General features: G+C 63.2%; 101 protein-coding genes and 1 pseudogene (2 of these 102 cut by a window edge). 54 read left to right on the top strand and 48 right to left on the bottom strand.

The genetic code is table 11. The annotated features are described in order from the left end of the window. Both KU43P_RS14345 and KU43P_RS14350 read left to right on the top strand, forming a co-directional pair. Nucleotides 1-107, top strand: the end of a protein-coding gene (locus KU43P_RS14345) for a response regulator transcription factor (RefSeq protein WP_317658035.1). Its footprint begins 574 nt before the window's first position; only the last 107 of its 681 coding nucleotides appear in the window; the start codon falls outside the window, past its left edge; the stop codon is at nt 105-107. Beyond that, nucleotides 85-1,476, top strand: coding sequence for a sensor histidine kinase (locus KU43P_RS14350; RefSeq protein WP_317658036.1), 1,392 nt, complete (start codon nt 85-87; stop codon nt 1,474-1,476). Before KU43P_RS14345 ends, KU43P_RS14350 begins: the two co-directional genes overlap by 23 nt. A 122-nt stretch (nt 1,477-1,598) precedes the next feature. On the opposite strand, the gene cysS is transcribed toward KU43P_RS14350, so the two are convergent. Both cysS and KU43P_RS14360 read right to left on the bottom strand, forming a co-directional pair. Then, nucleotides 1,599-2,981 carry a cysteine--tRNA ligase gene (gene cysS, locus KU43P_RS14355; protein WP_317658037.1) on the bottom strand — a complete coding sequence of 461 codons (1,383 nt, stop codon included), beginning with the start codon at nt 2,979-2,981 and terminating at the stop codon, nt 1,599-1,601. A 9-nt stretch (nt 2,982-2,990) separates the two neighbouring features. Beyond that, nucleotides 2,991-4,694 (bottom strand): glutamine--tRNA ligase/YqeY domain fusion protein, encoded by a 1,704-nt coding sequence (locus KU43P_RS14360; RefSeq protein ID WP_317658038.1) that lies wholly within the window; start codon nt 4,692-4,694, stop codon nt 2,991-2,993. 235 nt (nt 4,695-4,929) lie between these two features. Between KU43P_RS14360 and KU43P_RS14365 the strand changes: the two genes are divergently transcribed. Beyond that, nucleotides 4,930-5,430: a peptidylprolyl isomerase gene (locus tag KU43P_RS14365; RefSeq protein WP_317658039.1), complete on the top strand. Its 501-nt coding sequence runs from the start codon at nt 4,930-4,932 to the stop codon at nt 5,428-5,430. Next, entirely contained in the window at nt 5,427-6,149 is a 723-nt protein-coding gene (locus KU43P_RS14370) for a UDP-2,3-diacylglucosamine diphosphatase (protein WP_317658040.1), read from the top strand. The genes KU43P_RS14365 and KU43P_RS14370 overlap by 4 nt, the downstream gene beginning before the upstream one ends. Nucleotides 6,150-6,267: 118 nt before the next feature. Here KU43P_RS14370 and KU43P_RS14375 read toward each other — a convergent pair whose 3' ends face one another. Then, nucleotides 6,268-8,586: an acylase gene (locus KU43P_RS14375; protein ID WP_317658041.1), complete on the bottom strand. Its 2,319-nt coding sequence runs from the start codon at nt 8,584-8,586 to the stop codon at nt 6,268-6,270. Nucleotides 8,587-8,782: 196 nt separating this feature from the next. Between KU43P_RS14375 and KU43P_RS14380 the strand changes: the two genes are divergently transcribed. Continuing rightward, nucleotides 8,783-9,157, top strand: a complete 375-nt coding sequence (locus KU43P_RS14380) for a fe2+ zn2+ uptake regulation protein (protein ID WP_317658042.1) — start codon at nt 8,783-8,785, stop codon at nt 9,155-9,157. A 36-nt stretch (nt 9,158-9,193) separates the two neighbouring features. On the opposite strand, the gene KU43P_RS14385 is transcribed toward KU43P_RS14380, so the two are convergent. After that, nucleotides 9,194-9,382 carry a hypothetical protein gene (locus tag KU43P_RS14385; protein ID WP_085626588.1) on the bottom strand — a complete coding sequence of 63 codons (189 nt, stop codon included), beginning with the start codon at nt 9,380-9,382 and terminating at the stop codon, nt 9,194-9,196. Nucleotides 9,383-9,532: 150 nt separating this feature from the next. Here KU43P_RS14385 and KU43P_RS14390 point away from each other — a divergent pair, with 150 nt between their 5' ends. The 3 genes from KU43P_RS14390 (at nt 9,533) to KU43P_RS14400 (ending at nt 10,871) form a co-directional block, all read left to right on the top strand. Continuing rightward, on the top strand, nt 9,533-9,988 hold the full coding sequence (locus tag KU43P_RS14390; protein ID WP_317658043.1) for a hypothetical protein: 456 nt from the start codon (nt 9,533-9,535) through the stop codon (nt 9,986-9,988). A gap of 280 nt (nt 9,989-10,268) precedes the next feature. After that, the gene (locus tag KU43P_RS14395; RefSeq protein WP_317658044.1) at nt 10,269-10,649 is read left to right on the top strand and encodes a Mor transcription activator family protein; all 381 of its coding nucleotides are present in this window, start codon (nt 10,269-10,271) and stop codon (nt 10,647-10,649) included. 63 nt (nt 10,650-10,712) lie between these two features. Then, entirely contained in the window at nt 10,713-10,871 is a 159-nt protein-coding gene (locus KU43P_RS14400; protein ID WP_317663921.1) for a hypothetical protein, read from the top strand. Nucleotides 10,872-11,061: 190 nt separating this feature from the next. On the opposite strand, the gene KU43P_RS14405 is transcribed toward KU43P_RS14400, so the two are convergent. From KU43P_RS14405 to KU43P_RS14415, 3 genes are read right to left on the bottom strand one after another with little or no spacing between them, the layout of a single operon-like run. Then, nucleotides 11,062-14,736: a translocation/assembly module TamB domain-containing protein gene (locus KU43P_RS14405; RefSeq protein ID WP_317658045.1), complete on the bottom strand. Its 3,675-nt coding sequence runs from the start codon at nt 14,734-14,736 to the stop codon at nt 11,062-11,064. Continuing rightward, nucleotides 14,733-16,475, bottom strand: coding sequence for an autotransporter assembly complex protein TamA (locus KU43P_RS14410; RefSeq protein ID WP_317658046.1), 1,743 nt, complete (start codon nt 16,473-16,475; stop codon nt 14,733-14,735). The genes KU43P_RS14405 and KU43P_RS14410 overlap by 4 nt, the downstream gene beginning before the upstream one ends. Nucleotides 16,476-16,525: 50 nt before the next feature. Continuing rightward, the gene (locus KU43P_RS14415; protein WP_317658047.1) at nt 16,526-17,176 is read right to left on the bottom strand and encodes a GNAT family N-acetyltransferase; all 651 of its coding nucleotides are present in this window, start codon (nt 17,174-17,176) and stop codon (nt 16,526-16,528) included. Nucleotides 17,177-17,338: 162 nt separating this feature from the next. Here KU43P_RS14415 and xthA point away from each other — a divergent pair, with 162 nt between their 5' ends. After that, a complete protein-coding gene (gene xthA, locus KU43P_RS14420) occupies nt 17,339-18,151 on the top strand; it encodes an exodeoxyribonuclease III (RefSeq protein WP_317658048.1) in 813 nt (270 codons plus the stop codon). 199 nt (nt 18,152-18,350) lie between these two features. Here the strand turns inward: xthA and KU43P_RS14425 are convergent, their stop codons facing one another. Then, nucleotides 18,351-19,103 carry an anti-sigma factor family protein gene (locus KU43P_RS14425; protein ID WP_317658049.1) on the bottom strand — a complete coding sequence of 251 codons (753 nt, stop codon included), beginning with the start codon at nt 19,101-19,103 and terminating at the stop codon, nt 18,351-18,353. Continuing rightward, nucleotides 19,100-19,621, bottom strand: a complete 522-nt coding sequence (locus KU43P_RS14430) for a sigma-70 family RNA polymerase sigma factor (protein WP_317658050.1) — start codon at nt 19,619-19,621, stop codon at nt 19,100-19,102. The genes KU43P_RS14425 and KU43P_RS14430 overlap by 4 nt, the downstream gene beginning before the upstream one ends. 124 nt (nt 19,622-19,745) lie before the next feature. On the opposite strand from KU43P_RS14430, the gene KU43P_RS14435 reads away from it, so the two are divergent. The 4 genes from KU43P_RS14435 to KU43P_RS14450 all read left to right on the top strand — a co-directional run bounded on the left by KU43P_RS14435 (nt 19,746) and on the right by KU43P_RS14450 (nt 23,239). Next, entirely contained in the window at nt 19,746-20,798 is a 1,053-nt protein-coding gene (locus KU43P_RS14435) for a catalase family peroxidase (protein ID WP_317663822.1), read from the top strand. Further along, complete coding sequence (locus KU43P_RS14440) at nt 20,795-21,328, top strand: cytochrome b (RefSeq protein WP_317658051.1); 534 nt, start codon at nt 20,795-20,797, stop codon at nt 21,326-21,328. Before KU43P_RS14435 ends, KU43P_RS14440 begins: the two co-directional genes overlap by 4 nt. A gap of 80 nt (nt 21,329-21,408) precedes the next feature. Then, a complete protein-coding gene (locus KU43P_RS14445; protein ID WP_317658052.1) occupies nt 21,409-22,614 on the top strand; it encodes an MFS transporter in 1,206 nt (401 codons plus the stop codon). Between the two features lie 79 nt (nt 22,615-22,693). Further along, a complete protein-coding gene (locus KU43P_RS14450) occupies nt 22,694-23,239 on the top strand; it encodes a cupin domain-containing protein (protein ID WP_176515851.1) in 546 nt (181 codons plus the stop codon). A gap of 19 nt (nt 23,240-23,258) precedes the next feature. On the opposite strand, the gene KU43P_RS14455 is transcribed toward KU43P_RS14450, so the two are convergent. Both KU43P_RS14455 and KU43P_RS14460 read right to left on the bottom strand, forming a co-directional pair. Further along, nucleotides 23,259-23,864 (bottom strand): 2-hydroxychromene-2-carboxylate isomerase, encoded by a 606-nt coding sequence (locus KU43P_RS14455; protein WP_317658053.1) that lies wholly within the window; start codon nt 23,862-23,864, stop codon nt 23,259-23,261. Nucleotides 23,865-23,891: 27 nt separating this feature from the next. Next, on the bottom strand, nt 23,892-24,623 hold the full coding sequence (locus KU43P_RS14460) for an SDR family oxidoreductase (RefSeq protein ID WP_317658054.1): 732 nt from the start codon (nt 24,621-24,623) through the stop codon (nt 23,892-23,894). 89 nt (nt 24,624-24,712) lie between these two features. Between KU43P_RS14460 and KU43P_RS14465 the strand changes: the two genes are divergently transcribed. Both KU43P_RS14465 and KU43P_RS14470 read left to right on the top strand, forming a co-directional pair. Then, on the top strand, nt 24,713-25,276 hold the full coding sequence (locus KU43P_RS14465) for a TetR/AcrR family transcriptional regulator (protein ID WP_317663824.1): 564 nt from the start codon (nt 24,713-24,715) through the stop codon (nt 25,274-25,276). Beyond that, the gene (locus tag KU43P_RS14470; protein WP_317658055.1) at nt 25,263-25,856 is read left to right on the top strand and encodes a DUF4157 domain-containing protein; all 594 of its coding nucleotides are present in this window, start codon (nt 25,263-25,265) and stop codon (nt 25,854-25,856) included. The genes KU43P_RS14465 and KU43P_RS14470 overlap by 14 nt, the downstream gene beginning before the upstream one ends. A gap of 45 nt (nt 25,857-25,901) precedes the next feature. Here the strand turns inward: KU43P_RS14470 and KU43P_RS14475 are convergent, their stop codons facing one another. Continuing rightward, complete coding sequence (locus KU43P_RS14475) at nt 25,902-26,894, bottom strand: bile acid:sodium symporter family protein (protein ID WP_317658056.1); 993 nt, start codon at nt 26,892-26,894, stop codon at nt 25,902-25,904. Between the two features lie 119 nt (nt 26,895-27,013). Between KU43P_RS14475 and ampC the strand changes: the two genes are divergently transcribed. Then, nucleotides 27,014-28,162 (top strand): class C beta-lactamase, encoded by a 1,149-nt coding sequence (gene ampC / locus KU43P_RS14480; protein ID WP_317658057.1) that lies wholly within the window; start codon nt 27,014-27,016, stop codon nt 28,160-28,162. 297 nt (nt 28,163-28,459) lie between these two features. Further along, a complete protein-coding gene (locus tag KU43P_RS14485) occupies nt 28,460-28,792 on the top strand; it encodes a hypothetical protein (protein ID WP_317658058.1) in 333 nt (110 codons plus the stop codon). 45 nt (nt 28,793-28,837) lie between these two features. On the opposite strand, the gene KU43P_RS14490 is transcribed toward KU43P_RS14485, so the two are convergent. The 4 genes from KU43P_RS14490 to KU43P_RS14505 all read right to left on the bottom strand — a co-directional run bounded on the left by KU43P_RS14490 (nt 28,838) and on the right by KU43P_RS14505 (nt 30,896). Beyond that, on the bottom strand, nt 28,838-29,137 hold the full coding sequence (locus KU43P_RS14490; protein ID WP_317658059.1) for a hypothetical protein: 300 nt from the start codon (nt 29,135-29,137) through the stop codon (nt 28,838-28,840). A 145-nt stretch (nt 29,138-29,282) separates the two neighbouring features. Further along, a complete protein-coding gene (locus KU43P_RS14495; protein WP_176515834.1) occupies nt 29,283-29,471 on the bottom strand; it encodes a hypothetical protein in 189 nt (62 codons plus the stop codon). Between the two features lie 138 nt (nt 29,472-29,609). Continuing rightward, nucleotides 29,610-29,930, bottom strand: a complete 321-nt coding sequence (locus KU43P_RS14500) for a YbjQ family protein (protein ID WP_317658060.1) — start codon at nt 29,928-29,930, stop codon at nt 29,610-29,612. Nucleotides 29,931-30,008: 78 nt separating this feature from the next. Then, nucleotides 30,009-30,896: an EamA family transporter gene (locus tag KU43P_RS14505; protein WP_317658061.1), complete on the bottom strand. Its 888-nt coding sequence runs from the start codon at nt 30,894-30,896 to the stop codon at nt 30,009-30,011. A 233-nt stretch (nt 30,897-31,129) separates the two neighbouring features. Between KU43P_RS14505 and KU43P_RS14510 the strand changes: the two genes are divergently transcribed. Next, nucleotides 31,130-32,527 (top strand): purine-cytosine permease family protein, encoded by a 1,398-nt coding sequence (locus KU43P_RS14510; protein ID WP_317658062.1) that lies wholly within the window; start codon nt 31,130-31,132, stop codon nt 32,525-32,527. A gap of 95 nt (nt 32,528-32,622) precedes the next feature. Here the strand turns inward: KU43P_RS14510 and KU43P_RS14515 are convergent, their stop codons facing one another. Both KU43P_RS14515 and KU43P_RS14520 read right to left on the bottom strand, forming a co-directional pair. Next, a complete protein-coding gene (locus KU43P_RS14515) occupies nt 32,623-33,378 on the bottom strand; it encodes a class II aldolase/adducin family protein (RefSeq protein WP_317658063.1) in 756 nt (251 codons plus the stop codon). Between the two features lie 17 nt (nt 33,379-33,395). After that, nucleotides 33,396-34,439 (bottom strand): ABC transporter substrate-binding protein, encoded by a 1,044-nt coding sequence (locus tag KU43P_RS14520; RefSeq protein WP_317658064.1) that lies wholly within the window; start codon nt 34,437-34,439, stop codon nt 33,396-33,398. A gap of 172 nt (nt 34,440-34,611) precedes the next feature. Here KU43P_RS14520 and KU43P_RS14525 point away from each other — a divergent pair, with 172 nt between their 5' ends. The 6 genes from KU43P_RS14525 to KU43P_RS14550 all read left to right on the top strand — a co-directional run bounded on the left by KU43P_RS14525 (nt 34,612) and on the right by KU43P_RS14550 (nt 42,507). Then, nucleotides 34,612-36,564, top strand: a complete 1,953-nt coding sequence (locus KU43P_RS14525; protein WP_317658065.1) for an FAD-dependent oxidoreductase — start codon at nt 34,612-34,614, stop codon at nt 36,562-36,564. 39 nt (nt 36,565-36,603) lie between these two features. Further along, a complete protein-coding gene (locus KU43P_RS14530) occupies nt 36,604-37,206 on the top strand; it encodes a cupin domain-containing protein (RefSeq protein ID WP_317658066.1) in 603 nt (200 codons plus the stop codon). A gap of 14 nt (nt 37,207-37,220) precedes the next feature. Next, nucleotides 37,221-38,276, top strand: a complete 1,056-nt coding sequence (locus KU43P_RS14535; protein WP_317658067.1) for a GlxA family transcriptional regulator — start codon at nt 37,221-37,223, stop codon at nt 38,274-38,276. An 82-nt stretch (nt 38,277-38,358) separates the two neighbouring features. Then, complete coding sequence (locus KU43P_RS14540; RefSeq protein ID WP_317658068.1) at nt 38,359-39,564, top strand: NAD(P)/FAD-dependent oxidoreductase; 1,206 nt, start codon at nt 38,359-38,361, stop codon at nt 39,562-39,564. Between the two features lie 252 nt (nt 39,565-39,816). Further along, complete coding sequence (gene yghU / locus KU43P_RS14545) at nt 39,817-40,656, top strand: glutathione-dependent disulfide-bond oxidoreductase (RefSeq protein WP_317658069.1); 840 nt, start codon at nt 39,817-39,819, stop codon at nt 40,654-40,656. A 147-nt stretch (nt 40,657-40,803) separates the two neighbouring features. Next, nucleotides 40,804-42,507, top strand: coding sequence for an amidase (locus KU43P_RS14550; protein WP_317658070.1), 1,704 nt, complete (start codon nt 40,804-40,806; stop codon nt 42,505-42,507). 163 nt (nt 42,508-42,670) lie between these two features. On the opposite strand, the gene KU43P_RS14555 is transcribed toward KU43P_RS14550, so the two are convergent. Next, on the bottom strand, nt 42,671-43,516 hold the full coding sequence (locus KU43P_RS14555; protein ID WP_317663767.1) for an IS3 family transposase: 846 nt from the start codon (nt 43,514-43,516) through the stop codon (nt 42,671-42,673). Then, entirely contained in the window at nt 43,513-43,872 is a 360-nt protein-coding gene (locus tag KU43P_RS14560; protein WP_317658071.1) for a transposase, read from the bottom strand. The genes KU43P_RS14555 and KU43P_RS14560 overlap by 4 nt, the downstream gene beginning before the upstream one ends. Before the next feature lie 163 nt (nt 43,873-44,035). On the opposite strand from KU43P_RS14560, the gene KU43P_RS14565 reads away from it, so the two are divergent. Both KU43P_RS14565 and KU43P_RS14570 read left to right on the top strand, forming a co-directional pair. Further along, nucleotides 44,036-44,953: a pyridoxal-phosphate dependent enzyme gene (locus KU43P_RS14565; protein ID WP_317658072.1), complete on the top strand. Its 918-nt coding sequence runs from the start codon at nt 44,036-44,038 to the stop codon at nt 44,951-44,953. A gap of 138 nt (nt 44,954-45,091) precedes the next feature. Next, on the top strand, nt 45,092-46,339 hold the full coding sequence (locus tag KU43P_RS14570) for an IS256 family transposase (protein WP_317658073.1): 1,248 nt from the start codon (nt 45,092-45,094) through the stop codon (nt 46,337-46,339). Between the two features lie 97 nt (nt 46,340-46,436). Here the strand turns inward: KU43P_RS14570 and KU43P_RS14575 are convergent, their stop codons facing one another. Continuing rightward, nucleotides 46,437-46,895 carry a metallophosphoesterase family protein gene (locus KU43P_RS14575; RefSeq protein WP_317658074.1) on the bottom strand — a complete coding sequence of 153 codons (459 nt, stop codon included), beginning with the start codon at nt 46,893-46,895 and terminating at the stop codon, nt 46,437-46,439. 235 nt (nt 46,896-47,130) lie between these two features. On the opposite strand from KU43P_RS14575, the gene nspC reads away from it, so the two are divergent. Continuing rightward, entirely contained in the window at nt 47,131-48,228 is a 1,098-nt protein-coding gene (gene nspC / locus KU43P_RS14580) for a carboxynorspermidine decarboxylase (protein WP_317658075.1), read from the top strand. 34 nt (nt 48,229-48,262) lie between these two features. Next, the gene (locus tag KU43P_RS14585) at nt 48,263-49,507 is read left to right on the top strand and encodes a saccharopine dehydrogenase family protein (RefSeq protein WP_016394970.1); all 1,245 of its coding nucleotides are present in this window, start codon (nt 48,263-48,265) and stop codon (nt 49,505-49,507) included. 133 nt (nt 49,508-49,640) lie between these two features. Here the strand turns inward: KU43P_RS14585 and KU43P_RS14590 are convergent, their stop codons facing one another. Then, nucleotides 49,641-50,687, bottom strand: a complete 1,047-nt coding sequence (locus KU43P_RS14590; RefSeq protein ID WP_317658076.1) for a class I SAM-dependent methyltransferase — start codon at nt 50,685-50,687, stop codon at nt 49,641-49,643. 241 nt (nt 50,688-50,928) lie between these two features. On the opposite strand from KU43P_RS14590, the gene KU43P_RS14595 reads away from it, so the two are divergent. The 4 genes and pseudogenes from KU43P_RS14595 to KU43P_RS14610 all read left to right on the top strand — a co-directional run bounded on the left by KU43P_RS14595 (nt 50,929) and on the right by KU43P_RS14610 (nt 54,057). Then, entirely contained in the window at nt 50,929-51,594 is a 666-nt protein-coding gene (locus KU43P_RS14595; protein WP_317658077.1) for a histidine phosphatase family protein, read from the top strand. Nucleotides 51,595-51,596: 2 nt separating this feature from the next. Then, nucleotides 51,597-52,418: a phosphatase PAP2 family protein gene (locus KU43P_RS14600; protein WP_317658078.1), complete on the top strand. Its 822-nt coding sequence runs from the start codon at nt 51,597-51,599 to the stop codon at nt 52,416-52,418. Between the two features lie 26 nt (nt 52,419-52,444). After that, complete coding sequence (locus tag KU43P_RS14605; RefSeq protein ID WP_317658079.1) at nt 52,445-53,107, top strand: class I SAM-dependent methyltransferase; 663 nt, start codon at nt 52,445-52,447, stop codon at nt 53,105-53,107. A 77-nt stretch (nt 53,108-53,184) separates the two neighbouring features. Then, nucleotides 53,185-54,057: pseudogene (locus tag KU43P_RS14610) on the top strand (DMT family transporter). Here the strand turns inward: KU43P_RS14610 and KU43P_RS14615 are convergent. Beyond that, entirely contained in the window at nt 54,054-54,932 is an 879-nt protein-coding gene (locus KU43P_RS14615) for an SMP-30/gluconolactonase/LRE family protein (protein ID WP_317658080.1), read from the bottom strand. The pseudogene KU43P_RS14610 and the gene KU43P_RS14615 overlap by 4 nt on opposite strands. Nucleotides 54,933-55,243: 311 nt before the next feature. Here KU43P_RS14615 and KU43P_RS14620 point away from each other — a divergent pair, with 311 nt between their 5' ends. Both KU43P_RS14620 and KU43P_RS14625 read left to right on the top strand, forming a co-directional pair. Next, complete coding sequence (locus KU43P_RS14620) at nt 55,244-56,080, top strand: bifunctional allantoicase/(S)-ureidoglycine aminohydrolase (RefSeq protein WP_317658081.1); 837 nt, start codon at nt 55,244-55,246, stop codon at nt 56,078-56,080. Nucleotides 56,081-56,168: 88 nt separating this feature from the next. Then, nucleotides 56,169-56,768: an START domain-containing protein gene (locus KU43P_RS14625; protein ID WP_317658082.1), complete on the top strand. Its 600-nt coding sequence runs from the start codon at nt 56,169-56,171 to the stop codon at nt 56,766-56,768. Between the two features lie 6 nt (nt 56,769-56,774). Here KU43P_RS14625 and sodC read toward each other — a convergent pair whose 3' ends face one another. Beyond that, a complete protein-coding gene (gene sodC, locus KU43P_RS14630; protein WP_317658083.1) occupies nt 56,775-57,290 on the bottom strand; it encodes a superoxide dismutase [Cu-Zn] SodC in 516 nt (171 codons plus the stop codon). A 139-nt stretch (nt 57,291-57,429) separates the two neighbouring features. On the opposite strand from sodC, the gene KU43P_RS14635 reads away from it, so the two are divergent. The 3 genes from KU43P_RS14635 to KU43P_RS14645 all read left to right on the top strand — a co-directional run bounded on the left by KU43P_RS14635 (nt 57,430) and on the right by KU43P_RS14645 (nt 60,108). After that, on the top strand, nt 57,430-58,308 hold the full coding sequence (locus tag KU43P_RS14635; protein WP_317658084.1) for a LysR family transcriptional regulator: 879 nt from the start codon (nt 57,430-57,432) through the stop codon (nt 58,306-58,308). Nucleotides 58,309-58,530: 222 nt separating this feature from the next. Next, nucleotides 58,531-59,448, top strand: coding sequence for an AEC family transporter (locus KU43P_RS14640; protein WP_317658085.1), 918 nt, complete (start codon nt 58,531-58,533; stop codon nt 59,446-59,448). A 48-nt stretch (nt 59,449-59,496) separates the two neighbouring features. Beyond that, the gene (locus tag KU43P_RS14645) at nt 59,497-60,108 is read left to right on the top strand and encodes a cell wall hydrolase (protein ID WP_317658086.1); all 612 of its coding nucleotides are present in this window, start codon (nt 59,497-59,499) and stop codon (nt 60,106-60,108) included. Nucleotides 60,109-60,120: 12 nt separating this feature from the next. On the opposite strand, the gene KU43P_RS14650 is transcribed toward KU43P_RS14645, so the two are convergent. Continuing rightward, a complete protein-coding gene (locus tag KU43P_RS14650) occupies nt 60,121-60,339 on the bottom strand; it encodes a hypothetical protein (protein WP_317663923.1) in 219 nt (72 codons plus the stop codon). Nucleotides 60,340-60,596: 257 nt separating this feature from the next. Here KU43P_RS14650 and KU43P_RS14655 point away from each other — a divergent pair, with 257 nt between their 5' ends. Beyond that, nucleotides 60,597-61,448 carry a CAP domain-containing protein gene (locus tag KU43P_RS14655; protein WP_317658087.1) on the top strand — a complete coding sequence of 284 codons (852 nt, stop codon included), beginning with the start codon at nt 60,597-60,599 and terminating at the stop codon, nt 61,446-61,448. Nucleotides 61,449-61,596: 148 nt separating this feature from the next. Here the strand turns inward: KU43P_RS14655 and KU43P_RS14660 are convergent, their stop codons facing one another. After that, entirely contained in the window at nt 61,597-62,562 is a 966-nt protein-coding gene (locus KU43P_RS14660) for a GlxA family transcriptional regulator (RefSeq protein ID WP_317658088.1), read from the bottom strand. A gap of 102 nt (nt 62,563-62,664) precedes the next feature. On the opposite strand from KU43P_RS14660, the gene KU43P_RS14665 reads away from it, so the two are divergent. Next, on the top strand, nt 62,665-63,276 hold the full coding sequence (locus KU43P_RS14665; protein ID WP_317658089.1) for a LysE family translocator: 612 nt from the start codon (nt 62,665-62,667) through the stop codon (nt 63,274-63,276). Here KU43P_RS14665 and KU43P_RS14670 read toward each other — a convergent pair. Both KU43P_RS14670 and KU43P_RS14675 read right to left on the bottom strand, forming a co-directional pair. Further along, on the bottom strand, nt 63,266-64,471 hold the full coding sequence (locus KU43P_RS14670; RefSeq protein WP_317658090.1) for an MFS transporter: 1,206 nt from the start codon (nt 64,469-64,471) through the stop codon (nt 63,266-63,268). The two genes, KU43P_RS14665 and KU43P_RS14670, sit on opposite strands and share 11 nt — an antisense overlap. A gap of 115 nt (nt 64,472-64,586) precedes the next feature. Beyond that, complete coding sequence (locus KU43P_RS14675) at nt 64,587-65,486, bottom strand: LysR family transcriptional regulator (protein ID WP_317658091.1); 900 nt, start codon at nt 65,484-65,486, stop codon at nt 64,587-64,589. A gap of 117 nt (nt 65,487-65,603) precedes the next feature. Between KU43P_RS14675 and KU43P_RS14680 the strand changes: the two genes are divergently transcribed. The 4 genes from KU43P_RS14680 to KU43P_RS14695 all read left to right on the top strand — a co-directional run bounded on the left by KU43P_RS14680 (nt 65,604) and on the right by KU43P_RS14695 (nt 72,322). Next, nucleotides 65,604-65,957 carry a cupin gene (locus KU43P_RS14680; protein WP_317658092.1) on the top strand — a complete coding sequence of 118 codons (354 nt, stop codon included), beginning with the start codon at nt 65,604-65,606 and terminating at the stop codon, nt 65,955-65,957. A 126-nt stretch (nt 65,958-66,083) separates the two neighbouring features. Further along, nucleotides 66,084-68,288, top strand: a complete 2,205-nt coding sequence (locus tag KU43P_RS14685; RefSeq protein WP_317658093.1) for a TonB-dependent receptor — start codon at nt 66,084-66,086, stop codon at nt 68,286-68,288. A gap of 237 nt (nt 68,289-68,525) precedes the next feature. Then, nucleotides 68,526-70,943, top strand: coding sequence for a glucose/quinate/shikimate family membrane-bound PQQ-dependent dehydrogenase (locus tag KU43P_RS14690; RefSeq protein WP_317658094.1), 2,418 nt, complete (start codon nt 68,526-68,528; stop codon nt 70,941-70,943). A 110-nt stretch (nt 70,944-71,053) separates the two neighbouring features. After that, nucleotides 71,054-72,322, top strand: a complete 1,269-nt coding sequence (locus KU43P_RS14695) for a carbohydrate porin (RefSeq protein WP_317658095.1) — start codon at nt 71,054-71,056, stop codon at nt 72,320-72,322. A gap of 103 nt (nt 72,323-72,425) precedes the next feature. Here the strand turns inward: KU43P_RS14695 and argE are convergent, their stop codons facing one another. Next, nucleotides 72,426-73,586, bottom strand: coding sequence for an acetylornithine deacetylase (argE, locus tag KU43P_RS14700; RefSeq protein WP_317658096.1), 1,161 nt, complete (start codon nt 73,584-73,586; stop codon nt 72,426-72,428). Continuing rightward, on the bottom strand, nt 73,579-74,256 hold the full coding sequence (locus tag KU43P_RS14705; RefSeq protein WP_317658097.1) for a DUF1028 domain-containing protein: 678 nt from the start codon (nt 74,254-74,256) through the stop codon (nt 73,579-73,581). Before KU43P_RS14705 ends, argE begins: the two co-directional genes overlap by 8 nt. Nucleotides 74,257-74,559: 303 nt before the next feature. On the opposite strand from KU43P_RS14705, the gene KU43P_RS14710 reads away from it, so the two are divergent. Both KU43P_RS14710 and KU43P_RS14715 read left to right on the top strand, forming a co-directional pair. Next, the gene (locus KU43P_RS14710; protein WP_317658098.1) at nt 74,560-75,879 is read left to right on the top strand and encodes a flavin-containing monooxygenase; all 1,320 of its coding nucleotides are present in this window, start codon (nt 74,560-74,562) and stop codon (nt 75,877-75,879) included. Continuing rightward, nucleotides 75,879-76,295, top strand: coding sequence for a RidA family protein (locus KU43P_RS14715; protein WP_317658099.1), 417 nt, complete (start codon nt 75,879-75,881; stop codon nt 76,293-76,295). The genes KU43P_RS14710 and KU43P_RS14715 overlap by 1 nt, the downstream gene beginning before the upstream one ends. Before the next feature lie 124 nt (nt 76,296-76,419). Here KU43P_RS14715 and KU43P_RS14720 read toward each other — a convergent pair whose 3' ends face one another. Next, nucleotides 76,420-77,325: a LysR family transcriptional regulator gene (locus tag KU43P_RS14720; protein ID WP_317658100.1), complete on the bottom strand. Its 906-nt coding sequence runs from the start codon at nt 77,323-77,325 to the stop codon at nt 76,420-76,422. 183 nt (nt 77,326-77,508) lie between these two features. On the opposite strand from KU43P_RS14720, the gene KU43P_RS14725 reads away from it, so the two are divergent. Together KU43P_RS14725 and KU43P_RS14730 are read left to right on the top strand one after the other, a co-directional pair. After that, nucleotides 77,509-77,895, top strand: a complete 387-nt coding sequence (locus tag KU43P_RS14725; RefSeq protein ID WP_317658101.1) for a VOC family protein — start codon at nt 77,509-77,511, stop codon at nt 77,893-77,895. 76 nt (nt 77,896-77,971) lie between these two features. Next, nucleotides 77,972-78,541, top strand: coding sequence for a hypothetical protein (locus KU43P_RS14730; RefSeq protein WP_317658102.1), 570 nt, complete (start codon nt 77,972-77,974; stop codon nt 78,539-78,541). A gap of 119 nt (nt 78,542-78,660) precedes the next feature. On the opposite strand, the gene KU43P_RS14735 is transcribed toward KU43P_RS14730, so the two are convergent. From KU43P_RS14735 to KU43P_RS14750, 4 genes are all read right to left on the bottom strand, one after another. After that, complete coding sequence (locus KU43P_RS14735; protein ID WP_317658103.1) at nt 78,661-80,334, bottom strand: MFS transporter; 1,674 nt, start codon at nt 80,332-80,334, stop codon at nt 78,661-78,663. Between the two features lie 189 nt (nt 80,335-80,523). Further along, complete coding sequence (locus KU43P_RS14740; protein WP_317658104.1) at nt 80,524-81,303, bottom strand: alpha/beta fold hydrolase; 780 nt, start codon at nt 81,301-81,303, stop codon at nt 80,524-80,526. Next, entirely contained in the window at nt 81,300-81,713 is a 414-nt protein-coding gene (locus KU43P_RS14745; protein ID WP_317658105.1) for a VOC family protein, read from the bottom strand. Before KU43P_RS14745 ends, KU43P_RS14740 begins: the two co-directional genes overlap by 4 nt. A gap of 75 nt (nt 81,714-81,788) precedes the next feature. Further along, nucleotides 81,789-82,715 (bottom strand): alpha/beta fold hydrolase, encoded by a 927-nt coding sequence (locus tag KU43P_RS14750; protein ID WP_317658106.1) that lies wholly within the window; start codon nt 82,713-82,715, stop codon nt 81,789-81,791. A gap of 191 nt (nt 82,716-82,906) precedes the next feature. Between KU43P_RS14750 and KU43P_RS14755 the strand changes: the two genes are divergently transcribed. Further along, the gene (locus KU43P_RS14755) at nt 82,907-87,778 is read left to right on the top strand and encodes an NEL-type E3 ubiquitin ligase domain-containing protein (RefSeq protein ID WP_317658107.1); all 4,872 of its coding nucleotides are present in this window, start codon (nt 82,907-82,909) and stop codon (nt 87,776-87,778) included. A 6-nt stretch (nt 87,779-87,784) separates the two neighbouring features. Here the strand turns inward: KU43P_RS14755 and KU43P_RS14760 are convergent, their stop codons facing one another. After that, complete coding sequence (locus KU43P_RS14760) at nt 87,785-90,289, bottom strand: UvrD-helicase domain-containing protein (protein ID WP_317658108.1); 2,505 nt, start codon at nt 90,287-90,289, stop codon at nt 87,785-87,787. A 186-nt stretch (nt 90,290-90,475) separates the two neighbouring features. Between KU43P_RS14760 and KU43P_RS14765 the strand changes: the two genes are divergently transcribed. Further along, complete coding sequence (locus tag KU43P_RS14765) at nt 90,476-91,174, top strand: pirin family protein (protein WP_317658109.1); 699 nt, start codon at nt 90,476-90,478, stop codon at nt 91,172-91,174. 131 nt (nt 91,175-91,305) lie between these two features. Here KU43P_RS14765 and pgm read toward each other — a convergent pair whose 3' ends face one another. From pgm to KU43P_RS14795, 6 genes are all read right to left on the bottom strand, one after another. Beyond that, nucleotides 91,306-92,943 (bottom strand): phosphoglucomutase (alpha-D-glucose-1,6-bisphosphate-dependent), encoded by a 1,638-nt coding sequence (gene pgm / locus KU43P_RS14770; RefSeq protein WP_317658110.1) that lies wholly within the window; start codon nt 92,941-92,943, stop codon nt 91,306-91,308. A gap of 85 nt (nt 92,944-93,028) precedes the next feature. Continuing rightward, nucleotides 93,029-95,290 carry a helicase C-terminal domain-containing protein gene (locus KU43P_RS14775; RefSeq protein WP_317658111.1) on the bottom strand — a complete coding sequence of 754 codons (2,262 nt, stop codon included), beginning with the start codon at nt 95,288-95,290 and terminating at the stop codon, nt 93,029-93,031. Further along, a complete protein-coding gene (locus KU43P_RS14780; RefSeq protein ID WP_317658112.1) occupies nt 95,287-96,936 on the bottom strand; it encodes a VRR-NUC domain-containing protein in 1,650 nt (549 codons plus the stop codon). Before KU43P_RS14780 ends, KU43P_RS14775 begins: the two co-directional genes overlap by 4 nt. 117 nt (nt 96,937-97,053) lie before the next feature. Further along, entirely contained in the window at nt 97,054-98,388 is a 1,335-nt protein-coding gene (locus KU43P_RS14785; protein WP_317658113.1) for an aminotransferase class I/II-fold pyridoxal phosphate-dependent enzyme, read from the bottom strand. After that, on the bottom strand, nt 98,388-99,740 hold the full coding sequence (locus KU43P_RS14790; RefSeq protein WP_317658114.1) for a hypothetical protein: 1,353 nt from the start codon (nt 99,738-99,740) through the stop codon (nt 98,388-98,390). The genes KU43P_RS14785 and KU43P_RS14790 overlap by 1 nt, the downstream gene beginning before the upstream one ends. Before the next feature lie 502 nt (nt 99,741-100,242). After that, nucleotides 100,243-101,265, bottom strand: coding sequence for a zinc-dependent alcohol dehydrogenase family protein (locus KU43P_RS14795; protein WP_317658115.1), 1,023 nt, complete (start codon nt 101,263-101,265; stop codon nt 100,243-100,245). Between the two features lie 206 nt (nt 101,266-101,471). Here KU43P_RS14795 and KU43P_RS14800 point away from each other — a divergent pair, with 206 nt between their 5' ends. Then, nucleotides 101,472-102,386, top strand: a complete 915-nt coding sequence (locus KU43P_RS14800) for a LysR family transcriptional regulator (protein WP_317658116.1) — start codon at nt 101,472-101,474, stop codon at nt 102,384-102,386. Nucleotides 102,387-102,613: 227 nt separating this feature from the next. Here the strand turns inward: KU43P_RS14800 and cqsA are convergent, their stop codons facing one another. The 3 genes from cqsA to KU43P_RS14815 form a co-directional block, all read right to left on the bottom strand. Then, nucleotides 102,614-103,789 (bottom strand): alpha-hydroxyketone-type quorum-sensing autoinducer synthase, encoded by a 1,176-nt coding sequence (gene cqsA, locus KU43P_RS14805; RefSeq protein ID WP_317658117.1) that lies wholly within the window; start codon nt 103,787-103,789, stop codon nt 102,614-102,616. A gap of 196 nt (nt 103,790-103,985) precedes the next feature. Further along, nucleotides 103,986-104,540: a YdeI/OmpD-associated family protein gene (locus tag KU43P_RS14810; RefSeq protein WP_317658118.1), complete on the bottom strand. Its 555-nt coding sequence runs from the start codon at nt 104,538-104,540 to the stop codon at nt 103,986-103,988. A gap of 15 nt (nt 104,541-104,555) precedes the next feature. Beyond that, the gene (locus KU43P_RS14815) at nt 104,556-105,938 is read right to left on the bottom strand and encodes a PLP-dependent aminotransferase family protein (RefSeq protein WP_317658119.1); all 1,383 of its coding nucleotides are present in this window, start codon (nt 105,936-105,938) and stop codon (nt 104,556-104,558) included. Nucleotides 105,939-106,059: 121 nt separating this feature from the next. Between KU43P_RS14815 and KU43P_RS14820 the strand changes: the two genes are divergently transcribed. After that, entirely contained in the window at nt 106,060-106,929 is an 870-nt protein-coding gene (locus KU43P_RS14820; protein ID WP_317658120.1) for a DMT family transporter, read from the top strand. A gap of 215 nt (nt 106,930-107,144) precedes the next feature. Here KU43P_RS14820 and KU43P_RS14825 read toward each other — a convergent pair whose 3' ends face one another. Beyond that, a complete protein-coding gene (locus KU43P_RS14825; protein WP_317658121.1) occupies nt 107,145-109,118 on the bottom strand; it encodes a BCCT family transporter in 1,974 nt (657 codons plus the stop codon). 168 nt (nt 109,119-109,286) lie between these two features. On the opposite strand from KU43P_RS14825, the gene KU43P_RS14830 reads away from it, so the two are divergent. Further along, nucleotides 109,287-110,603 (top strand): chloride channel protein, encoded by a 1,317-nt coding sequence (locus KU43P_RS14830; RefSeq protein WP_411567216.1) that lies wholly within the window; start codon nt 109,287-109,289, stop codon nt 110,601-110,603. A gap of 115 nt (nt 110,604-110,718) precedes the next feature. Next, on the top strand, nt 110,719-111,249 hold the full coding sequence (locus KU43P_RS14835) for a hypothetical protein (protein ID WP_317658122.1): 531 nt from the start codon (nt 110,719-110,721) through the stop codon (nt 111,247-111,249). 124 nt (nt 111,250-111,373) lie between these two features. Here KU43P_RS14835 and KU43P_RS14840 read toward each other — a convergent pair whose 3' ends face one another. Both KU43P_RS14840 and KU43P_RS14845 read right to left on the bottom strand, forming a co-directional pair. After that, the gene (locus KU43P_RS14840; protein ID WP_317663828.1) at nt 111,374-112,609 is read right to left on the bottom strand and encodes an aromatic ring-hydroxylating dioxygenase subunit alpha; all 1,236 of its coding nucleotides are present in this window, start codon (nt 112,607-112,609) and stop codon (nt 111,374-111,376) included. Nucleotides 112,610-112,831: 222 nt separating this feature from the next. Then, a complete protein-coding gene (locus KU43P_RS14845) occupies nt 112,832-113,797 on the bottom strand; it encodes a LysR family transcriptional regulator (protein WP_317663830.1) in 966 nt (321 codons plus the stop codon). A 334-nt stretch (nt 113,798-114,131) separates the two neighbouring features. Between KU43P_RS14845 and KU43P_RS14850 the strand changes: the two genes are divergently transcribed. After that, nucleotides 114,132-114,529: the 5' end (the start) of a glycine betaine/L-proline ABC transporter ATP-binding protein gene (locus KU43P_RS14850; protein ID WP_317658123.1), read on the top strand. It continues 763 nt past the right edge of the window; the window shows 398 of its 1,161 coding nt (coding positions 1-398); the start codon lies at nt 114,132-114,134; its stop codon lies beyond the right edge, outside the window.

The following is a 114,529-nucleotide window of genomic DNA, read 5'->3' on the forward strand; positions in this document are numbered from 1 at the left end:
TCGACGTGCACATCGGCCGCTTGCGCAAGAAGATCGATTCCCCCGGGCAGTCGCCGCTGATCCGTACGGTACGGGGCTCCGGCTATGCCATTGCTGAACCCGTCTAAGGGCTGGAGTTCTTCGACCAGCCGCCTGCTGGCACTGTACAGCTTCCTCTTCGTGGCCTGGAGCAGCATCCTCATGGGGGTGCTGTACTTCGAGGTGTCCAGCTACCTGAACAAGCTAACTCGCCACTCCATGCTGCAGCGCCAGCACCTGTTCGCTCACATGAGCGGCAAGCAGCTCGATGACGCACTGGTCGCGAGCCAAGCCTTCGAGGAGCGGGCGTTCGATGCCTATGGCCTGTTCGATGCCCAGTTGAACCCGGTTGGCGGGCGCATCCGCGCCATTCCGCCTGAGCTCGGCCTGGACGGCAAGGTGCACGAGCTCAAGCGCTGCCTGGACGCCGATGACCCGCACATGCCGCGCGACAGCTGCGACGCAGTGGCGATCAAGGTGCAGGACGGTCGCTGGCTGGTGCTGTTCCGCGACAATGGCTCACTGTTCGTGGTCACCCGCATCATCCTGCACGCGCTGCTCTGGGGCATCTCCCTGACCCTGATCCCAGGCTTTGCAGGCTGGTACCTCTTGCGCCGACGCCCGCTCAAGCGCATCCGCGCGATCCAGGCCCAGGCCGAGCTGATCGTCGCTGGCGACCTTACCCACCGGCTTCCACTGTCGGCACGGCGTGATGAGCTGGACATGTTGGCAGCCATCGTCAACGCCATGCTCGACCGTATCGAACGACTGATGCACGAAGTCAAAGGGGTCTGCGACAACATTGCCCACGACCTGCGCACGCCCCTCACCCGCCTGCGTGCCCAGCTGTATCGCATCCGCCAGCAGAGCGAGGCGGATTCACCGCAGGCCGAGGCCCTGGACCAGGCCATCGGCGAGACCGACACCTTGATGGCGCGTTTTCGCGGCCTGTTGCGCATCAGCGAACTTGAGGACCGTCAGCGCCGCGCCGGCTTCGTCGAGCTCGACCCGCACGACTTGCTGGTTGAACTGCATGATTTCTACCTGCCTCTGGCCGAGGACGGTGGTATTCGCCTGCAGTTGCAGCAGCCTGAGCAGTTGCCGGCGTTGCACGGCGACCGTGAATTGCTGTTCGAAGCACTGGCCAATCTGGTGGGCAACGGCATCAAGTTCACCCCTGAAGGCGGCCGAGTGGCCATCAAGGCCACGCACGATGAGCGAGGTGTGCACATCGCCATCGAGGACAGCGGCCCGGGGATTCCCGAGGAAGAACGCACGGCAGTGTTGAAGCGCTTCTACCGCAGCGATGAAGGCCACCGGCACCCGGGGTTCGGGCTAGGGTTGTCGATCGTTGCGGCAATCGTCGACCTGCACGGGTTCGGGCTGGAGATCGGCGAAAGCGAGATAGGTGGGGCGAAGCTGGTGCTGCACTGCCCGTTGGCGGGGTTGCGCAAATAGACACTGGGGTCGCTTTTGCGACCCAATCGCCGGCGAGCCGGCTCCCACAGGTTCTGCGTCGCCCTCACTGTGGGAGCCGGCTTGTCGGCGATTGGGCTGCAAAGCAGCCCCAGTTGTCGCGATCAGTCCGCCAGACGCCAGGTGGTCCCACCCTTGCCATCTTCCAGCACCACGCCCATGGCGGTCAGCTGGTCGCGGATACGGTCGGATTCAGCCCAGTTCTTGTCCGCACGCGCCTGCAGGCGCGCCTGAATCAAGGCTTCCACCTCGGCGGCATCGACTTTGCCTTCCGCGCCTGCACGCAGGAAGTCATCAGCCTCGAGCTGCAGCACGCCCAGCACATCTCCCAGCTCACGCAGGCGACCGGCCAGGCCGGCAGCGGCGTCGAGGTCGCTGTCACGCAGGCGGTTGATCTCGCGCACCAGGTCGAACAGCACGGCACAGGCTTCCGGCGTACCGAAGTCGTCGTTCATCGCCACGCTGAAGCGCTCGACGAATTCCTCACCGCCCTTGGCCGCAACGCGCGGCAGACCACGCAGGGCGTGATAGAAGCGCTCCAGCGCCCCCTTGGCATCGCGAAGGCTGTCTTCGGAGTAGTTGATGGCGCTGCGGTAGTGGCTGGCCACCAGCAGGTAGCGCACCACCTCCGGGTGGTACTTGTCGAGCACGTCACGGATGGTGAAGAAGTTGTTCAACGACTTGGACATCTTCTCGCCATTGATACGGATCATGCCGCAATGCATCCAGGCGTTGGCGTACTGCTTACCGGTAGCCGCTTCGCTCTGGGCGATCTCGTTCTCGTGGTGCGGGAACTCAAGGTCACTGCCACCACCGTGGATGTCGAAGCTCTCGCCAAGGCAGCAGGTGGACATCACCGAGCACTCGATGTGCCAGCCAGGACGGCCTGGGCCCCACGGCGAATCCCAGTAGGGCTCGCCCGGCTTGACGCCCTTCCACAGCACGAAGTCGAGCGGATCCTGCTTGGCCTCGTCGACCTCGATGCGGGCGCCGATGCGCAGGTCTTCGATCTTCTTGCGTGACAGCTTGCCGTAGCCGACGAACTTGCCGACCCGGTAGTACACATCGCCGTTGCCCGGCGCGTAGGCGTAGCCCTTGTCGATCAGGGTCTGGATCATCGCGTGCATACCGGGGATATGGTCGGTGGCACGCGGCTCCTGGTCCGGCGGCAGGATGTTCAGGCGGCGCTCGTCTTCGTGCATCGCATCGATCATGCGGGCAGTCAGCGCGTCGAACGACTCACCGTTCTCGTTGGCCCGGTTGATGATCTTGTCGTCGATGTCGGTGATGTTGCGCACATAGGTCAGCTCGTAGCCGCTCTTGCGCAGCCAGCGGGTGACCAGGTCGAAGGCCACCATGCTGCGGCCGTGGCCAAGGTGGCAGTAGTCGTACACGGTCATGCCGCACACGTACATGCGCACCTTGTTGCCATCGAGCGGCTTGAAGGCTTCCTTGGTCTTGCTCAGCGTGTTGTAGATGTTAAGCACGGCGGTTCCTTAGCTGCCCCAGGAGTCACGCAGGGTGACGGTGCGGTTGAACACCGGGCGGCCCGGCTGGCTGTCCTTGAGGTCGGCGCAGAAGTAGCCTTCGCGCTCGAACTGGAAGCGGTCTTCCGGTTGCGCCTGACCCAGCGACGGCTCAGCGCGGCAGCCGGTCAGCACTTGCAGGGAATCTGGGTTGATGTTGTCGAGGAAGGTGCCGCCGTCCTCGGTCTTTTCCGGGTTCGGCGAGCGGAACAGGCGGTCGTACAGGCGTACTTCGCACTCGACGCTGGCTTCGGCCGGCACCCAGTGGATCACGCCCTTGACCTTGCGGCCCTCGGGATTCTTGCCCAGGGTGTCCGGGTCGTAGGAGCAGCGCAGCTCGACGATGTTGCCGTCGGCATCCTTGATCGCCTCATCGGCGCGGATCACGTAGCTGCCGCGCAGGCGCACTTCACCGGCCGGTTCCAGGCGCTTGTAGCCCTTGGGTGGCTCTTCCATGAAGTCGTCACGGTCGATGTAGATTTCACGCGCGAACGGCAGCACACGAACGCCCATGTCCTCTTTCGGGTGACGCGGCAGCTCGAGCTGTTCGACCTGGCCTTGCGGGTAGTTGGTGATCACCACCTTCAGCGGGCGCAGCACGCACATGGCGCGTGGCGCGGTGCGGTCCAGGTCGTCACGGATGCTGAATTCGAGCATCGACATGTCGACCACGCCGTCGGAACGGTTGGTACCGACCATCTCGCAGAAATTGCGGATCGAGGCGGGGGTGTAGCCACGGCGGCGGAAGCCCGACAGGGTCGACATGCGCGGGTCATCCCAGGCGCTGACGTGTTTTTCGTCGACCAGTTGCTTGAGCTTGCGCTTGGAGGTGATGGTGTAGTTCAGGTTCAGGCGGCTGAACTCGTACTGGCGCGGGTGCGCCGGTACCGGCAGGTTGTCAAGGAACCAGTCGTACAGCGGGCGGTGGCCTTCGAACTCGAGGGTGCAGATCGAGTGGGTGATGCCTTCGATGGCATCGGACTGACCATGGGTGAAATCGTAGTTCGGGTAGATGCACCACTTGTCACCGGTCTGGTGGTGGTGGGCGTGACGGATGCGGTAGAGGATCGGGTCGCGCAGGTTCATGTTCGGCGAGGCCATGTCGATCTTCGCGCGCAGCACGCGTTCGCCGTCCTTGTACTCGCCGGCCTTCATGCGGGCGAACAGGTCGAGGTTCTCTTCGACGCTGCGCTCGCGGAACGGGCTGTTCTTGCCAGGCTCGGTCAAGCTGCCACGGTATTGCTTGGCTTGATCAGGGGTCAGGTCGCAGACATAGGCCTTGCCACGCTTGATCAGTTCGACGGCCCAGTCGTGCAACTGGTCGAAGTAGTCCGAGGCATAACGCACGTCGCCGGCCCAGTCGAAGCCCAGCCATTTGACGTCGCTCTGGATGGCGTCGATGTATTCCTGGTCTTCCTTGGCCGGGTTGGTATCGTCAAAGCGCAGGTGGCAGACGCCGCCGAATTCCTTGGCCAGGCCGAAATTGACGCAGATCGACTTGGCGTGGCCGATGTGCAGGTAGCCGTTGGGCTCCGGCGGGAAGCGGGTGACGATGCTGCTGTGCTTGCCCGAGTCCAGGTCGGCCTGGATGATCGGCCGCAGGAAGTTCGCAGGGACAGCGGGGGCGCCTTTGGCAGCGGCGTTGGGCGCGTTGTCGGCAGTGGGCTTGCTCATAGGATCCTTGAATGCACGTGTCCGGCCTGGGTAGGCCGATTGAATCAAAGGGCCTATCATAGCCGAAGCAGTCAAGCTGCTGACAGCCGGGCACCGACAAACTGGTGCGTTTTATTGCAACCCGTGCAAAATGGCCGACGCGCGCCATGTGTCGCGGTCGCCGGATGTTGCGTCAGGTGTTAACCCGCGCACTGCGCCCCCCTATTCCGATTGCCTTGAAAGAGCGAATTCCAGCATGTCCAAAGTCAAACTGACCACCAACCACGGCGACATCGTCATTCAACTGAACGCCGAAAAGGCGCCGGTGACCGTCGAAAACTTCGTTCAGTACGTCAAGGACGGCCACTACGACGGCACCGTGTTCCACCGTGTGATCAAGGGCTTCATGATCCAAGGTGGCGGTTTCGAAGCCGGCATGAACCAGAAGAAAACCCGCGCCAGCATCCAGAACGAAGCCGACAACGGCCTGAAGAACACCAAGTACAGCATCGCCATGGCCCGTACCATGGAGCCGCACTCCGCTTCCGCTCAATTCTTCATCAACGCTTCCGACAACGACTTCCTCAACCACAGCGGCAAGAACGTACAGGGCTGGGGCTACGCGGTATTCGGCGAAGTGATCGAAGGCCGTGAAATCGTCGAGGCGATCGAAAAAGTCGCCACCGGCTCCAAGGCCGGCCACCAGGACGTGCCGAAAGACGACGTGATCATCGAGAAAGCCGAGATCATTGAGTGATCCTGCTGATCTCCGATCTGCACCTGCAAGAAGAACGCCCGGACATTACCCGGGCGTTTCTTGATCTGCTCGACGGCCGCGCGCGGCATGCAACAGCCTTGTACATCCTGGGCGACTTCTTCGAAGCGTGGATCGGCGACGATGCCATGACGCCCTTCCAGCAGTCGATCTGCCAGGCCCTGCGCCGGCTGAGCGACAGCGGCACGGCGATCTACCTGATGCACGGCAACCGTGATTTCCTGCTTGGCCAGGACTTCTGCAAGGCTGCAGGCTGCACCCTGCTTGCCGACCCCAGCGTCATCACGCTGGGCGGCGAGCAGGTGCTGCTGATGCACGGCGACACCCTGTGTACCCGCGATGTCGGCTACATGAAGATGCGCCGCTACCTGCGCAACCCGCTCACCTTGTGGGTGCTACGCCACCTGCCGCTGTCCACGCGGCACAAGCTGGCGCGCAAGTTGCGCAGCGAAAGCCGCGCACAGGTACAGATGAAAGCCAACGAAATCGTCGACGTCACGCCTGAGGAAGTCCCCAAGGTGATGGCGGCGCACGGTGTGCGCACGCTGGTGCATGGCCACACCCACCGCCCGGCGATACACAAGCTGGTGGTGGACGGCGAGCCAGCGCGGCGCATCGTGCTGGGGGACTGGGACCGCCGAGGCTGGACCCTGCAGGTGGATGCCCAGGGCTTTGCACTGGAGCCGTTCGAGTTTTCCTGAAAGGCCCTACCGACCCTATCGCCGGCAAGCCGGCTCCCACAGGTTTGCTACAGGTCTCATGCCCTGCGCCGTACTTGTGAGAGCCGGCTTGCCGGCGATGAGGGCGGTAAAGCCCCGCTCAAGGCTGACTTGCCACCGCCCCCTTGTCCCGCTCGCTGATCACATACTGCCGGTACTGCGGATCAGCCTTGATCTGCGCCTCGGTAAACGGCATCGGTGCCAGCTGCTTGGCCGAAAACGCCTTGGTCTGGTCACTGGCATGGGCCGAACCCGCCTCGCTGGACTGCGAAAACGCCAGCAAGCCACGCGCCTGCGGCCCCTCATCGGTGAAGCTGACCAGTTGCAGGTAGCTGGTACCGCTGACCACCAACCGCTTGCCCGGCCCATGGGGCACGCTGAACATCGCGTTATAAACCCCCAAACCCTGCGGCCCTCCCGGCACCGGTGTGCCATCGGCCGCCTGCTGGATCTGCCCCCACTGACTGCCCTGCTCCACACCGGCCTTCGCTACCTGCTGGAGCGAAACCAGCGCCGCCTCGTGCACCAGTTTGCCCACGGCCGCCTGCTCTACAGCCAGGCCACGCGGTGTGTGTTGCGGGTCTGCCGGGTCGAACGCTACCCGCCAGACCCGTGGCTGCCTGGTCAGTACTTCGGCCATGTTACTGAAGTGCACCAGGCCGATCCCGCTGTTCAGGTCAGCCTTGCCATTCCAGGCCGCCAGGCTGGCGCAAACAGCCTGCACGTCTGCCTCGGCGCCTTTGCACCACTGCAGCAGGTCTGGTAGTACCAGGCTGGCCAGATAGACCTCGTCATCCAGTACCATCCGCTGCAAATCATCGACACCGAGCTTGGCGCTGCCCTGCAGGCGCTGCAAGGCAAAGCGCCCGCGCATGCCCATTGGTTGGTCATCGCGGCTGATCAACGGTGAAAAACCGCTCAGTGGCTGGGCCGGGTTGGCCATCCAGGCGGGGTCGTTGGAGTTCTGCACGAAGTCGTTGCGCTCAAGCTGCGGCAGCATGTGTGCCGGGAAGATTCCCGGCTGCGCGGCCTGCGCGTCGACCTTCCACTGGCAAGCACTGCGTGAGCCATCCAGCACCACCAGAGGCCCTTGCGCAGCGGGGTTGCTGCATTGGTTCAACAGCTGCTGATCGACATATGGCACCACCGACTGGTTCAGGTATAGCGCCCGGCCACCCTCGTCCACAGCCAGGGTGTTGACCCACGGGATGCCTTGCAGCTTGGTGATGGAACCTTTCAAGGCATCGAGGCTGTCAGCCCGGTTGATGCTGTACCACTGCTGCAGCACGCGGGTGTTGTCCAGGTTGGCATCACGCAGGCTGTAGGCGGCCTGGGTGTCCCAGTCCAGGCGGCCGGGCCACTGCACCACCGGCCCGAATTGCGAGCTGTAGAGCTGGCGCTCTACCTGGCTCAAGGTGCCGTCTGCTGCTTTTACGGTAACACTGACGGCTTGCCGGGTCAGAGGCAACGACTGGCCATCGAGCAGATAACGGGTCGGGTCCTTCGGGTCCAGTTGCAAGCGATAGAGCGTGAAGTGCTTCGACGTATCGACCGTGTGGGTCCAGGCCAGGTGCCGGTTGAAGCCGATGTTCACTACCGGCAGGCCAGGCAATGCGGCGCCCATCACATCCACCTGCCCGGGAATGGTCAACTGCATCTGGTAGAGTCGCATCCCGCCCATCCACGGGAAGTGCGGGTTGGCCAGCAACAGCCCGCGGCCATTGGCCGAACGCTGCCCTCCCAGCGCCACGGCGTTGCTGCCGCGTTCCGAGGCAAAGCGCTGCTGCTGGGCCAGTGCCGCGCCGAAACCGGCGGTGTCGCGCTGGCCGGCCAACTGCGGCGGTTGCGCTGCCGCCAGGGCTTCGACGAACTGGCCGACGCCACCTTCCACCAGCAGGCGACGGGTCAATTTCACCAGGTCCAGGCTGGTGATCGGCCGCAGCCATTCACCCGCCCCGCATTCGGCCGGCAGGCCCTGGCTGCGACGCTCGCCCAGCGCTCGGTTGAAGCCGCTGGCATAGCCTTCCAGCAGGTCACGCACCTGCGCGGGTTGGGCCTGGAGGAAGGCATTCACAGCGACTGGCGTATTGAGCCAGGTGAAGAACAGGTCACTGGCCAGATTGTCACGCTGTTCGAGGGTTTTGCCCTGGGGGCCAAAAAAGCGCGAGCGCTCACCGTTGACCGTCAACACCTCGTTGGCCAGCAGGCACAGGTTGTCCTGACCGTAGGCATAACCGATGCCATAGCCCAGGCCGCGCTCATTCTTGGCCAGGATATGCGGGACACCAAAGCTGGTTCGGCGGATCTTCGCACTGGCATCGGCGCTTGGTTCCCGCGCTTGAGCGGCAATGCTAGAGATGACCAGAGCAGCCGCCAGGCCTGCGCAGGTCAAGGGACGCGAAATCGACAACACGGGCATTCCTCGGATTCAGGGGGTCATTTCCGATCAAACGAATGCCTGGATGAAAATTTTACGCAAAGGAGGCAGGACAGTCGTCTTTATGGAAATCAGCCCTGCATCTTTTTTTCGCGAAGGCTGCAGATTTGCCGATCTCATTCGTCCTACTAAGTGAGCCACCCACATTTCGGGACAGTCCACGAAAAGGAGCATTCACATGTACAACCCGCAACCCTCGATGCACGCCGGGCGCGCACCGGCAAAGGCGACCCAGGGCCAAGGCGCTGGCGGGGACGAGCGTGTCGGCAACGAGCTGATTCGCGAGTTGCTGCGTGCCTATGGCCTGCGTACTAGCCTGATCCGCCTGAAGGTCATCGTTGCCCTGCACAATGCCGACCGCACGGGCCGCAGCATTGGCGTACGCGGGGTGCACGCGCAACTCGAGCAGTTGGACATCCCGTTGTCTTTCCTCAGCGTACGCGAGGTGCTCAAGCGCCTTTGCGCAGAAGGGGTAATAAGCCTGGGCAGCGACAAGTGCTACAGCCTCGACCCGCAGGCGCGCGCCCTGCTCGAGCAACCCTGCGTGCGCTGAAGGCTTGGCCGGCCAGTGCTGGCCGGCCCGCATGGGTCAAGGCTTGACCTTGCGCCGCAGAATCCCGTTGATCACGACCACGACCACGGCAATGGCGATGGCCAGCATCTGGAAGGTCTGTTCACTGATCGTGCCTTCTTTCTGCAGATGGGAAAGGCCCAGCATGAGGCCCAGCACCACCAGGATGATCAGGAGTGAATATTTGAGGCGCTGCACGTGTGTCATTGAAAGGTCCTTGCAACATCGGAGTCAAATGGCTCGCAACGAGCCGCGGCCATGATACAACGCCCTTGGCCACCGGCGCTGCATTTCCTGCTTAGCGTGGCTGGAGCGAGCTGAAAGCATGGGTGTCGCATGCCCCATGCTGGAGCCATCATGCTCAAACAAGCCCTGTTCATCCTGCCGCTTCCCACCCTCCCCGCTCACGCCCTCGATACCCACCAGGTTTCGCCGGAACAGTTGCTCGACCTGGGCAAGCTGCTAGCCGCCCATGCCGGCACCCACCCATGGCAACAAATGTGGCAACGCATTCGCGCAGAAGGCTATCTGCGGGCGCAGGAGCAACAGCCGCACTTCACCGTCGAGCAGGCACGCTTGCCCGAACTGGCCCGGCAGGGCCTGGACCAGGCTGAGCACGTCGAAGCCCTGAACAGCACTGTTGCACGCTATCGACGCCACTTCCCCGACCTCGTCATCGGCATCCAAGCGAAACAGGCGCTCAACGCCCCGTGCCTGGAGGTCGACTGGCGCACTTTGCTGCAAGGCATGGCTGACCATGCCGCCCCCTACCTCGGCAGTGCACGCCTGCTCAACAGCTATCCCTGCAACTAACTTGAGGTTCTGTTACCCACTTGAATGCAGGGAATGCCAGTTCACGAGATTCCAAGGCATCCAGCGCATTGCTGAAGGCAAGTCCTACAAGCGAAGAAAACGCTGCCTGCAACTCCTGTTCACCGAGGCTACAAGCACCAGACCACTTGGCGCCTAGCGACAGCCTTCACCGGTCACTGAAAATCAACCCACGCCAACGACACGACAACGCTGGTGAACACCAAACCCGCCAACGGATTTTCGAAGCAATCGCGCCCCACTCACCGCGAGGAAGCCTCACATGAAATTTCCAGATCTTTCTGCCATCGACATCAGCCAACTGCCGCATTCGCTTCAGGCACTGATCGAATGCATCGGCATCGAAAATGCCTATCAGCTCACCTGCGCCTATGGCGGCAGGCCCAAGTACATCCCCAAGCACCGAGAGCGGAGCAAGCTCGCCGAACTGCTGCCAGGTGAGGCGCTGGACGCGCTGATAAAGCGATTTGCCGGCGTGGCCCTGGAAATCCCCAAGGCAGACCACTTCATGCGCCAGCTGCGCAACCTGCAAATCCAGAAGGAAAGCGCCAACGGCTTGTCACGCAGCCTACTGGCCGACAAGTACGGCCTGAGCCTGCGTCAGATCGGCAACATTCGCCGCCAGGAGCTTTGCGTTCGCTGAGCGCTCGCGCCATGACCGCCAAGGGTCATGGCAAAAACCGCCCCCATGGAGAAAACGCTCACCATGTCCATTGACTCCAGCCTGATCGGTTCCGTCGTCAATGCCCTGCCCATGGATCGCATGATCGCCGGCCCCCTGCAAGCCATCGACTTGCTCACCGACGCGGCAAACCCCAACAACAACGCTGGAGGCGCCCCTGGCACCACGCCGGGCCAACCGTAACGGCAGCGTCCACGACCCTGCCAGGCCCCGCTGGTGACAGCGGGGCACCGCTTGATCGAAGAGTCGATTGATTGGAAGAACCAGCCGCCCCATGAAGGCCCGCCTGGTCGAAGTGATCACGCCTGCGCGCATCCCTCTTCCGCCCTGAAACCGACGAATTCCTCGAAGCCGCCACACGCGCTGACGGCCATCAGAAGTCGCGCTTGTAGAAGATATCCAGCGAGCTTGCCAGACCGCTGGCCGCTTCCAGGTAGACCTTCTTGCTCAGCTTGTAGCGCAAGGCGATGGTATTGGCTGGCTCGAACACCCCCACCCCATAACGCAGGCTCAGTTTTTCGGTCAGGTTGCCGCTGGCCACCACGCTGGTGCTATTGCCCGAGCCTTCGGTGTCCAGCTGGAAGTCATCGATGCCCAGGCTCGACGCCAGGCTGCCGGTGATTCCGGCGCTGCCAGCCAGCCCCAGGCCAAGCGCGGCCTCGGCAAGCATGTTGTTGTCCTCGCCCGAGGTGCCCAGCGGGCGCCCTAGCACCAGGTAGGACAGGGCCTGCTCCTGGCTCATGGCAGGTTCCGAGAACACCTTGGTGGTCGGTTGCTCGGCGCTGCCACTAAGGCGAATGCCGGCGATGACGTCATCGACCTGGCGGATCGCTTCGATATCCAGGTAAGGCTGATCGATGGGCCCGGCGAACAACAGGCGCGCTCGGCGGATGGTCAAGCGCTGGCCATAGGCGCGGTAGCGGCCATCGGCAAGGCTCAGCTCGCCACGCGTGTCCATGTTGTCGCCAATGTGCACATGGCCAAGCAGGTTGGCAGTCAGGCCGAAGCCGCTGAAGGACAGCTTGTCCCGCCCCACTTCCACATCGATGTCCATCGCCATGGCCATGGGTGCCTTGCCCTCTTCGGTCTGGTGACCCACGATGACCGTATCGTCCGAAACCTTCACGGTCGACGGCGGCAACTCGCGCACGGTGATCTTGCCCTTGGGCACAAGCACCTTGCCTGTCACTGCCAGTTTGTCGTCGATCATCTGCAGTTTGAGGTCCGGGGCCACTTCGAGCGTTGCGTAAGGTTCGACGGTAACCGGCAACTGCTGGCCCTGCAGATGCAGGTCCACCCCCAGGGCCTGGCCCCAGGTCAGTTGGCCGCTCAACTGGCCACGGCCGGCATCACCGCTGCGCCAGCCCCCGTTGAGATGCACCTGCTCGCCGGCAATCAAGGCCTGCAGCGACAGATCCTGCAGGCTGACGGGCAGCTCGGCGCCGCTCACTTCGCCACCACTGAGCACCAGGTTGCCGTTGACCTGCGGGGCCAGCAAGGTGCCGGACAACTGGCCACTGCCATTCAACTGCCCTGCCAGGCGTTCGACCATCGGCACGAAAGGCCGGGCAATCGACAGGTCGAGGCCGGCAAGGCGGAAATCACCTGATAGCGGCTTGTTCTTGCCCAGCGGATCGAGCCGGGTGTTGAGGCTGAGCTCGCCCAGACGCTCACCCCGGAATGCCAGGCGGGTATCGACGCGGCGGGGCGCCAGGTTGCTGTCGATACGCAGCGTCTGGTAAGGGAAGTCGATCCAGCGCCCTTTATCGCGCACCCGCAGGGTGCCGCCACTGGCATCGATGCTCAGCGTGCCTTTGGGCCCGCTGGCCGGGATGTCCAGGTTGACGTCGGCATTGAGCAGGCCGTGCCAGGCAAAATCCTTCGGTAACCATTGGGCAAGGCTTTGCAGCGGGAACTGCTTGAGGTGATAACGCAGGCGCGGTTCCGGTGCCAGGCGTTGATCCTCACCGCACAAACTGGCCTGACCGGAGCGCCAGCAATGGGCGCCGAAATCGAGTTGGCCGCTGGCCAGCCGCTGTAGCCGCGCTGGCGCTTGCAGTTGCCAGTCCTGGCCACCGGCCTGGATCCTGCCGCTAGCCAGGCGGCCACGCCAATCGCCTTTGTTCAGCTGGCCGTCCAGACCCAGATCAAGCTTCAATTGCGGACCATCAAGGCCGAGGGTCAGTGCCTGTTGGCGGATGTCGCCCTTGCCATTGGCCTGCAAGGTACCCAGCACGGTATCCCCCAGGCGGATTCCGTTGGCCTTGAGGTCGATCACGCCACGTTGGGCGCTGTCCAGGTTTGCCTCCAGATCCAGACGTTGGATACGGTTTTCCGCCTGCGCCAGTTGCTGGCCCAGCAAGGCCAGCTTGCCCTGGGGGGCTTTCAGTGTGCCACTCACATCCAGACGGCCTTTTACCTGCCCCTGCAACCTGGGCCACAGCTGGCCCAGGCGCGGCAGGTCGAGGTCGACACGGCCAGCCAAGCGCTGTTGCAGGCTGCCGCTGCCGTTGATGCGGTTGTCACCCAACTGCACGGACAACCCACCGAGCGTCCAGGCTTCCCCAGCGCCCTGAGCCTCGACCTTGAGCAGTGCCGGTTGGCCGCGCAGGCGGCCCTTGAGGTCGAGCTGGGCGTCGAGGGTGAGCTGTTCGCCCTTCATTTCGCCTTTGCTGCGCAACGGGCCCGCCAGGGTTCCGGGCAGTTCGGCGAGCCAGTAGGCCGGGTCGAGAGCCGACAATTGCAGGTCGACATCCCAGGCCAGCGTGTCGGCAAAGCGCACAGCGACACTGCCGGCAGCCTTGCCCTGGCCGGCAGTGAGGGCCAGTTGCGGCAGGCGCACCTGGCCCTGGTCACCGTCGAACGGACTGGCCACGCTGAAGGCCCCGGCGGGGCCATCGAGATCGCCCTTGAAGGCGCCCTGGTAATTGCCGTCGCGGTACTGCACCTGGGCGTTGAAACGCTTGAGCGTGACCTGCGGCGGCGTTTCCAGCGGATACAGGCGCAGCCAGGGGAAGTCTTGCCAGTCGAGCTGGGCATCGGCCACCAGGCCGTTCTGCCAGTCGGCGCTAGCCTGCAACTTGACGCGCTGGCTGTCGCTGGCCGTGAGGTCCAGGGCATCCAAATTTGCCCCTTTTGCATCGACCTTACCGCTCAGAGCCAGCGCGATAGGCGCCTGTTCGGCGGGCAGGCTGGCGCTACCGGAAAGCTGATAGCCCTTGAGCAGATCCCCTTCCGCATCAAGCTTGAGCTGGTTGAGCTGAAGCGTGTCGGGCAGCGATGCAGTGGGTTTGAACGCCTCGGAACGGATCTGCACCCTGGCCGGCAGATGCTCGGCCAATGCCTGCAAGCTGCCGGTAAGGTGCGCATCGAGGTAGCCGCTGCTGGTCGCATCGAGGTCCAGGGTCTTCTGCAACTCGCCCTTGGCCGTCAGCGCCAGTTGCCAGGCCTGCCCTTGCACCTTGGGCAACTGCACCTGCCCCTGCAGTTGCACAGGCCAGTCGCCCTCAGGCTGCAGGTCACCCTGCAGGCTCACCTGCAATTCATCGCGCTGCAGGTGCAGGCTGTCGATGCGCAGGCCGGTGGCAGTCCAGTGCGCCGCCAGGTGCAGATCACCCAACAGGTCGCTGCCATCCAGGCGTACCTGACCTACCTTGACCTCACCCAGCTCGATGGCCAGCGGCAGGCGCAGGGTCGGGAGTTGCAGGGGGCCGCTTTCGGCGGGCTGATCGCTTGGCGCGAACGCCATGTCGATACGTTCGGCCTGCAGCTGGTCGATGCACAATTTGGCCCTCAGGAGGCAACCTGGAGACCAGTTCAGCAGCGGCCCCTGCACCTCGACGCGGTTGCCAGCGTCGATCCAGCTCAACTGGCTGGCCTGCCAAGTGCCCGCCAGGCGACCTTTGAAATCGGTTACTACCAGGCCCGGCACCTTCCCGAGCACCCAGCGGCTGCCCCCTTCGGTACCCAGCAATAACCCCAGGGCCAGCACCACCAGCAACACACTGCCAAGCACGCCCAGCAGAATGAATTTCAACACACGCATCACAGCTCAGGCCCCATGGAGAAGTGCAGGCGAATACCGCCGTCGTCATCGAGCGCCTTGGCCAGGTCCAGGCGCAGCGGCCCGACCGGCGAAACCCAGCGCACACCAAAACCGACACCGGTCTTGAGGCTGGGCAGCTCCAGGGTATTGAACGCATTGCCCTGGTCGACAAAGGTCGCCACGCGCCACTTTTCGGTCAGCGAATACTGGTACTCGACACTGCCTGCCACCAGATAGCGGCCACCGATTCGGTCGCCATCGCTGTTCTTGGGCGATAGCGTCTGGTAGTCATAGCCACGCACGCTCTGGTCACCACCGGCGAAGAAGCGCAACGACGGCGGGATGTTGTTCTTGTAGCCGTTGGTGGCGCTGCCACCGAACTGCACACGGCCCAGGAACCGATGGTTGTGGCCCAGGGTGGTCAGGCCCTTGAGCAGGACATTGCCATGCAGCAGGTTGGTGTCCGACACCAGCCCTTCCTTGGCCACCTGCGTGTCGAACTGCAGGCGATAGCCATTGTGCGGATCGATACGGTTGTCGCTGCGCAGGTACGAGAAGCTCACACCGGGCATGAGCAGGTTGCTCAGCCCCGAGTCATCGCCCAGGCGATATTCTTCGCGCTGATACTTGAGGGAAATCACCCGCTGCCAGCCGCTGGGCAACTTGCTGTGCCATTCCGGGCCGACGGTCAGCAGCTTGCTGAGGGTGTCGGTGCCGGCAATCTCTTCGTTCTGGTAGCCACCGGCGAAACGCAGCTTGTCGGTCAGCGGCGGATCCAGGGGCACGTCGTACCACAGGCCGACGTTCTGCCGGGGCGCCGACAGTTCGGTTTCCCAGCCGTAGCTGTGGCCCTGGGCGTTGACCCAATGGCGTGTCCAGTTGGCCTTGGCGCGCGGGCCGACGTCGGTCGAAAAGCCCAGGCCCAGGCCCATGGTTCTTGGCTTGCGGATGTCCAGGCGCACATCCACAGGGATTTCTTCGGCCACGGCGGCGGTGGGCGCGGCGTCTACCCTCACGCCTTCGAAGTAGCCGCTCGACTGCAGGTCATTGTTGAGTTCGGCGATCAGCTCTGAGTCATACGGCGTGCCGGGCTTGAAGGAAACCATGCGGTGCAGCAGTTCTTCGTCCAGCGGCGAATCACCGCTGAATCTGACCGCACCCAGGCGATAACGTGGGCCGCTCTGGTACACCAGTTCGATGTCAGCTACCCCGGCCTGGGGGTCGACCGCCAAGCGCTGGCGGCTGAAGTGCCCACTGAAGAAGCCGTAGCGCGAGGCCTGGTTCTGGATCAGCCGCTTGGCATCTTCATACGTGCCATGGTTGAGCGGCTCGCCTGCCCGCAGCGCTCTGCTGTCGGGCACGCGAAAGGCCTTCATCTCGCTGGCGGGCCCTTCGATGCGCACGGTCACGTTGCGCAGGCGCACCGGCTCGCCCGGGTCGATATGAATGATGAGTTTTGCCGGCTGATCGGCCTTGGTCGGCGGTTTGACCTCGGTGTCGATCTGCGCCTGATAATAGCCAAGTGCCTGCGCCGCCTTGCGCGCCTGCTCCTGTGCCCCGCGACTGAAGCGCAACAGCGCTTCCTCATCGCGGTCTCCAAGGTTGCCGATATAGCCTTCGACATTGGCCTTGAGCGCCTTGTTGGCGGGTTTAACCTGCACCAGCAACTCGCTCTGGCCCCATGCTGCGAAACTGGCGGCCCAGATAACCAGGCCCCAGGTCAGTCTTCCTGAATACGTCATGCCGCGCATGCTACCAGAGCCAGCCGCTCAAGGGAGCCGTCAGGCGAGCTTCAGGCGGTGGTGGGCATGGAGGATACCGGGTTGGGGTGGAAGAACACCCGTTCGCGGATCGGCCCTACGGCCACCTCGCCGATCTCCTGGTAGCCCTGGCGTTCATAGAACGCCAGGTAATGCTCATTGCCCGAGTCCAATACCACTCCTTGGGTGTTAGGGTCTTCCGCGCACCAGTCGTGCACAGCTTGTAACAATTGTTCGCCGTAGTGGCCGCCGCGAAACTGCGGATGAACCCCCAGCAACGGCAACATGTGGACCCTGCCCGTGGGCAGGCAACTGGCCAGCGCCGCCTGATAGTCCATGTAGCGGCGAGTACAGCGTTGGCCGGTGCCCAGCAGCATGCGCAGGCGCCACGCCCAACTATCGGCCACGCCCAAGCGACGTTGCGGCGGTACGATCAGCGCGATGGCGATCAAGCGGTCATCCAGCAGCAGGCCGATGGCGGGCAGTTGCAGGTAGAAATGCTGACGCACCCATTCGCGCACCATCACCCGCAAGCGACGTTCGTAACCTGGGCGCTGGGCTTCGAAGATGTAGGCAAATGTGGGCTCATGGCGGTAGGCGTGGTACAGCAGCGAGCGGGCCTCGCGGCTGTAGCCATCATCGAGCGAGCAGATACGGGCCTGGGCGACTGTGGCTTCGGGCATTGCGGGTTGTCCTCCTGGAATGGGCATACAGTGCCTTGGAGGTGCCCCACTGCGCATCGTTCACCCCTGACAGCACGTTAGCAGCGCCTTGGCAAAGCCGCCACGCTGGTGATCGAGGCCGATGTCGGCTAGCATCCGGCCTTTTACCAGGATCGTCTTTCCATGAAGATCGTCTGTTTCAACATCAACGGCCTGCGGGCCCGCCCGCACCAGCTGGCGGCGCTGATCGAAAAGCACCAGCCGGACGTGATCGGCCTGCAGGAAACCAAGGTCAGCGACGATCAGTTCCCCTTGGCCGACGTTCAGGCCCTGGGTTACCACGTGCATTTCCACGGGCAGAAGGGCCACTACGGCGTCGCCCTGCTCTCGCGCCAGGCACCACTGAGCCTGCACAAGGGCTTTGCCACGGATGAAGAGGACGCCCAGCGCCGCTTCATCTGGGGCACCTTCGCCGACGCCGACGGCAACCCCATCACCATCATGAACGGTTACTTCCCCCAGGGTGAAAGCCGCGACCACCCTACCAAGTTCCCAGCCAAGCAACGCTTCTACAGTGACCTGCAGGCGCTGCTGGAGGGGCAGTTCAAGCACGATCAGCCGGTGCTGGTGATGGGCGACATGAACATCTCGCCCCAGGACTGCGACATCGGCATCGGCCCAGACAACGCCAAGCGCTGGCTGAAGACCGGCAAATGCAGTTTCCTGCCTGAAGAACGCGAGTGGATGGAGCGCCTGAAGGGCTGGGGGCTGGTGGACAGCTTCCGACACCTTTACCCCGAGGTGAGCGACCGGTTCAGCTGGTTCGATTATCGCAGCCGTGGCTTCGAGGACGAGCCCAAGCGCGGGCTGCGCATCGACCTGATCATGGCGTCCCAGCACCTGGTGCCGCGGATCAAGGCTGCGGGTGTGGATTATGAGCTGCGTGGGATGGAGAAGCCTTCGGATCATGCGCCGATCTGGCTGGAATTGAGCTGAGGTTGCTGGGGAACGGCTGAGTGCATTTCTTGATGCGATTGGCGCCCTCGAGATAGAGCGCCGCACGGCGCATCACCGGCAAGCCGGCTCCCACAGGTATGGCGCAGACCTTGAGGCTTGCGCCGTACCTTGTCGGGGCCGGCTTGCCGGCGATGCCGTCCTCATGAATTCCGAACACCTACCGCCAGGCCTCTCGCCCCTACAACCCCAACCGCAACACCTCCCCCACCCCCGCCCCGCGCACATCGTCCGCCGCACTGACCAGGGCAAAGTTGTACGCCCCATGGGACCAGTAACGCGCCTCCAACTGCCCATCGACCCGCTGCCCCTCCGGCATACGCTGGTAACGATCCCCCGGAGAACGCAGGAACAGGCTGATGCGCTGGCCATTGCGGTCCTGAAACACCAGTAACGCCGCCGCCCCCTGCTCGTTGCTCAACAAGCGTGCACCCACGGGCTGGAAGCCATAACCCGCCAAGTCGGGCAGCTGCCCCACCCGGTTGAAATGCCTGCCCAGCCAGTCGCGCAACTGGGCCGGGTCACTGGCCTGGATATCCAGCGCCTGACTACCCGCAAACAAGCGATGGGCCTGCACCGCATCGGCCATCGGCAGGTCGTTGCCCGCCCAGGTTGCCTGACGTGCCTGCCACCCGCCCACACCGCCCATACCCAGTGCCAGCAGCAACACTGCCGCCGACGCCAGGCGCCGCTGCCGACGCTGACGCAAGCGCCGCTGCAATTGCCCCAGGTCCAACTGCGCCGGCCCCGGCTGTTCGCCAAACCCTGCCAGCGCTGCACGCAAACGCCGTGCGTCACTGCGCCAGGCCTCGACCCTGGCAGCCTCCTGCGGGTTGGCTGCCAGCCAGGCCTGCACCTCGGCACGGCGCGCCGGCGACAGGCGCTCGTCGACATAAGCGTGCAGTTCATCTTCGGTGGGTATCAGGCGTGTCATTTCAGTCTCCGCAAGGCCGGCGGCCGGGGGGTGCCTTCGGTCAAGTCGCGCAGGGCGGCACGGGCGCGGGACAGGCGCGACATCACCGTGCCGATGGGTATGTTCAAGGCCTGGGCGGCCTCCTTGTAACTCAGCCCCTCGACACTGACCAGCAACAACAGGGCGCGCTGCTCGGTCGACAATTGAGCAAAGGCCTGCAGGTCGGCCTGGGCCAGGACGATATTCTCGAGATTGTCGCCAACCGCCTCGTTTTCCTGCTCGGCACGGCCGAACCAGGACAACCAGCGGGCATGCAGGCGCTCCCGACGCTTGGTGTCGAGAAACAGGCGATAAAGGATGGTGAACAACCAGGCGCGCAGTGCCTGCACCTCGCGTTGCTGGCCCCGCCGGGTCAAGGCCCGCTCGACGGTGGCCTGGACCAGGTCGTCGGCGCTGCCGGGGTCACGGGTGAGCCACAAGGCAAAGCGGCGTAGCCGCTGCAGCAGCTCGCGCCATTGCTGTTCGTCCAGGTCGTGCATGGCAGGTTACCGGCCCTTGGGGTTGTCAGTGTAGAGGGCAGACGCCTGGCGACAAAATTTATTCCCGGCGATGGAATAAGTTTTCCCCTGCCCCGTCGTACTGGCACCTTCACTGAACCGGACGATCACCATGAACTCACCTTTGCACGGCCCCGCCAAGGCATTGCGCCTGGCCGGTATCGGCGCCGTGATGCTGGCCCTGGGTGCCGGCTTCGCCTATGCCGCCGGCTGGGTCGGCGGGCCACGACTGACGCCGCAACGCATCATCGACACCTTCGAAGCCCAGGCCGGCCACTACCCGGGGTATCGCAAGAATCACGCGAAGGGTTTATGCGTCAGTGGCTACTTCCAGCCCAGCGGGCAGGCCGCCACGCTGTCGACCGCCCGTGCCTTCAGCCAGGCCCGCGTGCCGGTGGTCGGCCGCTTCGCCATCGGCGGAGCCAACCCATTCGCCCCCGATACCGGCGTGCCGGTGCGCAGCCTGGCGATCCAGCTGAGCACCGACGATGGGCAAATCTGGCGCACCGGGATGAACAACCCACCGGTGCTGGCCGTCAGCAATCCACAAGGGTTCTATGAACAGGTACTGGCCGGTGCGCCGGTACCCGGCACCGGCAAACCGGACCCGGCCAAAATGCAGGCATTCTTCGCCGCTCACCCGGAAAGCGCAGCCTTCCGCCAATGGGCCGCAAGCTATAAACCCAGCGACAGCTTCGCCAGCACTCAGTACCACAGCATCAATGCCTTCCGCCTGATCGACACGGGCGGTGCCGCCCACCCCGTGCGCTGGCAGCTGGAACCGCAAACGCCCTTCTCGCCCCTGCCTGGCCAGGTCGACGACAAGCAGTTCCTGCAACATGACCTGCAGCAGCGCCTGGCCCGAGGCCCATTGCGCTGGACCCTGCGCCTGGTACTTGCCGAGCCCGGCGACGCGGTGGACGACCCGGCCCGCCCCTGGCCTGCCGAGCGTCGAAGCGTCGACGCCGGCACCCTGGTCGTCGAACAGGTCGATGGCCCGGAGCAAGGCGCCTGCCGTGACCTGAACTTCGACCCCTTGATCTTGCCCGCCGGCATCGAGCCTTCCGCTGACCCGATCCTCGCCGCCCGCTCGGCCGCCTATTCGGAATCGTTCAACCGCCGCAGCCGCGAGTCGCTCGGCACAGGAGCCAAGCCATGAACCCGCAAGCTTTCCACCCGCTGCACCGCCTGCTGCACTGGCTGATGGCGATACTGATCATTGCCATGCTGTTCATTGGCGTGAGCATGGTGGCCGACCTGTCACCACGCCATCCGCTGATGATCGAGCTGCACAAGGCCACCGGACTGGCACTGCTGGGACTGGTGGTGGTGCGCATCGGCCTGCGCCTGACCCTGCCCCATCCGCCTTTGCCTCATGACCTGCCGCCTGTGCAACGCTTCGCCGCGGGCGCCTCGCACGTGCTGCTCTACGGCTTGATGCTGGCCATGCCGCTGCTGGGCTGGGCGATGCTGTCGGCAGGCGGCTATCCGCGGCCCTTGCAGCTACCGGCCATCGCACCGCACGACTTGCAGCTGTACGCGGTACTGCGCCAGGCCCACGGCTGGGCCGGCTACCTGTTGTTCGCCACCGTGCTGGTGCACTTGGGCGCCGCGCTCATGCATGCCCTGGTGCGCCGGGATGGCGTGCTGCGCAGCATGTGGCCAGGCCCGTTACGCCGCAGCGAATGATGGCAGGCTGCCCAGGCAGGCTCGACACCCGGTAAGCATTCTCATTACTCTTGCCCATCGACCTGCCCTGGACTGCCCCGATGAATGCCGCAAAGGACCCTGCCACCCTCGTACCCGCCAGCACCCTGGACTTGCGCCCGCTGCTGCTGGTGACCATGGCCTGCACCATGTCGATGATGGCGTTCGTCGCCCTGATCGGGCCGATTGCCCGTCTGCTCGGCATGGCCACCTGGCAAGCCGGTGCGGCGGTGACCGTGGCCGGGGTGGTCTGGGTGCTGCTGGCCCGGCCCTGGGGCCGTGCCGCCGACCGCCTGGGCCGGCGACGCACTCTGCTACTGGGCAGTGCCGGCTTCACCCTGGCCTACTGGCTGCTGTGCCTGTTCATCGAGGGTGCCTTGCACTGGTTGCCGGGCGCGACCCTGGCCTTTGTCGGCCTGATGCTCGCCCGCGGCGCCATTGGTGCCTTCTATGCAGCCATCCCAGTGGCCTGCAACGCCCTGATCGCCGACCATGTCGAGCCGCAGCGCCGGGCCCGGGCCATGGCGTCCCTCGGTGCGGCCAGTGCCGTCGGCCTGGTGCTGGGCCCCGCGCTCGCGGCGTTACTGGCCGAGCACAGCCTGAGCCTGCCGTTCCATGTAATGTCGTTGCTGCCGGCCACCGCGTTCCTGGTACTGCTGTTCAAGCTCAAGCCACAACCCTTGGCTCACAGCCACGCCCCCAGCCCGGTGCGGTTGAATGACCCGCGCCTGCGTCGGCCATTGCTGGTGGCCTTCAGCGCCATGCTCAGCGTCACGGTCTCGCAGATCATCGTAGGCTTCTTCGCGCTCGATCGCTTGCACCTGGCGCCGGCAGCAGCCGCGCAAACCGCAGGCATCGCGCTGACCACCGTCGGCGTGGCGCTGATCCTGTCCCAGGTCATTTTGCGCCAGTTGCAGTGGCCACCGCTGAAAATGATTCGCGTGGGTGCCAGCGTCTCGGCGTTGGGTTTCGCGGCAGGTGCGATGGCCACCACCGCACCCTGGCTATGGAGCTGCTACTTCGTCGCCGCCGCCGGCATGGGCTTCGTGTTCCCTTCGTTCTCGGCCCTGGCAGCCAATGCCATGAAAGCCTCGGAGCAAGGCGCGACCGCCGGCTCCATCGGCGCTGCGCAAGGCATGGGCGCGGTGATCGGGCCACTGGCCGGCACGCTGGTCTATGCCCTGGACCCACGCCTGCCGTTCCTTGCCGTGGCGCTGCTGTTGCTGCTGGTCGGGCTGTGGCCGATGCCGCGCGAGCATCGGCCCTGACAAGCACAGCGCGCAACCGTGCAGAGTATGTTTTAATGCGTCGCCCATTATTTTTAACACCTCTAATTACAAGGCGGCTATGGACACGGGGACACGACTCAAACTGGTGCGTGAACGCAACAACCTCTCCCAGCGGGAACTGGCCCGCCGCAGCGGGCTCACCAACTCGACCATCTCGCAGATCGAGCAGAACCGCGTCAGCCCTTCGGTCAGTTCCCTGAAAAAACTGCTCGAAGGCATCCCCATGACCCTGGCGGAGTTCTTCAGCTTCGACGAACCGGTACGGGAAGAGCGCTTCGTGTTCCGCGCCGGCGAACAGCCGGACCTGGGCCGAAATGGCCTGCGCATGTTGCTGGTAGGTGCCAGCGTCGAGGCCAGGCAGATGCGCATGCTGCGCGAGCTGTATGCCCCGGGCGCCGATTCGGGCGAGCCGATCGTGCATGCCGAGGGCGAGGAATGTGGCCTGGTCACCCGCGGCACCGTGGAACTGTGGGTCGATGGCCAGGTGAGCATCCTCAACTCGGGCGATGGCTACTATATCCCCACCACCCTGCCCCACAGCTTCAAGAACATCGGCCAGGATGAGGCTGAAATCATCAGCGCCAACACCCCGGCCAACTTCTGATACCCGGCTGCCGGCACCGCTAGCGGCGGGCCGGCTGTCTCAACGCCTGCTCGACGAAATCCAGGCGATCCTGACCGAAGTACATCTGCCCTTCGACAAAGCATGTTGGCGCGCCGAACACCCCGCGCGCCACAGCCTCTTCGGTTGTTTGCTTGAGTGCGGCCTTCACTTCAGTGTCCGCCGCCAGGTCGCGGAACTCGGCCGGATCGAAACCCGCCTGGCTGAGCGTCTCGTCCAGCACGGCCGCGTCACCCAGGTTGCGCCGCTGGGCCCACAGTCCGTTGAACAACGTCGCCAGCAGCGCCTCGAAACGTGCCGGCGCGTGCAACTGCATGCCCACGACACCGCGCATCAGCGCCAGGGTATTGAGTGGAAAGCCCGGCGGTAGCCCGAACGGCACGCCATAGCGCTCGGCATAGCGGCCCAGGTCGGTGAACATGTAGCGCCCTTTGGACGGGATCATCGCCGGTGACGCATTGCCAGTGGCCTGGAATACCCCGCCGAGCAACATCGGCCGGTAACTCAGCGTTGCGCCCTGCCGGGCACAGAGGTCAGGCAATTGGGTCCAGGCCAGGTAACTGGCAGGGCTGCCCAAGTCGAAGAAGAACTCAACGGTCTTGCTCATACGGCAATCTCCTTGAAAGGTCAGGGCTTACCAGCGCTCCATCCACGGGCGCAGGTCCAGTTCGAAAGTCCAGGCATCTCGCGGCTGCGCGTGCAGGAACCAGTAGCTGTCGGCGATGTGCGCGGGGTCGAGGATACCGTCCTGATCCTTGAGGGCGTAGCGCTCAGGGAACGTGTCGCGGATGAACGCCGTGTCGATGGCGCCGTCCACTACCACATGGGCTACATGGATGTTCCGCGGCCCCAGTTCCCGCGCCATGCTCTGGGCCAGGGCGCGCAGGCCATGCTTGGCGCCCGCGAATGCGGCGAACCCGGCCGCCCCGCGGGTACCGGCGGTGGCACCGGTGAACAGCAGCGTGCCACGTTCGCGGGTGACCATGCGCCGGGCGACTGCCTGAGCGGTCAGGAAGCCGGCGAAGCAGGCCATTTCCCAGATCTTGAAGTATTTGCGCGGGGTTTCGTCGAGGATACTGCAGGGCACATTGGCACCAATATTGAAGACAAAGGCTTCGATCTGGCCGATATCGCGCTCGATCGTTTCGATCAGTTCGGCCACCTCCTCTTCCTTGCGCGCATCCGAGCCAAAGCCATGAGCCTGGCCGCCTGCGGCGCGAATCTCTTCCACCAGAGGTTGCAGTTTTTCCGCCTGACGGCGGGTGACGCAGGCGATGTAACCCTCGCGGGCGAAGCGCTTGGCAATTTCGCCACCCGTGGCGTCTCCCGCCCCTATCACCAGCACCACTTTTTGTTGTTCTGCCACGTGCACCCCCATTGGTGAATGATCGTTTAGTAAACGAACGCTATGTTATGATCGCCCCCAACGTCAAGCCAGCGCTCAGAGGTTTTTCCATGCGCTACTCCAGCGAACACAAGCAACAGACCCGCGACAAGCTGCTGGCCAGCAGCGGTGCGCTGGCCAAGCGCGGCGGCTTCGCCAGCACCGGCGTCGCCGGGCTGATGAAAGCCATAGGCCTGACCGGCGGCGCTTTCTACAACCACTTTCCGTCCAAGGATGACCTGTTCACCGAAGTCGTCCGCCAGGAACTGAGCAACAGCCCGCTGGCGCGCCTGGCCCAGAAAGGCGCCAGCCGCGAGCGCCTCGAGCGCTGCCTGCAGCAGTACCTCAGCCTGGCCCATCTGCACAATGCCGAGGGGGGCTGCCCATTACCGCCGTTGGGCGTGGAAATCGCCCGGGCCGAACGGCCGGTGCGCGAGGAAGCCGAACATTGGCTGGTGAGCCTGCATACCACCTGGAGCGAAACCCTGGGCGATGAAGCGGTGGCCTGGGCAATGATCAGCCAGTGCGTTGGCGCATTGGTGGTCGGGCGAATGCTGGCCAGTGAAACGGTGCAAGCCCAGGTGCTGGATGCCAGCCGTGGCTTCGTCGAAAGGGCCCTGAATGAGAGCTGCTAGCCTGCTACTGCTATTTTTGGCATCGGTGCCGGCGCTGGCCGAGCCAGTGTGCCCGCCCGGCCAGTACCAGGTATGCCTGATGGGTTGTTTCTGCGCGCCGATCGACCCTGGCCAGGCCGGCCAGGTGCTCAAGGACGTCGAGGTCATGGCCTCCGGCAGCCTGGCCTTCGCCCTGCGCCAGGCTCGCGACGAGGCGACCGCCAGTGGCAGCGAGCCGATTCCCTTGCACATCCGCGCTCAGCTCGAACCCTGGTACGACTTCGCCGTGCTCGATGCGGCGCGCTACCGGGTGGGTGACGAACAGCAGGTCAGTGCGGCCAATGCGATGCTGCAGAACCCCGACGTGAATGCGGTGACGCTGATCGACACGATCATCTTCCGCCATGCCAGTGATGCCGAAGACAATGTGGCGCTGTGGGCCCACGAGCTCAAGCATGTGCAGCAATATCAGGAACTGGGGGTCGAGGAATTCGCCCGGCGCTACACGCGCGACTATCAGGACCTGGAGGGGCCGGCCTACAAGATAGAGGCCGAGGTGGGCAAAGCCTTGCGCGAACGTAGCGCAGGGCAGGCCCGCTAGGTCGCGCCGACCTCTTTCAGGAGGCCGGCGCGCAAGTGCAGCGCCTCAGGAGGACGCGGTAGCCTCCTCGCCCGCTTCTTCGCGGCTGGCATAGCGCTGCGCCAATACCGCGCACACCATCAACTGAATCTGGTGGAACAGCATCAACGGCAGGATCATCGCCCCGATGCCGCTGCCCACGAACAGCACCTGAGCCATGGGCACCCCCGTAGCCAGGCTCTTCTTGGAGCCGGCGAAGAGGATGGTGATGCGGTCTTCGAGGTTGAAGCCCAGCGCCTTGCCAAGCAGGCGCGTGCCGAACAGCACCACCGCCAGCAGGATGCCGCACACGGCGAACAGCCCCGCCAAGTGCTGCGGCGAGACGGTGTGCCACAGGCCGGTGACTACCGCCTCGCTGAACGCGGTATAGACCACCAGCAGGATCGAACCCTGGTCCACCATTTTCAGCCAGCGTGCATTGCGCTTGACCCAAGCCCCGATCCAGCGGCGGGCGATCTGACCGGCCACGAACGGCACCAGCAACTGCAGGGTAATCTTCGCCACCGCATCCAGGCCCGAACCGGTGTCACCGCTGGCACCCAGGAGCATCATCACCAGCAGCGGCGTGAGGAAAATGCCCAGCAAGCTGGAAGCGGCGGCGCTGCAGATGGCGGCCGGCACGTTGCCGCGTGCCAGCGAAGTGAAAGCGATGGCGGACTGCACGGTAGCCGGCAAGGCGCACAGGTACAACACACCCAGGTACAGCTCATTGCCTACCAGTGGCACGAACAAGGGTTTGAAAGCCATGCCCAGCAACGGGAACATCACGAAGGTGCAGGAAAATACCAGCAGGTGCAGGCGCCAATGCCCGGCGCCGGCGATGATCGCCTCGCGCGACAGCTTGGCGCCATGCAGGAAGAACAGCAGGCCGATGGCCAAGTTGGTCAGCCAGCCAAAATAGACCGCGCCGTCGCCCGAACAAGGCAGCACGGTGGCGATGAATACCACCCCGAGCAACGCCAGGGTGAAGTTGTCGAACAACATGCGCAAATACTTCATATCCGTTTCCGTCTTGTCGTTGTGCAAGGGCACACGATAAGGTCTGAGGCTTTTTCCTGCTAACGCCGGAACCCCCGCCGGTGTCGCTCAACGGACACAAACCTGAAAAGGATCCTTTAATGCCCCCCTCCCGCCTCACGCCCCTCCTTGCCGCCGCCAGCCTGGCTTTTGCCAGCGTCACAGCCCAGGCCAGCCCCTCACTCGAGGATCAGGTAGACGCAGTGGTCACCAAGCTCATGCAAGAGCAGGACATTGCCGGCATGGCAGTGGCGGTCTTTGCCAACGGCCAGGCGCACTACTTCAGCTATGGCGTGGCGAGCAAGGCCGGAGGCGAAGCGGTAACCGCCGACACCCTGTTCGAGATCGGCTCGCTGAGCAAGACCTACACCGCCACCCTCGCCGCCTTGGCCAGCGCCGAAGGTAAGCTCGACCTGCAGGCCCCGGCCCGCCGCTATCAGCCTGCCCTGGCCGAAAGTTCGCTGGGAGAAGCCAGTGTGCTGGAGCTGGGGGCCTACAGCGCCGACTGCCTGCCCTTGCAGTTCCCCGACGCGGTAAAGACCGACCAGCAGGCGCTGGACTTCCTGCGCGACTGGAAGCCCCGTAGCGAACACGGCACCCAGCGCTGCTACTCCAACCCAAGCCTGGGGCTGTTCGGCGACCTGGCCGCGCGCGCGCAGGAGCGCCCGTTCGCCGAGTTGATGAGCCAGGGCCTGTTGCCGCAGATGGGCCTGCAGCATACCTACCTGCAAGTACCGGCGAAGGCCCAGAGCCTGTATGCGCAGGGATACGATGCACAGAACCGGCCGGTGCGGGTCAGCCCCGGCCCCTATGCCGATGAAGCCTACGGCATCAAGACCAGCGCCCGTGACCTGCTGCGCTACGTGCGCCTGCAGATGCAACCGGCCGAATTGTCACCGGCGCTGCGCAAGGCGCTCGCCATCACCCAGACGGGCTATTTCCAGGTGGGCTCTATGACCCAAGGGCTGGGCTGGGAACGCTACCCCTACCCGGTTTCGCTCGAGACCCTGGTCGATGGCAACAGCCCTCGTCTGATCCGCGAGCCACAGGCTACTCGCCGCCTCGATCCCGCCCTGCCAGCCGAACCCCACGCTTGGTACAACAAGACGGGTGCGACCAATGGTTTTGGCGCCTATGCCGCGTTCATTCCGAGCGAAGGCAAGGCCATCATATTGCTCGCGAACCGCAATTATCCCAACGAAGCGCGGGTGCGAGCGGCCTATCGGATTCTATCCAGCGTCGGTCAGTGAAAGCCCCCGAGAGCAGATTGTCAGACAAGATGTAGTGAAGAAAAATATTCACTACAAAACGGTTGACGCCGTTCATCGCCCTTGTGCATGATGAAGCCGTCTCCCCGATCGGGAGCGGTGGCAAGGGTGTTCCAGACGGCCTGCGCGGTAACGCAGGCCGTCCGTGGAGAGGGAACTGTCCAAAAGGCAGCGTGAGAAAGCCCCTGTTGCGATGCTGCTGTAGCAGCCTTGGTAGTGCGCTACACGTTTGTGGCGCCAACTGTGAAAAATCACCAACGAATGGGTAATGGGGGCTTTATGATGAACTTGAACAACAATCCTACGATCGACCAACTGGCCCAGCTGTTCGCCATGCGCAAGGACAGCCTCGACGACCACCTGCTGTGGGTCAGCCAAACCGGCGAAGTGCGCCTCGACCGCCTGCCGCCGAACACCGTCGAAGACGAATTCGAAGCGCACCTGCCCAGCATGCGCGCCCGCTTCAAGGTCTACCGCCGTGGCCAGGGCTACGTCGGCAAGAAGGCCGCCGCCGACACCGAGTTCGTCGGCCGCGTCCTGCAGACCCTGCAACAAGAATGGCCCGCCGCCCGTGAGCGGCAGGCAGACAAGGTGATCGATCCGCTCAACTGAGTGATCGCGCCACTTACCGAGCCCGGCCCTTCTGGTCGGGCTTTTTCATGCCCGCTGCCGTTGCCGTTCAGGCAATGCCAGGGCACCGGTCGCCAGCGCCCGCGCCCGGTCCACACCCCACACCAGCGCACGGGTCATGGTCTCCCCGGGGCGTGACGGGTAATACTCTTCCAGCACCGCCTTGCCATCCTGGCCATACAGGCCCAGGAACAATTGCGTGGCCCCCACTCGTGACAGGCGCACCTGCACATCGAGGGTCGTGCCATCGCTCAGTGCTTCATCGTGGCCGCGGCTATGCAGTTGCGCATCTGCCCACTGCCAGTAGGTTTCTTCCCTGACTCGCATGGAACCTCACTCTTTCCTTGCCTGAGATGTCGCGTTAGAAAACCACATCCGCCGTACTTCGGCGAGCGCAAACCACCGATACCATGAGCGGGGTCAAGCAACGCCAAGAAAAACCCCGCCAGTGGGCGGGGTTATGTGAAGGCGGTCACTTTTTCGGTGGAAGCCGCGGCGTGAAGCGGCCCTTCTTGGCGCGCTGCAAGTGGGCCGGCTGCAGCTGTTCCGAATCATCCAGGGTCATGTGGGCGAAGCCGAGGCGGAAAGCCGACTGGCCGCAACGGACCTGGCTGTTGATCGGAAACGCATCGTTCATGTCTTCGAAAAAGGACTCGCTCATGCCCTGTCTCCCTCAGTGGCGGCCGCGCCGGCAAGAACAAGGAATGCCTGGAAAAACGCTGCCTGTGAAAGTGAGACTAGCCGGTCATTTGCAGACTGCTTGGCCGAACAAACCGGCACCCGACCAGTGGCACATTGCCTACTTCAGGCGCACCGCAGTGCCGGTGGCGAACACCACGACCATGCCGCCTTGTACCGAAGGCATGCTGATTTCGAAGTCGACACCGACCACGGCATCGGCGTGCAACTGCCGTGCCCGTGCCTTCAATTCCTCGGTGGCCTGCTCGCGAGCCTCGCGCAGCGCGCTTTCCAGGGTCTGCGAACGCCCACCGAAGAAGTCGCGAAAGCGTGTGAAGAAATCGCGCACGAAGTTGATGCCCTGCACCGATTCGGAACTGACTACGCCGAGGTATTCGGCAATCGGGCGGCCTTCGAGCTGGCTGGTGGTGGAAATGATCATGGGGAGCTCCGTTAGCCTGGCAAAAGACGCCAGTCTAACAAAGCCCTGCTCGCCTGGCGGTCGCCAGCAAAACGCCAGTCACTGCGCGCTGGCAGCCCGCAACCGTTGCCCCAGCTTTGGCCCGAACACATTGACCAGCAAGCCGAGCATCACCAGCAGCGCCCCCCAACCCTGCACTGCAGTCAGACGCTCGCCCAGCAACCAGGCCGAAGAACTCAGGCCAATCACCGGCACCAACAACGAGAATGGCGCGACCTTGCCCGCGGGATGACGCGACAGCAGTGTGCTCCATAGGCTGTAGCCCAGCATGGTGGCGACGAACGCCAGGTAACCCAAAGCCAGCACCGAACTCCAGCCGATGTTGAGCAACGCATGGCTGATACGCTCCGGGCCTTCCAGCCACCAGGACAAGGCCAGGAACGGCAACGGTGGCACCAGCCCGCCCCAGATCACCAGCGCCACCAAGTCCACCGAACCGAAGCGGCGGGTGATGATATTGCCCATGCCCCACATGGCCCCTGCGCACAGGGTCAGCAGCAACGCGACCATCGGCACATGGCCGCTGTCTTCGCTGCCGATCAGCGCCAGGCCGCTGGCGGCCACCAACAGGCCCAGCAAGCTTGCCAGACGCAGGCGCTCGCCAAGAAACAGCGCAGCGAAGCCTAGTGTGAAGAACGCCTGCGACTGCAGCACCAGCGAAGCCAGGCCCGGCGGCATGCCGCTGTACATCGCCTGGAACAGGAACGCGAACTGGCCCAGCGAAATGGTCGCGCCATAGGCGATCAGCCAGCGCCACGGCAGCTTCGGCCGCTTGACCAGCAGAATCGCCGGGAAGGCAACCAGCAGAAAGCGCAATGCCCCGAGCAGCATTGGTGGCAGGCCATCAAGGCCGACCTTGATGACCACGAAATTGATACCCCAGGCAACGATGACCACCAGGGCGATCAGCAAGTCCTTCAGTGGCATTGCGGCTTCCTTCTACAAGCGTTCTAGACATATTTCGTTACAGCATACGGCCATCCTGCAACCATGGACCGGCACAGTTACCGTCGAGCCTGGCGTAACAGTGCGGCTGTTATGCCGTGCAAGCTTCACTTGACCCTACTTGTATAGACATGCTCATATCAGAGCCAGGCCGCGCATGCGACGTGCCGCCCGTGGCCCCTCCCCGACACAAAAACAATGAAGTGGAGCCCCAAATGTCCAGCAAATCCGTGCTCGAACGGCGTTCGATCGATTACATCCCCGAGGCCGAACGCCATGGCAAGGTGTACAGTCAGTTCACCCTGTGGTTAGGCGCCAACCTGCAAATCACCGCGATCGTCACCGGCGCCTTGGCCGTGGTGCTCGGCGGCGATGTGTTCTGGTCGCTGATCGGCCTGCTGCTGGGGCAATTGATTGGTGGCGCGGTCATGGCCCTGCACGCCGCCCAGGGCCCACGCCTGGGCTTGCCGCAGATGATCTCCAGCCGCGTGCAGTTCGGGGTCTATGGCGCGGCCATCCCGATGGTGCTGGTGTGCCTGATGTACCTTGGTTTCACCGCCACCGGCACGGTCCTGTCGGGCCAGGCCATCGGCCAGTTGCTCAGCGTCAGCGACAGCACCGGCATTCTCATCTTTGCGGCGGTGATCGTGCTTGCCACCCTGGCCGGCTACCGAGTAATCCACTGGATCGGCCGGGTCGCCAGCGTGCTGGGCATCATTGCCTTCATCTACCTGTTCAGCCGTATCCTGATGATTGCCGACATCGGCCAGTTGCTCGACAACCGCCATTTCACCTGGGCATCGTTCCTGCTGGCGGTGTCGCTGGCGGCGTCCTGGCAGATCGCCTTCGGGCCCTATGTCGCCGATTATTCGCGCTACCTGCCGAGCAGTACCTCGCCGGTCAAGACCTTCCTCGCCGCCGGGCTGGGCTCGGTGATCGGCGCGCAGGCCTCGATGATCCTTGGCGTGTTTGCCGCCGCCATCGCCGGTGGTGAGTTTTCCGGTCGCGAGGTGGCGTATATCGTCGGCCTGGGCGGCGCCGGCACCACGGCGGCCCTGCTGTATTTCAGCATCGCCTTCGGCAAGGTGACCATTTCCACGCTGAACTCCTACGGCAGCTTCATGTGCATCGCCACCATCATCAGCGGCTTCCGTGGCAACCTGGCGATCAGCCGTGCCCAGCGCCTGCTGTTCGTGCTGCTGATCGTCGGCGCCGCAACCCTGGTGGCGCTGCTCGGCCAGCACTCGTTCCTCAGCGCCTTCAAGTCGTTCATCCTGTTCCTGCTGACGTTCTTCGTGCCCTGGAGCGCGGTCAACCTGGTGGATTACTACTTCATCACCAAGGAACGCTATGACGTGCCAGCCCTGGCCGACCCCGAGGGCCGCTACGGCCGCTGGAACTGGCCGGGTATTGCCGTGTACACCATCGGTGTACTGGTGCAGATGCCGTTCATCGATACCAAGTTATACACCGGCCCGATGGTCGCGCACCTGGGTGGGGTGGATGTGTCGTGGCTGATCGGCCTGGTAGTGCCCAGCCTGCTCTACTACTGGGTGGCCCGGCACCGTGCCGCCGAGGCTCCGGCCCGCATGATCGTGCCTGAGGTGCGTTGAACCCGGGCGGGGGCTTGCTGGCCAGCGCAATCTCTGTGGGAGCCGGCTTGCCGGCTCCCACAAGTACACCAACAAGCTTGGTGCCGGTACTGGAATCAGTTGCGGTAATCCGGTGCTGTTCTGTCCAGCATCCGCAACAACGCCGCCCAGGCCAGTTGCAGGGCATCCGGGTCGGTCAATTCCCCTTGCTTCAACCCCCTCGCCGGTTCATTGAACTGCCGCTCGGTGTGCGCACACACCTGGGGCAACGGCAGCACCAATTGCCCGGCGCTCTGTGCTGCCAGCTGGATCTCGCAGGCTTTCTCCAGGTAGTACATGCGCAGAAACGCTTCGGCCACCGTGCGACCGGTGGTGAGCAGGCCGTGGTTACGCAGGATCATCACCGGCTTGTCGCCCAGGTCGGCCACCAGCCGCTGCTGCTCGTCCATGTCCAGGGCAATGCCTTCATAGGCGTGGTAGGCCACCTTGTTGTAGAACTCCATGGAGATCTGGTTGACCGGCAACAGCCCGCACTCCAGCGCCGCCACCGCACAACCGGCACGGGTGTGGGTGTGCAGCACGCATTGGGCATCCTCGCGGGCGGCATGGATGGCGCTGTGGATGACGAAGCCGGCCGGGTTGACCGGGTGCGGCGTTGGCTCCACCGGCCTGCCCTGCAAGTCGATCTTGACCAGGCTCGACGCGGTGATCTTGTCGAACAACAAACCATAGGGGTTGATCAGGAAATGATGCTCTGGCCCCGGCAGGCGCACCGAGATGTGGGTGAAGATCAGGTCGGTCATGCGAAAGTGGGCGATCAGCCGGTAGCAGGCGGCCAATTGCTCGCGCAACGATCGTTCAGAGGTGGTCATGGTCGGTCATCCTTCACTCATTTGCTGGCCCAGGCGTTGAAACGCTGCTCGAGCTCCTCACCATGGTCGACCCAGAAGTCGACGTTCATCGCCAAGGCGCCCTGCAGGTTCTGTGGCGAGGTCGGCACCCAGCTGGCCAATGCCGGGTCAAGCTTCGCTGCCGCCTGGGTGTTGGTCGGCCCATAGGGAATCTGCTCGACATAGCGCACCTGGGTATCGGGCTGGTTGGCGTAGCTGATCAGCCGCTTGGCCTGGTCGACATGTTTCGAGCCCTTGATGATGGCCCAGTAATCCATGCCGTACAAACTGCCCGGCCACACCACCGCCAGCGGGCTGCCCTGCTGGGCGGCGACAGCGATACGGCCGCTGTAGGTCGAGGTCATCACCACGTCACCGGCGGCCAGCCATTGGGCCGGTTGTGCGCCGGCATCCCACCACTGGATATAGGGCTTGAGTTCGCTGAGCTTGGCGAAGGCCCGCTCTACCCCGGCCGGGGTCGACAGCACCTTGTACACGTCGTCGACCTTGACGCCGTCGGCCAGCAGGGCGAACTCCAGGTTGTATACCGCGCGCTTGCGCAGGCCGCGTTTGCCCGGGTATTTCTTCACGTCCCAGAAGTCGGCCCAGGAGTCGGGCGCCTCGGCCAGCTTGTTGCGGTCGTAGGCGATCGCCACGCTCCACACCAGCGCCGCCGAGCCACACGCCTGCGCAGCGTCCGGGATCAGTTCGGCGGCGTGCCCCAGTCGCTGCCAGTCGAGGTGCTCGTAGATGCCCTCGTCGCAGCCGCGGGCCAGGTCCGGCCCTTCGATCTGCACCACGTCCCAGTCGACATTACCGGTATCGGCCATGACCTGAATGCGCGCCATCTCGCCGTTGTACTCGCTCTGAATCAACTGGCTGCCGTCCTGGGCGCTAAAAGGCTGGAAGATCGCCACATCCTGGGCTTTCTGACCGGCGCCGCCATAGCCAACCACGACCATCTGCGGCGCCGCTTGCGCATTGCCAAGGCCAATAGCCAACAGCGCTGCGCAAAGGCCGGTACTGCGAGGAAATGCCTGCATCGAATTGCCTCCTGCCGGTGCCCGAAGGGCCCGTTTTCTTGTTGTTGTGAGGTCATGCCCACTGCCGTGGGTGAGAAAAAAGCTAGTCGGGAGCCAGTAAAAAAACAAGTTGATTTTTTACTGCAGCTACACTTTCATGATCAAAACAAGAACAACACCGGAGCCGCACCGCATGTCGACCGCCTTCGCTCACCTGTTCGAGCCCTTGCAGATTCGCGGCAAGCGCCTGAAGAACCGCATCATGTCCACCGGCCACGATACCTGCCTGCCCACCGACAACCTGGTCAACGACAAGCTCATCGCCTACCAGAGCGCTCGCGCCGCAGGCGGTGCAGGGTTGATCGTGCTGCAGGTCGCAGGGGTGCACGACAGCGCCCGCTACACCTCCCATGTACTGATGGCCACCGACGATGCCTGCATTGACGGCTACCGGCGCCTGGCCGAGGCCTGCCATGCCCACGGCACGGTGGTGCTGTCGCAGCTGTTCCACCCGGGAAGGGAAATCATGGAGTCGGCCGATGGGCTGCTGGCGGTCGCCTACTCGGCCTCGGCAGTGCCCAACGAGCGGTTTCGCGTGATGCCACGGGCCCTGGACCAGGTAATGATCGACGAGATCGTCCAAGGCTATGCCGATGCCGCCCGCCGCCTGTATCAGGCGGGGCTGGATGGCGTCGAGGTGGTGGCCAGCCATGGCTACCTGCCGGCGCAGTTCCTCAACCCGCGGGTCAACCTGCGCAGCGACGGCTACAACGGCGGCCTGGAACAACGCCTGCGTTTCCTGCGCGAGGTGCTGCAGGCCGTACGCGCAGCTACCGACGAAGACTTCATCGTCGGCCTGCGCATCAGTGCCGACGAACGCGACACCGACGGCCTCAGCGAGGATGAATCGCTGGCCGCCGCCGAAGCGCTGCAAGGCCAGCTGGACTACCTGCACATCGTCGCCGGCACCTCGGCCTCGCTCGGCGGCGCCGTGCACATCGTGCCGCCGATGGCCATCGCGCCGGCCTACCTGGCCCGCGAGGCCGGCACTTTCAAGCAGCGCCTGGCCATCCCGCTGTTCGTCACTGGGCGCATCAACCAGCCACAGGAAGCGGAACTGATCCTGGCCCGTGGCCAGGCCGATGTGTGCGGCATGACCCGCGCACTGATCTGCGACCCGGATATGCCAAGCAAGACCGAGCAAGGCAACGTCGAGGACGTTCGCGCCTGCATCGCCTGCAACCAAGCCTGCATCGGCCATTTCCACCGGGGCCTGCCGATCTCCTGCATCCAGCACCCGGAAACCGGCCGCGAGCTGCAGTACGGCACGCTGGAACCTGCCGCCACGCGCAAGCGCATCCTGGTGGCTGGCGGTGGCCCTGCCGGCATGAAAGCGGCGGCAGTAGCGGCTGCGCGTGGGCATGAAGTGACGCTATATGAAGCCAGTGCGCAGCTCGGTGGCCAGGTGCTGCTTGCACAACTGCTGCCGCGGCGCGCCGAGTTCGGCGGTGCCAGTACCAACCTGCAACGCGAAATGCAACTGGCAGGTGTACGTGTGGTACGTAACACACGAGTCGACCGTGCCCTGATCGAACGTGAGCGCCCCGACCTGGTGATTGCCGCCACCGGCGCAACCCCCTACTGGCCTGCCTTCGAACGCAGCGGTGAACTTCAGGTGGTGGATGCCTGGCAAGTGCTGCGCAATGAAGTGACACCCGGGCGCTCGGTGCTGGTGCTGGACTGGCGCAGCGACTGGATCGGCCCGGGTATCGCCGAACGCCTGGTGCGCGACGGCCATCAGGTGCAATTGGCGGTCAATGGCACCCATTGCGGAGAAAGCCTGCCACTGTATGTGCGTGACCACCTGGCCGGCGAACTGCATCGCCTGGGCATTCCCATCACGCCCTATGCCCGCCTGTACGGCTGCGACGACAACACCGTGTACCTGCAGCACACTGCAAGCGGCGAACCGATGATCTTCGACAACATCGATACCCTGGTGCTGTGCCTGGGCCATCAGCCACAGGACACCCTGGCCGAGGAGCTGGCCGGCCTGGTCGAGGTACGGCGCATTGGCGACTGCCTGGCGCCACGCACGGCCGAGGAGGCGATCCATGATGGCCTGACTGTTGCCTGGTCCGTCTGAGGCTGTACATACTGCCGCTTTCCCGATGGACCGACGCGCATGAGCCAGCTCCCCCAGACCCCGCCCGCCGCCGAAGATGGCGGCGCCGCGCCGCAGTTTCTTGGCACCCGCATCCGCGGCCTGCGCAAGCGCCGGGGCATGACCCTGGCGGAGCTGGCGGCGCAGAGCGAACTGACCGCAGGCTACATCAGCCAGCTCGAGCGCAACCTGTCGTACCCGTCGATTCCAGCGCTGTTCAACATCGCCCGCAGCCTGGGCGTGACCATCCAGTGGTTCTTCGCCAGCGAAGCCACCACCGCCCCCGAAGACCAGGGCTATGTGGTGCGACGCAACAGCCGGCTGAGCGTGCACTATGAAGATGGCATCGTCGACCAGTTGCTGACCCCGCAGCCCAACCGCCAGCTAGAGATGCTGCACTCGCGCTTCCCGCCCGGCACCTACAGCCAGCAGAGCTACAGCCACGAAGGCGAGGAAGCCGGCTACCTGCTTTCGGGCAGTTTCGAGTTGTGGGTGGGCGATCGTTATTTCCAATTGAGCGAAGGCGACAGCTTCAGCTTCTCCAGCCAGGAGCCGCACCGCTATGGCAACCCAGGCGAGGTGGACGCCGTGGTAGTCTGGGTCATCACCCCGCCCACGTTCTGAAGCGCAACGCCGCCATGACCGATATCGCCGGCCAGCTCGATCCGCCACTCCTGCCCGTCGACCAGCTACGGGTGGTGGTGTTCGTCGCCTATCCAGACATGGGCCTGCTCGACCTCAGCGGCGCGCAAACCGTGTTCTGGGCTGCCACCAAGGCCATGGCCGAGCGCGGCCTGCCAGGCTACCGCTTGCACACGGCCAGCCTTGACGGAGGCTTGCAAGCTACTGCCGAGGGCCTGACGGTGGCCACCGAACGCCTGGATGACGTGATGGCCCAGGCCGTCGACACGCTGATCGTGCCTGGCGCCCCCGACATCATCCGCGCCCTTCCCGACCATGGCCCGCTGGTAGCCTGGCTGCGCCGCGCCAGCCTGCACGCCAGGCGCACCGCGTCGGTGTGCAGCGGCACCTTCCTGCTGGCCAGCGCCGGCTTGCTCGACGGACGCCGCGCCGCTACCCACTGGGCGATGTGCGAGGTGCTGCGCCGGGACTTTCCGGCCGTGCGGGTGGACCACGAATCGATCTTCGTCCAGCAAGGGGCGGTATGGACGTCCGCAGGCGTGAGTGCCGGCATCGACATGGCCCTGGCACTGGTCGAGCTGGACTGCGGCCGGGACGTGGCGATGCAGGTGGCGCGCGAACTGGTGGTGTTCCTCAAGCGCCCCGGCGGCCAGGCCCAGTTCAGTGAACTGCTCAAGCTGCAGGGCCAGGCGTGCGCCGAATTCGATGCCTTGCACCTGTGGCTCAACGACCACCTTGACGACCCGCAACTGACCGTCGAGCGCCTGGCCGAGCAGGCGCACATGAGCCTGCGCAACTTCACCCGCGTGTACAAGCTCAAGACCGGGCGCACCCCAGCCAAGGCCATCGAGGTATTTCGCCTGGAAGCGGCCCGGCGCCAACTGGAAAACACCGACAGCCACATCGAGCAGGTTGCCCGACAGTGCGGTTTCGGCAGCGAAGAGCGCATGCGCCTGGCCTTCCAGCGCCACCTGGCCATCACCCCGCGCGACTACCGCGCGCGCTTCGCCCGCAGCGTGCCGCTGGCCGAAATTCAGGGTTCTTTGGCCTAGGGCGTGTTCCCTCCTCGCCCGTAACATCGTTGCCTGCAAACACGGACTACCTTGTTTATCCGGACCCTCCAGGAGCACAACGATGAAAAATATCCTGATCATTGGCGCAGGCTTCGCAGGCCTGTGGAGCGCCCTCAGCGCTGCCCGCCAGCTGGACCTGCATGGCCGCACGGATGTCGAGGTGACGCTACTCGCTCCGCAAGCCGAGCTGCACGTGCGGCCGCGTTTCTACGAACCGGAAGTACACACCATGGCCGCCCCGTTAGAGGCGCTGTTCGAGACGGTGAACGTGCGCTTCGTGCAAGGCACCGCGTTCCGAATCGATGAAGACGACAAACGCGTGCGCTACCGCACCCGCAGCGGCACCGAGTGCGAACTGGGCTATGACCGCCTGATCATGGCCTGCGGCAGCGTTCTCAACCGGCCGGACATGGTCGGTATCGAGCACGTTTTCGATGTCGATAAGATCGACAGTGCCGCACGCCTGGAGGCCCACCTCAAGGCGCTGGCCAACCTGCCCGACACGCCTGCACGCAACACCGTGGTCGTGGCAGGCGGTGGCTTCACCGGCATCGAAACCGCCACCGAGCTGCCGTCGCGCTTGCGCAACATTCTGGGTGAGCAGGCACAGCTGCGCGTGGTGGTGGTCGACCGCGGCGTAAAAATCGGCGCAGCGCTGGGCGACGGGATTCGCCCGGCCATCGAACAGGCCTGCGAGGCACTCGGTATCCAATGGATCTGCGGTGCCACCGTGGCATCGGTAGACCCCGACGGCGTGCTGCTGGACAACGGCCTGCGCATCGAAGCAAGCACGGTGGTATGGACCGTGGGCTTCAAGGCCAACCCGCTGACCGAGCAAATCAGCGGCGAACGCGATCGCCAGGGCCGTCTGCATGTGGATGGCAACCTCAAGGTCATAGGCAACGATGCGGTCTATGCGGCAGGTGATGTGGCGTACGCGGCGTGCGATGACGCAGGCAACCATGCGGTCATGTCCTGCCAGCATGCCATTCCACTGGGCCGGTATGCAGGGAACAATGCAGTAGCCGAACTGATCGGCGTGGCACCGATGACCTACAGCCAGCCCAAGTACGTGACCTGCCTCGACCTGGGTGCCTGGGGGGCGGTGTATACCGAGGGCTGGGAGCGCACCGTGTCGCCACCGACCGACAAGGCTGAAGCCAAAGTGCTGAAGTCGCAGATCAATTCGGTGTGGATCTACCCACCGGCGGCCAACGACCGGGCAGCGGCCCTGGCAGCGGCAGACCCGACCATACCGGTGGCTTGACCACAGCGCTGCACGCGGGGGGTGTACCTGTAGGAGCCGGCTTGCCGGCGATAGGGGCCAGGCAGGCAATGCAAGTCTGTCTCCCCCGGCTCATCGCCGGCAAGCCGGCTCCCACAGAGATCGGGGCAAACCTTTGCGTTTAGTGCAAGGTGATTGTTCCCACAATGCAATTGCGCTTCGCTGCGAACCCGTGGCATAGATGCAGGTCAACGTCTGTACGTGTCTGCATCACGCCATTCAAGGAGTTCGTGCATGAGCAAGCCCCCCTACGTCCCGCCCAAGGTGTGGCGCAACGAAGCAGCTTCCGGCGGCCAGTTCGCCAGTATCAACCGCCCGATCGCCGGCCCGACCCACGACAAGGATCTGCCGGTGGGCAAGCACCCCTTGCAGTTGTACTCCCTGGCCACACCCAACGGCGTCAAGGTGACCATTCTGCTGGAGGAGCTGCTCGCGCTTGGCCACGAAGGCGCCGAATACGATGCCTGGCTGATTCGCATTGGCGAAGGCGACCAGTTCTCCAGCGGCTTCGTGCAGGTGAACCCCAACTCGAAGATCCCGGCCCTGCTCGACCGCAGTGTCGAGCCGCCGGTTCGGGTGTTCGAATCGGGCTCTATCCTGCTGTACCTGGCCGAGAAGTTCGGCGAGTTCCTGCCCAAGGCCCCAGCCGCACGCACCGAGAGCCTGAACTGGCTGTTCTGGCAGATGGGCGCGGCGCCTTACCTGGGCGGCGGGTTCGGCCACTTCTATGTGTATGCGCCGGAGAAGTTCGAGTACGCCATCAACCGCTTCACCATGGAAGCCAAGCGCCAGCTGGATGTATTGGAGCGCCGGCTTACGCAAAGCCGCTACCTTGGAGGCGACGAATACAGCATCGCCGATATTGCCGTGTGGCCCTGGTACGGCCAACTGGTGCGGGGCAACCTGTATGGCGCAGCGGAATTCCTGGCCGTGCACGAATACCCGCAGGTGCAGCGCTGGGCCGAAGAAATCGCCCAGCGGCCCGCCGTGCAGCGCGGCACGCGGGTCAACCGCACCTGGGGCGATGAAGATAGCCAGGTAGCCGAGCGGCATGCCGCGACGGACCTGGACTGAGTGTTTCGGGGCCGCCAGGCGGCCCCTTCGCGGGGCCAACAGTGCCCGCTTGCAAAAAACCATTTCTGCCGCGCAAACCTCCTTCCCCAAGCGCCTTCTTGTACACTCCTCGCAAAAGCCCCCACCTGCACAATTTTTGGTGAAAGCATGATCGAGGTAACCGAGGTTTCCATTGCCGAGCTGCGCGACGCGCTCGAAGCAGGCCGCACGACGGCGGTCGAGCTGGTCAAGGCCTACCTGGCGCGTATCGACGCCTACGATGGAGCCGCTACCGCCACTGCCCTGAACGCCGTGGTAGTGCGCAACCCAGAAGCGCTGAAAGAAGCCGAGGCTTCCGACGCCCGCCGCGCCAAGGGCCAGCTGTTGAGCCCGCTGGATGGCATCCCCTACACCGCCAAGGACAGCTACCTGGTCAAAGGCCTGACCGCCGCTTCCGGCAGCCCGGCCTTCAAGGACCTGGTCGCGCAGCGCGACGCCTTCACCATCGAGCGCCTGCGCGCCGCCGGCGCCGTGTGCCTGGGCAAGACCAACATGCCCCCAATGGCCAACGGCGGTATGCAGCGTGGCGTCTACGGCCGCGCTGAAAGCCCGTACAACGCCAACTACCTGACCGCGCCGTTCGCCTCGGGCTCCTCCAACGGTGCCGGTACCGCCACCGCCGCCAGTTTCAGCGCTTTTGGCCTTGCCGAGGAAACCTGGTCCAGTGGCCGCGGCCCTGCCTCGAACAACGGCCTGTGCGCCTACACCCCGTCGCGGGGCGTGATCTCGGTGCGCGGCAACTGGCCGCTGACGCCGACCATGGACGTGGTGGTGCCCTACGCCCGCACCATGGCCGACCTGCTGGAAATCCTCGACGTGGTTGTGGCCGACGACGCCGACACCCGTGGCGACCTGTGGCGCCTGCAACCTTGGGTACCGATCCCGGCTGCCTCGACGGTGCGCCCGGCGTCCTACCTGGACCTGGCGGTCGACGCCAGCTCGCTCAAGGGCAAGCGTTTCGGCGTACCGCGCATGTACATCAATGCCGACCCAGAGGCCGGCACCTCGGAAAAACCGGGCATCGGTGGCCCGACCGGCCAGCGCATCAACACCCGTGCCACCGTCATCGACCTGTGGCAACAGGCTCGCCAGGCCCTGGAAGCGGCCGGCGCCGAAGTCATCGAAGTGGACTTCCCGCTGGTCTCCAATTGCGAAGGCGACCGCCCGGGCGCACCTACCGTGTACAACCGCGGGATCGTCAGCAAGGAGTTCCTGCATGACGAACTGTGGGAACTGTCCGGGTGGGCGTTCGACGATTTCCTGCGTGCCAACGACGACCCCAAGCTCAACCGCCTGGCCGATGTCGACGGCCCGCAGATCTTCCCCCACGACCCGGGCACCCTGCCCAACCGTGAGGACGACCTTGCCGCCGGCATGGACGAATACGTCAACATGGCCAAGCGCGGCCTGAAGACCTGGGACCAGATCGAAACCCTGCCGGACGGCCTGCGCGGCCTGGAAAAGACCCGCAAGCTCGACCTGGAAGACTGGATGGACAACCTGGGCCTGGACGCGGTGCTGTTCCCGACCGTGGCCGACGTGGGCCCGGCCGATGCCGACGTGAACCCGGAATCGGCGGACATCGCCTGGAGCAACGGCATCTGGGTAGCCAACGGCAACCTCGCCATCCGCCACCTGGGCGTGCCGACCGTGACCGTACCGATGGGTGTCATGGCCGACATCGGCATGCCGGTGGGGCTGACTTTTGCCGGGCGCGCCTACAGCGACAACAACCTGCTGAGCTTCGCTGCCGCGTTCGAATCGACCGGTTCGCGTCGCATGATCCCGCCGCGTACGCCTGCGTTGGGGTGATCGTTCACTAGCGATTGGCGTTGTTGCGAAGATCGAGCGCCGCCCGCGCGGCGCATCGCCGGCAAGCCGGCTCCCACAGGATTGCTACAGAACCTGAAGCCTGCGCTGTGCCTGTGGGAGCGGGCTTGAACTGGTCAACTAATTTTGGACACCGGTTTAGGTTTTATGCCGCTGCCTTCAGCTTTTTCTCCATGGCTACCGGGGTTTCGTAACCGTTGTAGCTGTGGAGGCGCTTCAGGTTGTAGCGCACCAAGTAAGCCTGGATGTCCGCCCGAGCTTGCTCTTCGGTTTCATAGCCCTTAGCAGGGATCCACTCTGATTTCAGGGCCCCGAAGAAACGCTCCATGGCGGCGTTGTCCCAGCACTGTCCGCGATGACTCATGCTCTGGTTCAGGCTGTACTCTTCAAGTGCAGCCCTGAATTTGTGGCTGGTGTACTGACATCCCTGGTCGGAATGAAACATCACGCCTGTCGGTTTGCCACGGGACTCGGCCGCCATGTGCAGTGCGTTACAGGCCAGCCTGGCGTCCGCAATCATCGAAAATGCCCAGCCGACTACACGGCGCGCATAAAGGTCGATCACAGCGGCCAAGTACAGCCAGCGCTTGCCAACCTGGATGTACGTCACGTCTCCACACCAAACCTCGTTGATCGTCGAAACTTTGAAATTTCGCTTCAGCTGATTCTCAGCAATCAATGCTTCCACGCCTGATGAGCGGTACCGGTGCGGCCTACGCTGCCTGCACTTAAGGTTAGCTTCACGCATCAGCGCACGTACTTTGTAACGCCCAATCTTATGGCCGTCGCGTCGTAACTCCTGGGTTAGCGTCCGCGACCCGGCCGAATCGCGAGAGGCTTTGAAGTGGCCTTCCACAGCCGAGCGTAACTGATCCCGTTCAGGATTTTTTCGGGCTTGGCGCTGGCGCCACGCATAGAAACTGCTGCGCTTGACCCCAAGCACGCGACAGCATTCGACAACACCATATTGCTCACTCAGTTCGTTGATCAGCGAGAACGATCTTTGGAGTCCCGAAGCAGGAGAGCACTGGCCTTTTTTAGGATTTCGATATCTCGATCTTTCTGCCGAACCAGTGCCTCAAGCTCTTGGATTCGATGTTGATCCGGGGTAATGGCCTTGGCTCCAGCTGGCACCTGGCCCTCCCGCTCCTTGCGCACCTGTTCGACCCAACGCCGCAGGGCTGTAGGCCCAATCTCAAGCATTTCGCAGACTTCGGGGACTGACTGGCCACCGTCCAGCACCATCTCGGCAGCCCGGACTTTCTGTTCTTTCGAGTATGACTTTCGCACTGATTTTGCCTCCAATTGGGCGCCATCATAGCGCCCTAAGAAGGTGTCCAAAATCATTAGGCCAGTTCAGCTTGCCGGCGATGCGCCGCAAAAGCGGCGCTCGATTGCAACCCTTCCCAAATTCAACGACATACACCCGGCGTCACACGCTACCATTGAGCCCTACCTCGAGCATTGGCCCTCTCTGCTCATACCGAATGAAGCGTCGTGGAGCTCCCTGATGACCCTGCACATCCACACCCCCCTGATCGAGTCCCGTCCGCTGTCGCTGGCCGCCGGCCGTGCGGTCTGGCTCAAACTCGACGCCCTGCAGCCCTGTGGCTCGTTCAAGCTGCGCGGCGTGGGCCATGCCTGCGAAGTTCACCACGCACGTGGCGCGCGCCACTTCGTGTCCTCGTCCGGAGGCAATGCAGGCCTGGCGGTGGCCTATGCCGCTCGCAAACTGGGCGTTCCGGTAACGGTAGTAGTGCCCGAGACCACCACCGAGCGGGCCAAGGAGCTGTTGCACCAGGAAGACGCCAAGGTGGTGGTGCATGGCAGCTCCTGGCAGGAGGCCAACGCGCTGGCACAAACCCTGGTCGGGCCGAATGATGCCTTCATCCACCCGTTCGACGACCCCTTGCTGTGGACGGGGCATGCCAGCCTGGTCGATGAACTTGCCGCTGCCGGGTACAAGCCCGATGCGGTGGTGCTGTCGGTCGGTGGTGGCGGCCTGCTCAGTGGCGTGGTCGAAGGGCTCCAGCGCAACGGCTGGGGCGATGTGCCGGTGCTGGCAGTGGAGACCGACGGGGCGGCTTCGTTACACGCTGCGATGCAGGCCGGCCATTCGGTGGAGCTGGAGCGTATCGCTTCGGTGGCAACCTCCCTGGGCGCCAAGCGGGTGGCCGACCAGGCGCTGGTGTGCGTGCGGGAGCATCCAGTGCACAGTGTGCTGGTGAGTGATCGCGCGGCGCTGGAGGCGTGCGAGCAATTCCTGGGCGACCATCGAGTACTGGTGGAGCCGGCCTGTGGGGCGGCGCTGGCGGTGGCTTACCAAGCCGAGGCGTTGAGCGATTACCAGAATGTGCTGGTGGTGGTTTGTGGGGGGGCTACGGCGACGCTTGGGCAGATTCAGGATTGGTTGAAGCTCGTCGACTGATGCTGATTTGACTGGTCTTATCGCCGGCAAGCCGGCTCCCACAGGTGCGCCATTGCCTCCAGGAGCAGTGGCAGCGCTGTGGCAGCGAGGGTGTCAGAAATTTTGTGTTCGGGCATAACATGAGTAAGAGGTGCATGTATGCCAACCAAAAAGAAACCCCTGCGTGACCTGCCCAAAATCCCCAAAGAGCTGCTGGAGCAGTTCGGTGAGGGCCTGATGACCGCAGAAGCTATCGAGGATGCCTCTGCGGCGTTCAAAAAGGCCTTGATCGAGCGTGCTCTGCATGCCGAGCTTGGTCACCACCTGGGTTATCCGCCGGGCGCGCAGCGCCCAGAGGATGAAACCAACCAGCGTAACGGCAAGAGTGGCAAGACGGTTTTGACCGGCGATGGCCCGCTGCGGCTGGAAATTCCTCGTGATCGAGACGGCAGTTTTGCGCCCATTCTGATCCCTAAGCACGAACGGCGGTACACCGGTTTCGATGACAAGATCATCGCCATGTACGCCCGTGGCATGACGGTCAGAGAGATCCGAGCGTTTCTGTCCGAGCAGTATGGAACCGACGTTTCGCCCGATTTCATCAGCTCTGTGACAGACGAGGTCATGGAAGAGATTGGCGCGTGGCAACAGCGGCCATTGGAGCCGATGTACCCGGTCATTTTCTTTGATGCGCTGCGGGTGAAAATTCGCGAAGAAGGCCTGGTGCGCAACAAGGCCATTTACCTGGCTTTGGGCGTTCTACCCGACGGGACGCGCGATATCTTAGGCATCTGGATCGAGAACACCGAGGGTGCGAAGTTCTGGATGAAGGTTTTTAACGATCTCAAGACGCGTGGTGTCGAGGATGTGCTGATTGCCGTGACCGATGGCCTCAAAGGCATGCCAGAGGCTCTCAGCGCCGTGTTTCCAGAAACGACGCTGCAGACGTGCATCGTGCACCTGATCCGCAACAGCCTCGACTACGTGGCTTGGGACAAGCGCCGGGCACTGGCCAAGGCGTTGAAACCGATTTACCAGGCCATCAATGCAGAAGCGGCTGAGCAGGCATTGGATGAGTTTGAAAACGGACCCTGGGGCAAACAGTATCCAACGGTCGTGGCAGCCTGGAGACGCGCCTGGGATCGAGTGATTCCCTTCTTTGTCTTCCCACCTGCCATCCGCAAAGTGATCTACACCACCAACGCTATTGAGAGCATCAACGCCCAGCTACGCAAAATCATTAAAACTCGGGGGCATTTCCCGAACGATGAAGCAGCCACCAAGCTGATCTGGCTGGGGCTGCGGAACATCACGGCAAACTGGGGCTCGGCGGCGCATGATTGGAAAAGTGCGATGAATCAATTCGCGATTCTGTACGGGGATCGGTTCATCAGGCCGACGTGGTGAAAATCGGGCCTGCCTAACGGCAGGCCATTACCGGCCCGAACACAAAAAAACTGACAGTCCCGTGGCAGCCGGCTTGCCGGCGATAAAGCCGCTACTGTCACTCAAGCAATTGAACGATCCGCGGCACCAGCGATTTCCCTTCGACTTCCATCACCGCCACCGTTACCGGCAACTTGAACCGCCGCGGCCCGGCGCTGCCAGGATTCAGGAACAGCCGCCCTTCCCGCCAGTCGATCAGCGGCTTGTGCGAATGCCCCGTGATAACCACCTGCACCCCCTCATCCAACACGTCAGGCACATCAGCGATATCGTGCACCAGCAGTGCCTGCCACCCACCCATCTCGAAGCGCAGTCGATCGGGCAAGTGCGCGGCCCAGGGCAGCTTCAGGTCATTGTTGCCACGCACGATCTGCACGGGCGCCAAAGCTTCGAGCGCCTCGACGATCGCGGATTTACCGATATCACCGGCATGCACGATCAACTCGCACCCCTTCAGCGCATCGATCGCCTCGGGGCGCATCAAACCGTGGGTATCAGAGATGACCCCTACCCTCATGTTCTGCTCCTGTATCGGCCTGTTCTGTAATGGCTGCTCATCGGAAACTCATTGGCTTGCATAGCTGATGATTAGGATGTTCACACAGGACTGTTCCAATGTGCCCTGCATCTTTGGAAAAACCCGCCCCAACAGTAACAACCGCGACGAAATGCTTATCTCACTCTTTCGATATGCAGCAAGTGAAGGCACAATGCGTGTCCTTTTTTTGGCCGGCCTTGCCGGGGGCCTTTAAATGATCAAGACGCCGTACTACCTCATCGATAAAACCAAGCTGCTGGCCAACATGGAGAAGATCGCCTACGTGCGCGAACACTCCGGTGCCAAGGCCCTGCTCGCCCTCAAGTGCTTCGCCACCTGGTCGGTCTTCGACCTGATGCAGCAGTACATGGACGGCACCACCTCTTCGTCGCTCTACGAGCTCAAGCTCGGCCGCCAGAAGTTCGCCGGCGAGACCCACGCCTACAGCGTGGCCTGGGCCGACGACGAGGTCGAGGAAATGCTCGAGAACTGCGACAAGATCATCTTCAACTCGATCGGCCAGTTGCAGCGCTTTGCCGAACAGTCCGAAGGCAAGGTCCGCGGCCTGCGCGTCAACCCGCAGGTGAGCAGCTCCGACTACCTGCTGGCCGACCCGGCACGCCCGTTCAGCCGCCTGGGCGAGTGGGACCCGGAAAAGATCGAAAAGGTCATCGAGCAGATTTCCGGCTTCATGTTCCACAACAACTGCGAGAACGGTGACTTCGGCCTGTTCGACAAGATGCTCACGCACATCGAAGAGCGCTTCGGCCACCTGCTGCACAAGGTCCAGTGGGTCAGCCTCGGTGGCGGCATCCATTTCACCGGCGAGGACTATGCCGTCGATGCGTTCTGCGCGCGCCTGAAAGCCTTCTCGGAAAAATACGGCGTGCAGGTCTACCTGGAGCCAGGCGAAGCCGCCATCACCAACAGCGCCTCGCTGGAAGTGACCGTGCTCGACACCCTGTACAACGGCAAGCACCTGGCCGTGGTCGACAGCTCGATCGAAGCGCACCTGCTCGACCTGCTGATCTACCGCCTCAACGCCAAGATGGCCCCCAACGATGGCGAGCACACCTACATGGTCTGCGGCAAATCGTGCCTGGCCGGTGACATCTTCGGCGAGTACCAGTTCGATCGTCCGCTGGCCATCGGCGATCGCCTGTCGTTCATCGATACGGCGGGCTACACCATGGTCAAGAAAAACTGGTTCAACGGTTTGAAGATGCCGTCCATCGCGGTCAAGCAGCTCGACGGCAGCGTCGAACTGGTGCGCGAGTTCGGTTTCGAAGACTACGTTTCCAGCCTGTCGTAAGACCGGCCCTCAAAAGTAAGGAGCAACAGGTAAATTGAAGAAGAACGTTCTTATCATTGGTGCAGGAGGTGTCGCCAAGGTGGTGGCCCACAAGTGCGCGCAGCATAACGACGAACTGGGTCGTATCGCTATCGCGTCACGGAACATCTCCAAATGCCAGGCCATCATCGACAGCGTCAAGGCCAAGGGTAGCCTCAAGGTACCCGCCGACATCCAGGCCTTCTCGCTCAACGCCCTCGATGTCGAGGCGACCAAGGCACTGATCCGCGAGACCGAATCGCAGATCGTGATCAACGTCGGTTCCGCGTTCCTCAACATGTCGGTGCTGCGTGCCTGCATCGATACCGGTGTCGCCTACCTGGACACCGCCATCCACGAAGAGCCGGGCAAGATCTGCGAAACCCCGCCGTGGTACGGCAACTACGAGTGGAAACACCTCGAAGAGTGCCAACAAAAGAACATTACCGCCATTCTCGGCGTCGGTTTCGACCCGGGTGTGGTGAACAGCTACGCAAAACTTGCGCAGCAGCAGTATTTCGACAGCATTGATTCGATCGACATCCTCGACGTCAATGCCGGTTCCCATGGCAAGTACTTTGCCACCAACTTCGACCCGGAAATCAACTTCCGCGAGTTCACCGGGCAAGTCTGGAGCTGGCAGAACAGCCAGTGGACCAGCAACACCATGTTCGAAGTCAAGCGTACCGACGACCTGCCGGTGGTTGGCTCGCAGAACCTGTACCTCACCGGCCACGACGAAGTTCACTCGATCTCGAAGAACCTCAACGTGCCGAACGTGCGCTTCTGGATGAGCTTCGGCGAGCACTACATCAACGTGTTCACCGTGCTGAAGAACCTTGGCCTGCTCTCCGAGCAGCCGGTCAAGACCGCCGAAGGCCTGGAAGTGGTGCCGCTGAAAGTGGTCAAGGCCGTGCTGCCCGACCCGGCCTCCCTGGCCCCTGGCTACACCGGCAAGACCTGCATTGGTGACCTGGTCAAGGGCACCAAGGACGGCCAGCCGCGCGAAGTGTTCATCTACAACGTGGCCGACCACGAAGAAGCCTACGCCGAGACCGACAGCCAGGGCATTTCCTACACCGCCGGTGTACCGCCAGTGGCCGCTGCCCTGCTGGTCGCCCGTGGCGAGTGGGATGCCAAGCGCATGGTCAACGTCGAGGAGCTGCCGGCCGAGCCGTTCCTCAAGGCGCTGGACGTGATGGGCCTGCCGACACGCGTGAAAGATGAGAAAGGCGATCGTCCTTGGGACGCTGAAGCCTAAGCTGCTGTAGAACGAAGGGGCGCCAACATGGCGCCCCTTCTGTTTTTCTGCACAGGCCCCATCGCCGGCAAGCCGGCTCCCACAGGTGTGCTCCACGTGCCCCCTGTGGGACCCGGCTTGCCGGCGATTGGGGCTACTTCCTGGCCTCCAGTATCAGGTTGAACGGCGTCTGCGTCGCCCGCCGGAACCGGGTGAACCCCGCCTCCTCGAACACCGCCCGCAACCGCGCCTCCCCCGCCTGGGCACCGAGCCCCAGCCCCACTTCCTGGGACAGCGAATTCGGCGTGCAGATGAACGTCGACGCCGCATAGAACAAACGCCCCACCGGCGTCAGGTTGCCCTCCAGCGAATCCTCCGCATACGGTTCCACCAGCATCACCGTACCGTCGGCCTTGAGCGCCCGGTGGGCATGCCGCGCTGCGCCCACGGGGTCGCCCATGTCATGCAGACAGTCGAAGAAGCACACCAGGTCATGATCGTGGCCCGGGTAATCCTTGGCTGAAGCCTTCTGGAAGTTCACCCTTCCCTCCAGCCCTGCCTCACGTGCCCGGTCGGTGGCCGTGGTGATGGAAGGCGCGTGGTAGTCATAACCGATGAACATCGACGCAGGGAATGCCTGGGCCATGACCAGGGTCGAGGCGCCATGCCCGCACCCGACATCGGCCACCTTGGCTCCAGCCTGCAGCTTGGCAACTACGCCGTCGAGCGCCGGCAGCCACTCGGCCACCAGGAAGGTGCGATAACCTGGCCGGAAGAACCGCTCGGTGCCACTGAACATGCACGGATGATGGTCCCCCCAGGCCAGCCCGCCGTCACCGCGCATGGCCGCCACCAGCTTGTCCTTGTCGTGGAACAGTGCTGCCACCACCGCCGCGCCGCCGGCCATGTAGGCCGGCGAGTCTTCCAGCGCCAGGGCCATGGCCTGTTCCTCGGGCAGCACGAAATGCCCTTTGTCATGGGTCATGTAGCCAGACGCCGCCTGGGCGTTGAGCCATTCGCGCACCAACCGCGGGTGGCAACCGGTCTTGGCCGCCAATGCGTCGGGCGTGGTCGGCTGGCTGTCGGCCATCGCCCGATAGAGCCCCAGCTCGTCACCAAGAATGACGTTGGCCAGGGTTGCCGCCGCACCCATGTCGCCCACCAGCTTGCCCATGAACGCGTGAAGCCTTGCCTCGTCCATGACCTGCCCTCCTCTGCAAGAAGGCCACCGTCGACGAGGGAAGTCCGGTCCGGGGGGCGGTGGTCGGATGATGGTACGGGCTCGCTGCCATGAAGACAGCAGCGGGCTGCTTGTAAGTTTAGATGCATATTTTTCACATCCACTTCACTCCTGCGCCACAACCGCACGGCTAAGGTGCTGGCCAATTCCGGGTGACGAGCCCTGACGCCCACCCGTTGGATCCTGACCTTGGAGTGCATGCATGCTGGAGAATGTGATCGAGACACCCCTGCCCCCTGTACGCGCCAGGCGTCTGCCCGGGCTGCTTGGTGTGCTGCTGGCAGTGCTGTCGCTCGGCCTGTGGCATCTCTCCCGCGCCCAGGTCAGCGACCTGAGCAGCACGCAGCAAATGAGCGACCACGGGGTTTACAGCGCCTGGGCCAAGGGCGAGGTGATCGTCCTGATTCGCCATGCCGAACGCTGCGACCGCTCCAATCATGCCTGTCTCAACGACCCCGCCGGTATTACCGTCGACGGCAGCCACGCCGCGAAAGCCGTGGGCGATGGCATCGTCCGGCTTGGGCTGGGGTCAGCCGACATGCTCAGTAGCCCGGAGGTGCGTACCCGCCAGACCGCATCGTTCATTTTCGGCAAGGCCATCGAGACCCAGGACTGGCTGATGCAGTGCGACAGTACGTTTGCCGACGCCGCATTCGCCCACAAGCACGAAGCCCGCAACCTGATTCTGGTCACCCACAGCGGTTGCATCGATCAGCTCGAGCGGCAGCTGGACGTGCCCGGCGGCGAGCGTGACAGTGGCTATGCCAGCGCGCTGTTCGTGACCAAGGGCAGCGACGGCCAACCCCACATCCTGGGGCAACTCAATGCCAAACAATGGCGCGAACTTGTCAGCGACACAGGGAAGTAATCATGCCCACTCCTTCACGTAGCACGTTCTACATCAACAACCTTGCGCTTCCACTGGCGCTGGCAGTGGTGGTCTTCGTGCTTTTCGACCTCACCGAGCTGGACCGCTGGATCAGTAATCTGCTGATCGACCCGGCCACGGGCAGCTTCCCGTTGCTGCATGACCAATGGTTCGAGAAAGTCACCCACAAATGGCCACGCATTCTGCCTGACTGGACCGGCGAGGCGGCCGTGATCGGTTCGCTGCTGTCGTTCCTGTGGCCACGGTTGCAGCACCACCCGCACGCCCGGGTGACCCGTGTATTCAACACGACCAGGATCAGCCCGATACTGCGCTTTACCGCCCAGCATCGGCGCGATTTCCTGTATGTCGTTGTAGCCTTCGCCCTGAGCACCACGGTCATCCATTACCTGAAAAGCCACACCAGCGTGTACTGTCCCGTGGAAACCACCTTGTACGGTGGCCATGAACTGCGCAAGGAGTGGTACGAGAACTTCAGCCTGTTGAGCAAGGCGGGGGATGGCCGTTGCTGGCCAGGTGGCCATGCCTCCAGTGGCTTCACCTTGCTAGCCTTGTACTTCGTGGCCCTGCGCCACCGCTGGCAGCATGCGCGCAAGCTGCTGGTGGCGATTCTGCTGATCGGTTTCGTCTACGGCACCACCCGGGTGCTCCAAGGCTGGCACTACATGTCGCACACCTTCTGGGCCGGCATTGTCGTCTGGTTCGCCAGTTGGGCAACCGCCCTGCTGTTCTATGGCCGGCCGGCCTTGCAAGGCGCGGGGCAACAGGCTCCGGACAATCCCGCAGCGCACGCCTATGCTTGAGCCATCTCACTGCTCTGGAGTGTGCGATGCCCAGCCGCGAAACCGCCTTGCTACAAAGCTGGCAACACAATGCCCAGGCCTGGATCGACGCCGTGCGCAGCGGAGCCATCGAAAGCCGCCGGCAGGTAACCGACCAGGCCGTTCTGCTGGCCATTCTTGGTCGCCAGCCTGAGCGGGTACTTGACCTGGGTTGTGGTGAAGGCTGGTTGCTGCGCGCCCTGGCTGACCGTGGCATCGATGCCACGGGTGTGGATGGAGATGCCGCATTGGTTGCAGCTGCGCAGGCGGCCGGCTCGACGCAGGTGTACCAGGCCAGCTATGAGCAGTTGGCCAAAAGCGCGTCGGGGATTGGTAGCGGTTATGACCTGATCTGCGCCAACTTCGCCTTGCTTCAGCAGGATATCATCCCACTGCTTGCTGCTATGAAAGCACTGCTGGCGCCGGGTGGCGCGATGTTGATCCAGACGTTGCACCCCTGGAGTGTGGCCAACGGCGACTACCAGGATGGCTGGCGCGAGGAGTGCTTTACCGGCTTCGCCGGCGACTGGCGACCGATGCCGTGGTACTTCCGCACCCTGGCCAGCTGGCTGAATGCGCTGGACATGGCGGGTTTCAGGCTGGCCAGCCTGCAGGAGCCGCAACATCCGCAGAGTGCCGCGCCACAGTCGTTGCTGCTGGTGGCTGAATAGCCCTTGCACGAAGCTGCTTGATATCCCCCCGTAGACCCCGCTAGCCTGCGCTTCCCCTACCGGACGGACCCTGCCCCCTGCGCCCGCGCGACCTCACCGCCTACCTGTTCCTGGCCATCGCCTGGGGCTGCTCCTTTCTTGTGGTGCTCAAGGTGGTGCATGCCTTCGGTTGGGCCGGGGCGGTGAGCTTGCGCTCGTTGATCGCCGGCAGCACGCTCGCGGTGCTGGGCGCCCTGCTCGGCCGTCGGCTGCCTCTGCTCAAGCCGTTGCTGGTAGTCGGTGCCACCACCGTGGCAGGGCAGCTGATCGGACTGTCCTATGCCACCCCCTCTGATCGGCACGGCAATGGCCGCGATCTTCATCGCCACCATTGCGCTGTTCTCGATGATCATCGGCCGTGCCTGGGGCCTGGAGAAGATCACCCCGCAAGGCTTGGCGGGGTTGCTGCTGGGTATGCTGGGGATCGTGATGCTGGTGGGGTTTCCGGCCCAACCGGTGAACGAAGCCTTCATCCATGGCTGCATCGCTTCGATATTTGGCTGCGTATGCGCCGCCTTCGGCAGCAACTACGCCAGCCTGCACCTGCGCGGGCAAGACCCGTGGGCGGTGACCGGCGGCGCCTTCCTGGTCGGCGGCGTGTTGACGCTACCCCTGCTGCTACTGGTGCCAGTGCCGACCACCCCACAGGCCGGCGACTGGCTCTACCTGCTGATCAGTGGCTGATGAGCGCCACCACCTATGTGCTGTACTTCGGCCTGGTTGCGCGCATCGGCGCGACCCGCGCCATCAGCGTAGAATTCGTCGTGATGCTGATGGCCGTGGTGATTGGTGCGTTGTTCCTGAACGAGGCGTTGAGCCTGCTGCAGGCGGCAGGCGGCGTTGTGATCATGGTGGGCTGCATGCTGGTGCTGGGATTGCTGCCCGGACGCAGGCGGCGCCTGCCCGATTAACGCTGAGCGGTGCTTTGCTCGACCGGCGGGGTCAGCTGCAGTACCCGGTTGCGACCACCTTCGGCCAGCAGGTAACCGCCCTTGCCATCCGGGGTGATGGCCTGGGGCGCCTTGAGGAAGGTCAGCACGGTGTGCTGGGTGCCGTCTGCATCGACCCGCAGCAGGCGGGCACGGTGCGTACTGTCTTCGCTGATCCACAGGCCGCGCTGGTCGCACATCAGGAACGTCGGGTTGCGCAGGCCTTCGACCACCACCGGGTCCTGGCCATCTTCGGCCAGCGCACGCACCTTGCCGGCGCCTTTCTCGGTGTAGAGCAGGCGGCCGTCGGCGCAGCGGGTCAGGCCCTCGGTTTCCGTCAGGTTCGAACGCAGCACCTCGAGCTGGCCGCTGGCCCACGCGTAGCGCATCAGCCGACCATTGCCCTTGCGGTCCTCGATCGCATACAGGTAGTCGCCATCGTTCCATAGCCCCTGAACGCTGTCGCCCTCGAACAGGTGGGTGACCTGCCCGTCACGCGACAGGCTCACCGGCGCACGACCGCCCTCCTGGCTGAACACCCAACCGCCCTGGGCCGCAACCATGCCGTCGGGCTTGGACAATTTGTCGATCAACACCACACGTTCGCCCTGGGCGGTGATCTTGAGGATGCTGCCGCGGCCATCGTCCAGCTCGCGGCTGACCAGCAGGCTACCATCGGCCTGCACCAGCAGCGAGGCAGCCTTGGCCACGTCACGGTGCACCACAGCGACATCCCAGCCATTGCTGGCCTGGACCGGGTAGAAACTTTGCCAGGCGAAGAAGCCCAGGGTGGCGGTGAGCACGGCCGCGGTGGTGGTCAGAGCGATACGGGTGCCGCGCTGGCGCAGGATGGGCATGGGTGTGAGACTCCTGGAACGTGCCGAGGATCCTAGCAATGGGATGTGAAAAAAATGTCAATTCTCGGCAATGAGCTGCGATTTACGCGTGGGAGCCCGCTTGCCGGCGATAGGGTCACCGCTGACCAACATGTGCCTGACCTGGCCTCATCGCCGGCAAGCAGGTTCACATTCAGTAAGCAAATACCGGGTATTTCAACATTTAATTTGTGGATGCAACGGACTGGCCCATATGCTGTCCGCACATCCCCTGCACGCACCGGCCGGTGTGGTCCAAGGCACGGGGAGAGAACAACAAGTCGAGACCGTTCATGTCGAATCACTCCTACTTCGCCCCCCACGGTGGGCACCCGGCTCAAACCGAGCTGCTGACTGACCGTGCCATGTTCACCGAAGCCTATGCCGTCATCCCCAAAGGCGTGATGCGTGACATCGTCACCAGTCACCTGCCGTTCTGGGACAAGATGCGCATGTGGGTCATCGCCCGCCCGCTGACCGGCTTCGCCGAAACCTTCGCCCAGTACATCGTCGAAGTGGCCCCGGAAGGCGGCAGCGAGCGTCCTGAGCTGGACCCGAATGCCGAAGCCGTGGTGTTCGTCGTCGAAGGCGAAATCGACATCACCGTCGAAGGCAAGCACCACACCCTGGGCCAGGGCGGCTATGCCTTCCTCGCACCAGGCGCCGAATGGAGCCTGCGCAACAACAGCAAGTCCAACGTCACCTTCCACTGGCTGCGCAAGCACTACCAGAAGGTCGAGGGCCTGGACGTACCTGAGTCGTTCGTCACCCACCGTGACAACGCCACCGTCATCGAAATGCCGGGCACCGAAGGCCGCTGGGTCACCACCCGCTTCGTCGACATGGCCGACATGCGCCACGACATGCACGTCAACATCGTGACCTTCCAGCCGGGCGGCGTGATTCCGTTCGCTGAAACCCACGTCATGGAACACGGCCTGTATGTGCTCGAAGGCAAGGCGGTGTACCGCCTGAACCAGGACTGGGTCGAAGTGGAAGCCGGCGACTTCATGTGGCTGCGCGCCTTCTGCCCACAGGCCTGCTACGCCGGCGGCCCAGGCAAGTTCAGCTACCTGCTGTACAAGGACGTCAACCGTCACGTGCACCTGACCCTCAACCCCAAGCGTTGAGCCCAGGCTGCTGAACGAAGCCCGCCACCCTGGCGGGCTTCGTTTTTGCCGCGCATACTGCAGGTTCCCTTTTTGCGCGGTGCTCGCCATGAACCGCTGCCTGCTGCTTGCCGCCCTGCTGCTGGCCACAAGCGCACCGGCCGACGACGGCTGGAGCCTGGCCTACGACCGCGAGGGCATTCGCGTCTACCTCAACGCTTCGGCGGACTCTCCCTACCAGCAGTTTCGCGGCGTCAGCACCATCAAAGCCAGCGTGCGCACCCTCGTCGACCTTCAGGAGAACCTGCGGGTAGCCTGCAAATGGCTGTATGCCTGTGAGCAGATGCGCCTGCTCGAAGTCGATGGCGACAGCACCTGGGTGTACCTGACCACCAACCTGCCATGGCCGACGCTGCCACGCGACATCATCCTCAAAGTCACCACCGAACGCCTGGACGACGGCACCCTGGTGCGTCACCTGAGCGCCGAACCCGGCAAGCTGCCGGAGGAACCCGGGCTGATCCGTGTGCAGCGCCTGAGCGGCGAGTGGGTGATGAAGCCGCTTGGCGAGCGAGAGACCGAAGTCACCTACCAGTTGCAGGCAGACCCCGCCGGGGACGTACCGGGCTGGCTGGCCAACCGTTTCGTGGTCGATGCGCCGGTGGTGACCTTGCGTACGTTGCGGGCGGTGGCAGAGCGTCAGCACTAAAGCTCGTTACTGCACCACCCCGCAGGCAACGCGGGCACCGCCGCCCCCCAGTTTCTCAGGATGGTCACTGTGGTTGTCACCACCGGCATGCACCATCAACGCGTGGCCCTTGAAGTCGGCAAGCTTCAACCTGGGCGCAAGCACCGGATAGCTGGCCTTGCCATCCGCACCAACGTACAGCGCCGGCAAGTCGCCGCGGTGGCCACTGTCGTCATACGGGCCCTTGTGCAGGTTGCTCGAACCCGGGTCCCAATGGCCGCCTGCCGCGCCTGCGGGCACAGGCTTGCCGTTTTCCTGTGCCGGGGCGCAGGAAGGATTCTGGTGCAGGTGGAAGCCATGCACACCTGGAGGCAGGTCTTTCAGGTCGGGTGTGAGCAGAGTGCCGTAGGGGTTCTGCTCGATGCTGATAGTACCGATCGACTTGCCTGGGCCGTCGGGCCCGGCGAGTTTCAGTTCTACTGTCTGCGCGGCCTGAGCGAGGCCGGCCGAGGCCAGCAAGGCGGTGAATAGCGCTGCTTTCATTGGGTTTCTCCATGGCAGGTGATACGCAGGTATTGGTACCCGGGTATCAGGTGGGACTGCCAACGGTGCCAGGCATTCCATCCAGCCACAGACTGAAACACAATACCGTCTCGCCCGCTCAACCCCGGAGCCTGCCCGCGTGTCCCTCAAAGCCCTGCGCACCCTGGTGACTATCGCCCGCCACGGCACCTTCGCCCGTGCCGCCGACCTGCTCAGCCTCACCCCGTCGGCGGTGAGCCTGCACATCAAGACACTCGAGGACGAACTGCAGGTGGTGCTGTTCGACCGCAGCCGTCGCCAGGTGGTGCTGACAGAAGCCGGCCAACTGGCGGTGGCACGCGCCGAGGTCATTCTGTCCTCTTATGACGAACTGGCCGACGCGCTGGCCAGCGGCCCGAGCCTGCGTGGCCGCCTGCGGCTCGGCGCGATTCACACGGTGCTGGCCCGCCGCCTGCCCAAGGCGCTGGTGTGGATCAAGGCGCATCACCCCGAGCTGCACATCAGCGTGGCCTCGGGCATGTCGGCGGAACTGGCGCGGCGGGTGGAGGACGGCGAACTGGACGCGGCGATCACCACCGAACCGGTCAGCCCCTATCCGCAGAGCCTGGACTTCACACCGCTGTTCGAAGACCGTTTCTGGGCCATCGCCAGCCCCGAGCTGGCCGGGCACAACCTGCCACAGCTATTGGCCAGCCAGCCTTTCCTGCGTTTCGACAAGCGGGCCTGGGCCGGCCGGCAGATCGAGCAGGAGCTGCGCCGACAGCACCTGCAAGTCAGCGAACAGATGGAGCTGGACAGCCAGGAAGCGCTGGCGAGCATGGCAGTCATGGGTTTGGGTGTGGCGATCATCCCCATGGCCGACGATGACCTGCAACGGCTGCCACCGGCGACCTGCCTGCCCTTCGGCGAGCCCCAGCTGAAACGGCGGGTGGTACTGCTGGAACACGAGAAAAGCCAGCGGCGACACTTGAGCGCGGTGGTAAGCAAAGCACTGGAGGCTGTTCATCCCCCGCTTTGAGAACGCTGGGTACCCTGTGGCAGCCGGCTTGCCGGCGATAGGGCCAGCGCATGCTGTCGAGATCCGCCTGCCCCGGCCTCATCGCTGGCAAGCCAGCTCCCACAGAGATCGAGGGGGTCGGCATAGTGCAGTTTTTCTCAATGATCACTGCAGAATTACGCGTTTTTTTTGATCGATCGGTCACGCTAGTCTGTTCCAGTACCCGACCACGGAACGCCTGCCATGCTCCACCTGCTGCTGACCACCCTGGTGCCCATCATCCTGCTGATCGCCCTGGGCACCCTGATGCGCATCCGCGGTTTCCTCGCCGAAAACTTCTGGCCAGGTGCCGAGCGGCTGAGCTACTACGTGCTGCTGCCGTCGCTGTTCCTCCATGGCCTGGCCACTGCCAACCTCGATGGCGTACCGGTGCTGGGGATGGTGGGCGTACTGATGCTCTCGACCTTGCTCGGTGCCGTGCTGCTGGTGCTTTATCAAGGCGCGGTGAACCACGACGGCGCCGACTTCACCTCGGTGTTCCAGGGGGGCGTGCGCTTCAACAACTACATCGGTGCCACCCTGGCTGCCGGCATCTACGGCAGCGCCGGAATTGCCCTGGCAGCAGTGGCCAACGCTGCCATCGTGCCGTTGGTGAATCTGCTCTGTGTCCTGGTGTTCGCCCGCTTCAGCGCCCGCCACAGCTCGCCGGCCACGATACTGCGGGCGATTTTCGCCAACCCGCTGATCGTCGGCTGCGCCGGAGGGCTGTTGCTGCGAGTGACAGGGCTGGGCCTTCCTGCCGGCCTCGAGCCGACGATCAAGGCCTTGGGCCAGGCCGCCCTGCCATTGGGCCTGCTGTGCGTAGGCGCGGCACTGGGTGGGGCCAGCCTTGGCCAGCAGGCTCGGCCCCTGATGGCGGCTTCGATGTTCAAGTTCCTGATCATGCCCCTGACCACGTGGGGCCTCTGCCGCCTGCTGGGCCTGGGAGGCCAGGCGGCGGTGGTGGCGGTGTTGTTCCAGGCGCTGCCGACGGCGTCTTCGTCCTATGTCATGGCGCGGCAGATGGGCGGCAACGCACCGCTCATGGCCACCATCATCGCCCTACAGACCGTGGCGGCGGCCGTTACCTTGCCTTTGGTACTAATGCTTACGCTGAAGTGATGGCGCTTGGCTAGACTGTGAAGCAACCCACACTTCGGAAGCTGAACCATGCGTTGCTCGTGGATGGTGATCGGATTGACCATGGCCCTGCTCGCAGGCCCTTTACACGCCGCCGACACTGCCAAGGCCGCCGTGGCCGAAGACAAGGCCCAGGTGCTGGAAGAAAAGGTGGTCGAGGACGCGCCGCCGCCGAAGAAAGCCGAAACCCTGACCCCCGGCGAAGTCAAGGCAGTCGACCCCGCAGGGCAGGCGCCCATGGATGACAGCATCACCTGCCTGGCCCGCACCATCTACTGGGAAGCCAAGGGCGCGGATGCCAAGGACATGAGTGCGGTGGCCAGCGTGGTGCTCAATCGCCTGGGCCATGAAGGTTTCCCGGACACCATCTGCGGGGTGGTCAAGCAGGGTGTCGAAAGCAAGTCCTGCCAGTTTTCCTGGTGGTGTGACGGACGCCCTGACCAGGTCGAGGAAGCCCAGCGCTATGACATCGCCAAGGAGATCGCGCGCAAGGCCCTCAACCAGCAGCTCAAGGACTCGACGGGAGGCGCGCTGTACTTCCATGACCGCAACGTGCACCCGGACTGGGCCAAGGCTTATCACAAGACGGCCGAGACCCGGCATTTCCTGTTCTACAAGCCCAACCAGGCACTGGCGCGCTGAGCCCCCTGCCCATCACAAATCGATCGTTCCGGAGAATTTCACCAGGCGCGGATCGCCCTGGGTCAGGTAACCACCATTGGCCGAAGCCCAGTAGTGCTTGTCGGTCAGGTTTTCCACGTTCATGCGCAGGGTGACTTCCTTCTCCTGCACCTTGAAGCCGCCTGGGGCGCCAACGGCAACGGAACAGCAAGCGACCAAGAAGGTCGACCGATAGGAAGGGAAGCGTGCCATTCAAGGCTCTGGTGTGATGCGTGAAGCCTCCCTGGCAAAGCTAATCATTCGTAATTGCGCATGGTTTTTACCTGACACTACGAATTATTTCTATCAATTGTGCACTTTTCTGGCAGCCCGTGGTCTACCCCCTCTTTTGCCGCCTGCACACCTGTGCAGGCGTTTACCTCGCGATGCACGATTCCGGGCCAAAAACCCTGGTCTTGTGTAGGATGAGCAGCGCACACCAAGACGCTGCCAGTCACAGGGAGATCCACATGCGCGTCCTGTCATCCGTTGCAGCCTTGTCGCTGGGCCTGTTCGTCACGACCGGGAGCCTGGCCGCCACTGGCGAAGAGGCGCAGCTGATCGAGTCGATCAATGTCTACCGCAGCCAGGCCCAGCCCTGTGGCGGGGAGGCATCGCTGGAGTTGCCACCGCTCAACAGCGACACCCGCCTGGCCTTGTCGCCGGAGGGTACCCGCGACCTGCAGCAGGCCATGACCCGCGCTGCCTACCCCATGGTCAATGTCCAGGCCATCAGCGTGTCCGGCCCACGCGACGCCCGCGCCGCGATGCACGCCATCGAAGAGAGCTTCTGCCAGGTGGTGCTCGACCCGCAGTTCGTCGATATCGGTGTCAGCCAGGAGGGCCGCGATTGGCGCATCGTCCTGGCCCGCCCCTTGCTGAGCGGCCGCCTGGGCGACTGGCAGGCCGAGGGGCAGAAGCTGTTGCAGGCCATCAACGTTGCACGCAAGGCGCCGCGCCAATGCGGTGGCCAGCCGTTCGCCGCCGCCCCGGCGCTGAGCTGGAGCACCGCCCTGGCCGGCGTCGCGGCCAGCCACACGCGGGCCATGGCCAACCAGAACTTCTTCGACCACATCGACCGTGACGGCCGAACCCCGGGCGACCGTGCGGAACTTGCAGGTTACCTGTACCAACAGATAGGCGAGAACATCGCTGCCGGGCGTGACACCGCACAAAAGGTGGTGGACGGCTGGCTGGCCAGCCCCGGGCATTGCGCCACGCTGATGAACCCGGATTACCGCGAGCTGGGCGCCGCCTATGCCGTGGACCCGAAGAGCGATGCCGGCATCTACTGGACGGGGTTGTTTGGTACGCCGCAGTGAGCAAGGGCCAGCACGCCGCGTTTGCGCGATCCCTGTGGGAACCGGCTTGCCGGCGATAGGGCACAAGTCGGTTTTGCCTGCTGCGACCTCATCGCCGGCAAGCCGGCTCCCACACAGACCGCGCTGGCCTAACGAATAATTCAGTCCCTCACACCGCGCTTCGGCGCAATGCCAGCGCCGTGCAGCCGAAGCGCCGGCGCACGCATCGCCCCAGGTAACTGGCATCACCCAGCCCCACCTCATCGGCAATCTGCCCCAGGCTGTGGCTGGAATTGAGTAACCGCCAGCGCGCCTGCTGCAGGCGCATTTCCTGCCACCAGGCCTTGGCACTCATGCCATGGCTGGCCTGGAACTGGCGGTCCAGCTGGCGCCGGCTGATGCCCAGTTCCAGCGCGAGCTGCTCGATGGAAATGCGCGCAGCCAGATGGTGACGCATCAGCGCCAGGGCACGTTGAACCTGGCGGCCCTGCCCTGTACCTGCCTCCAGCGAACGCAACGCGTGCCGGCTGTCCCGAGATTCGTCCACCAGCATGTCGGCCAGGCCCTTGAGGGCACGCGCACGCCCACAGTTGCGTGACAGCAACTCCACCGCCAGGTCGATGGCGGCGGTACCTCCCGCACAGGTGATGCGCGCACCGTCGATGCAATACAACTGCTCGGACAGTATCTCCAGATGAGGGAAGCTTGCCCGGAACTCCGCTTCATGGCGCCAGTGCACCACCACTTTGTGCCCATCGAGCAAACCGCAGGCTGCCAGCAAGAACGCGGCATTGTCGATGCCGACCAGCTTCACGCCTGCCCGGGCTGCACGCTTGAGCAGGCTTTTGTAGTGGCCAGCGAGCCGCGCCGTGGCTTCGGCGTTGCGGCTGCCGAACAGCACCAGGTAGTCGTAGTCGGCCAGGCGCTGCTCGCCAACGGCCTCGACCTGCAGTACCGCCCCGCTGCTCGACACCACGGGTTCGCCGTTCAGGCTACCCAGCGTCCAGGCGCAATAGCGTTGGCGGCTGTAGTCTTCATCGTCTGCACTGAAGCGCAACTTGTCGAGAAAAGCACCAACGGGCAGCAGGGCAAAATCCGGCAGCGGCAGGATCAACAAGCGGATATCAGGGGGCATGGCCGGAATGTCCACAAAGCACCATAGAATGTCCAGATAATACCCTTAGCTATCCCAGGCGTCTCTTAAACTGGCCACCTTCGCACACTCAAGGCATTTTCCATGGCACTGGACACCTGGCTTCTCTATTTGCTGGCGAGCATTGGCCTGTCGCTCACCCCGGGCCCCAACAGCTTGCTGGCATTGACCCACGGTGCGCTGTATGGCGCTCGGCGGACCTTGTTCACCATCGTCGGCGGGGTATTCGGCTTCAGTGCGCTGATTGCGCTGGCCATGTTTGGCCTGAGCGCGCTGCTGCAAACCTCGGCATCGGTGCTGACAGTGCTCAAATGGATCGGCGGGGCTTATCTGCTGTGGCTGGGCATTCAGCTCTGGCGCAGCCCGGCACTGCAGCTGGAGGCTACCCAGCGGGCGGTTCATATGGGCAATGCCGGCCTGTTCCGCCAGGGCCTGTTGTCGGCCCTGGCCAACCCCAAGGTCCTGCTGTTCTACGGCGCATTCCTGCCGCAGTTTCTCGACCCGCAACGGGGGTTGTTGCTGCAGTTCGTGATCATGGCGGCGACCTTTGCCAGTGTGGAATTCGTGGTCGAATACCTGCTGGCGCGGATGGCGTTCCGCGTGCGCCCCTGGCTGGCCAAGGGCGGCAAAGGCTTCAACCGCTGCTGCGGCAGCCTGTTCGCGCTGATCGGCGTGGCTTTGCCGCTCAGCCGCTAACCCGGCGCGAAACCCGCAGGAATACCAGCAGAGCCAGCCCCGGCAAGGCCGCGCCCAGCAGCGCCACACCCTGCCAGCCATGGTGCGCGAACACCGCACTGGCCACGGCGGAGCCTGCGGCGCCACCGATGAAGATACTGGTCATGTACAAAGCGTTGAGCCGGCCACGGCTGGCGGGGTCCAGGGCATACACTTCGCGCTGGCCAATGACCATGTTCATCTGCACCGCAAAATCCAGTAGCACGCCGGTCAAACCCAGGCCTATCACGCTGTAACCTGGGCTACTCAGGCCCAGCAGCAAGGCCACGGGCGCCAGCATCAAGGCGAGCAACGACCCCGCACGTGCATGCCCGGCGTCGGCCAGACGCCCCGCCACTGGCGCTGCGATGGCGCCAACCGCCCCCACCAGGGCGAACAGCGCAATCTGGCTTTGCGACAACCCATGCTCGGCTGCCAGCGCCAGCGGCACCGCCGTCCAGTAAAGGCTGAAGGCGGCAAACATGAGGGCCTGGTAAAGGGAACGCTGGCGCAGCACCGGGTATTGGCGCAGCAAGGCGACCAGCGAGGCCATCAGCCGGGCGTAGCTTGCGGTGTGCTCGGGCACCCGACGCGGCAGGGTCAGGGCCAGCAACACAATGATCGCCAGCATCAGGCCCGCCGCACCAACGAACACCGTGCGCCAGCCAAAGTGATCAGCCACCAGGCTCGACAGTGGCCGCGCCAGCAGAATGCCCAGCAGCAGGCCACCCATGATGTTGCCAACCACTCGACCACGCTGCTGCTCCGGCGCCAGGTGGGCGGCCAGCGGGATGAGCATCTGCACGGCAACCGAACTGAAACCGATGAACAATGCATAACCCAGGAACAACGCCCCCTGCCCACTGCGGCTGGTGCCCGCCAGCAGCAGGCTGACACAGGCAAGCACGGCCGTGATGATCATCAGTCGGCGATTCTCCAGCAGGTCGGCCAAGGGCACCAGTAGCAGCAGCCCCAGTGCGTAGCCCAGCTGGGTCAGCGAAACGATCAGGCTGGCGCGCTCGGTGGAAAGGCCAAGGTCGGGCGCGATCAGCCCGACGATGGGCTGGGCGTAGTAGATGTTGGCGACGATCGCACCACAGCAGAACGCGAGCAGGGCCACCAGGGTTCGGCTCAGGCCTGTGGCCGCAGGCTGGGCAGCGGCAAGGGAGGGATGCATGCGAGGTTCCTCGGCATTGGGAGTGGACAATGGTGGGCACCTTACCGGGACACTTTGATGGCGAGAATGCAACGGCCACGCAACGGGGTTTTGCGCCCTGCGCAACGGCACCTGTTCAGGGCTTCAGCAGGCCCTCGCAGAAACCGATGAAGGCTTGCACGCGCCTTGAGCCGCGATGGTTGGGCAAGTACAGGGCGTTGATACTGTCATTCGCCGCGCCAGGGCTGATCTGCCAGTCACCGAACAGGCGCTGCAAGCGGCCTGCGGCGACGTCGTCGCGCACCAGCCAGTCTGCCAGCAATGCAATGCCGCTGTCGGCCAGTGCCGCTTCGCGCAGCAGGTCGGCGTTGGCACTGCGCAGTGGACCACTGACCGCCAGTTCCAGGGCCTGGTCCCCCTGCCGCAGGCGCCACGGGCGCGCCTTCTGGCCATAGCGAAAGCGCAGGCAGGCGTGCTCGAGCAGTTGCTCGGGGTGATCCAGCCTGTGCCGCCGTGCCAGGTAAGCGGGGCTTGCCACCAGCCAACGCTGGAAACGCCCCAGCTGCCGGCACACCAACTCATCGTTGGGTGAGGGGTCGCCTAGTCGAATCGACAGATCGTAGCGGCCGTCGAGCAAGTCATCGAGCCGATCGCTCATGTCGATGTCCAGTTCCATGGCCGGATAGCGCGCCAGAAACACCCCCAGGTGCGGCGCCACCACCCGCCGACCGAACTCCACCGGCAGGCAAAGACGCAGCACGCCAACCGGCTCCTCGCCGCGATCGGCGACCGAGGCATCGGCCTCGTCCAACGCTTCGAAGATATCCCGGGCCCGGGCATAGTAACGGGCCCCGGCTTCGGTCAGGCTGACCTGGCGCGTCGAACGGTTCAGCAGAGTAGTGCCCAGCGCCGACTCCAACGCATCCACCAGGCGCGTCACCGACGAGGTGGCCACGCCCAGCTTGCGCGCCGCCGCCGAAAAACCCTGAGCATCGACGGTCGCCGCGAACATCTTCATCGCCAGCAGCTTGTCCATATCTATCCTTTTGCATTAAGCCTCAGAAAAGTCCTACATCATGAAAGGGCGGTCAAGAAGCGCGCCGCCTTTCGATGAAGTCCATAGTGAATTACCTCCTGTAGAGCGAGATTTCCTATGACACCCGACAACCTGTTGGCCCCTCTCCCCCCTTGCGACCCTGGCGCGCCGGAGTGGGTCGACGACCTGCTCAAACGCCCCGGCCTGCGCATCGAGCGCATTGTTTCCAGCGGCCAGTGCAGCCCGCCTGACTTCTGGTACGACCAGCCCGAAGGCGAATGGATCGTGCTGCTGAGCGGCAGTGCCGGCCTGCGCCTGGAACACGAAGCTCACACGCGGCTGCTGGTGCCGGGTGATTGCCTGGACATCCCCGCCCACTGCCGCCACCGCGTGGAGTGGACCGCCCAAGGTACCCACACCGTCTGGCTGGCCGTGTTCTACGGCGCCACAGCGCCTTGGCCCAGCAACTGACCTGATCGCCCAACACCATCACTTTAAACGCCTGCGCGGCCCTTGGCCGTGGCGCAGTGCGCCCGCTTGCCTGTGAAAAGCCACTCACAGCTCGGCTTCACTCTCCAACGCTGGATGTTCACACACATGCATTACTTCACTACCGACCGCAGTATCCGCAACGTATTGCGCAGCTCCGCCTTCGGCCTGGGTGCCGCCTCCCTCTGTGGCAATGCCCTCGCCGCGCCACCCGTGATCGAGCTGGAGGACACCGAGATCGCGCAAACCACTGCAACCAGCCCACGTACCGAACGCTCGGCGTCGATCAAACAGGTTGCCCCTTTGCTCGACACCCCACAGACCATCACCGTGGTCCCTGCCCCAGTACTCGACCAGCAACAGGCGCTGAGCTTGCGCCAGGTGCTGTCGAATGTTTCAGGCATCACCTTCAACGCCGGAGAAGGCGGGGGCGGTTCCGGGGACAACATCAACATCCGCGGCTTTTCGGCCAGCGACAACATCCAGGTCGACGGCCTGCGCGACAGCGCCCAGACCACGCGCTCCGACACCTTCAACACCGAACAGGTCGAGGTCATCAAAGGCCCTGGCTCGGTGTTCGGCGGGGCCGGCACCACCGGCGGCACCATCAACCTCATCAGCAAACAGCCTGAGCAGCAGGCTTTCACTCACCTCGGCGGCAGCCTGGGAAGCGCCGGCTATCAACGCCTGACACTGGACAGCAACCAGCCGCTGACCGATGCCGGCCAAGGCAGCGCAGCGCGTATCAACCTGATGGCGCACCGCAACGAAGTGCCCAGCCGCCCCGGCATCGAACAACAGCGCTGGGGCATTGCCCCGAGCCTGCAACTTGGCATCAGTGACGCCTCCTGGCTGACCCTGAGCGCCTTGCATCAGGTCGATGACAACCTGCCGGACTACGGCGTGCCGGCACTGGAAGGCAAGCGCATGGCAGGCGTAGACCGCAGACAGTACTTCGGCTGGAAAAACCTCGACAAGGAACACATCGAACAGAACCAGTTCACGCTCAAACTGGAACATGAGTTCGACGAGCAATTGCGCCTTCAGCAACTGGCCCGCCACGGGCGGCTCAGGCGTGACACCGTGGGCTCCGCTTCGCACGTCAACACCGAAGGTTTGCCGGCAGGGCGTTATCGCCCTGCCGGGCCACAGGGGTACGGCCGCGATGCCACCACACAGCTGTGGACCAGCCAGACCAGCCTGCTGGGCCACGACCGGCTGCTGGGCGTGGGACATGATTGGGTGATCGGTGTAGAGCTGTCGCGCGAATCGCTGGACCTGAAAACCTACAATCACGGCCTCGGCACCACGTGCTATCCCGACAACGGCTACGCGCTGGGGAACCCGCCTGGTTACTGGAGCGGCCCCGTGGAAAAGGCTGTCCTGGGGTACACCGAAACCGAGCTGGACAACCAGGCCGTCTACCTGTTCGACACCGTGGCCCTGAGTGAACGCTGGGACCTGCACCTTGGCCTGCGCCATGACCGTTTCGCCGGCAGCGCCAACGGCTATTCCCCGGCCCACCTGCGCACATCGTCGTTCAACAGCGTCGACAACACCGTGAGCAGCCGCGCGGGGCTGGTGTACAAGCCAACCGAACACGGCCGCGTTTACCTTGCCTGGGGCAACTCCTTCAACCCGTCGGCGGAATCACTGGCCAGTAACGCGCGAGGCCTGACGGCGGCAACCGAAGGGCTGGCCCCGGAAAGAAACCAGACCTGGGAGCTTGGCAGCAAGTGGGCGTTGCTCGACCAACAATTGGAGCTGGATACCGCGCTGTTCCATATCGTCAAGAGCAATGCCCGCGAAACGCTGGCGGATGGTTCTACTCAGCTGTCCGGCAAACAACGCGTACAAGGCCTGGAACTTGGGCTCACGGGTCACATGAGCGAACACTGGACGGTGTTCGCCAACTACACCTTCCTCGACAGCAAAACCCTCAAGGCGACCCCAGGCGGTAACAGCTTCGCCAGCAAGGGGCATGCGCTGGCCAACACCCCGCCCCGCTCGATGAACCTGTGGACCACCTACCAGCTTCCCCTTGCCTGGACCTTCGGCTATGGCGCGCGGTATGTCAGCAAACGCAATGTCACCTCCAGCACCAGCGCCAAACTCGATGCCTACTGGCTGCACAACGCCATGGTCGGGTATCAGGTGAACCGCCAACTTGACCTGCAGTTGAACCTGAACAATCTGTTCGACAAGGCCTACGTGGAACGGGTGCGCCAACAGAACGGCAGCTCCGCCCGGTCTTCGGCCATCGAGTATGGCGCGAGCAGGGCTGCCATCGTCACCGCCAACTACCAGTTCTAGGGCAAATGAGGCCTGCTTACGGCGGGCCTTCATGCCTAATACAAAAGTCTGACCTCCCTTTAAAGCTTGAACAAAACATCCTGTTTACTGACATTTTCGCTTCATGTTCTAGACTTTTCGCAACAACCACGCAAGTTCAGCCCTGCGACAATCAGCCTCACGAAATTATGTACTAACTTGTTAATTAGCTTGCTAAGGGCTTAAACTGCGCGCATTCCACCTGCTGAGATCCCTGGCATGAACGAAACACCGCGCGCCTCTGGCGCCACAAAAATCATCCTGGTCGGTTTGGGCGTGATCATCGCCCTGCTCGGCCTGCTCCTCGCGGCTGGCGGTATCAAGCTGGCCGGCCTGGGCGGTTCCTGGTACTTCTTGATCGGCGGCCTGGCCATGGCCATCGCCGGTGTCCTTATCGCCCGCCGCAAGAAGGCCGGCGCCTGGCTGTACGCTGTGTTCCTGATCGGTACCGCGGTCTGGGCCCTGATCGATGCCGGCCTGGTGTTCTGGCCACTGTTCTCGCGCCTGTTCATGTTCGGCGCGATCGGCATGGTGGTGGCACTGGTCTACCCGATGCTCGCCCGTGCCAACGGCGCCAGCAGCAGCCGAGGCGCCTACGGCATCGCCGGCGTACTGGCCGTGGTGCTGGTGATCGCCGCCGGCAACATGTTCGTCGCCCACCCAAGCGTCGCGCCTACCGGCAAAGGCCCGGGCATGACCCCGGTCGAAGCCGGCAAGGCGCAGAAAGACTGGGCGCACTACGGCAACACCGAAGGTGGCAGCCGCTTCGCAGCCCTGGACCAGATCAACCGCGACAACGTCGACAAGCTGAAAGTGGCCTGGACCTACCACACCGGTGACGTGGCGATCAGCGACGGCAACGGTGCCGAAGACCAGCTCACCCCGCTGCAGATCGGCAACAAGGTGTTCATCTGCACCCCGCACAACAACCTGATCGCCCTCGACGCAGACACCGGCAAAGAGCTGTGGAAGAACGCGATCAACGCCCAGTCCAAGGTCTGGCAGCGTTGCCGTGGCATGGCGTACTTCGACGCTACTGCTGCCATTGCCCAGCCGACCCAGCCGAACAGCTCGCCGATTACCGGCGGTAGCGTGCCGGCCGGTGCCAACTGCCAGCGTCGCCTGCTGACCAACACCATCGACGGTCGCCTGATCGCGGTCGATGCCGACAATGGCGAGTTCTGCCAGGGCTTCGGTACCAACGGTCAAGTCAACCTCAAGGCCGGCCTGGGTGACGTCCCGGACTCTTACTATCAGCTCTCGTCCGCGCCGCTGATGGCCGGCACCACCGTGGTGGTCGGCGGTCGCGTCGCCGACAACGTCCAGACCGACATGCCAGGCGGCGTGATCCGTGGTTTCGATGTGATCACCGGTGAAATGCGCTGGGCCTTCGACCCCGGCAACCCGGAAGATCGCCAGGCGCCACAGGGCGACAGCACCTACGTGCGCAGCACCCCGAACAGCTGGGCGCCGATGTCCTACGACCCGGCGATGAACACCCTGTTCCTGCCGATGGGCTCCTCGTCCACCGACATCTACGGCGTTGAACGCAACAAACTCGACCACACCTACGGCGCTTCGGTGCTGGCCCTGGACGCCACCACCGGCAACGAGAAGTGGGTGTACCAGACCGTGCACAACGACCTGTGGGACTTCGACCTGCCGATGCAGCCGAGCCTGATCGACTTCACCAAGGACGACGGCAAGACCGTGCCTGCGGTAGTGATCGGCACCAAGGCTGGGCAGATCTACGTGCTCGACCGCGCCACCGGCAAGCCGCTGACCCAGGTCGATGAAGTACCGGTCAAGCCAAGCAATATCCCTGACGAGCCGTACTCCCCGACCCAACCGAAGTCGGTCGGCATGCCGCAGATCGGCGCGCAGACCCTGACCGAATCGGACATGTGGGGTGCCACTCCGTACGACCAACTGCTGTGCCGCATCGACTTCAAGAAGATGCGCTACGACGGCCTGTACACCGCGCCTGGCACCGACCTGTCGCTGAGCTTCCCGGGTTCGCTGGGTGGCATGAACTGGGGCAGCATTTCTACCGACCCGGTGCATGGTTTCATCTTCGTCAACGACATGCGCCTGGGCCTGTGGATTCAGATGATTCCGTCGCAGAACAAGGGCGCGGCGACGTCCGGTGGTGAAGCGCTCAACACCGGCATGGGCGCCGTGCCGCTCAAGGGCACCCCGTATGCGGTGAACAAGAACCGCTTCCTGTCGGTCGCCGGCATCCCGTGCCAGGCTCCGCCATTCGGCACCCTCACCGCCATCGACATGAAGACCCGCCAGGTGGCCTGGCAGGTACCGGTCGGCACCGTGGAAGACACCGGCCCGCTCGGTATCCGCATGCACCTGCCGATCAAGATCGGCCTGCCTACCCTGGGCGGCACCCTCTCGACCCAAGGCGGCCTGATCTTCATCGCCGGCACCCAGGACTTCTACCTGCGCGCCTACGACAGCAGCAACGGCAACGAAATCTGGAAGGCCCGCCTGCCCGTGGGCAGCCAGGGCGGCCCGATGACTTACGTTTCGCCGAAGACCGGCAAGCAGTATGTGGTCATCACCGCCGGTGGTGCCCGTCAGTCGACTGACCGTGGCGACTATGTGATTTCTTACGCCCTGCCTTGAATCGAGTCGCCCCTATCGCCGGCAAGCCGGCTCCCACAGGGTTGAGTGCAGTACCTGTGGGAGCCGGCTTGCCGGCGATGAGGCCCTGAAAGATCAACCGAGACCCCGCAATGCCATCCGCTTTTCGCACTATTTCTCCCCTGCTATTGGCCTTGGCCAGCACCACCGCCCTGGCCGACGGCGACCTGATGACCCGCAACACCATGACCGGCGACTGGGGCGGCCTACGCCACCAGCTCGAGGCAGACGGCGTCAAGTTCACCGGCGACTACAGCGGTGAAACCGCCTACAACGCCCACGGTGGCCTGCACCGCTCGGCCCGCTACTCGCAGAACCTCAAGCTGGGTGTGCAGTTCGACCTGTCGAAGCTGTACGGCCTGGACAACGGCGGCAAGGTCCAGCTGACCATCAACGACCGCCGCGGCAACAGCGCCTCGGAAGACTTGGTGGGCAACCGCCTGCCGATCCAGGAAAACTTCGGCGGCCTGTACACCCGCCTGACCGAGCTGAGCTACGAGCGCACCCTCTTCACCCCGTCGCTCAACGTCAAGCTTGGCTACATGGCCATGGGCAACGACCTCGGCGGCTTGGACAGCGGCATTCTGTGCAACTTCATGAACGCCGGTTTCTGCGGTCACCCGCTGAACATGTCCGGCGGCAGCGGCTGGACCAACTACCCTAACGCCCACTTGGGCGTGCGCGTGAAGTACGACCTGTCGCCAGCCTGGCAGCTGCGCGTGGCCGCGTTCAACGTCGACCCCGAGAGCAACGGCAATTCCAGCCGCGCCTGGCACCTTGGGCCCAAGCACACCACCGGGACCGTGTTACCGGTGGAACTGGTGTACAAGCTGCAGGGCGAGCTGCCGGGTGAGTACAAGCTGGGTTATTACTACGACAGTTCTGACGTGAAGCGCATCGGCAGCGACAAGCAAGTGTCCGGCCGTGGCGGTCACTACCTGCTGGTCGACCAGGCGGTGTGGAACGATGCCGGTTCGCCAGGGCGCAGCCTGCATGCTTTCGGCCAGTACTCGGCTTCAAGCGAGGCAGCATCGCCGTTCACCAAGTGGTATGGCGCAGGGGTCGTGCTGTACAAGCCGTTCGCCAGCCGACCGCGCGACACCCTGGCCCTGGGTTATGGCCGTGCCGTGCCCAACCCGCGCAGCCGGGATGTGCTGGAGGATGCCGCCGCCAATGCCGGGCAACCGTTCCCGAACATCGACAGCGCCGAACAGCTGATCGAACTGAGCTATGGCTACCAGGCCACGCCGTGGCTGAACCTGCGGCCGGATGTGCAGTACATCATCGAGCCGGGGGCCTTCTCCGGGAAAGACATCGATAACGCGCTGGTGGTCGGGTTGCAGGTCAAGGCGACCTTCTGAGGACTTGCGGCCGCTTTGCGGCCCATCGCCGGCAAGCCGGCTCCCACAAAGGTCAGCGTGGCCGCCTGTGGGAGCCGGCTTGCCGGCGATGAAGCCAACGCAATCAGCCCTGCCTGAGATAGTCCACCAGCCTCAGCAACATCGCATCACACCCCTGCAACTGCTCGACACTGACGAACTCATCCGGCTTGTGCCCCTGGTCCATGCTTCCAGGCCCGCACACCACGGTGGGAATGCCGGCCTGCTCGAACAGCCCCCCTTCGGTACCGAACGCCACCGTGCCGAAATCCTCCGAACCGCTGAGCAACGCCACCAGGCGCGCCGCCTCGCTGTCCGCCGGCGTGGCCAACCCTGGGTAGGCACTCAAGGGCGCCAGGCGAATCGCACTGGCCGCATTGACCTTGCGCATGCGCGGCAGCAACTCGGCTTCGGCATAGGTCTGCAGCTGATCAGCCACGGCCTGGGCCTCGAACCCCGGCAAGGCCCGCACTTCGAAGTCGAACGCACACTCCTCGGGCACGATGTTCAGCGCCCTGCCCCCACTGATGACGCCCGTCTGTACCGTCGAGAACGGCGGATCGAACCGTGAATCATGGTGCTCAGGCAATGCCAGGGCCTCGCCGATTTCTCCCAGTTTGCCGATCAGTTTCGCGGCGTACTCGATGGCATTGACCCCGTAAGGCGCATACGCCGAATGACACGCAGCACCTTGCACCTGGCAGCGCATGGCCAGCTTCCCCTTGTGCCCAAGCACCGGTTTGAGCTCGGTGGGCTCACCAATCAGACACAAGCGTGGCTTGTGCGGCCGCTGTTGCAGGGCAGCCAGCATCGAACGCACGCCCAGGCAACCGACTTCCTCGTCATAGGAAAACGCCAGGTGCACCGGCATGCGCAGCGGTTGTGCAAGAAACGCCGGCACCGCCGCCAGCACCGAGGCGATGAAGCCTTTCATGTCGGCTGCGCCTCGGCCATACAAGCGGCCATCGCGCTCGGTCAGGGCAAATGGCTCGACCGTCCAGGCCTGGCCGTCCACCGGCACCACGTCGGTATGCCCGGACAGCACCACGCCGCCGACATCCTTGGGGCCGATGGTGGCGAACAGGTTGGCCTTGGTGCCTTCCGGGTTGAGGAACAGCTCGCTTTCCACGCCAAGCCCAGCCAGGTAATCACGCACGAAATCGATCAGTTGCAGGTTGGAGTCGCGACTGACCGTGGCAAAGCCGACCAACCGCGCCACCAAGGCCCGGCTGCTGTACTCACTCATCGCCCGGCACCCCATAGCTTGGCGCGGCGGTAGGGTTCAGGGCGCGGGTGACGTAGTCCTGCATCTGTGGGCGATACGCCTGCCACAGGCCGTCGAGTACGCCGATCGGGTCTTCGTCGGCCCAGTCCACACGCAGGTCCACCAACGGCCAGGTCAGTTCACCGGCAATCTTCAGCGCCGCCGAATGCACCGGGCCAGCCTCGCCACCGGCAGCCATCGCCGCATGCATGGCCGCCAGCAGGCGATCGGCCAGGTGCCCACCGGCCTGCTCGAAGGCCTGCACCATGGCTTCGATCACCTGCAGCGAAGACAACAGGTTACCGGCCGCCGCGCATTGCTCGCCGGCCACCGCGTTGTGCACGCCCAGCGCTTCTTTGCCGGTGAACAGCGCGACCTGGCCTTGGCTGTCGATGACCGTGACCTGGCGGTACTCGCTCCAGCCATTGGCGCTGAGCACTCGGTCCAACGCCGCAGCGGGCGGCAACTGGCCTTGTTCCAGGGCATCGAGAATCTGCGGACCCAGCGCGGGCAAGGTGATGTTCTGGGTGGAAACAGCGCCGACACCGGCACGTACCCACGGGCAACGGGCACCCACGGCGATGCTCGACGAGCTGATTGCGATACCGACCTGGCCGGTTTCCTGGCAGCGCCCGATGATGGAAAAGGTCATGAGAATGCTCCTGTTGTTCTGTGCGATTGCAGGCAATCTGAACAGAACCCTCCAGTACGCGAAACCACCTTTTTCCTGTGCCTTGAACAGGAAAAAACTAAGGCCGCGCAACCCCCTCGAAAACACGCGAATCCCCCCGCAAAACCTCCCTGCAGGCCTTGTACATCAAGGCCTTCGCCGTTTTATCGGCAAGCACTAGCTAAATACTATTTTCGCGATTTGAGCGGCATCCCTAGTCTGGCCCCAGGTAACGGCGGTCCTCCAAACCGACCTGACAATAACCGCCTGAACAAGGGCTCGGACATGACATTGAACAATATCGAAATCGACACCCTGGTAGTCGGCGCCGGCCAGGCCGGCGTGGCCATGAGCGAACACCTGAGCAAACTCGGCGTGCCCCACCTGGTGCTGGAACGCAAGCGCATCGCCGAGGCCTGGCGCACCGGCCGCTGGGACTCGCTGGTCGCCAACGGCCCGGTCTGGCACGACCGCTTCCCCGGCCTTGAATTCAACCTCGACGCCGACGCATTCGCCGGCAAGGACCAGGTTGCCGACTACTTCGAGCAGTACGTGCGCAAATACAACCTGCCGGTGCGCACCGGTATCGAAGTGAAGAAAGTGGTGCGCAATGCCGATCGCCCAGGCTTCACCATCGAAACCAACGAAGGCGTGATCCGCGCCAACCGCGTGGTCGCCGCCACCGGCCCATTCCAGCGCCCGGTCATCCCGGCCATTGCGCCAAAGGATGAGCAACTGCACCAGATCCACTCCGCTGCTTACTTCAATCCCGAGCAACTGCCACAAGGCGCGGTGCTGGTGGTTGGCGCCGGTTCCTCCGGTGTGCAGATCGCCGAAGAACTGATGCGCGCCGGCCGCCAGGTATACCTGTCGGTCGGTGCCCACGATCGCCCGCCGCGCGCCTACCGCAACCGTGATTTCTGCTGGTGGCTGGGCGTGCTGGGCGAGTGGGATGCCGAAATCGCCAAGCCCGGCCGTGAGCACGTGACCATCGCCGTCAGTGGCGCCCGTGGCGGCCACACCGTGGACTTCCGCGCCCTCGCCCATCAGGGCATGACCCTGGTCGGCCTGACCCAGTCGTTCGAAAATGGCGTGGCGCGCTTCCAGGACAACCTGGCCGAGAATATCCAGCGCGGCGACGAAAACTACCTGGCCCTGCTGGACGCCGCCGATGCCTACATCGAGCGCAACGGCCTGGACCTGCCGGAAGAGCCCGAGGCCCGCAAGCGCCTGCCCGATCCGGAGTGCGTCAGCAACCCGTTGCTGGAACTGGACCTGGCTCAGGCCGGCGTCACCAGCATCATCTGGGCCACCGGTTACGGTGTGGACTTCAGCTGGCTGCAGGTCGACACCTTCGATGCCAATGGCAAGCCACAACACCAGCGCGGCGTATCCCGCGAACCAGGCGTGTACTTCCTCGGCCTGCCCTGGCTGTCGCGCCGTGGCTCGTCGTTCATCTGGGGCGTGTGGCACGACGCCAAGCACGTCGCCGGCCACATCGCCACCCAACGTACCTACCTGGCCTACCGCGATCGCGAACAGCGTGAAGCGGATGACCAGCAAGAAACCTCGATCAGCAACGTCAGCACCCTCGGAGCCCACTGATGCCTACTCACACTCGCATCCGCATGTTCAACACCAAGGAAACCTACCCCAACCAGACCCTGGACAACGACCTGTGCCAGGCCGTGCGGGCTGGCAACACCGTCTACGTCCGTGGCCAGGTAGGTACCGACTTCGAAGGGCGCCTGGTAGGCCTGGGCGACCCACGCGCGCAAGCCGAGCAGGCGATGAAGAACGTCAAGCAGCTGCTTGAAGAGGCAGGCTCGGACCTGTCGCACATCGTCAAGACCACCACCTACATCACCGACCCGCGTTTCCGCGAGCCGGTGTACAAGGAAGTAGGCAAGTGGCTCAAGGGCGTGTATCCGATTTCCACCGGATTGGTGGTGGCCGGTTTGGCCCAGGCCGAGTGGTTGATGGAGATCGATGTGATTGCGGTGGTACCGGATCAGCAGTGATCCAGTTACATGGCTGGGGCGCTTTGCGCCCCATTCGCCGGCAAGCCGGCTCCCACAGAAAAAGCCCACAGTTTTCGAGATGTGTGGAAGTTTCTGTGGAAGCCGGCAAGCCGGCGATGCCTTTTCAGAACTTGGCCAACTCTTCCCGGCAGAACTCCACGAACAACTGCGCAGGCTTGGTCAACTGCACACGCTTCAACCGCGCTGCCGCCAACCCCGACAGTGCCACCGGCTCGGCAATGTCCACCATCACCAGCTTCTGCCCGTCGTAGGTGCACTCCGAATGCGGTCGGGTCACCAGCAGCGAGAAGCCGAAGCCCTGCCCCACCATCCCACGCACCATCTCGATCGACGGCGAGCTGAACACGATGTTCGGCGTCAGGCCCAGCTCGTTGAACAGGCTCACGAAATAGGTACGGCTCGGCGCCACGTCCAGCAGGATCATCGGCTCCGGGCACAGGTCACGCAGCGACACCTGCGCCTGGCCGGCAAAGCGGTGTTTTTCCGGCAGCAGCACGTAGGGTTTCTGCGGCGGCATCAGCGGTTCGGCCTCGATGGTGCCGTCCAGGTCGTGGTCGTAGAGAAACGCCAAGTCGAACGTGCCCGCTGTCAGGCCCTGGATCAGGTCTTGCTGCTCACCATCGCGCAAGCGAATGTCGACGCCCGGGTAACGCTGGCGAAAGCCGGCGATCAGGCGCGGCAAGTACAACGGCGCCACGGTTTCGAAACAGCCGATGTCGATCTGCCCGGCCACGGTGTCGTTGTCGGCCAGGGCGTTCTGCTCGAACTCGTGGGCCATCTGCAGCAGCGACTTGGTCTTGGCATAGAAGCGCTTGCCGCTGGGGGTCAGTGATACGCCCTGGGCGTGGTGGCGAATGAACAGCTGCACACCGAAGCTCTCTTCCAGGCTCTTGATCGCCGTGGAAATCGAGGGCTGGGCAATGTAGAGCTGGCGCGAAGCTTCGGCAACGCTGCCGGCCTCCACGGTGGTGACGAAGTACTTGAGTTGTCGCAAGGTATAGGAAGCCACAGGCACCTCTCTGGCGCCGCTCAGCGACGCCGTGGGAATTTTCCTGTCACTTTACCTTGTGGGCGAAGGCCGCGGGTTGCTGGCAGATAAAGGTTTTGCCTATGCCTTGACCACATTTTTTTCGCCGGTACCGGGCAGAGCGTCTTTACTGAACGTTACGAGCCAAAGGTACGGTGTACGCCTATGAAGATCGTGGTCACCAGCATTCTCGTCGACGACCAGGCCAAGGCCCTGGCTTTCTACCACTACGTGCTGGGCTTCGAGCCCAAGGACGACATCCCCATGGGCCAGTACCGCTGGCTCACCCTGACGTCACCCAACGACCCCAACGGTGTCCAGCTGGTCCTCGAACCCGACACCCACCCCGCCGCCAGGACCTACAAGGCCGCCCTCAGACAGGACGGCATCCCCGCCACCTCTTTCGGCGTGCGTGACATCCAGGCCGAATACACGCGCTTGTGCAAGGCTGGCGTCAAGTTCACCAAGGAACCGACCAACCTGGGCCCGGTCACCATCGCGGTGTTCGACGACACCTGCGGCAATCTGATCCAGATCGCCCAGAAGCATTAGGGCTGGCCCCTGGCAGGTCGAGAACCCTTTCGCTACATTGGCTGCTGTTGCCCGTGCGCCACAACAAGGAAAACAGATGCGCCACGAATTCAGCGAAGTGCTCAACGACCTGGTCGACTACTTTCTGGTCGGTGATATCCAGTTACTCGACCGCTTCAAGCACGAACACCAACTGCCCGACGACCTGGCCAGCGAGTTCACCCACAACGACAGCGGCGACCGTGCCGTGCAGGAAGGCATCGTGCTGCCCCTGGCCGGGATCGACAACCTGCCCTATCACATCATCTTCACCCTCGATGGCCACCCACCCGCCCTGCTCGAACCAGGCAGCCGCCTGAAACATCGGCGCAATGGCTACGTGCTGCAGGTCGAGAACCGCGCCGTGATGCTGTACACCTGGCGCATCCTCCAGCACTTCACGCCCAAGACGCTCGGCGACCTGCTGGCCCGTTACCAAGTGCCAGGGCGGCCGATCGTCGAGGTGGACAATGGCTGGTACGACGTCGAGGTGCTCGGGGGTGCGGTAGTGCGCGATGGCCTGTACGAGCCGGCGTTCGAGTTCGTGATGAAGAAGCGCTGGAGCCGAGGTGAAGCCAGGGAGGTGGACATTGGCTACGCCTACACCCTGCGTGGGTACTTCGACTGATGTCAATGGCCCCCTCGCTGGCAAGCCAGCTCCCGCAGGTACATCACCTGTCTTGAAACCCGTGGTGTACCTGTGGGAGCTGGCTTGCCGGCGATAGGCTGGCAATCACTGCACAAACCTCAGTTGATATCCCGGTCCTTGGTCTCAGGCATGAAGCAGATGCCCAGCACTGCCGTCATCAGCGCAATCACGATCGGGTACCACAGCCCGTAATAGATATCCCCGGTCGCCGCCACCATGGCAAAAGCCACCGTCGGCAGGAAGCCGCCGAACCAGCCATTGCCGATATGGTACGGCAGCGACATGGAGGTGTAGCGGATACGCGCCGGGAACAGCTCAACCAGCCACGCCGCGATCGGCCCGTACACCATGGTCACGTAGATCACCAGAATGGTCAGCAGCAACAGCACCATCGGGTAATGGATCTTCGCCGGGTCGGCCTTTTCCGGGTAACCGGCCTCTTTCAAGGCACCGGTCAAGGTTGCGGTGAAGGCGTCGCTCTGGGTCTTGAGGTCGGCCGCCGCCAAAGTGCTGCCATCGAAGCTCGGGATCACCCGCTCACCAATGCGGATCTGCGCCACGCTGCCCGGTTCGGCCTTCTGGTTCTCGTAGGGGATGGCCCGCTTGGCCAGCAGGCTCTTGGCAATGTCGCAGGAGCTGGTGAATTTGGCCTTGCCCACCGGGTCGAACTGGAACGCGCACTGGCCTGGGTCGGCTACCACCACCACCGGGTTCTGCTCCTGGGCGACGAACACATCCGGGTTGCCGTACTCGGTCAGCGCCTTGAAGATCGGGAAGTAGGTGAGCGCGGCGATGATGCAGCCGGCCATGATGATCTTCTTGCGGCCGATCCGGTCGGACAGGCTGCCGAAGACGATGAAGAACGGCGTCCCGATCAGCAACGAGCCGGCAATCAGCAAGTTGGCGGTCTGCGGGTCGATCTTCAGGGTCTGCAACAGGAAGAACAGTGCATAGAACTGCCCGGTGTACCACACCACCGCCTGGCCCGCGGTGCCGCCGAGCAGCGACATGATCACCACCTTGAGGTTTTCCCAGCGGGCGAAGGACTCGGTCAGCGGCGCCTTGGACGCCTTGCCTTCGGCCTTCATCTTCATGAACACCGGCGACTCGTTGAGCTGCATGCGGATGTACACCGAAATCGCCAGCAGCAGGATCGACAGCAGGAAGGGTATGCGCCAGCCCCAGGCCTCGAACGCCTCGGTGCCCATGGCCGTGCGGCAAGCCAGGATCACCAGCAGCGAAAGGAACAGGCCGAGCGTCGCGGTGGTCTGGATCCACGCCGTGAAGAACCCGCGCCGGCCTTTAGGCGCATGTTCTGCCACATAGGTGGCCGCCCCACCATACTCGCCGCCCAGCGCCAGGCCCTGCAGCAAACGCAGACTGATCAGGATCACCGGCGCGGCCACGCCGATGCTGGCATAGCTGGGCAGCAGGCCGACGATGGCGGTCGACAGGCCCATGATGACGATGGTGATCAGGAAGGTGTACTTGCGCCCGATCATGTCGCCCAGCCGGCCGAACACGATGGCGCCGAACGGCCGCACGGCAAACCCTGCGGCGAAGGCCAGCAAAGCAAAGATGAACGAGGTGGTTTCGTTGACACCGGCAAAGAAATGCTTGGCGATGATCGCCGCCAGTGAGCCATAAAGGTAGAAGTCGTACCATTCGAACACGGTGCCCAGGGACGAGGCGAAGATGACCTTGCGCTCCTCCTTGGTGATACCACGTTGGGGCGCGCTACTGCCCGTGGATGCGCTGTCGATAACCGCCATGGGTTGCCTCCGTCTTGTCGTTATCGCAGGCCGGAGTACCTCACACCCATTTCACCGTCGCACCCAGGCCCTAGGGCTTGCTTTGGTTGCGCGAAGCACGACGAGGCGGGCCGCCTCGAATCGCAGCAAGGTATCTGAAGCATAATCGGCTTTGCCGAGATATCCACTTGCCAGCATCCGCGGATGTCATCACCCCAGAAACCGCTGCACCTCGGCCAGGACTACGTCGGGCTGCTCCCGGTGCGGTACGTGCCCGCAGCCGGTCAGCAGACGCATCACACTGGGCCCGCGGGCCAAGGTGATGAAACGCCTTGGATGCGCCACCGAGCCGAACTCGTCCTGATCACCGTGCAGGCACAGCAGCGGGCAATGCACCTTGGCCAGCGAGGCATTGAGGCTCCAGTCGGCGAAAGCCGGCGACAGCCAATTGTCCACCCAGGCGCGAAGGACCCACTCGGCCTTGTCGCCGTGATAGCGCGTCAAGCGCACAAGCTGCCCAGGCGCTGCGAACTGTACATCGGCGGCGCGAATGCCGTGCAGGGTAAGGTCTTCGACGAATGCCTGGGCCGATTCGGTGATCAGCCCGCGGCAGCGTTCGGCAAAATGAGCCGCACAGGCAATGGCCATGCCACCACCCACGCTGTGGCCGAACACGATGAAGTCATCGACACCAAGGTGATGCAGCACCGCTGCGAATTCCTGTTGCGCCTGGGCCTCGACAAAACCACGCGTCAACACGCTCGGGTGCGGGGCGGAACGGCCAAAGCCCAGGCGGTCATAGGCAATGACCCGGTGCCCGGTTGCTGCGGCGAGCTGCGCGGGGAAATCGCGCCACAAGGCAACACAGCCCAGCGAATCATGCAGCAGGATGATCGGTGTACCCTGAACCGAAGGCGGTAGCCAATCCTGGGCGAACAACGTGCCGTCGCAGGTTTCGATCCAGTGCTCGCCTACAGTGATCGCCGTCATGGTGCCGACGGCCCCTTGAGTTCGACCTGGTTGCCGTCGGGGTCGTAGCAATACAGCGACAGCCCCTCACCTTCGGCACCGTAGCGCTTTTCGGCCGGCTCGACGGCCACTCCGGCTGCCAGCAGGTACGCGGTGATCGCCTGCTCGTCGAACGGTTCGATGCGCAGGCAGAAATGATGCAGATTGCGCCCTTCGGCCCCCGGCGCCGCGCCACCTGGGCGCCCCAGCGGACCCTCGAGGGTCACCAGGTCGATCATCGCCGTCCCCGTGGCCAGGTGAACCATCCCCAGGTCTTCGCGCGCTCGGCTGACCGTGCAGCCCAGCAAATCGCGATAGAACGCCACGCTGCGCGGCAGGTCACGGACCCGCAAAACCAGGTGGTCGATGTGCTTTAGCGTGAACGGTCGCATGCCAGGTCTCCTTGTGGCGGTTGCACGGTGGCGTCGACCACCATAGCCCAGGAACCGCCAGGCTGGCCATCCTGCTCACTCGTTCACCAGGCGCTGCAACTGCCCGCCTTCATGGCGGCTGAGGATGCGCAGGATCTGCTCGGCCAGCGCGCGCTCAGGCGCCTCCAGGTGCAGGTGGTGCCCACCAGGATGCCAGGAGACCCGGGCATGATCCGGTAACGCAGGCTCGCGCTGCTCGAAGGCTCCACCCGTGAATGCCCCTTGGCGGCCCAGCAGCAGGTACAGCGGGCAGCGGATTTCCCTGAGCAGATCGCAGGCCTCCCGCTCGGTCAGCGGCATCGGCTCGGGCAGCACCAGGCGCGGGTCATGCCGCCAGCAATAACCCTCCCCCACCTGCAGCAGGTCGCGCAGGGCCAGCAGCCGCGCGGCGTCTTCCGACAATTCGCCATCCAGGCGCTTGCGTCGCTGTTCCAGGGCCGCTTCAAGGTTGTCGAACTGGCTGCCGTCAGGCGCAGCAAAGCCTTGCAGCTGGCTGCGCTGGACCATGCGCTTAAGCCGGTAGGCACGGGCCAGGTGCTGCACCCGGTCATCCTCGGCAACGGTGAACGGTGCGCCCATGCCATCCAGGAAGATCATGCTCGCGATGCCACTGGTCATGGCGGCAAGCAGCGAAGCGATGCCAGAGCCCATGCCATGGGCCAACACGTGAAACCGCCCCAGGCCCAGGCTGTCGGTCACCGCCAGCATGTCCTCGGCGTGCTCCCAGAGGTAGTAGCCACTGTCGTGGCGGCGGTGGTCGGAACGGCCATGACCGACCAGGTCCGGGGCCACCACGAAACATCCCTCGAGCATCGGTGCCAGACGCTCGAACGAAGCGGCGTTATCCAGCCAGCCGTGCAACGCCAGCACCGGCATACCGTCTTCCGGGCCCCAACAGCGCACGGCAATCTCGATACCGTCAAGGTCCAGCAGATGATCCTTGGGACTGAACGGCGAACGCATGCTCTCTCTCCCTGACTGATGCCTGGCGTCTTCTCGTCAGGCCGGCATCCAACCATGACCCAGCCGAGCGACAGCCGCTGGCCCCTTGCCGACAACCACATATGCGTGACCGACCGCACTGAGCAGTTATGTACCGCACGGTGCTTGATGATCTGCGGCCCCATAGCGGCTCCTTTCTCCGGAGCGCCAACATGACCCACACGCCTTATCACCACGCGCAGATGGTCCGCACCCTGCCCGACTGGAGCAAGGCCCTGCACCCTGATCACGCCAGCCGAATCGTGCAGAGCCTGCGCAAGGACTACCTGGATGCAGAAGGTGTCGCCTACCCTTGGTACACCCAGGCCAATAGCCTCACCCGCGAAGCCTTGCAGAGGGCCATCGCCAAACGCGACAACAGCCGCAATGCCTTGCAGGCTGCCTTGAAGCCATTGCAAGGCGTCACCGAGTACTGCACGCCGCTGCTCGAAGATCACTTGAAGCTCGACACCCCGGTCAGCCAGGCGCAGTACGTGCATCAAGCGACCAAGGTCAAGCTGCCGAAAGGTACACCTGGCGGCCCTAAGGCACCTTCGGAACTGAACGAGATCGTGGCCGATGGCGCCCCGCAGTACCGCAGCCTGCTGGAAGCGGCCCTGCACAACTTCGAGGGCACCAGCGACACCACGCGGCTCAGCCGCTTGCAGCGCAGCCGCCAGGACATCATGCCAATCGCCGGCCTGACGCTGCCTCGCTTCATCGAAGCGTGCCGCACAGTGGACCTTGGCCAACGCTATCAGGAGCACCTGGGCACGGTGTTCGAAGGCGAAAACAAAGACCGGCTTCATGCCCTGGCTGTCCAGGCACGACGTGATGAGTTCCGTGTCCAGGTCCGTATCGCCACATGCAAGGGCCTGCTCAGTGCCCCCCAATCATTGGCGCTGCACGGGATATGTGCAGACGATGCCAACGCTCCCACGACCTATGAGGGCCGCTCCCTGCGCTGCTGGCAGCTGTTGCTGCTCGGCGTACCTATTCATGAACTGCTGTTCATCGCGCCAAAGACCAACGGCAAGCATGACCCGGTATTCCTCTACAACCCGGTCGATGAAGACCCGATCAGAGGGTTTGCCTCCTTGGGCGATGCCTACAAGCACCTGCGCACCCAATTGCTGGACAGGGCCTACCGCGCACGCTTCATCGCCCTTGCCCTGCAGGAGCAGCAAGCGGATCTGAACACCAAGCTCATGGGCGAACTGTTCAGCAACGCCGACGAAGCGCCCGACAAGCCACTGATACCTGACACTTCGACGCATCTTGAAGTCATCGAAAAGGCCTTGCCTGTCCGGCCGTGGGCGTCCCTGGAGTCGAATCACCTGATCAGGCTCAAGGCCGATGCGCGAAGAATCGCAGTCCCCACAGCGGATGTGGACGCCAACGTACGCCTGCGCGACCTGGAACACTGGTTCGAACTTGGCATGACCGTGCTCAACGTCGCGGCCATGTTCGTGCCATGCCTGAACCCGATCATGCTCACACTCGGTGCCTCGCAAATCATGGAAAGTGTCTTCGAGGGCATCTCGGCCTGGGAGGAAGGCGATAACGCACAGGCCTTGGCGCAATTGGAATCGGTGTTGCTGAACGTCGCGCTCGTCGGTGCGATAGGCGCAGGCGCGGTGGCCCTGAAAGCCTCCGGATTCGTCGATGGCCTGCAGAGTATCGTTAAGGACGGTAAAGACCAGTTGTGGAACGGCTCCCTGAAAGACTATGTGAACACCACCTCGATTCCGCCGCACCTTGAACCCGATTCCATGGGCCGCTACGCGTTGGATGGCCGCTACTACGTGCGACTGGATGGCGAACTGTACGAACAGGTGCAAGAGGACGGCCGCTGGCAGATAAACCACCCACAAGACCCACAAGCCTACCGACCAGCCTTGGTGGACAACGAAGCAGGCAGCTGGCGCTCGGTTCATGAAAACCCTGTTGAATGGGACCAGCAACGTTTGTTGCGGCGCCTGGGGCCGATCAGCGACGGCCTCGATGACACAGAACTGGACGCAGCGATGAAATGCACCGGCGAGCGCAGCGATACACTGCGTCATGCCCAGGTTGGCGCACAATGCCCCCCCGCGCTGCTGGCCGATGTCATCGACCGCTTGAGGTCTAACCGCCAGGTAGACGACATCATCGACCGGGTGCGCCATGGCAAGGCGCTCGCAGCTTACAAGAACTTTGCGCTGCCTAGCCTGACGGAGCTCGATGGCTGGCCGCAGCAGTACGTGATCAAGGCCTACCGTGGGCCGGAAAGCTGGGGAGAAAGCACGCTCTACGGGCAGGTGGATCAGGCCGCTCCGGTGCCGATCGAGATCAACCGCAGTGAACTGGAGAACGGCCAGCTCAGCGAGCGAGTCGTGGCACAACTGGATGATGACGCCATCAACAGGCTTTTACCTCAAGGTACCGACATGGCCGATCAGGCCAAGGCGTTGAGCGAAAAGCTCGCACGGCACCTTGAAAACGAACGCAAAGCGCTGTTCGATCGACTGTACACCCGTGATACCGCCGTCCTGTCCGAGAAAGCCCAGGTCATCGCCGCGCAGTTTCCCAGCGTGCCCCACCGAGCCATCGAGCAGATCATGGCCAGGACCAGCGCCAGCGAACGCTTGCACCTGGGCAATGGCCGAGTGCCCCTGCGCGTTGCCGAGGAGGCCCGGGCGCTGCAAGCTCACGCCCGGCTGGACAAGGCCCTGCTGGGGCTCTATCGGCCAGCGCTGGCCAACACCGATAGCGCGGTATTGGACGCAGCCCTTGAAACCGAACATCCCCACGCCGATGCGCTGCAACGCTTCGAGATCGCTGCTGCCGACCGGCCCCAGGCGGCCAGGCTGATCGGCCAGCAGCCGATCAGGCCAGGCTATCGTTCGCCGATGCGCCTGGCCGATGGGCGAACTGGCTATCCGCTCAGCGGTCGTCTACGTTGGCCCAACACGGCTGATCGACGGCTACGCGCGCTCTATCCAAGCCTAAGTGCAAGCGAGCGTAATGCCTTGCTGGGCCAGTTGCGCCAGCGCGGCGATGTCGCTGGACAGATCCGTGCACTGGAAATCGAACGCAACACACTCGACAACAGCCTGCGCGATTGGCAGAACCAGGGCCCCGAAGACCAGCGCGCCGAACGTGGCGTGTTGCGCGAGCTGATCAACAACGCCTGGCGCCGGGACGAGCCTGACACCCTGACCCTGCAAGCACTGGATATCGAATCCTTGCCGTCGTTGCCCGCGCGGTTCGATCACATCACCACGGTGAACATCCGCAACCTTGGCATCCGCCACATCCCGGCGGACTTCTTCCAGAGCTTCCCTTCACTGCGCACACTTCGCCTGGCGCAAAGCCCTGAGCTGGACTTCGAAGAGGTGTTTCATGCGCTCGCCTCCACCCCCCAGCTGGAAGCGCTGGAACTGGGCAACAACCAACTAGGCGCCCTGACCGAGAGCATGCGCCAGCGCCTGGCTGGCCTGACCCGCCTGCGGCGGTTGAGCTTGCGCCTCAACAGGCTGCAGGTTTCCGATGCAGACCTACAGACCATCACGCAGTTGCCCCTGGAGCGCCTTGACCTGGAAAACAACGACATTGCCCTGACCCCAGCCTTGGCAGCACGCTTCTCCAACCTGACCCGCCTGCGCGACTTGCGCCTGACCAACAACCCCCTGCAGCATGCACCCGACCTGACCGGCCTGACCCGCCTGGCCAACCTTCGCCTGCGCAACTGCCTGCTGCAGACCTGGCCACGCGGGCTCACGGCGCTGATGACGCAAGCTGACCTGCAGTTGCGCTACCTGAGCCTGAGCTACAACCCCATTGCCGAGCTGGTGGACCTCGAGCCGATTCTCACCAGCCCCTTCGCCGAGGCCGTACGCTCAGGACAAGACAATGGCCATTGGGACTTCACTGCCAATGACCTGGATGCACAGAGCAATCGCAGGCTAGGTGCCACGGGGGTCGTCATCGACAGCGAAAACGAGCTGGCGGCCGCTGCCGAAGATTTCTGGCCGCAGCATGCCAACGATGAACAGCGCGCGCTCTGGAACGAACTGTTCGAAGGGGATGCCAATCGCCATCTACGCGACGTGGTCGAACGCGTCGCAGGTTCGGCGCAGGCTCAGAACAATCTGCCCGAGTTGACTGACCAAGTCTGGCAACTGCTTGAGCAGGCCGGTCGAGATGAGGAGCTGCGTACGCATCTGGACACGGTCGCGCAAGATTATCCGCCAACCTGCGGCGACGCCGGGACCGATGGCTTCAGCGCCCTCGAACTCGAAGCACTGGCCTTCAGGGAGATTGCCGAAGAAGCCGACCGCCCCGCCTACCTGTTCAACTTCTTCAGAAAGCTCTATCGCCGCGAAATGGTCAATGCACTGGGCGAGCGGATTCAACTCGCCCGCCTGGCACGCCAAGCTCGTCTGCTGGAACTGGACCGACTTCCCCCCGAGGCGCAGCCTACGGACCTGGCCGTTCCGGCACTGGACGAACTCGACAGGCTCACTGACGATGACCTTCTGCAGGGCGGAACGGACCTGATCGAAATCCGCCTGGCGTTGCGCCAATTGTTGGCGCTGGGGCTGGATTTTCCGGAAACCAGCCAAGGTATGCTCTACCGCACCGAAGCCATGATTTCAGGACGGGTGGCAAGCAACGTCGAACACGCGGTCCTCGCGCTCGACGAAACGGCCGCCGGGCGCAGGGACTGGATTGCCCGACAACCCAGCTGGCAGCGCTACCTCAGCCAACACTTTGCCGAGCGTTTCATGGCCCTGGACGAACGCTGGTACCAGGGCATCCAGTACCTGGACTACTGCCTGGATGCAGAGAACGAAGCAGTAACGTCGCTGGATCAGGCGGTCTTGCGGGCAATCACTGATGTGATGCCCGAGGCGCCGCTGGATGATGCTGGCCAATTGCGCAGAATGGACTTGGGAAGCGCAGACTACGACCAGGCCAGCCGGCGTCTGAACACCGGCCGCGATCAGGATCGTCAGGCGTTGTTCGAACAGCTGACCCGCGATCAGGACTGGAACGACTGAACCTCGCTACTGGCCGCGCAGGTCTTCGAAGAACGCCTGCCGTCCATCTACCTGGCTCGAGGCACGCGGCGCCGTCGCCGCGTCGCCGTTGGCCGCTTCCACATGCCAATAGCAGTGCCTGACCGCCCGGGTCACCGCCACGTAGGCCAGGCGCTGCACTTCCTCCTTCTGCGCCGTGTCGAACGGCTGGGCATCGCCGGCGCGGCCAAGGCCGGCCTGGCGATACACCTGGTTCTTGTACGGCGAGCTGGTCAGGTACTGGCAATCACCGAGCATGAACACCGCATCGGCCTGCAGGCCCTTGGCGCTGTGGTAGGTGAGCTGACGCAGGCGCCGCTGTTCGGCGGGCAACGCAGCTTCAGCCTGCAATACGCTGTGCAGGTGCTCACTCATCAGCGCTTTGTCGCTGCCTTTGCGGTACAGCATCATCACCGACTCGCCACGCTGGTAATGCTCGATCAGCGTCTGCCCCAGCGCCGCCTCGTCGCGCTCGAACACCTTGACCGGCGAACCTGGCAGCTCGGCCGCTGGTCCTGCGGCACGAGCCTTCTTGCCGGCGATGGCCGGCGCGCCCTTGACCAGGTGCTCGGCCGCATCGATCACCTGCTGCTGGCAGCGGTAGTTGTCGACCAGCATCACCCGGGTATTTGCCGGCGACGGGAAGGCCTTGGTGAACTCCATGAAGTACTTCGGCGAACTGCCGCGCCAGCCATAGATCGACTGCCAATCGTCACCCACGCACATCAGCGACGAATGCTGGGCATGGCGCCCGGTGTGCATGGCAGGGCCACGGCGCCGGATCTCGGCCAGGCTGGCACGCAGCCAACTGACGATCTGCGGCGAAACGTCCTGGAACTCGTCGATCATCAGGTGCGCCAGCGGGCGCAGCAGCGGGTCGGGCAGCAGTTGCAGGTTTTCCGGGTTGTTCTCGCCGAACAAGGCGAACATGCGGTTGTAGCTCATCACCGGTGGCGACTGGTTCAGCAAGTGCGCTTCCAGTGCTCGCCAGTACAGGGCCAGGGCCTCGAAGAACAGCGCGTCGGGGTCGCCGGTCGGGAAGCTCATCGCCGCCACGGCACCGTTCACCTCCAGGCCCAGGTTCTCGATGAAACTGGCAGCGCCGACGAAGGCGTCGAGCAGCGGCGCCGGGGCCAGATCACCTTTGACCTTGTACTCGAAACCGGGGCCGGCCACCGCATCGCCGGCCAGCGACGCGGCCAGACGCCGGGCCATGGCGTAGTTGTCCAGCCAGATCAGCGGCTTGTCGCAGAAGGCCTGCAACAAGGTGCGCTTCACCGCCCATTCCGCTCGGACTGCCAGCTTGGCGCCAGGTCGCTGGTACTGGGCACTTTCGGACGGGTCGAAACCCAGCACGACCCAGGCATCCAGCCCTTCCAGTCGGCCATGAACATGAAAGCGGCTGCCGCGGATCTCGACGGTTTCGCGGCACGGTTCGATGCCCTTGATCGGCCAGGCACCCGCGGCGAACCACAGATCCTCGATCACGTCGCACAGTTCTTCGTCACGTTGTGCGGCCAGTTGCGTTACCTGCACGCGTTTCTGCACGTCGGGGTGGTCCGGGTCCAGCGGCTTGAGCTGCAAGGCTTCACGGCGCAGGGTGGCGATGATTTCGGCAAAGCGCGGGCTTTCGGCAAGCAGGTCACGGTAGCAGAGGTTGAGCTGCTGACGCTGGGCATCGTTCAGGCGCAGGTCGAAAGGGTTGCTTTGGGCCTCGGCTTCGCGGCCGGCAGGCATCTCGTTGCCCAGGTTCTCGAAGGCGCGCAACTGGCCAAAGCCTGGCAGGCTGCGCACCAGCGGCAGAATGCGCGAGTGGAAGGTGCGCACCAGTTCGCGGGCGCGGGCCGGTTGCAGGTCGAGTTGCCACAGGGCGAACACCTGCACCAGGCGCTTGATGAAGTCCTTGCGCGACTCGCGGGTGAAGGTGACCACGGTCATCGCGTCCAGTTCGTAGCCCAGGTAGTGGCGCAATAGCAGGATACGCAGCACCAGCGAGGTGGACTTGCCCGCCCCCGCGCCCGCCACCACACAGGTGGAGGGCGTTTCGCTGAAGATCAGCTTCCACTGGGCGGCACTGGGCTGCGCCTCGGCGGGCAGGCGCTGGGCCACGTCAGCCTTGAAGCGCTTCTTCAGCTCGGCGGTCAACGGCAGGCGCCAGTCGTCGAACAGGTTGTCGTCCTGGCCGGGCACAGCGGCGTGGTCAGGGCGCGAATCGCGGATCACCAGCACCTGCCGCCCGGCTTCGTAACCCTCTGCCCGCCCCTGCTCGAAGCCTTCGCGCAGGCCATCGGCATGGCCAACGCGCTGACCGCTGGCATGACCGTGGAACCAGGAGTCGCGGTGTTGCGCCTGCAGGCGGGTCAGGCCACGGCCCAGCAGGCGCGCAGCGAGGCGGCGAAACCAGGGCAGTTGGGCAGGTGGGGTCAGTTCGGCGAGGGCCTGGGGTTGCTCGTGGGCCACGGTCACTCCGTTGAAATTCGAATCAAGACGCATGTTCGCCCCATCCGCCAAAAATCGCCAGCGATTGCTTTCAGATCAGTGGATTAGGCGACGAACCGGAGAATGAATCGCGAATATAACTATCTACTAATACGATAATAATTAGCCGATATTTACGCTTATTTTCGATCTTTCTTTGGCGCATCATGGCCTCATTCCACTGATTCAAGGAGTACGACCATGCTGCAACTGCGACCCTTCGAAAGCCTTGGCCACGCCAACCACGGCTGGCTAGACGCTCACCACCACTTCTCGTTCGCCGAGTACCACGACCCGGCCCGCATGCACTGGGGCAACCTGCGCGTGTGGAACGACGACCTGATCGCTGCCGGCAGCGGCTTCCCGCCACACCCGCACCGCGACATGGAGATCATTACCTATGTCCGCGAAGGGGCCATCAGCCACCAGGACAACCTGGGCAACAAAGGCCGTACCGAGGCCGGTGACGTGCAGGTGATGAGCGCCGGCAGCGGTATCGTGCACAGCGAATACAACCTGGAAAACATCGATACGCGAATCTTCCAGATCTGGATCATCCCTGAGCGAGTTGGCGATGCACCGTCGTGGGGGACGCGGCCGTTCCCGAAAGGTGAGCGTGGCGAAGGCTTCGTGACCCTGGCCAGTGGCCGAGCGGGCGATGAAGAGAGCCTGCAGATTCGCACCGATGCACGGCTGGTGGCGGCGACCCTGAAGGCCGGGGAAACGGCTGAATACCGCTTCGATGCCGGGCGCCGGGGTTACCTGGTGCCAGCCAAGGGGCTGGTGGAGGTCAACGGGGTGCAGGCCAAGGCTCGGGATGGCGTGGCCATCGAGCAAGAGGACGTGCTGCGGGTGACTGCCATGGAAGACAGCGAGATCGTACTGGTCGATGTCGCTTGATTGAGCGGGGCCGCTGTGCGGCCCAATCGCCGGCAAGCCGGCTCCCACAGGGTTCGTTGGCGGCTTCGCTTACCCTGTGGGAGCCGGCTTGCCGGCGATTGGGCTGCAAAGCAGCCCCCTTGACAGATCAATCAGGCAATCGCCGCATCCACCAGCACCTGCGCTTCCGCGACCAGGCGCTGCAAGTGCGCCTCGTCGATGAAACTCTCGGCGTAGATCTTGTAGATATCTTCGGTGCCCGAAGGCCGCGCGGCAAACCAGCCGTTGGCCGTCATCACCTTCAGGCCACCAATCGCCTGACCATTGCCCGGCGCATGGCTGAGAATCTGCACGATCGGCTCGCCCGCCAGCTCGGTCGATTTCACCTGCTCCGGCGCCAACTTGCTCAACAGAGCCTTCTGCTTGGCGTCGGCCTTGGCCTCGACCCGCGTGGCAAACGGCTTGCCGAGTGCCGCCGTGAGATCGGCATAGGCCTGGCTCGGGTTGCGTCCGGTACGCGCGGTCATCTCCGCCGCCAGCAGCGCCGGGATCAGTCCGTCCTTGTCGGTGGCCCACACCGAACCGTCTCGGCGCAAGAACGATGCGCCAGCACTCTCTTCACCGCCAAAGCCCAACGAACCGTCGAACAGGCCCTGGGCAAAGAACTTGAAGCCCACCGGTACTTCGTACAGCTCGCGCCCCAGGCGCTCGGTGACCCGGTCGATCAAACCACTGGACACCACGGTCTTGCCCACTGCGGCATCGCTGCGCCATTGCGGACGGTTGCGGTACAGATAATCGATGGCCACAGCCAGGTAATTGTTCGGTGGCAACAGGCCGTCGGCGGTGACGATGCCATGGCGGTCGTGGTCCGGGTCGCAGGCAAAGGCCACGTCGAAGCGCTCGCGCAAGCCGATCAGGCCTTGCATGGCGTAGGGCGAGGATGGGTCCATGCGAATCTGGCCGTCCCAGTCGACGGTCATGAAGCGGAAGGTCGGGTCGACTTCGGTGTTCACCACTTCCAGGTTCAGCTGATAACGCTCGGCGATTGCCGACCAGTAGCGCACCCCTGCCCCGCCCAGCGGGTCGACGCCCAGGCGCAGGTTGGCGGCGCGAATCACGTCGAAGTCGATGACGTTTTCCAGGTCGGCCACGTAGTGTTCGATGTAGTCATGGCGCTGGGTGGTCGAAGCCTGCAGGGCCTGGGCATGAGCCATACGCTTGACCCCGGCCAGATCGGCTGCCAGCAGTTCGTTGGCCTTGGCCTCGATCCACTTGGTCACGTCGCTGTCGGCCGGCCCGCCATTGGGCGGGTTGTACTTGAAGCCACCGCTTTGCGGCGGGTTGTGCGACGGGGTGATGACGATGCCATCGGCCAGGCCTTGGGTGCGCCCACGGTTGTAGCAGAGGATGGCGTGGGAGACGGCAGGCGTCGGGGTGTACTCGTCGTCTTTCGACAACATCACCTGCACACCATTGGCCGCCAGCACTTCCAGGGCGCTGGCGGCAGCCGGCGCAGACAGCGCATGGGTATCGGCACCGATGAACAGCGGGCCGTCGATGCCTTTTTCCTGGCGGTACAGGCAGATGGCCTGGGTGATCGCCAGCACGTGGTTTTCGTTGAAGCTCAGGTCGAACGAACTGCCACGGTGCCCCGAAGTGCCGAAGGCCACGCGCTGAGCCGCCACGGCGGCGTCGGGGCGGCCGGTGTAGTAAGCGGTGAGCAGGCGGGGGATATCGACCAGCACGCTGGCCGGAGCCGGCTTGCCTGCCAAAGGACTGAGCGTCATGCAGAAACCTCAAGTTCAACGGATGTTGGAGTTGGAACACGCAGTGTACTGGGAGTTGCAATGCCGCGCGACGGCCCATCGGGTATTATTCGCTGGCCGTTCGCCACCAGCTGGGAAACATCTGCTGCACCCGGGCTTCGGCAAAGCGCTGGTCGATCAGCACCAGCACCCCGCGGTCTTGGTCGCCGCGTATCACCCGGCCTGCCGCCTGGATCACCTTGCGCACACCGGGATACAGGTAGGCGTAGTCGAACCCTGCGCCAAACTGACGGCCCAGGCGCTGCTTGAACTGCTCATTGACCGGGTTGACCTGGGGCAACCCGAGCGTGGCGACGAACGCACCGATCAAGCGCGTACCGGGCAAGTCCACGCCTTCGCCGAAGGCACCACCAAGCACAGCGAAACCTACGCCCTGGCCATCCGCCACGAAGCGCTCGAGAAACGCCTGGCGCGCGGTTTCGTCCATGCCCGGCGCCTGGGCCCACGTGGGGATCGCGGGGTGTTGCTCGGCCAACAGGCCGGCGACCTGCTGCAGGTACTCGAAGCTGCTGAAGAACGCCAGGTAGTTGCCCGGCTGGCGCTGGTACTGCTCGGCGATCAGCGCGACGATCGGCGCCAGCGAGGCCTGGCGCTCCTGGTAGCGGGTCGACACCTGGCTGGCGATACGCACTTCGAGCTGTTCGGCACGAAACGGCGCGGCCACTTCCAGCCAGGCGGTATCGGCCGGCATGCCCAGCAGGTCGGTGTAGAAATGCCGCGGGCTCAGGGTGGCGGAAAACAGCGTCACGCTGCGCGCGGCCTGCATGCGTGGGCCGAGCAGGCGGGCCGGGTTGACGTTGCGCAGGCACAGGGTGGCCAGTTTGCGCTTGCGCGGCCCTTCGCGCTGGGTGATGTCGAACAGAAAGTGCTCGTCGAACAGCTCGGCGACCCGGCTGAACTGCAGCGACTGGTAGAAGAACTGCAATACCTGCGGGTCCAGTTCGGTGGGCTGCTGATTGAAGCGCTCCTGGATCAACCCGATGCACTGCTGCAAGGCGCGCAGGAAGTCTTCGGGCAAGCACTCGCTGGCCGCATACGGTGCTCGTTGTGCCTTGTACAGGGCATTCCATTGGCGGTTCAGGCGGTCCAGCGCGCTGGTCAGGCCTTGCGGCTTGCTCTGGCGCAGGGCGAGCAGCTGGCCCTGGTCGAGGCTGGCGCTGTACATGCCGCGGCCGCGCTCGACCAGGTTGTGCGCCTCGTCCACCAGCACCGCGACGCGCCACTGGTTGACCTGGGCCAGGCCGAACAGCAAGGCATGGGCATCGAAGTAGTAGTTGTAGTCCGCGACCAGCACATCGACCCAGCGGGCCATCTCCTGGCCCAGGTAATAAGGGCAGACCTGGTGCTCCAGCGCCACCTCACGCAAGTTGTCGCGGTCCAGCAGGGGCCGCTGCGCCGCCGCTTCGCGTGCAGCCGGCAAGCGGTCGTAGAACCCCTGGGCCAGCGGGCAGGACTCGCCGTGGCACGCCTTGCCCGGGTGCTCGCAGGCCTTGTCACGGGCAATCAGCTCCAGCGTACGCAGGGCCGGCTGCGGCGAGGCCGCGTTCACTTGTCGCAAGGCATCCAGGGCCAACGCCCGGCCTGGCGTCTTGGCGGTCAGGAAGAACAGCTTGTCGAGCTGCTGCGGGACCACGGCCTTGAGCAACGGGAACAGGGTGCCCAGGGTCTTGCCGATGCCGGTGCTGGCCTGTGCCATCAGGCAGCGCCCGGTGCTTACTGCCTTGTACAGGGTCTCGGCAAGCTGGCGCTGGCCCTGGCGAAACTGCGGGTAGGGAAACGCCATGGCCTGCAAGCCACGGTCGCGTTCTGCCAGGCGCTGCTCCTGGCCCTGAGCCCAAGCCAGAAATCGCCGGCACTGGGTTTCGAAGAACTCACGCAGCATATCGGCACTGCAGGGCTCGCTGATCAGCGTCTGGTCGTCGTTGTCCACGTCCAGGTACACCAGCGCCACCTCGATGGTGGGCAACTGCCGCGCCTGGCACAGCAGCCAGGCATAGACCTTGGCCTGGGCCCAGTGCAATTGGCGATGGTTGGCCGGCTGGCGAGCCAGGTCGCCACGGTAGGTCTTGATCTCCTCCAGGCGGTTGGCGACAGGGTCGTAACCGTCGGCACGGCCACGTACCTGCAAGCCTTGATACTGGCCTTCGAGCGGGACTTCCGCTTCATAGCCGGCCGCACGCCGGGCAACTACCCGGCGATGGCCCTCCATCCCCTCCTGGGCAGTCGGCGAGGGGGTGAAGCGCAGGTCCAGGTCACCGACCTTGGCACTGAACTCGCACAAGGCGCGCACGGCCACCCGATAGCTCACGCCGGGCCACCCCAACGCACATGACAGACCGCCACCGGCAGGTGGTGCTCGGCACAGAATTCCAGCCAGCGCAGCTGGTTGTCCTGCAGGCGATCCCCCGGCCCCTTGACCTCGATCATGCGGTAACTGCCCTGCTCCGGCCAGAACTGGATCAGGTCCGGCATGCCGGCGCGGTTGTTGCGGATGTCCTGCAACAGGCGCAGAAAGCACTGCTTGAGGTGCGCCGGCGGCAGGCAGGCCAGGGCCTGTTCGAGCAAGGCCTGGTCGAGCATCGACCAGAACACGAACGGTGACTGCAGGCCGTGCTTGGTCGCGAAGCAGTCGAGAATGGCCTGGCGATGGGTGCCGTCGTCGAGCCGCCCGAGGCAGGCGTCGAACAAGGCGGCGCGGCGCAGTTGGAAATCGGCGTCGTGCAGGTCCTGCGGCGCGGCCTGGAACGGGTGGAAGAAGGCGCCGGGAACCGGGGCGAAAATCGCGTCCCAGCACAACAGGCCGAACAGGCTGTTAAGCAAGGTGTTCTCCACGTAGTGCACCTCAGCCCCAGCTTGCGCCAGGTGCTGCCGCACGGCCTCCTCGACACCCAGCTCGGCAAGCTCGCGCGGCAACTCTAGCTCGATGAGTTGCGGCGCCGTGGTGCGCCGGCGCGGCTGCGCGGGGCCGCCAAGCTTGCGTGCCAGGCGCGGCAACATGCGCTGCAGTGCCTGCACCTCCAAGGCATTGGCGGGGGCGGCGGCCAGTTGCACGGCCAGCTCATGGGCCTGGGCCCAGCGCTCGCAGCGTTCGAGCACCCGCACCTGGCGAATGCGCGCTTGCGCATGGTTGCTGCGGCCATACACTGTCAGGGCCAAGTCCCAGTCACCAAGGCGTTCGCAGTGCCGGCCGAGAGCGAACAGCAGGCGCCCGTGGCGCCGTGCCAGCCAAGGGTTGTCGCTGCGCCACTGGGCCAAGGCATCGAGGATCGCGGCAGGCGCCTCGCCCTGTTCCAGGCGCTCGGTGCAGTGGTGCAAGGCCATCGCCAGGTCGACCTCGCTACGCTGCTGCAGGGCTCGAGAGCCGGGGCTGAACGGCACCTGCTCGAAACGCAGCACACCCAGGTCGGCCAGCACGAAGTCCGACCAATCCTGGTACAGGTTGCCGAAAAACAGCAGGCGCATGCGGTCGCACAACGGCTGCAAGCACCACTGCAGGATGCCCACCGGCGCCTGCTCGAACCATTGCGCCAGCGGCCTGGGCGCCAGGGCCAAGCCCTGTAGCTGCGCGAACAGGTCGCTTTTGGCCGCACGCGGACGGCTCAGTTGCCCGGCAAAGCCATGGGCAAGCTCGTCCTTGCGCAACAACGCGAACAACTGATCCAGGCTCAACTGCTCCGGCTCGCGCACCCAGCCCAACGCCTGCAAGGGCTGCAGCGCACGCACGGTATCGCCGATCTCGGCATAGTCGAGCCGGTCGCTGCGAAACAGCTCGCCCTTGCGCATCACCATGCGCACCATCAGCGCCTGAGCCGACTGCTCCAGGGCCACGAATGCCTGCAGGAAGGCCAGTTCCTGGTCATCGAGCAAATCGGCGTAACGTTGTTCGACCCACTGCAACACCTGGCGAAAATTGTGCAGGTAATACAACGGGTCCTCGACGGAATGGGCAATCACGAGGCATGGTCGGGCGGCAAAATTGAGCACTGTTTATACATACAGATAGCGCGCCCTGGCAAGCGCCATGGATCGCATTACCCTGGCGTTCACCGCCTGCCGACGAAAGGCAGGCACTCACGCCTCATCAGCCGCCCGCTTCGCGCCATGCACCGCCAGCGCTTCCCCTAGCCTGAACACGGCCTCGCGCAGTGCGCTGGGCTGCTCACCTGTCCAGGTCAGCAGCAGGCAATGCCGGTAACGCCCCTGCAGGCTGAACTGCGCGCCTGCCATTACCGCCAGGGCGGTTCCTGCCATCGCCGCCACCACACGATCCGCGAGCGCCGGCCGCCGCAGCCGTACCCACACGGCATGCCCGCCCTCGGGCACGGTGAACACCAGCTGCCCGCCCAGGTGCGCGTCCAACTGATCGCAGAGCTGGCGCATGCGCTGGCCCAGCACCACGCGCTGGCGACTCAGGTGTCGGTCGATCTCGCCTTTGCTGAACATCTGCGCCAGGGCCTGCTGGCGCAGCGGTGGCAACTGGAAAGCGCGCCGAGCAAAAGCTTCACCCAGCACCGGATGCCGGCCCAGCACGTAAGCATAGGGGGCCTCGGCCCCGACTGCGGCTTCAAGCGAGCCGAGCACCAGCAACCAACGCGGATCGACCCGGTCACGCAGGCGCGCGCCAGATGACGCTGCGAAACGGCGTTCGCTGTCCAGGTCGTTTTCCAGCAACCAGATAGGCTGCCCTTCCAGCAGCCGAGCGACCTGTTGCTGGTCGTATGCCGAAATCATCCCGCCTCCTGGCAGGCCAAGGCAGGACGGCATGATCAGCATTCGCACCGAACCTTGCCCGAGCAACTGCGCCAGGCTCCCAAGGTCAAAGCCGCCCTCACTGTCCAACGGCACTTCCAGCACTTGCATGCCAAGGCGCTGCAGCACGCGCAGCAAGCGCCAGCAACAAGGCGATGCCACCAAAATCGTGCCGCCCTGCAGCGCCAATGCGGCCAGCAGCGTTTCCAGCACGGCCTGCACGTCCGGGCCGAGGTGCACATGCTCGGTCTTCCAGAGCTGGCCGCCCGCCCGGGCATAACGGTCGGCCAAGGCCTCCCGCAGGCGCACGCTCGCGCTGCACGGCGGCATGGCCTGCACACGCTGTCGCGCCAGGCGCCGCTCATGGGCAAGCAGCGTACGTTCCAGGTTCGGCTGCACGGGCTCGGCGCTGCGGGGCATGCGTGCCTCGCCCGTGCCCACGCTGAGCTGGGCGAAGTAACCGGACTTCGCCACCGAACGCACACGCCCTTCATTTTCCAGCAGGCCATAAGCGGCCTGAACGGTGGCCAGCGACACCCGCAGGCGCCGGGCCAAGGCGCGCAACGAGGGCAGACGCAGCTCCCCGCCGCGCTCCGCCTGGTCGATCAACGCCTGCAGGTAGCGATACACCTTGTGATAGGCAAACTCTCGCCCCATCAGACGGCGGCCTCGCGGGCCAGCAGGCGCAGGCGTACATCGCGCCGTGCCAGGCCGGCCAACAGGCTCCTGGTAGCGTGCTGCAAACGCCCGCCATAGATGGCCCGCAAATGCCCAAGCGCCAGGCCGCTGGTGTTGACCAGCCAATGCTTCACCGCATCGGGGCAGGGTTTGCCTTGCAGGGCACGGTGCAGGTAGGGCAACGCCACCAGCATGTCGGGGTGGCGACACCGTAAAAAGCGCTCCAGGCCCCGCCCCCGCTCGGCGAATGGGACGTACAGCATGCAAATGAGCTGGGACTGGTCGACACCATACGCCTGGGTGAACCGTGCCTGCTGCGGTACCTGCTGATTACCTGGTGCCCGTTGACCAACCAGGCGTAACGCCTCCCGGCGCGGGGGCTGCGCCAGGCAGCGCGAATGCAGGTCATGCAGCTGCGCCAGGGCCAGCGGGTCCAGATAGGCCGCCAGCGGTGTGGTGTCCTGCGCAGGCTCCAGGTGCTGACCCATCATGCGGTCGAGCTCACCTTCGCTCAGCAGCTGGGGCAGCAGGTCATCAATTGCCAGGAGCCTCATCGGAGCCTGGGCAGGCTGCTCGTGGCTTGGCATCTCTGGCTCGCCTACCGGCAAGCCGGACAGCCCGTGCAACTGGCCGAGCCGTTCGGCCAATGCCGCCAGGCAAGGTTGCGCGGTGATCAGGCCCGTGTCCCCCGCCAGGCGCAGCCCCCGGCGTGCCCATGCCAGGTAGCGGCGCCGCTGACGCACGGGCATGGCCGTCACCAGCACGTCTGCGCACGGCTGGCCTTCGCAAGCCAGGCCCGCGGCAGCGGCCAGTTCCAGGTGCATGCGGCTGCCCAGCAAGGCTTCGGGCCGGGCGTCGACCAGATGGCCGAACAGCAACAAGGCATCGCGTGCCAGCGCCCAGGGCTCAGCGGCACTGTGCTGGCGGTTGAACGTCTCTACCACCCCTGCCTTGACCATCTGCAAGTGAACCCGTGGGTCGTCATGCAGGAACAGCGCATCGAAACTGCGCTCATGGTGCTCCAGCAACGCGCTGCTCGCCGCCGGCAAGCCCACCACACGTACCTGCAACTGGAAGGTCACTGGCGCACGCAAGGCAATGCTCAACTGGGCTGCACGCAAGATGGCCAACAGCCGGGCGCTGCGGTGATCGGCGCCCTGGACCACGAGCAACTTGAACGTACCGATGTATTCCGGCCCTCCGGCCACCAGCAACAAGCGCTGGATCAGCAACTGCAAGGAAGCGCGCTGGGGTTGGGACATATGGCCCAATAGGCGCTCCAGCACTTGTTGGTAGATATAGTGCATCGCCTGATCGTGAATATTGCTCACGGGTCACCTCACTGCTTCAGTCATGCACCGCGTTGTTATTGTTGGCACCAACCGTCGCGCGGTGTAATCAATCTAAGAAATTTCCCATAGCTCTTTAGGAAAAACCCACTTAGGTAAAACTGAAGTAGCGAAACACTGTCGCCAAACCATCGAGAAATAAGATCCCCTTCGCACCCCCAACGCCTGACGCCCTAGCCCAGCGCAGGGCCTCCCCCTCTTCATCGCACGCTCCTTGCGTTAACTATCATTGCGCCATTATCGAGTGTTGCTGAACGAATAAAAGATACAGACCACGGTAAAAAAACCATTCAGTTGCGGGGAAAACACCAACACAGCCGCTGATCTTGCCGAATTAAAGGGGGGGCATTGCGGGCAATGCCAGCCACAAGCAAGTCTCCGTTAATAAGGGCATGAGACGCTTGAGCTTTAGTTGTGGGAATTATCTGATTTTCAGACAAAAAACCCGGGCTGAGCCCGGGCTTGTTTCACTGGCAGCGCCCTGTCAGGGCTGCGCCATGTCCAGCACCACTCGCCCGCCGCACGGGCACTCGTCCATGCACCGATGGGCCTCGACCACCTGGCTGAACGGAAACACCTTGATGATCTGTGGTGTCAGCAACTGGTCGGCAGTGAACTGGTTGATATCACGCAGGGCACGCTGCAACGCCACCTGGTCCTGGCTGATGCCCAGCTCCGGCTTGCCGGTGAAGTTGCCGATGCAATGCACGTAGAACTGGATGTTCTTCTGGAACGCCGCGCAGGCCGGGAACGGCGTCTGGTTGCCGCCTTGCAGGCCATACAGCACCAGGCTGCCGCGCGGTGCCAGCACATCGCCGAGCAGCGACATCTGCGGGCCACCCATGCCATCGAGGACCATGTCCACGCCACGGCCGTCGGTGTACTTGCCCACCTGCATCAGCAGGTCCTGCTCTTCGGTGACGATCACCTTGTCGGCGCCCAGGCCCAACAGATAGTCACGCTGCTCGGGTTCCTTGGTGGCGGCGAACACCTTAAGCCCAAGCGCCTTGCCCAGCTGCACGAAGGCAGGCCCGGCGCAGTGGCTGGCGTCGGTCACCAGGGCGGTCTGCCCAGCCTTGGCCCGCGCCAGGTCGACGTAGGCAAAGTAGGCGATCAGCAACGGCGTGTAGTGCACGCTGGCCTCGATCGGCGTGAGCACGTCGGGGTAACGGGTGATGGCCGTGCGCGGCAGGACGATGACATCGCCGTACACCGGATGCTCGTTGGCGCTGGCGGCCGGGAAGCTGGCGACCCGGTCACCCACCGCGATATCGTCGACACCCTCGCCGACCATCGTCACCACCCCTGCCATCTCGCTGCCGATACCGGCCGGCAGGCGGGCCTGGGACGGCGCCAGGTTCTGCCGCCAGAGCACGTCGTACCAGCTCACGCCGATCGCCTCGACGCGGATCTGCACCTCGCCGACGGCTGGAGACGGTTCGGCCTGTTCCTCGCAACGGAGCACATCGGCAGCGCCGAACTTGTGGAAACGGATCATGCGGGACATCGCATACCTCGCCTGTGTGAATCTCGTATTACCACGGACTTTATCCGGGCTTTAGCCGTTAGACCATCAGTGGCCGTTAATAGTCGACATGCCTGTCATCGATTGGGCACCTGGCTTTCCTGTGCATTGGCCCCCGGAAATCGGTGCAGGGTAACAGCCTTTGGCCTTAAGATTCACCCCTGCCCCACTTTAGGCGAAGCACACCGATGAATCGAAACGACCTGCGTCGCGTAGACCTCAACTTGCTGATCGTGTTCGAAACCCTGATGCACGAGCGCAGCGTGACCCGTGCTGCCGAGAAGCTGTTCCTCGGCCAGCCGGCGATCAGTGCGGCGCTGTCGCGCCTGCGCAACCTGTTCGACGACCCGCTGTTTGTGCGCACCGGCCGCAGCATGGAACCCTCGGCCCGCGCCCACGAGATCTTCGCCCTGCTGTCCCCGGCGCTGGATTCGATTTCCACCGCCGTCAGCCGCGCTGCCGAGTTCGACCCGGCCACCAGCAACGCGGTGTTTCGCATCGGCCTGTCGGACGACGCCGAATTCGCCCTGCTGCCGCAACTGCTCAAGCGCATTCGCGCCGAAGCGCCCGGCATTGTCCTGGTGGTGCGCCGGGTCAACTACCTGCTGATGCCCACCCTGTTGGCCTCGGGCGAAATTTCGGTGGGCGTGAGCTACACCAGCGACCTGCCGGCCAACGCCAAGCGCAAGGTACTGCGCCGCAGTATGCCCAAGCTGCTGCGCGCCGACAGCGTGCCCGGCAGCATCACCCTCGACGATTTCTGCGCCCGCCCGCATGCGCTGGTGTCGTTCGCGGGCGACCTGTCCGGCTTCATCGACGAGGCACTGGAGGAGATAGGCCGCAAGCGCCATGTGGTGCTGGCGGTGCCGCAGTTCAACGGGTTGGGAAGCTTGCTGGCGGGCACCGATATCGTTGCCACGGTGCCGGATTACACAGCCGATGCACTGACGGCGGCGGGCGGGTTGCGCGCGGAGGACCTGCCGATCGAGGTGCGCAGTTTCGAGCTGCATATGGCCTGGCGGGGGGCGCAGGACAATGACCCAGCGGAGCGCTGGTTGCGGTCGCGGATACAGATGTTCTTCGGCGACCCTGACAGTTTCTAGCCGTCGTCGGGCAGGCTGTTGGAGCAAGGGCAGCAGACGGCTTGAAAAAAGGGCCGGTAAAAATCTTCACCGGCCACACCGCCAATACCCGGCGGCTACTCCTCGTACATGACCTGAGCGATCAGAACAGCGGCAATGTATAGCTCACGATCAGCCGGTTACCTGCTTTCTTTCGTCCGCTCACCCTCAGCGGTCACGTTACACAGGAACCGGGCATAGAGGCCCGCTCATGAGCGGTGCCAAACGTCGACACAGCGCCTGACGAGTGTGTCTGCCTGATCTTGAGTCACGCCACTATGCAGAGAAAGCCTTATCAAGGCATGCCGTCGAGGAGTCGCCGGGGCGCAAAACACCGAGCCATAAATGCCCTCACTTTCCAAGGCATCACGAAGACGCATAGTCTGGCTTTCACTGCCTCCTTCCAGGGCTATGATCTGTTGCGTACCGGGGCTCATGGGTATCTCTGCGTGCTGCAGGGCCTGCCGGACACGGCTGCTGATGGCGTGCAAGTGCACACGGCGATCTTCTACCTTTCTCAGTTTCCTCAAAGCGGCTTCGATCCAGGCCAATTCATGATCAAGTAATGCAGAACTGAAACACACGGGATAGGCGGCCATCATGAAGTAGTCCTTGAACCTCTTCGGACAACCGACCAGCCCTGCACGGCCCGCGAACGCCTTGGCCAAGCTGACAGTAATGAAATGGACATGCTCTTCAAGCTTGAGCGTCTGCGTTACAGTCGCCCCACCACTCCCGAAAACACCCAGTGAGTGAGACTCATCCACGACCAATACACATTGGGTTTCGGACGACACAACTGCAATATCAGCCAACTCACAAAGGCTACCGTTCGTGCTGTAGATGGCATCGACGGCGATGATCCCAGGCCCAGTGCTGCGGATCTTTTGACGAAGGCTTTCAGCATTGTTGTGCCGAAACGGAAAAACCGGAGCCCCCACAGCCCGTGCGCCGTACCAAAGTGACATGTGCGCTAGATGGTCAAGATAAACAGGTGTTCGCTCATCGGCGATCGCTTGCAACAGCCCGGTATTAGCTACCCACCCGGACTGACAGAGAATACTGTCACTCACACCGGCATAGTGGGCAAGCGCCGACTCCAAACGGCGTGTCGCACTGCGTTCATCCTGAAAAACAGGAGACATCAACACGTGAGCTGCCGTCTTGTGCAGAGCGTTAATTTGAGCCTGTTGTAATGACCGCTCATTTGAAAGGCAAAGGTAATCATTACTAGACAGTCGCAGTCCGTCAGGCGTCGGCGAGGCACCATGCAGTAGGTGTCGCCCACCCCACTCTTCCCCCATGCGACTACGCTGAAAAGATTCGATGCGAGAGGCCACAAACTGCGGCAAGGCACTGACATGGTCACCGGTGTCCATGGCCATGGTGAACCCAGAGTGGTTGGCGATAGCGACATTGGAACTCGCCAACAGCGATCAAGATACTGGCAAAAATACCAGGTATGGCATCATCGCCATTGAAAACCCTCCCATTCGCCCAGCACTTGAATCAGGCTTAGATGCAAATTGTTGGGATAACGCCGTAGCTGAAAGCCGCTTTGCCAGATTGAAGCGCGAAGATTCAATGATCTTCCGCCTCAGGTGCTCGGAAAGCCTTGCTGTAGTACCCAGACGGGTCGAAACAGCAAACATGCTTCTTGCCGGATGCAAGCATGTCGCATGCGGTGGCAATGCGTTTGGCGCGCGTCGCGGGTTGCTTGGCAGCAGTCATCCAATGTATCCAGTCTACTCGGGCGAGGGTCGTCGTCTTGCTCCACACCAGGCGAGCCTCAGGCGCAGCTGCCAATGCCTCCTGAAAATCCGCTGGAATCTCAGGTTCGGGCTCCTCCTTCACAGGAGTCAACTCCAGTACAACAGTGTCGCCAATGGCCGCATTTGCGGCTTCGAGTAACGCAGTACCGATCTGCAGCCAGTGGCTGAGCTGACCATCTGGCTCCAGGGTGGCCCGGAAAGGATGCCCGTTCACTGTGCCTTCAACAGTCGTCCTTCCTCGCCTGGGAAGCGTTGCACTTGCATCTTTTGGCAGAACGACGAACGCCCATGCCGAACCGTTTCCAGGTTTCGCCGGACGGAGAAGCTTGGCTTCGAATCGGCTTGTCACATTGTTTGCTGACATTGCTTGACCTCGCGACTAAGTACTCAGTGCCCGTTTCAATACCTCGAAGATTTTGCCGTCTTCCGATTGGGCAACGTTGAAACGCAGAAAGTCCCCTGCAGTCATGGACTGGCTGAAGGCATTTCCTGGCGCCAGTACGACACCTTCCTTCAGGCAGGTTCTGGCCAGCGTAGCTGCATCCTTGCCCTGTGGGAGCTGGCACCAGAGGTACATGCCTGCCTGGGGAATCATCCAGGGCTTGATACCAATGGCCTGAAGCCTCGCTACCGCTCTGTCCATCGACTCGGCCAACCTGAGGCGAACACTCTCCATGTGCTTGCGATACCCGCTATCAGTAATCGCTTGATGGATGATGTCCGCAGCCAAACGCCCGGCCCCGAATGTGGTGGCAATCTTGAGGTCTAGCAGGCTTTCGATCCATTCACGGCGGGCGGCGATGTAGCCGCATCGGATTGAAGCGGAGATGGTTTTGGAGAAGCTGCCTATCTGGATGACACGAGAGAGGCCATCGAAGGCAGACAGCCGTGGCGCGGGCGTATTCTCGAAATCCGCGAAGATGTCGTCCTCTACGATGATGAGGCTGGAGGTGTCGGCCAGCTTCAGCAGCCTGTGCGCAGTGACCGGGGACAGCGTGGCCCCGGTCGGGTTGTGGATACCGGAATTGGTCATGTACAACCTGGGGGAATGCTTTAGCAGAGCAGCGGCGAACCTATCGATGTCCGGGCCCGTCGCCGTGTAGGGTACGCCTACAACATTCACCCTGTGCGCTTTCAGGATTGCGTGAAAATTGAAATAGCAGGGGTCGTCAACCAGGACGGTATCTCCCGGTTCCAGCAGAAAACGGCAAATCAGGTCGATGGCGTGAGTGCCGGAGTCAGTGAGCATGATCTGCTCCAGAGGCGCTTGGGTGCCGATGCCAGCCAGCCGTCGCGACAGGAATTGCCTGAGCGGCAGATGCCCAAGTGGTGAAGCGTATTCAGCCAGTTTCACGGCGTCTGAACGGGCAGCGCTGCGAAGCGCCTTACGCATGCCGGCTTCGTACAGCCAGGATGGAGGTAGCCACCCGCACCCTGGTTTCAATGCATCGCTGGCGGTTTCGAGAGACTGGCGTGAAATCCACAGCGGGTCGACTTCTCGATCGAGCCTAGGGCCCATTTCGGTCAGTACCAATGGCGCCACTGGCCCAGCTACGTAGTAGCCGGAGCCAGGCCGAGCGCTGAGTACGCCCTCTGCCATCAACCGTTCATAGGCCTCTAGGACGGTTGAAACCGACACCTGCATGGTCTGGGCCATTGCGCGGACTGAAGGTATTTTCGCACCTGGCGTGTAGGTTCGAGAGGCTATCCTGGACTGGATCTCACCCATGACGGTTCGAATCAGCGTTGCGCTCCGTTTCATCTCGCCCTCAACTGTACTGGATTCATATGCATAACAGTTCGGTTTAACTGTTCTGGATTGTACATGGCCTTGATGAGCCCGTGAGTGCTGTAATGCGCCCTGACTTGTCGAGGACTGGGCGATGGAAAGATCAACGAACGGGTGGATTAACGGTTTCATAGGCGTCGCAATCTTTGCAGGCTCGTTGCCGGCGACCCGTGTGGCAGTGGCAGACTTCGAACCTACGTTTCTGACCTGCGCCAGGGCAACGATTGCCGCTCTCCTGGGTGCGCTTTTTCTGCTCGTGCTACGCCAGCCTCGGCCTGAGCGTGCTGATGTGCCGTCATTGGCCATAACAGCGCTTGGCGTCGTTATCGGTTTTCCACTGCTGACTGCGCTGGCCCTGCAGCACATCACCTCTGCCCATTCCATTGTCTTTGTCGGGCTGCTGCCACTGTGCACCGCAGGGTTTGCCGTCTTGCGCGGCGGTGAGCGACCTCGGCCACTGTTCTGGTTGTTCTCCATGACAGGGGCCGGGATAGTCGTTGGTTATGCGTTGATGAATGGAGGAAAAGCCTCTGCGGTGGGGGACTTGCTGATGATGGCAGCGGTGGTCGTTTGTGGTTTGGGCTATGCGGAAGGGGCGCGTCTGTCGCGGACATTGGGGGGGTGGCAGGTGATCAGTTGGGCCTTGCTGGTAGCGTTACCGTTCATGCTGGTGCTGACTATCATCAACCTCCCTGCGCCCGATGCTTTTGCCAAGGTAAGCGCCCCTTCGTGGTTCAGCTTTGGCTACGTATCACTGTTCAGCATGCTGATCGGGTTTGTGTTCTGGTATCGAGGGCTGGTCCAGGGTGGGATAGCGGCAGTCGGCCAACTACAACTCTTCCAGCCATTCATGGGGCTTGGCCTGGCAGCATTGCTGCTGCACGAGCAGGTCAGCTGGATGATGCTCGTGGTGACACTGGGTGCTGTCATCTGTGTTGCCGGGGCCAAGAAATACGGCCACTAGGGTCTGTATGAAAAGTCTTGAGACGAAGGTCAGGCAAGGCGAAAACAGCCGAGGAAGCGGAGTTTACGGGTTGTACATGAGTATTCCGAGGCTGTTTTCAACGCAGCATCACCGAGTATCAAGGCTTTTCGTACAGAGCCTAGAGAAGCGTCGCAAGATACTGGGCCTACCTAGCATGGCCCTGACCACCTGACCAGGGCCATGCTAGGTAACCTTCAGCTCACCACATGCAGGTAGTGCAAGTGGCGCTCGTACTGGTCGAGGATATCCCCGATCACATCCTCGCGGCTCCACCCCATGATGTCATAGTCCTGGCCACCCTCGCGCAGGTGCACTTCGGCACGGAAATACTTGCGGGCATCGGCGCCGTCTTCGGTATCACGCATGATGAAGCTGGGGGTATTGAACGCGCGTGGCCGCACTTCGTAGAGGAAACGCCCCTCGCCAGCATGAGAAAGCTCGAGGGCCACGCGCCCGTCCTCACGCTCATTCACCGTCACTTCATAACCCTGCTTGCGCAGTTCGAGGGCGACCTCCTCGCAGGCGGGCCGAACCACTTCGGTGATGAAGCGGTTGACATGAGCGCGGCGCGGCATCATCGCGATATTACGCAATCGGCGTTGCCAACCGCCGTGCGGGTGCCGGGTATGCCGAGGGCCAGGTAATGCCTGGTTGCGCAATCCGCGGCGCGTGGCATCCAGGCTGAGGGCCTTGAACAAGCCCCAGATGGCGACCAAGAGGATGACCGCAAAAGGCAAGGCGCTGGCGATGGTCGCTGTCTGCAGCGCCTTGAGCCCATTGGCCAGTAACAATGCAATCGCGACAGCGCCGATGCTTACCGACCAGAAGATGCGTTGCCACAAGGGGGAATGGCCTTGTCCGGTCGAGGCCAGCATGTCTACCACAAGCGCCCCAGAATCCGCCGAAGTCACGAAGAAAACGACCACCATCAACACCGCGATCAGTGACACCACGCTGGAGAACGGGAAGTGTTCAAGGAATGCGAACAACGCCAGGGAACTGTCCTGGGCGACCACCGCAGCCAAGTCCTTCACGCCATCGTTGAGGATCATGTGAATCGCCGAGTCACCGAATACCGTCATCCACAGCAGGGTGAACCCTGCCGGTACGAACAGCACGCCGCAGACAAACTCGCGAATCGTTCGCCCGCGGGAAATGCGAGCGATGAACAGCCCCACGAAAGGCGACCAGGACAACCACCACCCCCAGTACAACAAGGTCCAGCCACCGATCCAGTCGGTGGGTTCATACGCATAGAGGTTGAACGTTTTGTTGACGATGTCCGAAAGATAGGCGCCGGTGTTCTGGATGTAGGTCTGCAGCAGAAACACCGTAGGCCCGAACAACAGCACGAACACCATCAGCACGACCGCCAGCCCCAGGTTGAGCTCCGACAGAATACGAATCCCCTTGTCCAGGCCGCTGGCCACCGAAAGCGTCGCCAAGGCGCAGGTGGCGGTAATGAGCACCACTTGCACCGTGGCATTTACCGGCAGGCCGAACACATGGTGAAAACCACTGTTGATCTGCAGCACGCCGTAACCCAGGGAAGTGGCGACGCCAAAGACCGTACCGAGGATGGCAAAAACGTCCACGGCATGACCGATGGGCCCGTAGATCCGCTCACCTATCAATGGATACAGCGCCGAGCGCAAGGTCAGTGGTAAACCGTTGCGGAAACTGAAGTAGGCCAGAATCAGCGCGACGATGGCATAGATCGCCCAGGCGTGGAGCCCCCAGTGGAAGAAGGTGATCTTCATCGCTTCACGGGCCGCTGCGACTGTCCCAGGGTCACCCACAGGCGGCGTGGTGAAATGCATCACCGGCTCTGCCACGCCGAAGAACATCAGCCCGATACCCATGCCTGCCGAGAAAAGCATGGCAAACCAGCTGCTCTTGGGGTAGTCGGGCTCGCTGTGGTCCGGCCCCAACTTGATGTCGCCGTAGCGGCTGACGGCCAGAAAAACCACGCTGATCAGCACCAGAGCCACTGTGAGAATGTAGAACCAGCTGGCGTTGGTGATGATCCATTGCTGAACCTGTTCGAACAACGCCTGGGCATGCTCCTGAAATGCCGTGGCATACAACACCAGAAGGAATATCAGTACTGCACTGGTGTAGAAGACAGGTGGATTGAGGGTGCTCCTCGGGTTCGGGGCTGCAGCCATAACGGCAGTTCTCCTTCGTGGGTCGATGAGCACAGGGCTCCCGGGCACGGTGACCTGCTGCAAGACTAGCAGCCAGGAAAACGCCGGTTGGCGTACGACCTCGGTCGGTTCTCCCGGCTCGGGAAATCAAGCCATACTCTTCCTTTCTCCAAAACGACTGTAAGCACGATGGCCGACTCTCCTAGCTCCGCTTCCTCTTCACGCCCTTCATTCTGGCGGGAATGGCGCCAACGCCTGGCATTCTGGGTAGGAGCGCTGCTGGTGGGACTGGTGGCACTGGCATTCGCGTGGCTGGCCGACGCCGCGTTCGCGTTGTTCAAGCGACTATTGGACTACTCGCCATGGTCCCCTGTACTCATCACGCCGATAGGCTTCGCACTCTTGGCGTATTTGGCTCAACGCTGGTTCGAGAATGCCAAGGGAAGTGGCATTCCACAGGTGATTGCCGCATTGGAGATGCCCTCCCGACGCTTGCGTGCTCGCTTGCTTTCGCTCCCGGTGGCCGCCGCCCGCATGAGCCTGACATTAGGCGCCCTGCTGGTCGGAGGCTCGGTCGGGCGGGAAGGCCCCACCGTGCACATCGGTGCGGCAGTGCTCTATACGTTCGGTCGACGTTTAGGCTTGCAAGGTCGGCGCACGATCGCAGGGCTGATCTTGGCCGGTGGTGCTGCCGGGATAGCCGCAGCCTTCAATACACCTTTGGCTGGGGTGGTGTTCGCCATCGAGGAGCTCAGCCGAACATTCGAACAACGCTTCAGTGGCCTGGTGTTGACGGCGGTGCTCATTGGCGGCGTCGTGACACTCGGGCTGATGGGGCACTACGCTTACTTTGGCGAAATCAGTGGCCGGATACCCGAAGGCTGGGGTTGGAGCGAAGTCCCGGCTTGCGGGGTACTTGGGGGCGTGCTGGGCGGCCTCTATGCCAAACTGGTACTGCCAACGGACACAGGTGTCCTCGGACGATTATGTGCGGTGCGCGCAAGGTACCCGATTCGTTTCGCAGCAACGTGTGGACTGTTGCTGGCAATGCTGGGGCTGATGTCCGGCAATCACGTATTCGGTACGGGTTATGAAGAAACCCGAGCCTTGCTCGAAGGGCAACCTGTTACGGATTCGACCTTTCTGATTTGGAAGTTTCTGGCCAATGTAGTCTCCTACCTTTCCGGAATCCCCGGCGGGCTTTTTTCTCCCTCACTCAGCATCGGGGCGGCCTTTGCGCCGCTGTTGAATCTTCTGCCAAACGCAGATCCGCAGGTTTGCGCATTACTGGGCATGGGCGCATACCTGTCCGGCGTGACACGCTCGCCCCTGACGGCTTCGGTCATTGTCCTTGAGCTGACGCACAGCCCTGATCTGGCTATTCCAATGCTGGCGACCACGGTGATAGCGGCAACGGTATCAGGCTGGATATCCCCGGTCTCCCTGTACCACGCCCTGGCCAAGCAGATCATCGAAAAAATCCACGTCGGTTCGTCCTTGAGATAGGCATACGGATAACGCCTTCCAGGCGCTGAAGAACCTGCATGTCGATTTTTGCAGGAGGACTCACAGGCGTTGGCTAGATTACAAGGGAGCCGTTTCATTTTAAGGAGGAGTGACAATGAAAACCGTGCTGCTGAAGATCAAACATGAATTCATGAAAGCGCTTCCCCCGACCATCTTTTTCTTCATCATTCTGCACATCGTTGCCTTGATTCGCGCACTCATGATCAAAGGTTCCGGGGTGGATCTGCCCGTCTCAGCGTCAGTGCTGATCGCCTCTCTGATTCTCGGGAAGTCTGTTCTGGTAGCCGACATGCTGCCCTTCATCAACCGCTTCCCTGACAAGCCGCTGCTTTGGAATGTCAGCTGGAAAACCCTGATGTATGCATTGGTCGCGCTCGTTGTGCATTACTTGGAGCGGCTCTACGACTACTGGAAAGAAACCGCTAGCCTGCTGGACGCAAATTCGTTGCTGTGGTCTTCGATGAATTGGCCGCGCTTCTGGGCCATACAAATACTGCTCATGACCTTGATCTTCATGTACTGCGTCATCGCGGAACTGGCTCGGGTCATTGGTCGTGACCGGCTGAAAGTGATGTTCATCGGTCCACTGCCGCCAAAAACGGCTGAAACTACGGAAGGCGCCTGAGGGGCAGACACAGGTTCGCGATCGACGACGGTCCCGTCCGGCCAAGCCTGAAGGGACCGTGCTGTTCAACAGCATCAATTTACTGATCTGAATGCAGCCGATCGAGGTACTTCCCTGGGTTGCCTCAACTGACGGAACGCAACGGAATCGGGCCTTGCAGCCGCGTCAGCAGCGTTTCGCAATACCAGTCGTCAAACTGGCATACGCCATTTTCGGCGATCTCGGAAAACGGCCCAGGCTCATAGGTGGGCGAGCTGACACCCGCGTGGGTGCCTTCAACCAGTTTGCGATCCTGATCATTGGTGGCGAGCCAGACCTTGGTCAGGCGGTCGAGATCGTAATCGACACCTTCCACTGCCGTTTTCGGTACCAACCACTTGGTGGTCACCAAGGTTTCACCCGGGCCGATGGGCAATACGCGGAAGCTCAGGGCATGGTCGCCGAGAAAATGGTTCCAGGTAGACGGATAGTTGAAGTACAGCAGCGCACCGATGTTCTCTTCGCCGCTCTGGTCCAGACGCCCCGCCACGGCCGGCTTGCCATCCATGGTGTAGCTGACGGCCCCGGCCGACAACGGAATACGCGTCATGCGATAGCGCCCGTCAGGGTCCATGACCAACCGGCTCGGCATCCCTGCGCGTTCGCAGCGGTCCCAATGCGCTGCCAGTTCGGGGTCGTCTTCCCCGCCAACGCCGGCAACCGAGAGGTTCTCGACAAACGAGTTCATCAGCTCAGGGTGGGTCCCGTCGCAGTGGAAGCATTCGCGGTTGTTTTCGAAGACCAGCTTCCAATTGCCCTTCTCGATCAGGTTCGACTCGAAGGCGACCTTGCAGTTTTCGAGGTAATGCGGGGCGATGAACGGGCTGACGGAGCGGCGGAAGTTCTCGAAGTCTGGCGCGGTCTGCGCGACACAGACATAGATGTAGCTATGGACGATTTCGCAGTGCACCGTCTTCAAGGCGTACTGCGACGTGTCGAAATCAGGCCCCATGTTGCCGGCGAACAGCAACTTGCCGTCGAGCTCGAACGTCCACTTGTGGTAAGGGCACACCATCTTGGCGACTTTACCCTGTGCATGCTCGCACACTTTGGCGCCGCGGTGACGACAGGCATTGTGAAACGCTCGAACCTGGCCGTCCTTGCCCTTCACCACAGCAACAGGATAGTCACCGATCTGCAAGGTGATGTATTGCCCCGGCTTTTCAATTTCGAAAGTATGGCCAGCAAACACCCAGTCCTTGTGCCAGATATGTTCAAGATCGGCACGGTATACGTCAGGGTCTATATAAAGTTCACGTGGGAGTGCATGACGTGCTTTGCGCTTGCTAATCAGTTCAACGACGGACTCTTTACCACTCATTATCAGCTCCCCTTCATCCACCTGCCGGTCAACGACAAACATGCCGTACTCTTATTGTTCAGAGCATTGCGCCGATCATCCAACAGGCTACGTGGCCGTGGGTAATAATGAGCAATGCTTGGCAACTAAGGTACGTCAGGTGCGCGCGGGCAGACCAACGACATTTTCAAGTGCAATTGGATAATGACAGGTTATGGGTTGCCCGCCATTGCGCCTTGTGGCTCACACACTCCAGCGCGAGAACTTCGACAACACCCAATCACGCACCCTGCTGCAGGCCTCGTCATAGTCCGTGCCTTCGCGGCAGGCAAGGTAATGCAGGCTGTTGCGCAAGGTCACCTGCTCGCGCACGGGGCGCACCAGCATGCCCTTCTCCACCATGGCGCTGACCAGTTGGTTCCAACCCAAGGCAACACCTTGATGGGTCAACACCATGCTGATGATCAGGTTGTAGTCATTGGCATGAAACAACGGCGGGCTGGTTGAGGGGCGATCATCGATGTCGATGTTCTGAAAGGCCAGCCAGACACTCCAGTCCACATGTTCGGAAACGCCGGACCTGCCGAAAGGGCTCAGGTCCAGTAACGAACAATCGCGCAGCCCCTCCAGCGTGGCCACCTGCGGATGTTGCTCCAGGTAACCAGGCGAGCAGACCGGATAGATGATGTCATGGCACAACGGATAGCTCTTGTAGACCGCGCCGACGTTGGAAATTTTCGAGATGATGATGTCGGGTTCGATCCCCGGCTCCATAGTGACGAAGTTCTGGGTGGTGATGAGGTTTAGTTCAATGTCGGGATTGTTGCTGCGAAATTCCGGCAGATGGTGGGACAACCAGAAGGCCGAAAACGCCGGTGAGCAGCAGATGGTCAGCACGTGTTTCTGAGAAGGGGCGCTGCGGATTCTGTCGGCCGCATGGGCAATGTTGACGAACGACATCTGGGCCGCTTCGAAGAAGATCGCGCCTGCTGCCGTCAACTCCACGGTTCTGCCCACACGCACGAACAATTGAGCCCCCAGAAACGTCTCGAGTTCGCGGATCTGACGGCTGATCGCCGCTTGAGAGACGCACAGCGCTTCGGCTGCACGGGTGAAGCTCTGGTACTTGGCAGCGGCAACGAAAGCCTTGACTGCCCTCAATGACGGCATGCGCAGCAGCAAGGTATCGGGGTCGACGTGCCGGCTCAACATGATTAGCTCCCTTACGATCATCACCAGAAGCGCCCGAGACTATCCCAGCCAGTCCTTCGGCGGCTACAGGCCTGTCGCAAAAGCACCCATACCGTCGCAGGGGCTGCTGTTCATAACCCTATGTTATCCATGAAACCCTGTAAATGTTGTTGGTGCGAAAGCCGGGATGCTTATAGATTTTTAACCAAGCCCGTTTCCAGGCTCACAACAATAAAAACAGGAATCACACCATGTGTAGATACCGCTTTTCGTACTGCCCTTCCATGCCATTGCGGCTCGTTATCCATGCTTGAGCGAGCCTGTCTTCGGTGTAAAACCCTGGAGGGAAACAATGAATAATTCAGACGAAATACTGTCCGTCAAAAACATATACAAAGTGTTTGGCGCACAACCGGACATCGCGATGAACATGGTGCACGGAGGCGCCAGCAAACACGAAGTATTCGAAAAGACCGGCCACGTGATCGGGGTGTTCGATGCGTCGCTCTCGGTCAAGCGCGGCGAGATCTTCGTGATCATGGGCTTGTCGGGCTCCGGCAAATCCACCCTGGTGCGCCTGTTCAATCGGCTGATCGAGCCTACCTCCGGCAGCATCTACCTGAACGGTCGTGAAATCACCGGCCTGTCCGACAAAGCCCTGCTCGACGTGCGTCGCAAGGAAATGGGCATGGTGTTCCAGTCGTTTGCCCTCATGCCACACATGAGTGTTCTGGAAAACACCGCGTTCGG

It is taken from the genome of Pseudomonas sp. KU43P (assembly GCF_033095865.1).
GTDB lineage: Bacteria > Pseudomonadota > Gammaproteobacteria > Pseudomonadales > Pseudomonadaceae > Aquipseudomonas.

Excerpts from the sequence above, each read along its gene's own strand:
- KU43P_RS14350 (WP_317658036.1), top strand. The coding sequence starts at position 85 with ATGCCATTGCTGAACCCGTCTAAGGGCTGGAGTTCTTCGACCAGCCGC.
- KU43P_RS14360 (WP_317658038.1), bottom strand. The coding sequence starts at position 4,694 with ATGAGCAAGCCCACTGCCGACAACGCGCCCAACGCCGCTGCCAAAGGC.
- KU43P_RS14365 (WP_317658039.1), top strand. The coding sequence starts at position 4,930 with ATGTCCAAAGTCAAACTGACCACCAACCACGGCGACATCGTCATTCAA.
- KU43P_RS14375 (WP_317658041.1), bottom strand. The coding sequence starts at position 8,586 with ATGCCCGTGTTGTCGATTTCGCGTCCCTTGACCTGCGCAGGCCTGGCG.
- KU43P_RS14380 (WP_317658042.1), top strand. The coding sequence starts at position 8,783 with ATGTACAACCCGCAACCCTCGATGCACGCCGGGCGCGCACCGGCAAAG.
- KU43P_RS14385 (WP_085626588.1), bottom strand. The coding sequence starts at position 9,382 with ATGACACACGTGCAGCGCCTCAAATATTCACTCCTGATCATCCTGGTG.
- KU43P_RS14390 (WP_317658043.1), top strand. The coding sequence starts at position 9,533 with ATGCTCAAACAAGCCCTGTTCATCCTGCCGCTTCCCACCCTCCCCGCT.
- KU43P_RS14395 (WP_317658044.1), top strand. The coding sequence starts at position 10,269 with ATGAAATTTCCAGATCTTTCTGCCATCGACATCAGCCAACTGCCGCAT.
- KU43P_RS14400 (WP_317663921.1), top strand. The coding sequence starts at position 10,713 with ATGTCCATTGACTCCAGCCTGATCGGTTCCGTCGTCAATGCCCTGCCC.
- KU43P_RS14410 (WP_317658046.1), bottom strand. The coding sequence starts at position 16,475 with ATGACGTATTCAGGAAGACTGACCTGGGGCCTGGTTATCTGGGCCGCC.
- KU43P_RS14415 (WP_317658047.1), bottom strand. The coding sequence starts at position 17,176 with ATGCCCGAAGCCACAGTCGCCCAGGCCCGTATCTGCTCGCTCGATGAT.
- xthA (WP_317658048.1), top strand. The coding sequence starts at position 17,339 with ATGAAGATCGTCTGTTTCAACATCAACGGCCTGCGGGCCCGCCCGCAC.
- KU43P_RS14425 (WP_317658049.1), bottom strand. The coding sequence starts at position 19,103 with ATGACACGCCTGATACCCACCGAAGATGAACTGCACGCTTATGTCGAC.
- KU43P_RS14430 (WP_317658050.1), bottom strand. The coding sequence starts at position 19,621 with ATGCACGACCTGGACGAACAGCAATGGCGCGAGCTGCTGCAGCGGCTA.
- KU43P_RS14440 (WP_317658051.1), top strand. The coding sequence starts at position 20,795 with ATGAACCCGCAAGCTTTCCACCCGCTGCACCGCCTGCTGCACTGGCTG.
- KU43P_RS14445 (WP_317658052.1), top strand. The coding sequence starts at position 21,409 with ATGAATGCCGCAAAGGACCCTGCCACCCTCGTACCCGCCAGCACCCTG.
- KU43P_RS14450 (WP_176515851.1), top strand. The coding sequence starts at position 22,694 with ATGGACACGGGGACACGACTCAAACTGGTGCGTGAACGCAACAACCTC.
- KU43P_RS14455 (WP_317658053.1), bottom strand. The coding sequence starts at position 23,864 with ATGAGCAAGACCGTTGAGTTCTTCTTCGACTTGGGCAGCCCTGCCAGT.
- KU43P_RS14465 (WP_317663824.1), top strand. The coding sequence starts at position 24,713 with ATGCGCTACTCCAGCGAACACAAGCAACAGACCCGCGACAAGCTGCTG.
- KU43P_RS14470 (WP_317658055.1), top strand. The coding sequence starts at position 25,263 with ATGAGAGCTGCTAGCCTGCTACTGCTATTTTTGGCATCGGTGCCGGCG.
- KU43P_RS14475 (WP_317658056.1), bottom strand. The coding sequence starts at position 26,894 with ATGAAGTATTTGCGCATGTTGTTCGACAACTTCACCCTGGCGTTGCTC.
- ampC (WP_317658057.1), top strand. The coding sequence starts at position 27,014 with ATGCCCCCCTCCCGCCTCACGCCCCTCCTTGCCGCCGCCAGCCTGGCT.
- KU43P_RS14485 (WP_317658058.1), top strand. The coding sequence starts at position 28,460 with ATGATGAACTTGAACAACAATCCTACGATCGACCAACTGGCCCAGCTG.
- KU43P_RS14490 (WP_317658059.1), bottom strand. The coding sequence starts at position 29,137 with ATGCGAGTCAGGGAAGAAACCTACTGGCAGTGGGCAGATGCGCAACTG.
- KU43P_RS14495 (WP_176515834.1), bottom strand. The coding sequence starts at position 29,471 with ATGAGCGAGTCCTTTTTCGAAGACATGAACGATGCGTTTCCGATCAAC.
- KU43P_RS14500 (WP_317658060.1), bottom strand. The coding sequence starts at position 29,930 with ATGATCATTTCCACCACCAGCCAGCTCGAAGGCCGCCCGATTGCCGAA.
- KU43P_RS14505 (WP_317658061.1), bottom strand. The coding sequence starts at position 30,896 with ATGCCACTGAAGGACTTGCTGATCGCCCTGGTGGTCATCGTTGCCTGG.
- KU43P_RS14510 (WP_317658062.1), top strand. The coding sequence starts at position 31,130 with ATGTCCAGCAAATCCGTGCTCGAACGGCGTTCGATCGATTACATCCCC.
- KU43P_RS14515 (WP_317658063.1), bottom strand. The coding sequence starts at position 33,378 with ATGACCACCTCTGAACGATCGTTGCGCGAGCAATTGGCCGCCTGCTAC.
- KU43P_RS14520 (WP_317658064.1), bottom strand. The coding sequence starts at position 34,439 with ATGCAGGCATTTCCTCGCAGTACCGGCCTTTGCGCAGCGCTGTTGGCT.
- KU43P_RS14525 (WP_317658065.1), top strand. The coding sequence starts at position 34,612 with ATGTCGACCGCCTTCGCTCACCTGTTCGAGCCCTTGCAGATTCGCGGC.
- KU43P_RS14530 (WP_317658066.1), top strand. The coding sequence starts at position 36,604 with ATGAGCCAGCTCCCCCAGACCCCGCCCGCCGCCGAAGATGGCGGCGCC.
- KU43P_RS14535 (WP_317658067.1), top strand. The coding sequence starts at position 37,221 with ATGACCGATATCGCCGGCCAGCTCGATCCGCCACTCCTGCCCGTCGAC.
- KU43P_RS14540 (WP_317658068.1), top strand. The coding sequence starts at position 38,359 with ATGAAAAATATCCTGATCATTGGCGCAGGCTTCGCAGGCCTGTGGAGC.
- yghU (WP_317658069.1), top strand. The coding sequence starts at position 39,817 with ATGAGCAAGCCCCCCTACGTCCCGCCCAAGGTGTGGCGCAACGAAGCA.
- KU43P_RS14550 (WP_317658070.1), top strand. The coding sequence starts at position 40,804 with ATGATCGAGGTAACCGAGGTTTCCATTGCCGAGCTGCGCGACGCGCTC.
- KU43P_RS14560 (WP_317658071.1), bottom strand. The coding sequence starts at position 43,872 with ATGATTTTGGACACCTTCTTAGGGCGCTATGATGGCGCCCAATTGGAG.
- KU43P_RS14565 (WP_317658072.1), top strand. The coding sequence starts at position 44,036 with ATGACCCTGCACATCCACACCCCCCTGATCGAGTCCCGTCCGCTGTCG.
- KU43P_RS14570 (WP_317658073.1), top strand. The coding sequence starts at position 45,092 with ATGCCAACCAAAAAGAAACCCCTGCGTGACCTGCCCAAAATCCCCAAA.
- KU43P_RS14575 (WP_317658074.1), bottom strand. The coding sequence starts at position 46,895 with ATGAGGGTAGGGGTCATCTCTGATACCCACGGTTTGATGCGCCCCGAG.
- nspC (WP_317658075.1), top strand. The coding sequence starts at position 47,131 with ATGATCAAGACGCCGTACTACCTCATCGATAAAACCAAGCTGCTGGCC.
- KU43P_RS14590 (WP_317658076.1), bottom strand. The coding sequence starts at position 50,687 with ATGGACGAGGCAAGGCTTCACGCGTTCATGGGCAAGCTGGTGGGCGAC.
- KU43P_RS14595 (WP_317658077.1), top strand. The coding sequence starts at position 50,929 with ATGCTGGAGAATGTGATCGAGACACCCCTGCCCCCTGTACGCGCCAGG.
- KU43P_RS14600 (WP_317658078.1), top strand. The coding sequence starts at position 51,597 with ATGCCCACTCCTTCACGTAGCACGTTCTACATCAACAACCTTGCGCTT.
- KU43P_RS14605 (WP_317658079.1), top strand. The coding sequence starts at position 52,445 with ATGCCCAGCCGCGAAACCGCCTTGCTACAAAGCTGGCAACACAATGCC.
- KU43P_RS14615 (WP_317658080.1), bottom strand. The coding sequence starts at position 54,932 with ATGCCCATCCTGCGCCAGCGCGGCACCCGTATCGCTCTGACCACCACC.
- KU43P_RS14620 (WP_317658081.1), top strand. The coding sequence starts at position 55,244 with ATGTCGAATCACTCCTACTTCGCCCCCCACGGTGGGCACCCGGCTCAA.
- KU43P_RS14625 (WP_317658082.1), top strand. The coding sequence starts at position 56,169 with ATGAACCGCTGCCTGCTGCTTGCCGCCCTGCTGCTGGCCACAAGCGCA.
- sodC (WP_317658083.1), bottom strand. The coding sequence starts at position 57,290 with ATGAAAGCAGCGCTATTCACCGCCTTGCTGGCCTCGGCCGGCCTCGCT.
- KU43P_RS14640 (WP_317658085.1), top strand. The coding sequence starts at position 58,531 with ATGCTCCACCTGCTGCTGACCACCCTGGTGCCCATCATCCTGCTGATC.
- KU43P_RS14645 (WP_317658086.1), top strand. The coding sequence starts at position 59,497 with ATGCGTTGCTCGTGGATGGTGATCGGATTGACCATGGCCCTGCTCGCA.
- KU43P_RS14650 (WP_317663923.1), bottom strand. The coding sequence starts at position 60,339 with ATGGCACGCTTCCCTTCCTATCGGTCGACCTTCTTGGTCGCTTGCTGT.
- KU43P_RS14655 (WP_317658087.1), top strand. The coding sequence starts at position 60,597 with ATGCGCGTCCTGTCATCCGTTGCAGCCTTGTCGCTGGGCCTGTTCGTC.
- KU43P_RS14660 (WP_317658088.1), bottom strand. The coding sequence starts at position 62,562 with ATGCCCCCTGATATCCGCTTGTTGATCCTGCCGCTGCCGGATTTTGCC.
- KU43P_RS14665 (WP_317658089.1), top strand. The coding sequence starts at position 62,665 with ATGGCACTGGACACCTGGCTTCTCTATTTGCTGGCGAGCATTGGCCTG.
- KU43P_RS14670 (WP_317658090.1), bottom strand. The coding sequence starts at position 64,471 with ATGCATCCCTCCCTTGCCGCTGCCCAGCCTGCGGCCACAGGCCTGAGC.
- KU43P_RS14675 (WP_317658091.1), bottom strand. The coding sequence starts at position 65,486 with ATGGACAAGCTGCTGGCGATGAAGATGTTCGCGGCGACCGTCGATGCT.
- KU43P_RS14680 (WP_317658092.1), top strand. The coding sequence starts at position 65,604 with ATGACACCCGACAACCTGTTGGCCCCTCTCCCCCCTTGCGACCCTGGC.
- KU43P_RS14685 (WP_317658093.1), top strand. The coding sequence starts at position 66,084 with ATGCATTACTTCACTACCGACCGCAGTATCCGCAACGTATTGCGCAGC.
- KU43P_RS14690 (WP_317658094.1), top strand. The coding sequence starts at position 68,526 with ATGAACGAAACACCGCGCGCCTCTGGCGCCACAAAAATCATCCTGGTC.
- KU43P_RS14695 (WP_317658095.1), top strand. The coding sequence starts at position 71,054 with ATGCCATCCGCTTTTCGCACTATTTCTCCCCTGCTATTGGCCTTGGCC.
- argE (WP_317658096.1), bottom strand. The coding sequence starts at position 73,586 with ATGAGTGAGTACAGCAGCCGGGCCTTGGTGGCGCGGTTGGTCGGCTTT.
- KU43P_RS14705 (WP_317658097.1), bottom strand. The coding sequence starts at position 74,256 with ATGACCTTTTCCATCATCGGGCGCTGCCAGGAAACCGGCCAGGTCGGT.
- KU43P_RS14710 (WP_317658098.1), top strand. The coding sequence starts at position 74,560 with ATGACATTGAACAATATCGAAATCGACACCCTGGTAGTCGGCGCCGGC.
- KU43P_RS14715 (WP_317658099.1), top strand. The coding sequence starts at position 75,879 with ATGCCTACTCACACTCGCATCCGCATGTTCAACACCAAGGAAACCTAC.
- KU43P_RS14725 (WP_317658101.1), top strand. The coding sequence starts at position 77,509 with ATGAAGATCGTGGTCACCAGCATTCTCGTCGACGACCAGGCCAAGGCC.
- KU43P_RS14730 (WP_317658102.1), top strand. The coding sequence starts at position 77,972 with ATGCGCCACGAATTCAGCGAAGTGCTCAACGACCTGGTCGACTACTTT.
- KU43P_RS14735 (WP_317658103.1), bottom strand. The coding sequence starts at position 80,334 with ATGGCGGTTATCGACAGCGCATCCACGGGCAGTAGCGCGCCCCAACGT.
- KU43P_RS14740 (WP_317658104.1), bottom strand. The coding sequence starts at position 81,303 with ATGACGGCGATCACTGTAGGCGAGCACTGGATCGAAACCTGCGACGGC.
- KU43P_RS14745 (WP_317658105.1), bottom strand. The coding sequence starts at position 81,713 with ATGCGACCGTTCACGCTAAAGCACATCGACCACCTGGTTTTGCGGGTC.
- KU43P_RS14750 (WP_317658106.1), bottom strand. The coding sequence starts at position 82,715 with ATGCGTTCGCCGTTCAGTCCCAAGGATCATCTGCTGGACCTTGACGGT.
- KU43P_RS14755 (WP_317658107.1), top strand. The coding sequence starts at position 82,907 with ATGACCCACACGCCTTATCACCACGCGCAGATGGTCCGCACCCTGCCC.
- KU43P_RS14760 (WP_317658108.1), bottom strand. The coding sequence starts at position 90,289 with ATGCGTCTTGATTCGAATTTCAACGGAGTGACCGTGGCCCACGAGCAA.
- KU43P_RS14765 (WP_317658109.1), top strand. The coding sequence starts at position 90,476 with ATGCTGCAACTGCGACCCTTCGAAAGCCTTGGCCACGCCAACCACGGC.
- pgm (WP_317658110.1), bottom strand. The coding sequence starts at position 92,943 with ATGACGCTCAGTCCTTTGGCAGGCAAGCCGGCTCCGGCCAGCGTGCTG.
- KU43P_RS14785 (WP_317658113.1), bottom strand. The coding sequence starts at position 98,388 with ATGGGGCGAGAGTTTGCCTATCACAAGGTGTATCGCTACCTGCAGGCG.
- KU43P_RS14795 (WP_317658115.1), bottom strand. The coding sequence starts at position 101,265 with ATGTCCCGCATGATCCGTTTCCACAAGTTCGGCGCTGCCGATGTGCTC.
- KU43P_RS14800 (WP_317658116.1), top strand. The coding sequence starts at position 101,472 with ATGAATCGAAACGACCTGCGTCGCGTAGACCTCAACTTGCTGATCGTG.
- cqsA (WP_317658117.1), bottom strand. The coding sequence starts at position 103,789 with ATGGCCATGGACACCGGTGACCATGTCAGTGCCTTGCCGCAGTTTGTG.
- KU43P_RS14810 (WP_317658118.1), bottom strand. The coding sequence starts at position 104,540 with ATGTCAGCAAACAATGTGACAAGCCGATTCGAAGCCAAGCTTCTCCGT.
- KU43P_RS14815 (WP_317658119.1), bottom strand. The coding sequence starts at position 105,938 with ATGAAACGGAGCGCAACGCTGATTCGAACCGTCATGGGTGAGATCCAG.
- KU43P_RS14820 (WP_317658120.1), top strand. The coding sequence starts at position 106,060 with ATGGAAAGATCAACGAACGGGTGGATTAACGGTTTCATAGGCGTCGCA.
- KU43P_RS14825 (WP_317658121.1), bottom strand. The coding sequence starts at position 109,118 with ATGGCTGCAGCCCCGAACCCGAGGAGCACCCTCAATCCACCTGTCTTC.
- KU43P_RS14830 (WP_411567216.1), top strand. The coding sequence starts at position 109,287 with ATGGCCGACTCTCCTAGCTCCGCTTCCTCTTCACGCCCTTCATTCTGG.
- KU43P_RS14835 (WP_317658122.1), top strand. The coding sequence starts at position 110,719 with ATGAAAACCGTGCTGCTGAAGATCAAACATGAATTCATGAAAGCGCTT.
- KU43P_RS14840 (WP_317663828.1), bottom strand. The coding sequence starts at position 112,609 with ATGAGTGGTAAAGAGTCCGTCGTTGAACTGATTAGCAAGCGCAAAGCA.